Raw genomic sequence first — 112,379 nt, 5'->3', positions numbered from 1 at the left:
CCGTGAGGCGGGTGTCGCTGTCTGGGGCGACATCGAGCTCGCCTGGCGCGTCCGCGACAAGGTGCTGCGCGCCGACGGGTCGCCCGCGGACTGGGTGCTCATCACGGGGACGAACGGCAAGACCACCACGACGCAACTGACGGCCACGATGCTGGTCGCCGGCGGCCTGCGGGCAGCGCCGTGCGGCAACATCGGCGTCCCGGTGCTCGACGCGGTGCGCGACCCGGCCGGGTTCGACGTGCTCGTCATCGAGGTCTCGAGCCACCAGCTCTGGTACCTCGGTCTGCAGGACGGCGATGACCGCGTCTCGCCGTACGCCAGCGTCTGCCTGAACCTCGCCGCCGACCATCTCGAATGGCACGGTTCCTTCGACGCGTACCGCGACGCGAAAGCCGTCGTCTACCAGCTCACCCGGGTCGCCTGCGTTTACAACAAGAGCGACGTTGCGACCCGCGAGATGGTCGAGGACGCGGAGGTGATCGAAGGATGCCGCGCCATCGGCTTCGATCTCGGCGTCCCGGGGCCGAGTGATCTCGGCGTCGTGGACGGCATCCTCGTCGACCGTGCGTTCCTCGAGGAGCGGCGCACCAACGCGCTCGAGCTCACGACCGTGGCGGAGCTCGCCGACGCCGGGCTCGCCGCTCCGCACGTCGTTGCGAACATCCTCGCTGCCGCCGCGCTCGCCCGGTCCCTCGACGTCCCGCCCGCGGCGATCCGCGACGCTCTCCGTGGCTTCCGCCTCGACCCGCACCGGATCGAGGTCGTGGGCGTCGCCGACGGTGTCACCTGGATCGACGACTCCAAGGCGACGAATCCGCACGCCGCGGCATCCTCCCTCCAGGCGTACCCCGGCGCGGTCTGGGTCCTCGGCGGGCTGCTGAAGGGCGTCGACATCGACGACCTCGTCGCCGCGCGCGGTCCCGGGGTGAAGGCCGCGATCGTCATCGGCGTCGAACGGTCCACGATCGTCGCGGCATTCGCGCGACACGCGCCGGCGGTGCCGCTGTTCGAGGTCGATCACGCTCAGACTGAGGACGTCATGACCGAGGTCGTCGCGTTGGCGTCGGACGTCGCGCAGGACGGAGACGTGGTCCTCCTCGCTCCGGCTGCGGCATCGTTCGACCAGTTCGCCTCGTACTCGGATCGCGGCCGGCGCTTCGCCGACGCGGTGAACGCACGGATGGGAAAGGACGCCGGTGACGACCACGACCGACCGTCCGGCCCCGTCGGATCCGGCTGACCGCGGCTCCTCCGCCTTCACGGCGCGCGTCGCCCTCGGCAAGGTCTTCGCGCCGGTCCCGAGCGAGTTCCTGCTCATCGCCTCGACGGCGCTGATCCTCACGATCTTCGGACTCGTCATGGTGCTGTCGGCGACGATGGCCACGTCCGGCGAGGGCGGGCCCTTCCAGACCGTCATGCGGCAGGCCATGTTCGCGATCCTCGGCGTGCCGCTGATGTTCGTGTTCAGTCGCTTGCCGGTGCTGTTCTGGAAGCGGATCTCGTGGATCGCGCTGGGCCTCGCTCAGGCGTTCCAGCTGCTCGTGTTCACCGGGCTCGGTTACGACTTCGACGGGAACCGCAACTGGATCTCGATCGCGGGTGTCCAGGCGCAGCCGTCGGAGTTCCTGAAGCTGGCCTTCGCGCTCTGGCTCGGGTACGTCCTCTATCGCAAGCACACCCTCCTCGGCCTGTGGCGTCACGTCTTCATCCCGGTCGTCCCGGTCTCGATCATGGTCATCGGCTCAGTGCTGGCAGGTAAGGACCTCGGTACGGCGATGATCCTCGTGCTGATCCTGCTGGGGGCGTTGTTCTTCTCCGGAGTGAAGCTCCGGGTGTTCATCATCCCGGTCGTCGCCGCCGCCGTCGTCGTCGCTGTCCTGGCGCTCACGAGTGCGAACCGCATGGCGCGCATCACGAGCTTCCTCGACCCGAACTGCATCGACGACTACTACGACGGCTGTTACCAGCCTCTCCACGGGATCTGGGGTCTGGCGAGCGGCGGTGTCTTCGGCCTCGGGCTCGGCAACTCCCGCGAGAAGTACGCGTGGCTGCCCGCGGCATCCCACGACTACATCTTCGCGATCGTGGGCGAGGAACTCGGCCTCATCGGGTGCATCGTCGTGCTCGCGCTGTTCACGTTGTTCGCGGTCGGCGCCTTCCACGTCATCCGCAAGACCCACGATCCGTTCATCCGCATCGCCGCCGGCGGCATCACCGTCTGGATCGTCGGGCAGGCGCTCATCAACATCGGCGTCGTGCTCCGGGTGTTCCCGGTGCTGGGTGTGCCGCTGCCGTTCATGTCGCAGGGTGGTACGTCGCTCGTCTCGGTGCTGATGGCGTGCGGGGTGCTCCTCGCCTTCGCGCGGACGCTGCCCACCTCGGCGCCGGTCACCGCTCCGACCCGCCGGTAGGCTCGATCCGGTGACCACGTACCTCCTGGCCGGCGGTGGCACCGCGGGCCACGTCAATCCGCTGCTCGCCGTCGCCGACACCCTGATGGCTCGTGACCCGGGCGCGACCGTCCTCGTCCTCGGCACCCGTGAGGGCCTCGAAGCCCGACTGGTGCCGCAGCGGGGATACGAGCTGCTGTTCGTCGACAAGGTCCCCTTCCCGCGTCGACCGGATGCCGCGGCGCTCCGCTTTCCGGCACGGTTCGCCCGCGCCGTGCGCCAGGTCCGGCACCACATCCGCGATCGCGCCGTCGACGTCGTCGTCGGCTTCGGCGGGTACGCCTCGGCGCCCGCCTACGTCGCCGCCCGCCGCACCCGCGTCCCCGTGGTCGTCCACGAGGCGAACGCCAAGCCGGGGCTCGCCAACGTGCTCGGCGCGCGGGGGGCCGCGGCATCCGGTGTCGCCTTCGAGGGAACGCCGCTGCGCGGTGCCGAGGTCGTCGGGATGCCGCTGCGCCCCGAGATCGTGAACCTCGACCGCGCCGCGCTGCGCGAGGAGGCGGCTGCGGCCTTCGGGATGGATGCCGACCGGCCCGTCCTCCTCGTCTTCGGCGGATCGCTCGGGGCGGTGCGGCTGAATCGCGCCTTCGCCGATGCGTGGCAGGACGTCGTCGCGGCGGGGTGGCAGATCCTGCACGCCGCGGGGGAGCGCAACGACATCGCCGACCCCGACGACCCGTCCTACCGGATCGTGCCCTACATCGATCGCATGGACCTCGCGTTCGCCCTCGCCGACGCCGTCGTCTCGCGGTCGGGGGCGGCGACCGTGAGCGAGCTCAGCGCGCTCGGGATCCCGGCCGTCTACGTCCCCTACGCGGTCGGCAACGGCGAGCAGGCCCTCAACGCCGCGTCCGCGGTCGCGGCGGGGGCGGCGGTGCTGATCCCCGATGCCGAGCTGACCGGGGACCGCATCCGTTCGACCGTCGTGCCGCTCCTGTCCGATGCGGCGTCGCTCGAGCACATGCGCGCCGCCGCGGCGCAGGTCGGCACCCGTTCGGGGAGTGAGAACGTCGTCGGACTGATCGACCGCGCCCTGACCCGCTGAGCAGCCCGGCACAGCGCGCCGCGGCGTCCCCGCCGCCCACCCCGACCTAGACTTGTCGGGCCATGATTCGCCCCGATCTCACGCTCCCCATCCCCGCGGACATCACCGCCGCCCACTTCATCGGGATCGGCGGTTCCGGGATGTCGGGGCTCGCCGGCATGTTCCTCGATCGCGGCATCCGCGTGTCGGGTTCCGACCGCTCCGACAGCGCGGCCATGCAGGCGCTCGCGGCGCGCGGCGCGGAGGTCCACGTCGGCCACGACGCGGCGAATCTCCCCGACGACGTGGATGCGGTCGTGTTCACGGGCGCCATCTGGCCCGAAAACCCGGAGTACCTGCGTGCTCAGGAGCGGGGCGTGCCCGTGCTGCACCGCTCGCAGGCGCTGCACTGGCTGGTCGGCGGTCGTCGACTGGTGAGCGTCGCCGGCGCGCACGGCAAGACCACCTCGACCGGGATGATCGTCACGGGCCTCCGCGCGATCGGCGCCGATCCGACGTTCGTCAACGGCGGCGTCATCGCCTCCCTCGGCGTCTCGAGCGGCACCGGGTCCGACGACCTGTTCGTCATCGAGGCCGACGAGTCCGACGGCTCGTTCCTCCTCTACGACACCGCGGTCGCCCTCATCACGAACGTCGATCCCGACCACCTCGACCACTGGGGGTCGCGCGAGGCCTTCTACGAGGGTTTCGTCCGATTCGCGGATGCCGCATCCCAGGCCGTCGTCATCTCCTCCGACGACCCCGGTGCCCGCGAGGTCGCCGCCTCGCTGTCCCACCGCACCGTGGTCACCTTCGGCACGGCCGCCGAGGCGGACGTCCGCGTGAGCGACATCGTCACCGAGGGCCCGGTCTCCTTCACTCTCCACCACGACGGACGCTCGGCGTCGGGCGCCCTGAGCGTCCCCGGAGCGCACAACGCGGTCAACGCGGCCGGCGCGGTCGCCGTCCTCCTCACCCTCGGATTCGAGCTCGAGCCGGCGCTGCGCGCGGTCGAGCAGTTCGGCGGCACGATCCGCCGGTTCGAGCTGCACGGCGTCCGCGCGGGCGTGTCGGTCTACGACGACTACGCCCACCACCCGACCGAGGTCGACGCCGCCCTCGCAGCGGCGCGCACCGTCGTCGGGGAGGGACGCATCATCGCTGTCCACCAGCCCCACACCTACTCCCGCACGCAGGCCATGTACCGCGAGTTCGCGGAGGTCCTCGAATCCCGCGCCGACCACACGGTCGTCCTCGACGTCTACGGCGCCCGCGAGGATCCCGTCCCCGGGGTGACCGGCGCCCTCGTCAGCGGTGCCTTCGCCGACCAGGACCGGGTGCGCTTCGTGGCGGACTGGCAGCAGGCGGCCGAGTACACGGCATCCATCGCCCGTCCCGGCGACTACGTCATCACCCTCGGCTGCGGTGACGTGTACCGCATCATCCCGCAGGTCCTCGACGCCCTCGGGCAGGACTGACCGTGCGGCGGCCGTCCCCCCTGCCGACGACGCCGCCGGCACGTCGATCCGCCCCGACGGCGGCTCCGCAGTCGGAGCCCGTCCCGCAGCCTCGGGCGGAACAGCCCGTGCACGATCCTGAACCGGCGGAGGGGCAGGTCACCGAGGTCATCGAGCCCTCGCGGCCGGGCCGCCTCCTCCCGTTCGCTCAGCCGGTGGCCGAGGTCGACGACGTCGGGCGCGACGAACGGACTCCGGATGCCGAGGGCGACCGCCCGCTCGGTCTGCGCGACGTCTGGGCGGCGGCCCGCGCCCGCCGGCGTGCCCTCCGCCGCGAGGTGCGACGGTTCACCGTCCGTCAGCGGCGGCGTCGCTACGCGTGGCTGGCGTCGCTCGCCGCCGTCGTGCTCGTCGGGCTCGGGGCCGTGGCGACCGCCTACAGCCCGTTGTTCGCCGTATCGAAGATCACCGTCCTGGGCACCGATCGGCTCGATCGCGGTGCCGTCGAGCAGGCGCTCGCGGGGGAGAAGGGAACCCCGCTCGCGCTCGTCGACTCCAGCGCGGTCAAGGCTGCGCTGGTCGGGTTCCCGCTCGTCGAGAGCTACTCGATCGAAGCGCGTCCGCCGCAGGAGCTCGTCGTGCGGATCATCGAACGCACCCCCGTGGGGGTGGTGTCGACGCGCGGCGCATTCTCGCTCGTCGACGCGGCCGGCGTCGTCCTCTCCACCAGCGAGAACGCGCCCGAGGGGTACCCGGTGATCGAGGCGACCGGCGGGGCCGGGTCGCGCGCGTTCCGCGCCGTGGGGGCCGTCTACCGCTCGCTCCCGGCCGACCTGCGCACGCAGGTGACGGCGATGGCGGCGACGACGCCCGACGATGTCACCCTTACGATCGAGGGGGCGGAGGTCGTGTGGGGGAGCTCCGACGACCCCGTCGAGAAGGCTCGCGTCCTGCAGGCCGCGATGACCGCGAAGCCGCCGTCCGAGGTCGACGAGTACGACATCTCGTCGCCGGACGCGGTCGTCATCCGCTGACGCGGAATCAGATCGCGCGACACGCCCACGACGCTGCGGCTGAGCGGCGCTGCGCCGCCTACGTTCGGAATCGGGAATTGCATACTCGGCAATTCTTTAAACCTCTGGTTGAGGTTGAAGGTTTGCACTCGAGGTTCAGGACGATACGGAGGCCGGCGTGAGCCAGAACCAGAACTACCTTGCTGTGATCAAGGTCGTTGGCGTGGGTGGTGGCGGTGTCAACGCCGTCAACCGCATGATCGAGCTCGGCCTTCGCGGCGTCGAGTTCATCGCCGTCAACACGGACGCCCAGGCGCTGCTGATGAGCGACGCCGACATCAAGCTCGACGTGGGCCGCGAGCTCACGCGCGGTCTCGGCGCGGGCGCCGACCCCGAGGTCGGCCGTCGTGCCGCCGAGGACCACGCCGAGGAGATCGAGGAGGCCCTCGCGGGCGCCGACATGGTCTTCGTCACGGCCGGCGAGGGCGGCGGTACGGGTACCGGTGGCGCCCCGGTCGTCGCGCGGATCGCGAAGTCGATCGGCGCCCTCACCATCGGTGTCGTGACCAAGCCCTTCTCCTTCGAGGGCCGTCGTCGCCAGACGCAGGCCGAGGCGGGCGTCTCGAAGCTCAAGGAAGAGGTCGACACTCTCATCGTGGTGCCGAACGACCGCCTGCTCGAGATCAGCGACCGCGGCATCTCGATGATCGAGGCCTTCGCCACGGCCGACCAGGTGCTGCTCGCCGGTGTGCAGGGCATCACCGACCTCATCACGACGCCCGGTCTCATCAACCTCGACTTCGCCGACGTCAAGTCGGTCATGCAGGGCGCGGGCTCCGCGCTCATGGGCATCGGCTCGGCCCGCGGTGCCGACCGTGCGATCAAGGCCGCCGAACTGGCCGTCGAGTCGCCGCTGCTCGAGGCGTCGATCGAGGGCGCGCACGGCGTGCTGCTGTCGATCCAGGGTGGTTCGAACCTCGGCATCTTCGAGATCAACGACGCCGCGCAGCTCGTCAAGGAGGCCGCGCACCCCGAGGCCAACATCATCTTCGGTACCGTCATCGACGACACCCTGGGCGACGAGGTCCGGGTCACGGTCATCGCGGCCGGCTTCGACGGCGGCGAGCCCCAGGTGAAGGTCGAGCCGATCACGGCCAGCCGCCCGGCATCCGCTCCCGTGCTGCCGCCGCTGCCCGCCGACACGGTCGCGCGCGACCTCGCCGCGGCGGAGAACAGCGGACGCGAGTCGGTGTCGGTGTCGGCGCCCGCGTCGTCGTCGAGCGACTACGACTCGGCCTTCGGCGATGACGACCTCGACATCCCCGACTTCCTGAAGTAACGCCGTCGTGGATCTTCGTTCGCGGCTCGCCGACATCGACGCGCGCATCTCGGATGCCGCTCGGTCGGCGGGCCGCGATCCCGCGACGATCACGCGGATCGTCGTCACGAAGTTCCACCCCGTCGAGCTCGTGCAGGGTCTCGCTGCCCTCGGCGTCACCGACGTCGGCGAGAACCGGCAGCAGGAACTCAGCGCCAAACGCGCCGACTACGACGGCCCGGCGCTGCGCTGGCACTTCATCGGCCAGGCGCAGACGAACAAGGCGAAAGCGGTGCGTCGGGATGCCGACGCGGTGCACTCCCTCGACCGCGCGCGGCTCGCCGACGCGCTCCACGGCGCCCGCGCCGAAGGCGACGAGAGCGTGCTCGACGTCCTCATCCAGGTCAACCTCACCGACGACCCCGGTCGCGGGGGAGTCCAGCCGTCGGGTGTCGAGGAGCTCGCCGAGCACGTCGCCGCATCCTGCGCCTCGCTGCGGTTGCGGGGCGTGATGGCCGTCGCTCCGCTCGACGAGGACCCCGCCGCGGCCTTCGCCCGGCTCGCGGATCACGCCGCACGGCTGCGCCGTGTGGTGCCGGATGCCGACTGGATCTCCGCCGGAATGACCGGCGACTTCGCCGAGGCGATCGCCGCGGGTGCGACACACCTGCGCATCGGTTCGGCAATCACAGGCCCGAGGCCCCTGCACGGTTAGCCTCATCACAGACGAGCAATACGGAGGATGCGATGTCGAACCCGCTCAAGAAGACCATGGTGTACCTGGGCCTCGCCGACGAGGAAGAGGTCTACGAGGAGCCGGCTCCCCGCCGCGAGAGCCGGGAGAAGCAGGTCGAGAACAAGACCGCCCCGGTGACGCCCATCCACCGTCCGGCCGTCGTGCGTCAGCCCGCTCCGGCCACCGTGAGCGAGATCGTCACGGTGCACCCGAAGCAGTACCGCGACGCGCAGATGATCGCCGAGAACTTCCGCGACGGCATCCCCATCATCATCAATCTCTCGCAGATGAGCGATGCCGACGCCCGCCGCCTCATCGACTTCGCGAGCGGACTCTCGCTGGGTCTGTACGGCCGTATCGAGCGCGTGACGAGCAAGGTCTTCCTGCTCTCGCCCGAGAACGTCGCGGTCTCCGGCGAGGGGGCGATCGCCCAGGGCGACGCCGACTCCGCTCCCTTCACGCACTGACGTCGTGACGGTCATCGGCCTCATCGCCGGGATCCTCAACGCGCTCCTGCTCATCTACGTGCTGTTCCTCCTGGCACGTCTGGTGTTGGAGTACATCCCGATGCTCAACCGGGAGTGGCGTCCGCGCGGCGGCTGGCTCGTCTTCGCCGAGGTCGTGTTCACCGTGACCGACCCGCCGCTGAAGTTCTTCCGCCGCCTCATCCCGCCGCTGCGCATCGGTCCCATCGCGCTCGATCTCGCCTTCCCGATCACGATGCTGTGCTGCTTCGTGCTTCTGTCCGTCACGCAGGTGCTGAGCCGCGTGTGAGGTCGTCGTCGTCGCACCCACGACAGCCGCGGACTATGCTGTCGGGGTACGGCTCGCGCCTCGCGGGTCTTCGTTGACCGGCCCGCTTCCTGAGCCCCGAAAGAGGAAAGACACATGCCTTTGACTCCCGAAGACGTCGTCACCAAGCAGTTCCAGCATGTTCGTTTCAAGGAGGGTTTCGACCCGGACGAGGTCGATGACTTCCTCGACGAGATCGTCGTCGAGTGGCGCAAAACGATCGCCGAGAACGAGGAGCTGAAGGCGAAGCTCGCCGCGTACGAGTCCGGCGAGACCCCCGCTCCGGAGGCCGCCGCCCCCGCCGCCGAGGAAGAGGTCGTCGAGGAGGCCCCGGCTCCGGCCGAGCCCGTCGCCGAGACCCCCGCGGCCGGAGCGACCGCTCCTGCGGCCGCGTCCGCCGGCATCATCGAGTTGGCGCAGCGCCTGCACGACGAGCACGTCGCCGAGGGCAAGGCGCAGAAGGAGAAGCTCATCTCCGAGGCGCAGGCCGAGGCCGACGCCATCCTCAACGAGGCCCGCACCAAGGCCAAGGACGAGCTCACCCGCCTCGAGAGCGAGCGCGGCACCCTCGAGGGTCGCATCAGCGAGCTGCGTCAGTTCGAGCGCGACTACCGCGTCCAGCTGCGCGGCTTCATCGAGGAGAAGCTGCGCGATCTCGACGTCGCCGGCACCTCGGGCTCGACGCCCATCCCCGCGTCCTGACCGCTCGCACGTTGTCGAGCCGAACGTCCGCGTCGCGGACGACACTGCGCGCCGCAGCGGCCGGCACCACCATCGCGATCCTCGCGGTGCTGGTGCTGGCCGCTGACCAGTTCACGAAGTTCCTCGCTCTCGAGAACCTGCCCGAGCGGCAGGCCGTCCCGGTGCTCGGGGACTTCCTCCAGCTCTATCTGACCTTCAACCCCGGCGCGGCGTTCTCGCTCGGGGAGGGCGTCACCTGGGTCTTCACCCTCGTGCTCGCCGCCGCTGCCGTCACGATCATCGTCCTCGCCGTGACCCGCGTGCGGTCGCGGGCGTGGGCCATCGTCCTCGGGCTGCTGCTCGGCGGCATCCTCGGCAACCTGGGTGACCGACTGTTCCGCGCACCCGGGTTCCTCGTCGGGCACGTCGTCGACTTCATCCACACGCCGTGGCTCTGGTTGGGCTTCCCGTCGGCCATCTACAACGTCGCCGACTCTTTCATCGTCACGATGATGCTCGCCGTCGCGATCCTGGTCCTGCTCGGCGTCCGTTTCGACGGGTCGCGGGAGAAGGATGCCGCGGCGACGGCGGACGACGAGGCGCAGCCGGCATCCGCCGATCCCCATGCCCAGCCGTAGCCTCCCCGTCCCGGACGGCCTCGACGGCACCCGGGTCGACGCCGCGCTGGCCAAGCTGCTCGGCTTCTCACGCACGTTCGCGGCCGAGGTCGCCGAGGGTGGGGGAGTCGAACTCGACGGGCGCACCGTCGGCAAGTCCGAGAAGCTCGTCGCCGGGGGCTGGTTGCAGGTCGACTGGGAGGACAAGCGGGGTCCCGAGATCGTCCCCATCGCGGTACCCGACCTCGGCATCGTCCACGACGACGACGAGATCGTCGTCGTCGACAAGCCCGCCGGTGTCGCCGCGCACCCCTCGCTGGGATGGGAGGGTCCGACGGTCGTCGGCGCCCTCGCCTCCGCGGGGTTCCGCATCGCCACCTCCGGCGCTCCCGAGCGTCAGGGCGTCGTGCACCGCCTGGACGTGGGCACGAGCGGCCTGATGGTCGTCGCGAAGACCGAGCGCTCCTACACCGCGCTGAAGCGGGCCTTCAAGGAACGCGAGGTCGACAAGATCTACCACACGGTCGTGCAGGGCCACCCCGACCCGCTGGTGGGGACCATCGACGCGCCCATCGGCCGTCACCCCAGCCACTCGTGGAAGTTCGCGGTCACGCCCGACGGCAAGGACTCGGTGACGCACTACGAGACGCTCGAGGCATTCCCCCGTGCCTCGCTGCTCGAGGTGCACCTCGAGACCGGGCGCACGCACCAGATCCGCGTCCACATGGCCGCCCACCGGCATCCGTGCGTCGGCGATCCCCTCTACGGAGGCGACCCGACGCTCGCCCAGCGCCTGGGGCTGACGCGGCAGTGGCTCCACGCCCACGAACTGTCCTTCGCGCACCCCGCGACGGGGGAGTGGTCGACCTTCCGCTCGGAGTACCCGGCGGACCTCGCTCACGCCCTGGAAATGCTGCGCGACCAATCGTGAACCGACTCGGCGGAAACGGGTGCGGACGTCGGCGGCCCGCGGCATCCTGCTGTCATGACCGTCGACGTCCACGACCTCGACGTGTGGTCGGTGTGGTGCATCCGCGTCCGTCCGGGGCATCGCGGGAAGGGCATCTCCCACGCCCTGTTGGCGGGCGCGGTGGACTTCGCGAGGTCGCAGGGTACGCCGGCGACGGAGGGGTACCCCGTCGACAACAGGGGCGAGCAGGTCGACCTCACGATGACCTACGTCGGCACCCGAAGCCTGTTCGATCTGCGCTGACGGTCAGCGGCCGCCGGCGAAGCTCGCGGGGTCGTCCTCGGCGATCGCGAGCGCGATCTTCCGGACGTGGGTCTGATCGACGTCGACCAGCTCGCCGAGCCCGAACCACCCGACGTCGGTGAGTTCTCCGTCGGCGGGATGCGGCTCGCCCGAGACCCAGTCGCAGCGGAAGACGAGGTCGAGGTAGTCGACCTGATCGCCGTTGGCGTACTCGATGCGGGGGATCTGCTGCACGGCGGCCAGGCGGGTCGCTCGGACGACGATCCCGGCCTCCTCGCGACACTCCCGGACCGCCGCGTCGGCGGGCTCCTCGCCGGGGTCGACGATGCCGGAGACGGGCTGCCACGAGCCGTTGTCCGCCCGCCGTCCGATGAGCACCTTTTCGTCACGGAAGACGATCGCGGTGACGCCGACGAGGGGGAGGGGAGCGGTGCCGATCTTCTCGCGGAGGGCGAGGACGAACTCGGGAGTGGCCATGCCGACCAGCCTAGGTCCCGTGTCGGACCCGGAACGTAGACTCGATCCGTGGCATCCGATTCCTTCGTCCATCTGCACGTGCACAGCGAATACTCGATGCTCGACGGGGCCGCGAAGATCGGCGCGATGACGCAGGCGGCAGCCGAGTACGGGATGCCGGCGATCGCCGTCACCGATCACGGCAACACGTTTGCGGCCTTCGAGTTCTACCGTGCCGCACAGTCCGCCGGCGTCAAGCCAATCATCGGTCTCGAGGCCTACGTCACCCCGGGCACCCACCGCAGCGACAAGTCCCGCGTCGCCTGGGGCTCGCCCGACCAGAAGAGCGACGACGTCTCGGGTTCCGGTGCCTACACCCACATGACGATGTGGAGCCAGAGCACGGAGGGGATGCACAACCTCTTCCGGCTCAGTTCGCTCTCGAGCATCGAGGGCTACTACTTCAAGCCGCGCATGGACCGCGAGCTGCTGCAGACCTACGGCAAGGGACTGATCGCCACGACCGGCTGCCCGTCCGGCGAGGTGCAGACCCGCCTGCGTCTCGGGCAGTACGAGGCGGCCCGTGCCGCGGCCGCCGAGTTCCAGGACATCTTCGGCAAGGAGAACTACTTCGCCGAGATCATGGACCACGGGCTGTCGATCGAGCGTCGGGTCATGACCGACCTCATCCGGCTCTCGAAGGACCTCGGCATCCCGCTCGTCGCGACCAACGACTCGCACTACACGCATCAGCACGAGGCCGACGCGCACGCCGCCCTCCTCTGCGTGCAGTCCGGCTCGACCCTCGACGACCCGAACCGTTTCAAGTTCGACGGCGACGGGTACTACATCAAGACGGCCCAGGAGATGCGTCAGCTCTTCCGAGACCATCCCGAGGCCTGCGACAACACGCTCCTCATCGCCGAGCGCTGCGAGGTCGAGTTCAACACCTCCGCCAACTACATGCCGCGCTTCCCGGTGCCCGAGGGCGAGACCGAGGACAGCTGGCTGATCAAGGAGGTCGAGGCCGGCCTCCACTACCGGTACCCCGACGGCATCCCCGACCGGGTGCGCAAGCAGGCGGAGTACGAGACCGGCATCATCCTCCAGATGGGTTTCCCGGGGTACTTCCTCGTCGTCGCCGACTTCATCAACTGGGCCAAGGACAACGGCATCCGCGTCGGTCCCGGCCGCGGTTCCGGTGCCGGTTCGATGGTCGCGTACGCCATGCGCATCACCGACCTCGACCCGCTCGAGCACGGTCTGATCTTCGAACGGTTCCTCAACCCCGACCGCGTCTCGATGCCCGACTTCGACGTCGACTTCGACGACCGTCGCCGTGGCGAGGTCATCGACTACGTGACCGAGAAGTACGGCTCCGAGCGCGTCGCGCAGATCGTCACGTACGGCACGATCAAGTCGAAGCAGGCGCTGAAGGATGCCGGTCGTGTCCTCGGCTTCCCCTTCTCCATGGGCGAGCGGCTCACCAAGGCCATGCCGCCGCCCGTCATGGGCAAGGACATGGAGCTCGGCGGCATGTTCGACCCGAAGCATCCGCGCTACAAGGAGGCGAGCGAGTTCCGCTCGCTCATCGACACCGATCCCGAGGCGAAGACCGTCTTCGACCGCGCGATCGGGCTCGAGGGCCTGAAGCGGCAGTGGGGTGTCCACGCCGCCGGTGTCATCATGTCGAGCGAACCGCTGATCGACATCATCCCGATCATGCGCCGCGAGCAGGACGGCCAGATCGTCACGCAGTTCGACTACCCGTCGTGCGAGACCCTCGGGCTCATCAAGATGGACTTCCTGGGGCTCCGCAACCTCACGATCATCTCGGACGCCCTCGACAACATCCGGAGCAACCGCGGCGAGGAACTCGACCTCGAGCACCTCGAGCTCGACGACCGCGCCGCGTACGACCTGCTCAGCCGCGGCGACACGCTCGGCGTCTTCCAGCTCGACGGCGGCCCGATGCGCTCGCTCCTGCGCCTCATGAAGCCCGACAACTTCGAGGACATCTCGGCCGTCATCGCGCTGTACCGACCGGGTCCGATGGGCGCGAACTCGCACACCAACTACGCACTGCGAAAGAACGGCGTGCAGCCGATCACACCCATCCACCCCGAGCTCGAAGAGCCGCTGCGTGAGATCCTCGACACGACCTACGGCCTGATCATCTATCAGGAGCAGGTCATGGCGATCGCGCAGAAGGTGGCCGGCTTCTCGCTCGGTCAGGCGGACATCCTGCGCCGCGCGATGGGCAAGAAGAAGAAGTCCGAGCTCGACAAGCAGTACGAGGGCTTCTCGGGCGGCATGAAGGAACGCGGCTTCGGTGAGGCAGCGATCAAGGCCCTCTGGGACATCCTGCTGCCGTTCTCCGACTACGCCTTCAACAAAGCCCACTCCGCGGCGTACGGCCTCGTCTCCTACTGGACCGCGTACCTGAAGGCCCACTATCCCGCCGAGTACATGGCCGCGCTCCTCACGAGCGTCGGCGACTCGAAGGACAAGATGGCGGTGTACCTCAACGAGTGCCGCCGCATGGGCATCCGCGTCCTCCCGCCCGACGTGGGGGAGTCGATCCGCTACTTCGCGGCCGTTGGTGAGGACATCCGCTTCGGTCTGGGCGCCGTCCGCAACGTCGGCAGCAACGTCGTCGACGGCATCGTCGCGGCGCGGGCCGACGGCCCCTACACGAGCTTCCACGACTTCCTGGCGAAGGTCCCCGCCCACGTCGCCAACAAGCGCACGGTGGAGTCCCTCATCAAAGCCGGCGCGTTCGACTCGCTCGGGTCGACGCGGCGCGCGCTCATGGAGATCCACGAGGACGCCACCGAGCAGGCCGTGCTCGACAAACGGCGCGAGGCCAACGGCGAGGTCGGCTTCGACTTCGACAGCCTGTGGGGCGACGACGAGCCGCAGCAGGTCGCTCGCGTCCCCGAGCGTCCCGAGTGGACCAAGAAGGACAAGCTCGCCTTCGAGCGCGAGATGCTCGGGCTCTACGTGTCGGACCACCCGCTCGCCGGGCTCGAGATCCCGCTCGCCAAACACGCGTCGACCTCGATCCACGACCTGCTCGTCTCCGAGGACATCTCCGACGGCGACATCGTCACGATCGCGGGCCTGGTCACCAGCGTGCAGCACCGCGTCGCGAAGCAGAGCGGCAATCCGTACGGCATGATCACCGTCGAGGACTTCGACGGCGAGGTGACCGTCATGTTCATGGGCAAGACGTACACCGAGTTCCAGTCGATGCTGCAGGCCGACTCGATCCTCGTCGTGCGCGGACGCGTCTCGCAGCGCGACGACGGGCGCAACCTCCACGGGCAGTCCGCGTTCGTCCCCGACCTCGGATCGGTGGATGCCGCCGGCCCGCTCGTCCTCCTGCTCCCCGAGCACCGGGCGACCGAGACGACGATCGGTCAGCTCGCCGCCGTCCTCGACCGGCATCCGGGCAGCACCGAGGTGACCCTGAAGCTCCACCGCGGCGGCGTCGCGAAGGTCTTCGAGGTGCCCGCGCAGGTGGGCGTGACGGTCGACCTCTACGGCGAGTTGAAGGGTCTGCTGGGACCCCAGTGTCTCGGCTGAGTCGTCCACAGCCCGCGGGGTAGGATCGCAGGCGGCGCCCCCCGGCGCTGTGCGGAAGGAGCATCGTGACCGACCAGAAGCCGACCCCCGAAACGCCCGACGAGACGGGGGGCACCGTCGAGGACCTCGACATCACCGTCGTCCGGGAGCCCGAGACCGCGGTGTACGACGCGTCCCGCGTCGACAGTGAGACCGAGGCGTACGACTTCGAGAGGGATGCGGCGTCCTCCGCGCCGGCCGCAGCCGACGCGCCGGCAGCCGAGGCATCCGCCCCCGTGGACGACGCCCCGGCCGCCGCGGCGGCTCCTGCGCCGTACGTCGACACCACCCCCGCCGATGTCGACCAGGCTCCCGAGGCGGGCCACGTCCCGCCGCAGTACGGGATCGGCCCGTTCTCGCTGCGTGAGGTGTCGCTGCTGGGCGTCTGGGCGCTCGCCTTCCTCTTCTCGTTCTTCCCGCTCTACAGCGACGGCCCGTACACGCAGCTCCTCGGCGGCGGGAACGTCTGGGGCTCGGGCATCGACTGGATCCTCGCCATCGGCGTGCCGACGGTCGCGGTGTTCCTCATCGTCCTGCGTCGCTTCTCGCCCACCGGCATCCGCCGGGTCGGTTCCCTGGGTATCGACCAGTTCGCCTCCGTCGCTTTCTCGGTCTCGGCGGTGCTCTGGCTCAGCTGGCTCTGGATCAACATCGCCCGCGGCGCCGCGACGGGTGTCTGGCTGAGCAGCTGGGTCGTCTGGGTCGAGGTCATCCTGATGGCGGCGGGTGTCGCCCTCACGGTCATCGCCCCCTTCATCCCGCCGTTCCACGAGGACTTCCTGCACCGCAGCGAGACGGTCTCGCACCGCGTCGCCCGCGGTGCCCGCCCGGTCGTCGCCCGTCCGATCTCGGACGCCCGCTTCACGATGGCGGCGCCGTCGGTCGACCCCGACCCGGCACCGCTCGGCGACCCGATCGACGACGACGAGCCGGCACCGGCTCCGGCCTCGGCGCAGCAGGCGTTCTGGGCGCTCGCACCCGTCGAACGGGACGTCGTCGACGAGAACGGCGCGCCCCTGTTCCGCATCGGCCCGACCGCCTGGGCCCTCGTCATCGAAGACCGCGGCGACTCGTTCGTCGTGCGCCACGAGGACGGTCGGATCGGCTACCTCACCGACGTCTCGGGCGTCACCCGGGGCTGACGCGCCGGTACCCTGGAGGGATGCTTCGCACGATCGACCTCCGGGGTCGCGCCGTCACTCCGGCTGACCTCCTCGCTGCCGTCCCCCGGGCCACCGCTGCCCGCGACGAGGCGCTGGTGACGGCGGCCGCCGTCGTCGCGGACGTCGCGGAGCGGGGGGAGGCGTCGCTGCGCGAACAGGCCGCCCGCTTCGACGGCGTGGAAGGTCACGACGTCCGCGTCCCGGCCGCGCACCTCGAGGAGGCGCTCGACGCCCTCGACCCGGCGATCCGTCGGGCGCTCGAGAACGCGATCGACCGGGTCCGGCGCGCCTCAGCCGCGCAGGTCCCGGCATCCGTCGTGACGGACATCGGCCCCGGTGCCCGCGTCGAGCAGCACTGGCGACCCGTGCGGCGGGCCGGTGTCTACGTCCCCGGCGGCAAGGCGGTCTACCCGTCGAGCGTCGTGATGAACGTCGTCCCCGCGCAGGTGGCCGGCGTCGCACAGGTCGCCCTCGCCTCGCCGCCGCAGCGCGACCACGGCGGCCGGGTCCACCCCGTCATCCTCGCCGCGGCTCGCCTCCTCGGCATCACCGAGGTGTACGCGATGGGCGGCGCGGGGGCGATCGGCGCCTACGCCCACGGTGTCCCGGCCCTCGGTCTCGACCCGGTCGACGTCATCTCGGGCCCCGGCAACAACTTCGTCGCGCTGGCGAAGCGCGTCGTGGCCGGCATGGTCGGCACCGATTCCGAAGCGGGCGCGACCGAGATCCTCATCGTCGCGGACGAGTCAGCGGACGCCCGGCTGGTGGCCGCCGACCTCGTGAGCCAGGCCGAGCACGACGAGCAGGCGGCGGCCGTCCTCGTCACCGACTCCGCGGCGCTCGCGGAGGCGGTCGTGGTCCAGGTCGAGAAGCGCGCAGCCGCGACGCACCACGCCGCCCGCGTCGCGCAGGCGTTGTCGGGGCCGCAGTCCGCCGTCGTGCTCGTCGACGACATCGCCACGGCGACGGCGTTCAGCAACGCCTACGCTCCCGAGCACCTCGAGCTGCACCTGCGCGACCCGCGCCCTGAGGAGTACGTCAACGCCGGTGCCGTGTTCGTCGGCGCGTGGACCCCGGTGAGCCTCGGCGACTACCTCGCCGGCAGCAATCACGTGCTGCCCACGGGAGGTCAGGCGCGCTATGCGTCGGGACTGTCGGCATCCACTTTCCTGCGTCCGCAGCAGGTGATCGTGTACGACCGTGACGCACTGAAGGCGGTCCACGACGACATCGTCACGCTCGCGAACGCCGAGGTGCTGCCCGCGCATGGTGAAGCCGTCACGGCGCGCTTCGACGCGTAGGCTGGATGCCGCCATGCACTGCCCGTTCTGCCGTCACTCCGATTCCCGTGTCATCGACTCCCGCACGAGCGACGACGGGCTCAGCATCCGTCGCCGTCGTCAGTGCCCCGAGTGCGGCGGTCGGTTCTCGACGATCGAGACGGCTAGCCTGAACGTCATCAAGCGGTCCGGCGTGATCGAGTCGTTCAGTCGCGAGAAGGTCATGTCGGGCGTCCGCAAGGCGTGTCAGGGCCGTCCCGTCACCGAGGCGGATCTCGCGATGCTGGCCCAGGCCGTCGAGGAGGCGGTCCGTCAGACCGGTGTCTCGCAGATCGACACGAACGAGATCGGACTCGCGATCCTCGGGCCCCTGCGCGAGCTCGATGAGATCGCCTACCTGCGGTTCGCGAGCGTCTACCAGGCGTTCGAGACCCTCGACGACTTCGACGAGGCGATCGCGCTGCTGCGGGCGGATCACGCGCAGCGGGCCCAGCGCGAAGAGGTCTGATCACGGGGGTGCGCCCCTCGCCCTAGGCTGGGAGCCGATGTACCGACTCCTCTTCGACCTCGTCCTCCGCCGCCTGGACCCCGAGACGGCCCACCACCTCGGGATGGTCGTCATCCGTGTCGCCGCGGTGCCGCCGTTCTCGTGGATCGCCCGCGCCCTCACCCGCCCGGCCCCGCAGCTGCGCACCGAGGCCCTCGGTCTCGTCTTCGACTCGCCCTTCGGCGTCGCCGCCGGCTTCGACAAGAACGCCATCGGAGCGCTCGGCCTGCACGCGCTGGGATTCGGCCACATCGAGGTGGGCACGGTCACCGCGATCCCGCAGGACGGCAACCCGAAGCCGCGGCTGTTCCGGCTGCCCGCCGATCGTGCGCTGATCAACCGCATGGGGTTCAACAACGAGGGCGCGGCCGTCGTGGCGGGCCGCCTCGCGCGCATGCGCCGTCGCACGAAGCGTCCGGTGCTCGGCGCGAACATCGGCAAGTCGCGCGTCGTGGACGTCGCCGACGCGACGGCCGATTACGTCGCCAGCACGCGCCTCGTCGCCCCGGTCGCCGACTACCTCGTCGTGAACGTGTCGTCCCCGAACACGCCCGGGCTCCGCGGCCTGCAGGCCGTCGAGACGCTCCGTCCGCTGCTGTCGGCGGTGAAGGATGCCGCAGGCGGTACCCCGCTCCTCGTGAAGATCGCCCCCGACCTCACCGACGACGAGATCGACGGCATCTCGGCCCTCGCCGTCGACACGGGGCTGGCGGGGATCGTCGCGACCAACACGACGATCGCCCGGACGGGCCTCACGACGGATGCCGGACGTGTCGAGGCCATGGGCGCCGGCGGGCTCTCCGGCGCGCCGTTGCGCGAGCGTTCGCTCGAGGTGCTCCGCCGGGTCCGTGCCGCGGTCCCGGCCGATTTCTGCGTCATCGCCGCCGGGGGAGTGGAGACCGCGGCCGACGTCCGCGAGCGGCTCGCGGCCGGCGCCGACCTGGTGCAGGGCTACAGCGCGTTCGTGTACCGCGGCCCCCTCTGGGCGCGCGAGATCAACCGCGGCCTGGTGCGCTGAGCTCCGGCATCCGCCCCGCACGAGAACGGGCCCGCACCTCTCGGTGCGGGCCCGTTGCGGATCTCGGACTCAGCTCGGGTACTCGCCGCGCTTGACCTGGGGCTTGGGCAGACGCATGAACCGCATCTGCACCGAGCGCATCGCCGCGTACCAGCCGAGGCCCTTCTCGCGGCGGTCGCCCCACTTCGCGGCGGCGAGCTTCTTGACCTTGCGCGAGAGCATGATCATGTCGGCGACGACGAAGAGGAGGTAGGCCCAGAGGCCGATGTAGGCGTAGAAGACGACGGCGGTGTTCGGGACCAGGGCGAAGAGGATGACGATCACCAGCAGCGGCATCACGAGCTCGCCGAAGTGCCAGCCGGCATCCGTGTAGTCGCGGGCGAACCGCCGCTGCGGCCCGCGGTCGCGGGGCGTGAGGTAACGCTCGTCGCCGTTGGCCATGCCGATCCGGGCCTTTTCGCGCTGGGCGGCGAGCTCGGCCTTGGCGCGGGCGCGCGCCTCCTTCGTGTTCGCGACGAGGGGCCGCTTGCGCGCCGCTTCCTGCTCGGCGCGCGTGGGCGTCGGGCGGTTCTTCCCCGCGCCGGTGGGGGCGTCGGGGGCGGTGTCGGCGGGGGGCGGTGTCTTTGCCACGGGGCGGTTCCTCGGAATCGGCGAAAAAGGCGTGCGACATAAGATTACCCGCATGACTTCCGACACCACCCGGTCCGCTGCGGTGCGCGAAGCGGCCCTCACCCAGGTGCCCGCCGCCCTCGCCGACCTGGGCTCGCTCGTCCGCATCCCCTCGATCGCGTTCCCCGGGTTCGACCGGGCCGAGGTGCAGCGCAGCGCCGAGGCCGTGAAGACGCTCGTCGAGGGCCTCGGCATCTTCGAACGCGTCGAGATCGCGACCGCGGTCGTCCCCGAGACGGGGGAGGAAGGGATGCCGGCGGTGCTGGCGACGCGCCCCGCCCGCAACGGTCGCCCGACGATCCTCCTCTACGCCCACCACGACGTGCAGCCCGTCGGGGACGAGTCCCTGTGGGAGTCGCCGCCCTTCGAGCCGACCCTGCGCGACGGCCGGATCTACGGTCGCGGCGCGGCCGACGACAAGGCCGGCATCATGGCCCACATCGGGGCGTTGCGCGCGCTCGTCGACGCCATGGGCACGGACTTCGACCTCGGCGTCAACCTCTTCTTCGAGGGGGAGGAGGAGGCGGGGTCGGCATCCTTCGCCCAGTTCCTCAGCGACAACGCGGATGCGCTCCGCGCCGACGTGATCGTCGTCGCCGATTCCGGCAACTGGGATTCCGAGACGCCCGCCCTGACGGTGTCGCTGCGCGGCAATGCCCGCTTCACCCTCGACATCGAGACGCTCGAGCACGCTTCCCACTCGGGCATGTTCGGTGGCGCCGTGCCTGACGCGATGCTCGCGGCGGTCACCCTTCTCGCGACCCTCTGGGACGAGGACGGTGCCGTCGCCGTCGCCGGACTGGAATCCCGGGTTGCCGCCACCCCGCCGTACTCGGAGGAGACCCTCCGCAGCGAGGCGGGCCTTCCCGAGGGGGTGTCGCCGATCGGGCGCGACGAGATCCTCAGCCGCATCTGGAGCAAGCCGTCGATCACGATCACCGGCATCGACGCCCCGAGCGTCCGGAACGCGTCCAACACGCTGACACCGAAGGTCTCGGTCGTGATCAGCACCCGGGTCGCCCCGGGGCAGGCCGCCGCCGACGCGTTCGCCGCGATCGAGGCGCACCTCCGCAGCCATGCGCCGTTCGGGGCGCGGCTGACCTTCCGCGACGTCGATTTCGGCGACCCGTTCCTCGTCGACACGTCCGGCCCCGCCGTCGAAGCGGCGCGCGCCGCCCTCGAGAGCGGGTACGGCCGCACTCCGGTCGACATCGGCGTGGGAGGGTCGATCCCCTTCATCGCCGACCTCGTGCGGGAGTTCCCGGGGGCCGAGATCCTCGTGACCGGTGTCGAGGACCCGCACGCCCGGGCCCACAGCCCCAACGAGTCGCTGCACGTCGAGACGTTCCGCAACGCCCTGGTGACCGAGGCGCTGCTGCTCGCCTCGCTCGACGCCTCCGACTGAACGGCGGCACGATCACCCGCGTCGCCGGGCCGAGAGGCGCACCGGGACGTAGAATCGAGAGAACACGCCGCCCCCGTTCCTCAAGAGCACTGGCGGCCCGACCATGGGGAGAGTCATGACCGACATCGCCACGCAGTCCACCGAGACCGTTCCCGCCCACGGCGTCGCCCTCACCGAGGCCGCTGCCGAGAAGGTGAAGAGCCTGCTGTCGCAGGAGAACCGTGACGACCTCCGGCTCCGCGTCGCCGTCCAGCCGGGCGGTTGCTCGGGTCTGATCTATCAGCTGTACTTCGACGAGCGCTATCTCGACGGCGACAAGACGGTCGACTTCGACGGCGTCGAGGTCATCGTCGACGACATGTCGGTGCCCTACCTCGACGGCGCGAAGATCGATTTCAAGGACACGATCTCAGAGCAGGGCTTCACGATCGACAACCCCAACGCCGCCGGCAGCTGCGCCTGCGGCGACAGCTTCCACTGATCCATCCCGGGTCGCCTCCATCGGTCCCGGCATCCTGAGCGGATGGCCGGAACTCCGTAAGAGGTTGCCCTAGACTGGCATGAGTATGACCTTCATGTCCCCGAAAGGTGCACCGTGCGCGTCAACCGCCGACTCCGTTGGGTAGCTCTCCCGCTCACGATCGCCTCCGCGGTCGCGCTGGCGGGCTGCAGCCCCACGACAGCGAACGGCTTCCTCCCCGGCTTCGATGAGGAGGGCGGCCAGGCGACGAACCGCACGTCGATGATCGCCGGCCTCTGGACCACGTCGTGGATCGTCGTCCTCGCCGTCGGCGTCATCACCTGGGCCCTCATGGGCTGGGCCGCGATCGCCTACCGGCGCCGCAAGGGCCAGTCAGGGCTGCCGGTGCAGCTGCGCTACAACATGCCGATCGAGATGTTCTTCACGATCGCGCCGGTCATCCTGGTGCTCGGCTTCTTCGCGTTCACCGCCCGCGACCAGACGATCATCGAGAAACAGCACGAGACCCCCGATGTCTGCATCACCGCGATCGGCAAGCAATGGGCCTGGGACTTCCAGTACAACGGCTCCGACTGCAACGACACCGAAGAGTCCGTCTGGACCATGGGTGTCCAGGCGCAGACCGACGCCCAGGGCAACATCACCAACGAGCTCCCCGAGCTGGTGCTGCCGGTCGACAAGAAGGTGACGCTGCAGCTCGAGTCGCGCGACGTCATCCACTCGTTCTGGATCGTGGACTTCCTCTACAAGAAGGACATGATCCCGGGCCGTGACAACTACTGGTCGTTCGTCCCCACCAAGGAGGGCGAGTACGTCGGCAAGTGCGCCGAGCTCTGCGGCCAGTACCACTCGATGATGCTCTTCAACGTGAAGGTCGTCTCCGAGTCCGAATACCAGTCGTACATCGCGTCGCTCGAGGCCAAGGGCCAGACCGGCGACATCGATGACGTCCTTGACCGTCAGCAGAACGCACCGGGCACCGGCGCACCTGCCGCCGAGGGAGAGAACAACTGATGGCCACCATCACGCCTCCGGCACAGACCCTTCCCCCTCGCCAGGCGGCGCTGCTGAGCCGCTCGCGCGTCGAGCACAAGGGCAACATCGTGGTGAAGTGGATCACCTCCACCGACCACAAGACCATCGGGTACATGTACCTGATCGCGTCGGTCCTGTTCTTCATGCTCGGCGGCGTGATGGCGCTGATCATCCGCGCCGAGCTCTTCGAGCCGGGCATGCAGGTGGTGCCGACGAAGGAGCAGTACAACCAGCTGTTCACGATGCACGGCACCATCATGCTGCTCATGTTCGCGACGCCGCTGTTCGCCGGTTTCGCCAACGCGCTGCTGCCGCTGCAGATCGGAGCGCCCGACGTCGCGTTCCCGCGTCTGAACGCCTTCGCCTTCTGGCTCTTCACGTTCGGCTCGACCATCGCCGTCGCCGGCTTCCTCACCCCGCAGGGTGCCGCCGCGTTCGGGTGGTTCGCGTACCAGCCGCTGGCGAGCGAGAGCTTCAGCCCGGGTGCCGGTGGTGACCTCTGGATGCTGGGCCTCGGCATGAGCGGTTTCGGCACGATCCTCGGTGGTGTCAACTTCATCACCACGATCATGACGATGCGTGCGCCCGGTATGACGATGTGGCGCATGCCGATCTTCAGCTGGAACACGCTGATCACCAGCATCCTGATCCTGATGGCCTTCCCGGTTCTGGCGGCGGCGATCTTCGCTGCGGCGGCCGACCGCATCCTCGGCGCCCACATCTACGACCCGGCCAACGGTGGCGTCCTCCTCTGGCAGCATCTGTTCTGGTTCTTCGGGCACCCCGAGGTGTACATCATCGCGCTGCCGTTCTTCGGCATCGTGTCGGAGATCTTCCCGGTCTTCAGTCGCAAGCCGATCTTCGGCTACAAGACGCTCGTCTACGCGACGATCGCGATCGCCGCGCTGTCGGTCTCGGTCTGGGCTCACCACATGTACGTCACGGGTGCCGTCCTGCTGCCGTTCTTCGCGCTCATGACGATGCTCATCGCGGTCCCGACGGGTGTGAAGATCTTCAACTGGATCGGCACGATGTGGCGTGGATCCATCACCTTCGAAACGCCGATGGTGTTCGCCCTGGGCTTCCTCGTAACGTTCGTCTTCGGTGGTCTGACCGGCGTCATCCTGTCCTCGCCGCCGCTGGACTTCGCCGTCTCCGACTCGTACTTCGTCGTGGCGCACTTCCACTACGTCGTCTTCGGAACCGTCGTCTTCGCGATGTTCGCGGGCTTCTACTTCTGGTGGCCCAAATGGACGGGCAAGATGCTGAACGAGCGTCTGGGTCTCGTGCACTTCTGGCTGCTGTTCATCGGCTTCCACATGACGTTCCTCATCCAGCACTGGCTGGGCGCGGACGGCATGCCGCGACGCTACGCCGACTACGCCATGCAGGACGGCTGGACCTGGCAGAACCAGGTGTCGACGATCGGCTCCATGATCCTCGCCGCCTCGATGGTGCCGTTCCTCCTGAACGTCTGGATCACGGCACGCACCGCGCCGCGCGTCACGGTCAACGACCCGTGGGGCTACGGCGGTTCGCTCGAGTGGGCGACCAGCTGCCCGCCGCCGCGCCACAACTTCACGTCGATCCCGCGCATCCGCAGCGAGCGGCCCGCATTCGACCTGAACCACCCCGAAGCCGGCATCCCCGTCGGTGTGGGTCCTGCCAAGGACGCGCCCGACGCCCCGGTGGTCGAGCTGACGAACGGTGAGGTCAAGTAAGTGAAGACGAACGTCAACCTCTGGTGGATCCTGACCGCGTTCTTCGGCCTCGTCGCCGTCGTCTACGTGGTGTGGAACATCATCGCCCACCCGCAGCTGCCGGTCTTCAACCGGATCGAGTGGGTCGGGTCCATGGCACTCGTCTTCGTGATGGCCATGGCTGCGATGATCGCGTTCTACACGAGCCGCGTCGAGAAGGCCCAGGGCGGCGTCCTCCCCGAGGACTCCCTCACGGCCGACATCGACGACGGCGACCCTGAGATGGGCGAGTTCTCGCCGTGGTCGTGGTGGCCGCTCGTGCTCGCCGGCTCGGCGGCCGTGGCCTTCATCGGTCTCGCCGTCGGTGAGTTCATGATCCCGATCGGTTTCGCCATCTTCGTCGTCGCCATCGTCGGGTGGGTCTACGAGTACTACCGGGGCTACTTCGCCCGCTGAGTCTCCATGCGCATCCATGCGGGCGTCTTCTCCGACGTCGGAGGCTACCGGGACGTCAACCAGGACGCCGCTTTCGCCTCGCCGTTTGCCGCAGCTGTGGCGGACGGCGTCGGCGGTGGTCCCTCCGGTGATCTCGCGTCGGCCGCGATCATCCACAAGCTGATCACGCTGCGCGGCGCTCTTCCCAGCGCCGAAGACCTCATCGGCCGGGTCAAGGCCGCCAACTGGGACATCGGTGCTCACATCCGCCGCGACGCCGCCCTCGCGGGTATGGCGAGCACACTGACCGGCGTCTGGCTCACGGGGGACGGCGGACTCGTCGTCGCCCACACGGGGGACTCCCGCGCCTATCTCCTGCGGGACCGTGAGCTGGCACGGCAGACGCGTGACGACTCCTTCGTGCAGGCGTTGGTCGACCGCGGACTCATCCGTCCCGAGGATGCCTGGACGCATCCGCGCCGCAACATCATCACGGCCTCGCTGGGCGGCAACGAGGAGGACGTGATCCGGGTCGAGACGCGCGACGTGCGCATCGGCGACCGCTGGTTCCTCTGCAGCGACGGCGTCACCGACTACGTCCCCGAGGATGCCCTCGCCGAGATCGTGGGTGGCGTCGCCGATCCCGTCGCGGCGTCGCGGATGATCGTCGAGCTCGCGCTGCAGGCGGCCTCACGCGACAACGTCACCGCGGTCGTGTGCGACGTGATCGACGGCGTGCCCGACATCGCCGCCGTCCCCGTCATCGCTGGCGCGGCAGCTTCCCGGTGGACCGAGGTCATCGAGGCCGGTCTGGCGAGCGCCTGAACGCTCCCACAGGGGCGCTCAGGAGTCGGATCGGACCGGCATGACGAGCGGATCGAAGATGCGGGGGAGTGAGCCGGATGCGGCGTCCACCGGCATCCCTTCCCGTGCCCAGTACTCGTAGCCGCCGATCATCTCGCGGACGCTGTAGCCGAGCTGCGCGAACTCCACGGCGCCACGGGCGCCGCCGTTGCAGCCGGGACTCCAGCAGTACACGACGACGGGGGTGTCCGCGGGAATCTCTTGCGGCGCGCGGGCCGCGATCTCGCGGTGGGGCATGTGCAGCGCGCCTCGTGCGTGTCCCTGGTCCCAGGCCTCCTGGTTGCGCACATCGACGAGGACGAAGTGCTCGCCGGCCTTCTGCGCCGCGTAGACGTCGCTGGGGTCCGTTTCGTGGTGGAGCTTCGTCCGGAAGTAGGTGAGTGCGTCGACGGGGGAGGTGGTCATGTCTCGACACTACGGGAACAGAGAAGCGGCGGGGCCTGACCTTTCGGTCAGACCCCGCCGCAATCCTGCCAGAGAGGATCAGCTCTTCGCGCCGTCGTCCTTCTTCCGCGGAGCGTCGTCGACCACGATGATGTTCGACGGGCGGTTCGCGGTCTCCGGGTTGTGACCGTCGTCGATCGGGTGCAGCGGCGCGTCGGGGACACCGGCGCGCTCGTGGGCACCGCGGATCTCCTCCTGCTCCTCGTGCTCGATGTGCTCGAGTGCGTGGTGCTGGTGGGCGATCGCGGCATCCAGCTCGGTCTGCGTGACCGGCGACAGACGGTCCTCGAAGAACCAGCGCGACAGCGAGGCGCGGACGTTCTGGTGCCACGGGATCCGGCCGTTGTCGTTCGGACGGACGACCAGGGGCTCGTGCACCTCGAAGTCGATCAGCTTCACGCGCTCGTACGCGTCGACGGGCTGGTGGACCTCGATGTACTCGCCGCCGGGAAGGCGGACGATGCGACCCGACTCGTACCCGTGCAGGGCGATCTCGCGGTCCTTCTTCTGGAGCGCGATCGCGATCCGCTTCGTCACGAAGTAGCCGACGATCGGGCCGATGAACAGCAGCGCCTGGAGGGAGTGGATGACCCCCTCCATCGTCAGCGAGAAGTGCGTGGCGATGATGTCCGAGGAGGCGGCGGCCCACAGAACGGCGTAGAAGATGACGCCGGCGACGCCGATGGCCGTGCGGGTCGGCGCGTGGCGGGGACGCTGCGCGATGTGGTGCTCGCGCTTGTCACCCGTGACCCACGCCTCGATGAAGGGGTACACCGCGACGAGCACGATGAACAGGCCCAGCACCGCGACCGGCAGCAGGATGCCGAACGAGAAGGTGCGGTCGAACAGGACGAGGTCCAGGTTCGAGGGCGCGAGACGGAGCGCGCCGTCCGCGAAGCCGATGTACCAGTCGGGCTGGGTGCCGGCCGAGACGGGGGACGGGTCGTACGGGCCGTAGTTCCAGATCGGGTTGATCGTGAACATCGAGGCGATGAGGACGAGCACACCGAACGTGATGAACAGGAAGCCGCCCATCTTCGACATGTAGATCGGGACCATCGGGTAGCCCACGACGTTGTCGTTCGTGCGGCCGGGGCCGGCGAACTGCGTGTGCTTGTTGATGATCATCAGCATGAGGTGCGCGGCGATGAGCGCGATGAGGATCAGCGGCAGCAGCAGGATGTGCAGCGTGTACAGACGACCGACGATCGCCATGCCCGGGAACTCGCCGCCGAAGAGCAGATACGAGGTCCAGGTGCCGATCAGCGGCAGACCCTTGATCATGCCGTCGATGATGCGGAGGCCGTTGCCCGAGAGCAGGTCGTCGGGGAGCGAGTAACCGGTGAAGCCGAGTGCCATGGCGAGGATGAACAGGACGAACCCGATCACCCAGTTGAGCTCACGCGGCTTGCGGAACGCGCCGGTGAAGAACACGCGCAGCATGTGCACGCCGATCGCGGCGATGAACAGCAGCGCCGCCCAGTGGTGAAGCTGCCGCACGAGGAGACCGCCACGGAGGTCGAACGAAATGTTCAGCGTCGACTCGAGGGCAGCCGACATCTCGATGCCACGCAGCGGTACGTATGCGCCGTTGTAGTGCGTGGGCGCCATCGACGCCTCGAAGAAGAACGTCAGGAACGAGCCCGACAGGAAGACGACGACGAAGCTCCAGAGGGCGATCTCACCGAGCATGAACGACCAGTGGTCGGGGAAGATCTTGCGCCCGATCTCCTTGACGAGACCGGAGATGCTCGTTCGCTCGTCGAGGTAGTTGGCCGTGGCGCCGATGAAGCGGCCGCCGAGCGGCTTCTCCGCCGGCTTGGCCACCGCTGTGGTAGACGAGGATTCAGTCACGGTGCTCAACGACGCTCCCAGAAACTCGGCCCGACGGGCTCTTCGAAGTCGCTCTTGGCGATGAGATATCCGTCTGCGTCGACCGTGATGGGCAGCTGGGGGAGCGGGCGGGCGGCGGGTCCGAAGATGACCTCGGCGCCGCGCGACACGTCGAACTGCGACTGGTGGCAGGGGCAGAGCAGATGGTGGGTCTGCTGCTCGTACAGCGCGACGGGGCATCCGACGTGCGTGCAGACCTTCGAGTACGCCACGATCCCGTCGTAGGACCAGTCGAGGCGGTTGTACTCGGCGGGCAGCTGCTCGGGGAGCAGCCGCATGAGGAGGACGATGGCCTTGGCCTTCTCCTCGAGGTATCCATCCAGGTGGTCGACGTCCTTGAGGGACTCCGGGATGACGTGCACGGCGGAGCCGAGTGCGACGTCGGCGGCGCGGATGGGGAGGCCGGACGGGTCGTGCGCCAGGCGCTCACCCTCCTTCCACATCGTGTGCTTCAGCAGCGCGACGGGGTCACCGGCGAGCGGGTGCTCCTCGGATGCGTGGGGAGCGAGGCCGCGGAACAGCGTCACACCCGGGACGATCGAGGCGACCAGGGCGGCGATGAGACCACCGCGGATGGCGGTGCGACGGCCGAAGCCGGATTCCTCGTTGGCCTCGCGGAAGACGTCGACGGCCGCTTCGCGGGTGGACTCTTTGCCGCGGGTCGGGTGGCGCTGCTCGATGTGCTCCTTGTCGGGCATGATCGCCTTCGACCAGTGGATCGCAGCGATGCCGATGGTGAGGAGGGCGAACCCGATCCCGAGTCCGATGAACAGGTTGTTCGCGCGGATGTCGCCGAAGGCGCCGCTCTCGATCGGGAACAGCATGTACGCGGCCACCGCCCAGAGGCTGGCGGCGAGCGAGATGTAGAACAGTGTGTAGACGGTGCGGACCGCGCGGGCCATCGCCGCCGGGTCCTTATCGGTCATCCGCTCGCGGTGCGGCGGCAGACCCGGGTTCTGCACGGGGTCGGCGACCGCGACGACGAGACCCGACGAAGGCTGAGGAGCCTTCTCGAGCGCCTGCGGCTCTTCCTCGTGTGACATTCTGCTCCTCGTCCGTGAAATTCTGTGCGTCAGTGGTGGGTCAGTTGGACTTCGCGGTGATCCACACCGAGATGCCGATCAGCGTGCCGATGCCGAAGATCCAGATGAACAGGCCTTCGGAGACCGGTCCGAGCGAACCGAGCGTGAACCCACCGACGGGTTCGCTCTTCTGCAGGTACATCAGGGACGAGATGATGTCGCGCTTCTCGTCGGGCGTGATGGTCATGTCGTTGAAGACGGGCATGTTCTGCGGGCCCGTGACCATCGCCGCGTAGATGTGCAGCGGGCTGGTCTCGGTGAGCGCGGGAGCGTACTTGCCCTCGGTCAGAGCACCACCGGCGGCGGCGACGTTGTGGCACATCGCGCAGTTGATGCGGAAGAGCTCGGCGCCCTGGGTCAGGTTGCCCTCGCCGTCGAGGGTGCGCTCGTCGGGGTAGGTGGGTCCGGGGGCGACGGACTGCACCCAGGCGGCCATCGCCTTGATCTGGTCCTCGGTGAACTGCGGCGACTTCTTCGGTGCCTGCGGACCCTGGTTCTGCAGGGGCATACGGCCGGTCGCGACCTGGAACTCGACGGACAGCTCCCCGACGCCGTAGAGCGAGGGGCCGTCGGGCGTGCCTTGGAGGTTGAGGCCGTGGCAGGTCGCGCAGTTCGCCTGGAACAGCTTCTTGCCGTCCTCGATGGTGAGGGTGGACGTCTCGGTCGACGTCGTCGACGCCATGGCGGCGGACGCACCGGCGTAGATGCCACCCGTGAGCAGCAGGCCGACGCCGATCAGAGCGGCGGCCGCCCACTTGCTGCGACGGCCCGTCTGCCGACGCGGGGTCTTGGATGCCATTGAGGAACTCAGCTCCGCTCTGTGTTACCGGATGAAGTAGATGACGGCGAAGAGGATGATCCACACGACGTCGACGAAGTGCCAGTAGTACGACACGACGATCGCGGAGGTCATCTCCTTGCGGCCGAAGTTCTTGACGGCGAAGGCGCGCCCGATGATGAGCAGGAAGGCGATGAGGCCACCCGTCACGTGCAGGGCGTGGAAGCCGGTCGTCAGGTAGAAGGCCGACGCGTAGGAGTCGGCGCTGATGGGCATGCCCTCGGCGATCAGGGTGGCGTACTCCCACACCTGACCCGAGACGAAGACCGCACCCATGATGAAGGTCACGTAGAACCACTCGACCATGCCCCACTGGCGGAAGTTCCAGAGGGATCCGCGACGGTAGGGCTGGAAGCGCTCGGCCGCGAAGACACCGGCCTGCGCCGTGAACGACGACAGCACCAGGATGAGGGTGTTCACCGCGGCGAACGGGATGTTCAGCAGGTCGGTGCGGGCAGCCCACAGCTCCGGCGAGGTGTTGCGGATCGTGAAGTAGATGGCGAAGAGGCCGGCGAAGAACATGACCTCGCTGCCGAGCCACACGATCGTGCCGACGGCCACCGGGTCCGGTCGTTTCACCGAACGCAGTGCCTGGTTGTATTTCGCGGGAGTGGTCGTCACGCTCCCCATTATGGCCGATGTTGGGGGAGGGTTTCGCATTCCTGAAGGTACTCGTCCCTTTCTCCGGCATCGGATCGCGTGATGCACGGGCCGCGAGTCGGCTGACAGAGTGCTGAGTAGGATCGGGAGGCATGGCGGACATGTACTCCTGGCCCGAAATCCTCACCTCGGTGCTCTCCGGTCAGGACCTCAGCGTGTCCGAGTCGACCTGGGCGATGCGCCAGGTGATGCAGGGCGCGGCGACCCCGTCGCAGCTCGCGGCGTTCCTCGTCGCGCTGCGCGCCAAGGGTGAGACCGTCGACGAGGTCGTCGGCTTCCGCGACGCCATCCTCGAGGCGGCCGTCCCCCTCCCGGTGCCGGCCGAGGTGCTCGACATCGTCGGCACCGGCGGCGATCGTTACGGGACCGTGAACGTCTCGACGACCGCATCGGTGGTCGTGGCGGCCACCGGCATCCCCGTCGTCAAGCACGGCAACCGCGCCGCGAGCTCGAAGTCGGGATCGTCGGACGTGCTGGCGGCCCTCGGTGTCGACCTGATGAATCCGCCCGAACGGGTCGCCGCGGTGCTCGACGAGGTGGGGATCACGTTCGCGTTCGCGTCCGCGTTCCACCCCGGGTTCCGCCATGCCGGTCCCACGCGCGCCGAGCTCGGCATCCCGACCGTCTTCAACTTCCTCGGACCGCTTTGCAATCCGGCGCGTGCCGAGGCCAACGCCGTGGGGGTTGCGCACCTGGACCGTGTGCCGCTCATCACCGGGGTCTTCCGAACGCGCGGTGCGACGGCGCTCGTCTTCCGCGGCGACGACGGCATGGACGAACTCACCACCACCGGGCACAGCCGGGTGTGGGAGATCAGCCGGGGCGACGTCCGCGAGCATGACCTCGATCCGCGTGATCTCGGGATCCCGCGGGCGGAGATCTCCGACCTCCTCGGGGGCGACGCCCCGCACAACGCCGAGGTGGTCCGTCGCGTGCTGCAGGGCGAGTCCGGTCCGGTGCGCGACATCGTGCTGCTCAACGCCGCCGCCGGGATCGTTTCGTACCGACTGTTCCGGGATGCGGGCGAGCTCCAGCGACCCTTTGTCGAGCGCCTCGCCGAGGCCCACGCCGAGGCGGCGGCGGCGGTCGACTCGGGTGCGGCCGCAGCCAAGCTCGACGCGTGGGTCGCGGCATCCGGGCGCTGAGGCCGACATGGACCCGGTCGAGGCGCTGACGGAGATCGCGGAGCTCCTGGAGCGTGATCGCGCCTCGCGGTACAAGTCGAAGGCGTTCCGCGCCGCCGCGAAGACCCTGGCGGAGTTGAGCGCGGACGAGCGGACCGACCTCCGTGGGATCCGTGCTCGGAAGGGCATCGGCGACTCCACCTTCGCCGTGATCAGCGAGGCGGTCTCGGGCCGCGTCCCCACGTATCTGGCGGATCTCCGGGAGCGCGTGGCGCCGCCACAGGCATCCGCTCTGCGGTCGCAGCTGCGCGGAGACCTGCACGCGCACTCCGAATGGTCGGACGGGCTGACGTCGATCGATCTCATGGTGGAGGCGGCCAGGGCGCTCGGTCACGAGTACCTCGCGCTCACGGACCACTCGCCGCGGCTGCGCGTCGCGCGGGGCCTGTCCGCGGAGCGGCTCCGCGAGCAACTGGCGCTCCTCCCGGGGTTCTGCGACGCAGATTTCACTCTCCTCAGCGGCATCGAGGTCGACATCCTCGACGACGGCTCGCTCGACCAGGAGGACGGGCTGCTCCGATCCCTCGACATCGTCGTCGCATCGGCGCATTCGACGCTACGGATGGAGCGCGGTCCGATGACGCGGCGGCTGGTGGCCGCGGCATCCGATCCGCGTGTCGACGTGCTGGGTCACGTGACGGGGCGGCTCGTCTCGGGATCACGCGGCACGCGTCCGCCGTCCGTGTTCGACGCGCGGGCGGTCTTCGAGGCGTGCGCCGCGCACGGGACCGCCGTGGAGATCAATTCCCGGCCCGAGCGCGAGGACCCGCCGGACGATCTGCTCGCTCTCGCGATCGAGGTGGGATGCCTGTTCTCGATCGACTCGGATGCGCACGCGCCGGGTCAGCTGTCGCTGCTCGATCACGGCGCCGTCCGCGCCGAACGCGCCGGTGTGCCCCCGGAACGCATCATCACCACATGGCCGCTGGCGCGGCTGCGGGAGTGGAAGGCGTCCCGCTGAGTCAGGCCCGCGCGGACAGCGCCGACGCGGCGCGCGTGGCGGAGGATCCGAGCGACCACGCCTCCGCGAGGCGTGCGACGGCCGCCTCGTCGGGCGCGGTGATGCGGGTGTCGACCGCGGGGAGGTCGAGGGTGCGGACGACCTCGACGACGCGGGGCGCGACGTCGAGGTAGTCGGCTGCGGCGAGAATCTTGTTTCGCACGCCGGCGCTCATCCCCTCGCCGGATTCGGCTGCCCGCCGGATGCCGGCGAGGTCGCCGTGGGCGGCGAGGAGCGTCGCGGCCGTCTTCTCGCCGACACCCGCGACCCCGGGGAGGCCGTCGGACGCATCGCCGCGCATCGCGGCGAAGTCCGCGTACTGCGTCGGGAGGATGCCGTACTTGCTGACGATGACGGCATCCGTCAGTTCTTCGAGCTTGCTCATTCCGCGCCCGGTGTAGACGACGCGGACGCCGCGGGCGTCGTCGACGAGTTGGAACAGGTCGCGGTCGCCCGTGACGACGTCGACGGGCATGCCACTGGTCGAGGCGAGCGTGCCGATGACGTCGTCGGCCTCGTGCTCGGCTGCGCCGATGATCGGGATGCCGAGGGTGCCGAGTGCCTCACGGATCACCGGCACCTGGATCTCGAGGGGATCGGGGACCTCCTCGACGTCCGGCGCGGACTCCACCTCCTGCGCGACGCGGTGGGCCTTGTACGACGGGATCAGGTCGACGCGCCACTGCGGACGCCAGTCGTCGTCCCAGCAGGCGACGAGGTGCGTCGGCTCGTAGGTGCTGACGAGCTTGGCGATCATGTCGAGGAATCCGCGCGCGGCGTTGACGGGGCGTCCATCGGGCGCCTTCACCGTGTCGGGCACGCCGTAGAAGGCGCGGAAGTAGAGGCTGGCGGAGTCGAGCAGCATGAGGAGTCCGGTCACGCGCTCATCCTCGCATTCAGCAACCGGGACCGCCGGGGTCTTCGTCGCAGGTCTGCTCGACGAGGGCCGTGTCGACGTCCACGACGCGGATGACGGTCGCGGCGGTGCCGATCTCGAGGATCCCGGGGACGGCGAACCAGCCTCCGCCGGCGTCGGCTTCGGCGACGTAGCGGATCGTCGCGCGGGCCTCGTATTCACCGGGCTCAGAGTAGCTGTGGCTCGTGTCGGTGGCGGTGAACTGCGGGACGTCGAGGTCCTGCCAGGACGTTCCGGGGGTCGTCGTCTCGCGGGTGGCGCCGTCGCCGTAGTCGAAGAGGAAGGACACCGGTGTGAACCGGACGGTCACGGGGACGTCGAAGATCTCGCCGTCGACCGTGTGCTCCGTGGCGCCGACGACGAAGTTCGTGGGCATGCCGACCACTCCGAACCCGTCGGGCTCGCCGACGACCCGCGGGGGTGCCGGCGCGAACTGCGCCACGTCGTCGATCGTGGCGGTCGTCGGGTCGGGTGCGGCGGGGGCCGGCGCCGGCTCGGCGGGCTCCTGATCGGCCTGCTCGGCGCCCGGAAGGGGCGCGCTGCCGGGCGCCGTGATCGGAGCCGAGCAGGCGAGATCGAAGGCGCAGTCCGCCAGCCACTGGTCGCGTGTGCGGCCGCCGGGGTAGTACGCGTTCGGGTCGCGCGGCGGGGGCGGGGCGAGGATCGGGGCGCTGCCACCGCCGCCGTTGTTGTTGTTGCGCGAGGGTGCGCGGGGTGTGATGGCTTCGGTCCTGGTGGCTCCGATGGAGATCGAAGAGCCATCGTTGGCGCTCTCACAGCTGGTCCAAACTGATTCGGCGGTACACGAGCCGGTGGAGCTGGAGGCACCTGCGGTCAGCAGGCCAGCGACCAGGCCCAGCGTCATCCACATGGTTCATCACCCATCGCCTGACTGTTTTCGATCACCAACTGGCGAGGTTCAGAGTTGGCTTGACCGAAATCGACTGATAGCAACTGGAAGTCATTGCGGCCCGCGGGAACGACGGAAGTGCCAGAGGGATCGAGGACGTCAACGTCTGACACATTGAGGCACACGAGCAGTGTGGCGGAGGACGTCGCGATGTCGGCCGATTCTCTCTCGATCCGGTCGATCTTCGTGAGCCCAGTCTTGGTAAGCGACTCTGCATGCAGAGTGGTGAGCTCCTTCTTTGAACCGTCAAGAGCGCTCTCCGTGAGCAGCGCATACACCGGCTCGAAGGTCGCGGGGTCGCTGAGGTCGACCTGGTTCAGGGCGTCGACGTACGCGCGGTAGGTCGCTTCGGCGGCGGCGAACGCCTCTTCTTCCGACGCGAACCCGGTCGGCGTGGGGGAGGGCGTCGGGGTGGAGGCGGGAGCGCACGCGGTGAGAGCGGCGGCGAGCGCGCTCGCCGCGAGCAGCGCTGCAGAACGTCGAGCGGTCATGCGACCACGGTAGTGACCATGCGCGCTCACCCGGTCGGTTCTCCACAGCGCGTAGGCTCGCTGGCGTCATCCACGGGGTGGGGAGGGGAACATGTCGTTCGGAGCCGCGGCATCCGCTCATCGAGGGCGTCGACCCGCGCCGGACTCGCTCTGCCCCTGCGGCCGACGCGCGTTCGGCTCGTGCTGCGGGCCCGTCCTCGCCGGCGTTCCCGCCGAGACGCCCGAGGACCTCATGCGGTCGCGGTACACCGCGTTCGCCCTGGGAGACGCCCGGCATCTGGCCGACACCTGGTTCCCCGCGACGCGTCCGGACGAGGTGTCGGTGGATGCCGCGACCACCTGGCTCGGGCTGGAGGTCCTGCGTTCCGAGACGGCCGCCGACGGCCGATCCGGGCGGGTGAGCTTCCGAGCGCGATGGTCCGACGGCGGCACCGGGGATCAGGGCGTCCTCGAGGAGGACAGCCGGTTCGTGCGGCGCGCGGGGCGCTGGTACTACGCGGACGCTCTCTGATACCCTGGAGTGTCACACGCGTGGCCCTTGTGCCGCGCCCGCGTGACATCGCACGAACCAACCACCCTGCCGCGATCGGCTGCCGCACGTCCTCGTGCGGACTGGCTCCGTGGCCCGAACACAACACCATCCAAGGACAACCCCCTACATGACTAACGCAACGACCGCCCCGGCCACCAAGCAGGTCGCCATCAACGACATCGGATCTGCTGAGGACTTCCTGGCCGCGGTCGAGAAGACCCTGAAGTTCTTCAACGACGGAGACCTCATCGAAGGCACCGTCGTGAAGATCGACCGCGACGAGGTCCTCCTCGACGTCGGCTACAAGACCGAGGGCGTCATCCCCTCGCGTGAGCTCTCGATCAAGCACGACGTCGACCCCAACGAGGTCGTCAACGTCGGCGACCAGGTCGAGGCCCTCGTGCTCCAGAAGGAGGACAAGGAAGGCCGCCTGATCCTCTCCAAGAAGCGCGCGCAGTACGAGCGTGCCTGGGGAGACGTCGAGAAGATCAAGGAGAACGACGGTGTCGTCACCGGCTCCGTCATCGAGGTCGTCAAGGGTGGTCTCATCGTCGACATCGGCCTCCGCGGCTTCCTCCCGGCGTCGCTCATCGAGCTGCGTCGCGTTCGCGACCTGACGCCGTACCTCGGCCAGGAGATCGAGGCCAAGATCCTCGAGCTCGACAAGAACCGCAACAACGTCGTCCTCTCGCGCCGCGCCCTGCTCGAGCAGACGCAGTCCGAGTCGCGTTCGAACTTCCTCAACAACCTCCACAAGGGTCAGGTCCGCAAGGGCACCGTCTCGTCGATCGTCAACTTCGGTGCGTTCGTCGACCTCGGTGGCGTCGACGGTCTCGTCCACGTCTCGGAGCTCTCGTGGAAGCACATCGAGCACGCATCCGAGGTCGTCGAGGTCGGCCAGGAGGTCACCGTCGAGATCCTCGAGGTCGACCTCGACCGCGAGCGCGTCTCCCTGTCGCTGAAGGCGACGCAGGAGGACCCGTGGCAGGTCTTCGCCCGCACCCACGCGATCGGTCAGGTCGCGCCGGGCAAGGTCACCAAGCTCGTTCCGTTCGGTGCGTTCGTCCGCGTCGCCGACGGCATCGAGGGCCTCGTGCACATCTCCGAGCTGTCGGGCAAGCACGTCGAGCTCGCCGAGCAGGTCGTCTCCGTCGGTGAAGAGGTCTTCGTCAAGATCATCGACATCGACCTCGAGCGTCGCCGTATCTCGCTGTCGCTGAAGCAGGCCAACGAGTCGGTCGACCCCAACGGCACCGAGTTCGACCCGGCCCTGTACGGCATGGTCACCGAGTACGACGAGAACGGCGAGTACAAGTACCCCGAGGGCTTCGACCCCGAGACCAACCAGTGGAAGGAAGGCTTCGACGAGGCCCGCCTCGCCTGGGAGGCCGAGTACGCCGCTGCTCAGGGTCGCTGGGAGGCTCACAAGGCCGCCGTCGCCAAGGCCCTCGAGGCCGAGGCCGCCGCTCCCGCCGACTCGGGTTCGTCGTCCTTCTCGTCCGAGGTCTCGAGCGGTGCCGGCACCCTCGCCGACGACGAGGCGCTGGCTGCTCTCCGCGAGAAGCTGTCCGGTCGCTGATCGACACCACCACGACCGAGGGGTCGGAGCCATGTGCTCCGGCCCCTCGGCCGTTTCCGGGCGTCTGACGCCGGGGCATCCGGGCCGGTAACGTTCTCCTGTGGCACATGCGGATCAGGAGGCGGCTTCCGCCGACCGCGCGCCCGCGCCTTCGCCCGCCCCCGGCGAGCGCCCCCACCGGGCGTCGCGCCCGCGCGTGCCGCTGACGGAGCTGCGCGACCGCGTCGTCGCGAACAACCAGATCCTCCTCACCGCGATCGTCGCGGGCATCTTCCTGTCGGGTTTCCCCGGCGGCTGGCTGGCGCAGGCCTCCTCGTTCGCGGCCGGCGTCGTGCTCGTCGTCGTCGCTGCCCTCGCGAGCCTCGCGGTGCCGTGGTCCCGCATAAACCCGTCGTGGGTCGCGATCGTCCCCGTGGTGGACATCGTCGCGATCGGACTGATGCGCACCTCCGACGTCCCGGGGATCGCTCTGCTGTGGGCGTTCCCCACGATGTGGCTGTCGAGCCTCGGGCGGATCTGGCTGATCGTGGGCTGCGTCGGATCGATCAGCGCCTACTGGACCGCGCTCGCCCTCGCGCCGTCGTTCGAGTTCACCTGGGGCATCATCGTCCTCCCGGCCGTGGTCATCGCGATCGGTGTCTCCACCTACAACGGCACCCGCCGTTTCCAGGCGCAACGCGCCCTCCTCGACAAGCAGAACGTCCGTCTGGCGGCGGCGCTGCGCCACGCCAGCAGGCAGGAGCAGCTGCTCACCGAGGTCCTGGACACCGTCGACTTCGGCGTCCTCCGCATCGGTACCGACGGCGAGATCACGTTCGTCAACGACGCTCTCGGCAAGTTCCAGCAGCGCATCCCGAGTTTCGGTCGCATCGACGCCACGCAGACCATCTACGCTGCGGACGGCGAGACCCCGCTCGCACCGCACGAGCGGCCGCTCGCCCGCATCCTCCGAGGCGAGACGTTCAGCGACCTCGTGGTCTGGTTCCCCGTCTCCGAGTCCCGACGGGCCGCGATCAGCCTGACCGCGCGGCGGATGAAGGATGCCGACGGCCGCCCCGCCGGCATCGTGCTCGTCGCGCGCGACGTGAGCGAGGAGCGCACCGCCCTCAAGGCGCGCGACAGTCTGGTCGCGTCGGTCTCCCACGAACTGCGGACGCCGCTGACCTCGATCATCGGGTACCTCGAGCTCGTCCTCGACCACGAGGACCTGCCTCCGGAGATCGCCCGACAGGTCGACGTCGCCTACCGCAACAGCGAGCGCCTCCTCGGGATCGTGTCGGGGATCCTCGCCGCGTCGACGGCGTCGCGGATGTCGGTCGAGGTCACCCTGTCGCCGCAGGAGACAGACCTCGCCGACGTCGTGGGGGCGGCGGCATCCGATCTCGGACCGGTGGCGCGCGACCGGGCGATCCGAATCGACACGAGCGACCTCCTCCCGACCCCCGCGTTCATCGACGCGGCGCGCATCCGGCAGGTCGCCGACAACCTGCTCAGCAACGCGATCAAGTTCAACCGCGACGGCGGCACGATCACGGTGGGCTCCTCGACCGACGGCCGGCACTCGTGGTTCCTCGTCCGGGACACCGGGATCGGGCTGTCGGTCGAGGACCAGGAGCGGGTCTTCGAACGGTTCTTCCGAGCGGAGAGCGGTGTCCCGGGAACCGGGCTCGGCCTCGCCATCAGTCGCGAGATCGTGCGGGCGCACGGCGGCGACATCACGGTGACGTCAACCCCGGGTCTCGGGACGACGTTCATGGTCCGCCTGCCCGCGACGGCGGAGACGGCGAGCGACGGCGCACTGCGCTCCGCGGCCGGGGACGGCGAGTGATGACCCTCGATCTCTTCTCGGTGACCGTCATGACGGCGATCGTCGCGCTGACGGCCGCGGGGATCTTCGTCGTCGAGACGCTGCGACGCCGGGACACGGGCGCCGGGCGCCTCTGGGCCGTCGCTTATCTCTGCGGCACCGCCACGACGTTCGCCTACATCTCGTGGGCGTCCGGCATCGGCGGCGCCGTGGCCATCGCGATCGGCAACGCCTCCTTCGCGCTCACGCCGGCCTTCATCTGGCTGGGGAACCGCCGCTTCAACGATCGACCCATCGCGCGGCCCGCCGTCATCGTGGCGGTCCTGACCGTCGCGACGTTCGTCGCGACCGTGGTGCGGGTCCCCGTGGACGGCAGCTGGGGCGGGTGGACGGTCATGGTGGTCACCATCGTCGGCCTCTTCGCGGTCGGAGGCATCGAGGCGTTGCGACGGCCCATGGGGCGCGTCGGCAACGCGCGACTGTTCGCCATCGTCCTCCTGGCGGCGGCGGTCTACTACGCCGCACGCCTCGTCGCCTTCGTGTGGAACGGACCCGAGGGCGACTTCTTCACGACCTGGTTCGGATCGGTGTCCGCGAACATCGCGACCGTCGTGCTCACGATGGTCGCCGTCGTCGTGACGTCGATCCTGCGATCGACCAAGAGCGCGACGCATCGCTTCGAGTGGCTGAGCGAGAACGGGGTGGCCGCCGACGGGGTGATGCTGTCGGGAACCTACCGCGACGCCCTCCGCGACGTCGCCGAGCGGGCGAGCTGGCGACAGGATCTGCTGAGCGTCGTCGTCGTGGGGGTGGACGGGATGGAGGAGATGGCGGCGGCCTTCGGAACGGATGCCACGGACGAGCTCGCGGCGCAATGGCGGCGGTCCGTGCGTCGACACGCCCCGGCATCCGCCTTCGTGGGGGAGGACGGCGACGCGACGATGTCGGTCTGCGTCGTCTCCGGGACGGCTGCCGAGGCGCGTCGCCAGGCCGCGGCCATCTACCGGGGCTGCATCGACGACCTCGCCGGCAATCCCACGGGGCTGCTCCCGATCGTCGGCGTCGGTGTCGCGCTGACGGAGACGGTCGGATACGACCCCGAGGTCCTCCTCAACGCCGCGCGTGCCGCGGCGCAGCGCGCGTCGCGCAGCCTCGAGGCATCCGTTCTCTTCGGCGGGATCGAGGACGGCGGCACCGCTCGGGCGTGACGGCGCCATGGCATCCTCGGAGGGTGACACTCATCGCATTGACCGGCGGCATCGCGTCGGGGAAGTCCACGATCGCGCGTCGACTCGCCGAGCACGGCGCGGTGATCGTCGATGCCGACGCGATCGTCCGCGAGGTGCAGCAGCCGGGGTCCTCGGTGCTCGCGGAGATCGCCGCGGCGTTCGGCGACGACGTCCTGACGGGCACCGGCGAGCTCGACCGACCCCGTCTCGCCTCACGCGTCTTCGGTGACGAGGATGCCGTGCGCCGCCTCAACGCGATCGTCCACCCCGCCGTGCGGGTCGAATCCGCGGCGCGCTTCGCGGCCGCGCAGGCCGCGGATCCGAGCGCGGTCGTCGTCTACGACGTCCCCCTGCTGCTCGAGGCGCGCGCGGAGGACCCCTGGGAGCTCGTCGTGGTGGCCCACGCGCCCGTCGAGCTGCGGCGGGAGCGGCTCGTCTCCCTGCGGGGGATGAGCCCCGCCGATGCGGACGCACGCATCGCATCGCAGGTCGGCGACGAGCGCCGCCTCGCGATCGCCGACGTCGTCATCGACACGTCGGGGTCGATGGCGCAGACGCTGTCGCAGGTCGACGCCCTCTGGGAGCGCCTCGCCGGCTGACACCCACGCCGACGGCGAACGCCGGAGCCGGTGTCGGAGGCCGCGCCTACGCTGGAATCATGCAGACCACGCGCTCCGTCCGCCCCTTCGAGGTCGTCAGCGAGTACCAGCCCAGCGGCGACCAGCCGCAGGCGATCGCCGACCTCGCCGCCCGCATCAACGCGGGCGAGACCGACGTCGTCCTGCTCGGCGCGACGGGTACGGGCAAGTCGGCGACGACGGCTTGGCTGATCGAGCAGGTGCAGCGTCCGACGCTCGTGCTCGCGCACAACAAGACGCTCGCGGCGCAGCTCGCCAACGAGTTCCGCGACCTCATGCCGAACAACGCGGTCGAGTACTTCGTCAGCTACTACGACTACTACCAGCCCGAGGCGTACGTCCCGCAGACGGACACCTTCATCGAGAAGGATTCCTCGATCAACGCCGAGGTGGAGCGGCTGCGCCATTCGACGACCAACTCGCTGCTGAGCCGGCGCGACGTCGTCGTGGTGTCCACGGTGTCGTGCATCTACGGCCTCGGCGCGCCCGAGGAGTACCTGCGCGCGATGGTCGCCCTGCAGGTGGGGGAGCGGTACGACCGCGACGCCCTCATCCGCAAGTTCATCGCGATGCAGTACAACCGCAACGACGTCGACTTCTCGCGCGGAAACTTCCGCGTCCGCGGCGACACGATCGAGATCATCCCGGTCTACGAGGAGTACGCCGTGCGCATCGAGCTCTTCGGCGACGAGATCGAAGCGCTGTACATGCTGCATCCGCTCACCGGCGATGTGGTGCAGAAGCATGAGAGCGTGCCGATCTTCCCGGCATCCCACTACGTCGCGGGCACCGAGACGGTCCAGCGCGCCATCGGCACCATCGAGCACGAGCTCGAGGAGCGGCTCAAGGAGTTCGAGTCGCAGGGCAAGCTGCTCGAAGCCCAGCGTCTACGCATGCGCACGACGTTCGACCTCGAGATGCTGCAGCAGCTCGGCTTCTGCTCCGGCATCGAGAACTACTCGCGGCACATCGACGGGCGCATGCCCGGTGAAGCGCCGCACACCCTGCTCGACTTCTTCCCCGACGATTTCCTGCTCGTCATCGACGAGTCCCACGTGACGGTCCCGCAGATCGGTGCGATGTACGAGGGGGATGCCTCCCGCAAGCGCACGCTCGTCGACCACGGGTTCCGGCTGCCGAGCGCGATGGACAACCGGCCGTTGCGCTTCGACGAGTTCAAGCAGCGGATCGGGCAGACCGTGTACCTGTCGGCGACCCCCGGACGGTACGAGATGGGCATCGCCGACGGCGTCGTCGAGCAGATCATCCGTCCGACCGGTCTCATCGACCCGGAGATCATCGTGAAGCCCTCGAAGGGTCAGATCGACGATCTGCTGGAGGAGATCCGGCTGCGCGTCGAGCGTGACGAGCGCGTCCTCGTCACGACGTTGACCAAGAAGATGGCGGAGGAGTTGACCGACTTCCTCGGCGAGCACGGCGTGCGCGTGCGCTACCTGCACTCCGACGTCGACACGCTGCGTCGCGTCGAGCTGCTGACCGAGCTGCGGCAGGGCGTGTACGACGTCCTCGTGGGCATCAACCTGCTGCGCGAGGGCCTCGACCTGCCCGAGGTGTCGCTCGTCGCGATCCTGGATGCCGACAAAGAAGGCTTCCTGCGGTCGGGGACGTCCCTCATCCAGACGATCGGTCGCGCGGCGCGCAACGTATCGGGCCAGGTGCACATGTACGCCGACAAGATCACGGACTCGATGGCGGCAGCCATCGAGGAGACCGAACGTCGACGCGAGAAGCAGATCGCGTACAACCTCGAGAACGGGATCGATCCGCAGCCGCTGCGCAAGAAGATCGCGGACATCACCGATGCGCTCGCCCGTGAGGCGAGCGACACGCGGGACATGATGGACGGTCGCGGCAAGGGCAAGACGAAGTCCGGCAAGGGCAAGAGTCCGACCCCGCAGCTGCGGCGCGAGGGCATCGCGGCTGAGGGTGCGAACCAGCTCGAGGCGACGATCGAGGATCTCACGCGCCAGATGCTGGCGGCGGCGGACGAGCTCAAGTTCGAGCTCGCGGGGCGCCTGCGCGACGAGGTGCAGGACCTGAAGAAGGAGCTGCGCGCCATGGAACGCGCCGGGCACGCCTGAGCGTGCTCAGGGGCAGTGCATGAGGGGGCGTTCCCCCGAGCGGTCGAAGGTGTGCGCCGACATCGGCTGACCGCACAGGGGACACGCGCGTTCGGTCCGGACCGGTTCGGGCTCGGTCTCGTAGGGACCGACCGAGGCCGGGCCCGCGTAGCGGATGAGGCGGCTGTTCCACCAGCGGTAGAACCCGCCCGCCGCGCGGATCCGTTCCCGCAGCGGGGGCCGTTGCTCGCGTTCGTCGTCCATATTGATTAGTGTACTAACTATTAGCGGAAGGGGATCGGAATGGACGAGGACGCACTCAAGCTGGAGAGTCAGCTGTGCTTCGCCATCGTCACGGCCGCCCGGAACGTCGTCTCGATCTACCGGCCGGTCCTCGAGCACCTCGGTCTGACGCACCCGCAGTACCTCGTGATGCTCGCCCTGTGGGAGCGTGCGCCGCAGTCACTCTCCGAGCTGGCGACCGCCCTCGCGGTCGAGCCCGCCAGCCTGTCGCCGACCATCAAGCGTCTCGAGGCGCAGGGCCGCGTCGTCCGGCGCCGGCGCGCGGCGGACGAACGCGTCCTCGACATCGCGTTGACCGACGAGGGAGCGGCCCTGCGCGAGCAGGCGCTGGACGTGCCGAGGCAGATCATGGCGCGCGTCGGACTCGGCGTCGCCGACGTCGAGCGGTTGAGGGACGGCCTGCAACCCTTCGCCGGACGCCGGCCGACCACCGAGGACTGATCGCCGGGAGCGAAGCACGGAGCCCGTGTCGGTGGCCCAACCTAGGATTGACCGGTGCCCATCGTCCCCGTTCCCCACGCCTCCAAACTCAGTGTCCGCGGCGCACGCGTCCACAACCTGAAGAACGTCGACCTCGAGATCCCGCGGGACTCGCTCGTCGTGTTCACCGGCCTGTCCGGGTCGGGGAAGTCGAGCCTCGCGTTCGACACGATCTTCGCCGAGGGTCAGCGCCGGTACATCGAGTCGCTCAGCTCGTACGCACGCCAGTTCCTCGGACAGGTCGACCGTCCCGACGTCGACTTCATCGAGGGTCTCAGCCCTGCGGTGTCGATCGATCAGAAGTCGACGAACCGCAACCCGCGCTCGACGGTGGGCACCATCACCGAGATCAACGACTACATGCGTCTGCTGTGGGCGCGCGTCGGCATCCCGCACTGCCCCGAGTGCGGTGAGCGCATCCAGCGGCAGACGGTGCAGCAGATCGCCGACCAGCTCATGGAGCTCCCCGAGCGCACGCGGTACCAGATCGTCGCCCCCGTCGTGTCGCAGAAGAAGGGCGAGTTCGTCGACCTCTTCAAGGAGCTGTCGGCGAAGGGTTACGCCCGTGCGATCGTCGACGGTGAGACGGTGCAGCTCGCCGAGGCGCCGACGCTCAAGAAGAGCTACAAGCACGACATCGCCGTGGTCGTCGACCGTCTGGTGGCGAGCCCCGACATCCTCAGCCGCGTCACCGACTCGGTCGAGACGGCCCTGGGTCTCGCAGGCGGCATCCTGCAGGTCAACTTCGTCGACGAAGAGGGCGACGACGCCTGGCAGAGCTACAGCGAGAAGCTGGCCTGTCCCAATGGGCACGCGCTGACCCTGACCGAGATCGAGCCGCGGACGTTCTCCTTCAACGCGCCGTTCGGCGCCTGCCCGGCCTGCTCGGGTCTGGGCACCCGCATGTCGGTCGACACCGAACTGCTGCTGGGCGACGAGGAGCTCTCCATCGCCGAAGGTGTCATCGTCCCCTGGACGACGCAGGGCAAGGGACTGTTCCAGTACTACGAGCGGCTGCTCGTGGGACTCGCGGACGACCTCGGGTTCTCGCTCGACACGCCCTGGAAGGACCTTCCGGCCGACGTGCAGGACGCCGTGCTGAGCGGCGAGAACTACAAGGTCACCGTCAAGTGGAAGAACCGCTACGGCCGCGAGATGCGGTACGCGTCGGGCTTCGAGGGCGTCATCCCGTACATCGAGCGCCAGTTCACGCAGGCCGAGACCGACACGCAGCGTCAGCGCTGGGCCGAGTTCCTCCGCGAGGTGCCCTGCCCGGTCTGCAACGGCGACCGTCTGAAGCCCGAGGTGCTGTCGGTCCTCGTCCACGGGCACTCGATCGCGGATGCCTCGCGGCTCAGCCTCGGCGAGGCGCAGCAGTTCTTCGCGCAGCTCTCGCTGACCGACCGCGAGGCGACCATCGCGGCCGCGGTCTTGCGCGAGATCCGGGCCCGACTCGACTTCCTCATCCAGGTCGGCCTCAACTACCTCAGTCTCAGCCGTGCGGCGGGCTCGCTCTCGGGCGGCGAGGCGCAGCGCATCCGTCTCGCGACGCAGATCGGCTCGGGGCTCACGGGTGTGCTGTACGTCCTCGACGAGCCCTCCATCGGACTCCACCAGCGCGACAACCGCCGACTCATCGAGACGCTCGTGCGTCTGAAGAGCCTCGGCAACACGCTGGTCGTCGTCGAGCACGACGAGGAGACCATCCACGCCGCCGACTGGATCGTCGACATCGGACCGCGCGCCGGCGTCGAGGGAGGCAACGTCGTCCACTCGGGACCGGTCGAGCAGCTCCTGACGGACCAGGAGTCCATCACCGGCGCCTACCTCAGCGGACGACGCGCCATCCGGATGCCGAAGAAGCGTCGGAAGATCGACAAGGGGCGCCAGCTGCGCGTCGTCGGGGCGCGGGAGAACAACCTCCAGAACGTCACCGTCGACTTCCCGCTCGGCGTGCTCACCACCGTCACCGGCGTGAGCGGTTCCGGCAAGTCGTCGCTCGTGAACGGCATCCTCTACGAAGTCCTCGCGACCAAGCTCAACGGTGCGCGTCGCGTCGCCGGCAAGCACACCCGGGTCACCGGACTCGAGCACCTCGACAAGGTCGTCCACGTCGACCAGGCCCCCATCGGTCGCACGCCCCGGTCGAACCCGGCCACCTACACGGGCGTCTTCGACCGCATCCGCTCGCTGTTCGCCGAGACGACCGAGGCGAAGGCGCGCGGCTACCAACCGGGTCGTTTCAGCTTCAACGTCAAGGGCGGCCGGTGCGAGGCGTGCTCGGGTGACGGCACGATCAAGATCGAGATGAACTTCCTGCCCGACGTGTACGTCGACTGCGAGGTCTGCCACGGCCAGCGCTACAACCGCGACACCCTCGCGGTGCACTACAAGGGCAAGAACATCGCCGAGGTCCTCGACATGCCGATCTCGGAGGCAGCCGACTTCTTCGAGCCGATCCAGGCGATCCACCGGTACCTGAAGACCCTCGTCGACGTGGGGCTCGGCTACGTCCGGCTGGGGCAGTCGGCCACGACGCTCTCCGGCGGTGAGGCGCAGCGCGTGAAGCTCGCCACCGAACTCCAGCGTCGCTCCAACGGGCGCACCATCTACGTGCTCGACGAGCCGACGACGGGTCTGCACTTCGAAGACGTGCAGCGCCTGCTCGAGGTCCTGAACAGCCTCGTCGACAAGGGCAACTCGGTGCTCGTCATCGAGCACAACCTCGACGTGATCAAGTCCGCCGACTGGGTCATCGACCTCGGCCCCGAGGGGGGCTCGGGCGGCGGCACGATCGTGGCGACGGGGACCCCGGAGCAGGTCGCGACCGTACCCGAGAGCCACACCGGGCAGTTCCTCGCCGAGATCCTGGAAGTGGCTCCCGCGCGCAAGGCGGGCTGACGTGGCCTCCGCTCTGCCGTACAAGCCGAAGCCGGGGGAGATCCCCACCGACCCCGGCGTCTACCGGTTCCTGGATGCCGACGGTCGGATCCTCTACGTCGGCAAGGCCAAGAACCTCCGCGCCCGGTTGTCCAACTACTTCGCGCCGCTCCACACGCTCCACGAGCGCACACGGCGCATGGTGACGACGGCCGCGAAGGTCGAGTGGACCGTCGTGAAGACCGACATCGACTCGCTCCAGCTCGAGTACACCTGGATTCAGGAGTACTCGCCGCCGTTCAACGTCCGGTACAAGGACGACAAGTCCTATCCGTACATGGCGGTGACGCTCGCCGACGAGGCGCCGCGGGTCATCGTGACCCGCAACCGCCGCATCCGCGGGGCCAAGTACTTCGGCCCGTACCCGAAGGTCTGGGCGGTCCACGACACGATCGATCAGCTCATCAAGGTGTTCCCGATCCGCACCTGCAGCGACTCGTCGTACAAGAAGGCGATGGCCTCGGGGCGGCCGTGCTTCCCCGGGCAGATCGGCCGGTGCGGCGGTCCCTGCTCGATGAAGGTCACGATCGAGGAGCACCGCGCCATCGTCGACGACTTCGTCTCGTTCATGTCCGGGAGCGACAAGCGGTTCACGAAGCGGCTCGAAGCGCGGATGCGCGAAGCGGCGGCCGCGATGGACTACGAGGCCGCGGCGTCGTACCGCGACAAGCTGCAGGCGCTCGACGCCGTCCTCAACCGCAGCGCGCTCGTGCTGAGCGAGGACACGGACGCCGACCTGTTCGGCGTGGCCGAGGACGAGCTGTCCGCGGCCGTCCAGCACTTCGTCGTCCGCGGCGGACGTGTGCGCGGCGTCCGCGCGACGACGATCGACAAGGAGCTCGACATCTCCGGGCCCGACCTCGTGGATCAGATCCTGCAGCGCGCCTACGGGGCCGCCTCTGCCGAGGACATCCCGCGCCAGGTCCTCGTGCCGACCCTTCCCGACGACTCGGCCGAGCTCGAGCAGTGGCTGCAGTCGCGGCGCGGCAAGAAGGTGACGGTGCAGATCGCGCAGCGCGGTCAGAAGGCCGACCTCATGCGGACGGCGACGCTCAACGCCCAGCAGGCGCTCATGCTGCACAAGACGCGGCGGACGAGCGACTATACGGCTCGCACCAAGGCGCTGACGGATCTGCAGGAGGCGCTCGGGATGACCGAGGCCCCGCTGCGCATCGAGTGCTTCGACATCTCGCACCTCGGCGGCACGGGGGTCGTCGGGTCGATGGTGGTGTTCGAGGACGGTCTGCCGCGCAAGGACCAGTATCGGTCGTTCTCCGTCGCCGAGACCACCGACGACACCGACTCGATGTATCAGGTGCTCACCCGACGGCTCGCGCACATCGACCGCGACGAAGCCGAGCAGGAGAAGATCGACCCGATGGCGGACGGTGAGGTGGATGCCACGCGCAAGCGCCCGCGCTTCGCCTACCGGCCTCAGCTGCTGCTCGTCGACGGCGGCCAGCCGCAGGTGCAGGCCGCGGCGCGTGCCCTGCGCGACGCCGGCCACGAGGAGATCGCCCTGTGCGGCATCGCGAAGCGTCTCGAGGAGGTGTGGCTGCCCGACGACGACTTCCCGGTGATCCTGCCGCGCTCCTCCGAGGCGCTCTACCTGCTGCAGCGGCTCCGTGACGAGGCGCATCGCTTCGCGATCACCCACCAGCGCAAGAAGCGCGGTCGGGACATCACGACGGTGCTGGCGGAGGTGCCCGGTCTCGGCGCGACGCGGATCAAGGCGCTCCTGCGTCACTTCGGATCGGTGAGCCGCCTGAAGCAGGCGACACCCGAGGAGATCCAGGAGCTGCCCGGGATCGGCCCGCGGCTCGCGGCCACGATCCACGCGCACCTGGCGGCCGGGTCGGATGCCGTGCCCTCGGGTGGTTAGGCTGAGATGACACGCGTGGAAGGCGGGGTACGGATGGACGGCCAGACGGCGGGCGAGGTCCTGATCGTCACGGGCATGTCCGGAGCCGGGCGCACGACCGCGGCGAACGCCCTCGAGGACCTCGACTGGTACGTCGTCGACAACCTGCCGCCCCAGATGCTGTCGCATCTGCTGGATCTCACGGCACTCGCAGCCGATGCGCTTCCGCGTGTCGCCGCGGTGGTCGACGTCCGCGGGCGCCAGCTCTTCGGCGAGCTGCCGTCCGTGACCCATTCGCTCCGCGACGGCCGTCAGTTGCGGGTGCTGTTCCTCGACGCCTCCGACGAGGTGCTCGTCCGCCGGTTCGAAGCCGTCCGTCGGCCCCACCCGCTGCAGGGGGAGGGGACGATCCTCGACGGCATCCGCCGTGAGCGCGAGCGCGTCGCTGCCATCCGTGAGGCCGCCGATGTCATCGTCGACACCAGCGCCCTCAACATCCATCAGCTGGCGAACCGCATCGTCGACCTGTTCAGCGCGGACGGCGACGCACGGCACACCGTCACCGTCATGAGCTTCGGCTTCAAGTACGGGTTGCCGCCGGACGTCGACCTCGTCGCGGACATGCGCTTCCTCCCCAACCCGTACTGGGAGCCCTCGCTGCGCGCCCTCACGGGGGAGGACGAGGCGGTCCGCGAGTTCGTGCTCGGTCAGGAGGGCGCACGCGAGTTCATCGACGCGTATGCGGCGGCCCTCCACCCCGTGCTCCAGGGGTATCAGCGCGAGAACAAACGTCACTCCGTGATCGCCATCGGATGCACCGGGGGCAAGCACCGCTCCGTCGTGACGTCGTTCGAGCTCGCCGAGCGTCTGGGCGCCGAACCGGGCGTGGCCGTACGGGTCACGCACCGGGACCTGGGTCGCGAATGACCCGTGCGCGAGTAAGCTGATCCTTTGTCCCCCTCGCACCCACCGAAGGATCGCCGTGCCGCTGACTGCTGACGTGAAGACGGAACTCACCTCGGTGCGTGATCCGCGGCCGACGGCCCGCGTCGCAGAACTCACCACGATCCTGCGCTTCTCGGGCGGACTCCACTCGATCGCCGGCCGGGTGGCCGTCGAGGCGGAGGTCGAGACCGACATCCTGGCCCGACGCGTGGCCCGCGACCTCGTCGAGATCTACGGCGTCCGGCCCGAACTCGCGCACGTGCAGTCCTCCGGCGGACGGACGGCGAACCTCGTCGCGGTGCGCGTCATCGAGGGCGGCGAGACCCTGGCCCGCCAGACGGGTCTGCTCGACAACCGTCGGCGACCGGTCCGCGGACTCCCGAACAAGCTGACCACCGGCGCACGCCCCGACCTCGCGGCCGTGTGGCGCGGCGCCTTCCTCGCGACCGGCACCCTGTCCGATCCGGGCCGTTCGGCGGCGCTCGAGGTCGCCTGCCCCTCGGGCGAGGCGGCCATGGCGCTCGTCGGTGCGGCGCACCGTCTCGGGATCGCCGCCAAGGCGCGCGAGGTCCGCGGCGTGCCGCGCGTCGTCATCCGCGACGGCGAGGCGATCCGCGCGACCCTCCTCATGATGGGTGCGCAGAAGACCGCCGCCGCGTGGGAGGAGATGCGGCAGCGCCGTGAGGTCCGCGCCGGCGTGAACCGCCTGGTCAACTTCGACGACGCCAACCTCCGTCGTTCCGCGCAGGCGGCGGTCGCCGCCTGCGCCCGTGTCGAGCGTGCGCTCGAGATCCTCGGCGACACCGTCCCGCCGCACCTGAGGCAGGCCGGCGACCTCCGCCTCGCGCACCGCGACGCGAGCCTCGACGAGCTCGGCCACCACGCCGATCCGCCTCTGACGAAGGATGCCGTGGCGGGCCGCATCCGCCGTCTCCTGGCGATGGCCGACAAGAAGGCCGCGCAGGACGGCATCCCCGACACCGAGTCCGCCGTCCCCGCCGGTCTCGAGGACTGACGGGATACATCCCCTCTTCGCGGGAAGCAACCGGGTGTCCGGCGGGTTGGCCCTCAATAGGATGAATCCGACCGGCCGCGCCGTGCGCGCGGCACCGACAGAAGGAAGAGGACATGGCGAAGTACACGCTGCCTGAGCTCCCGTACGACTACTCCGCGCTCGAGCCGAGCATCAGCGGCAAGATCATGGAGCTTCACCACTCGAAGCACCACCAGGCGTACGTCACCGGAGCGAACACCGCCCTCGAGCAGCTCGCGGAGGCGCGGGAGACCGGCAACCTCGCGAACGTCAACAAGCTCGAGAAGGACCTCGCGTTCAACCTCGGCGGACACGTCAACCACTCCATCTTCTGGACCAACCTGGCCCCCGCCTCGCAGGGCGGCGGCGGCGAGCCCGAGGGCGAGCTGCGCGCGGCGATCGACGAGTTCTTCGGCGGCTTCGACAAGTTCCAGGCGCACTTCACGGCCGCTGCCACCGGCATCCAGGGCTCCGGTTGGGCCGTCCTCAGCTGGGACCCGATCGGCCAGCAGCTGATCATCCAGCAGCTGTTCGACCAGCAGTCGAACACGGCGCAGGGAACCATCCCGATCTTCCAGCTCGACATGTGGGAGCACGCCTTCTACCTCGACTACCTCAACGTCAAGGCCGACTACGTCAAGGCGGCCTGGAACATCGCCAACTGGCAGAACGTCGCGCAGCGTCTCGACGCCGCCCGTGACAAGACGGCGGGCCTGCTCTAGTAGTAGGGTCGTTCACAGGTGAGGATGCCGGGCTCCTCCCGGCAACGGGGGCGAAGCCCCGGCATCCTCTCTCTTTTCCAGCACATCGCGAGTCGACCCCGTTCGAGGGGCGTACGCGACGAGAAACGGGAGACAACGTGTCTGTCAAGATCGGCATCAACGGCTTCGGCCGAATCGGACGCAACTTCCTCCGCGCGGCTCTCGCGCAGGGAGCTGACCTGAAGATCGTGGCGGTGAACGACCTCACCGACAACAAGAGCCTCGCTCACCTCCTGAAGTACGACTCCGTCGGCGGTCGCCTCGACGCCGAGGTCTCGTACACCGAGGACTCGATCACGGTCAACGGCAAGACCATCAAGGTCTTCGAAGAGCGCGACCCCGCCAACCTCCCCTGGGGCGAACTGGGCGTCGACATCGTCATCGAGTCGACCGGCCGCTTCACCAAGGCTGCGGACGCCAAGAAGCACATCGACGGCGGTGCGAAGAAGGTCATCATCTCGGCGCCGGGCACCGACGTCGACGGCACCTTCGTCATGGGTGTCAACGACGGCACCTACGACTCCGAGACGATGCACGTCATCTCGAACGCGTCCTGCACCACGAACTGCCTCGCCCCGATCGCCAAGGTCTTCAACGACAACTTCGGCATCGAGCGCGGCTTCATGATGACGGCCCACGCCTACACCGCCGACCAGAACCTGCAGGACGGCCCCCACGGCGACCTGCACCGTGCGCGCGCTGCGGCGATCAACATCGTCCCCGCCGCCACCGGCGCCGCCAAGGCCATCGGTCTCGTGCTGCCCGAGCTCAACGGCAAGCTGAGCGGCTCGTCGTACCGCGTTCCGGTCCCCACCGGCTCGATCGTCGACCTGACGGTCGTCACCCCGACCGAGGGCCTGACCGCCGAGGTCATCAACGCCGCCTTCGAGAAGGCCGCTGCCGAGGGCGAGCTCGTCGGGTACCTGAAGTACAACACCGATGCGATCGTTTCGAGCGACATCCAGCTCGACCCGCACTCCTCGGTCTTCGACGCCGGCCAGACCAACGTGTCGGGCAACCTCGTGAAGATCTCGTCCTGGTACGACAACGAGTGGGGCTACTCGAACCGCCTCGTCGACCTCACCGAGCTCGTCGCCAGCAAGCTCTGACGATGGCTCTGCGCACCCTCGATTCGCTGGGTTCGCTCGCAGGCAAGCGCGTCATCGTCCGTGTCGACTTCAACGTCCCCCTGAAGGACGGCGTCATCACGGACGATGGCCGCGTGCGTGCGGCTCTGCCGACGCTGTCGGCGCTGGTCGAGCAGGGAGCTCGCGTCATCGCGGTCTCCCACCTCGGCCGGCCCGACGGCGCCCCGGACGCGAAGTACAGCCTCGCCCCCGTCGCCACGCGGCTGTCGGAGCTCCTCGGCGCGGACGTCGCCTTCGCGACCGACACGGTCGGCGACTCCGCTCGCGACACCGTGGCGGGCCTCGCGGACGGGCAGGTCGCCGTCCTCGAGAACCTCCGCTTCAACGCGGGGGAGACCGCGAAGGACGACGCGACCCGTCGCGCGTTCGCCGAGCAGCTCGCGTCGTTCGGCGACGCCCTCGTCTCCGACGGGTTCGGTGTCGTGCACCGCAAGCAGGCGTCGGTCTACGACCTCGCCGAGCTGCTGCCCTCCGCTGCCGGCCTCCTCATCGAGAAGGAGGTCGACGTCCTCGACCGCCTGACCGAGCGTCCGGAGCGTCCGTACGCGGTCGTCCTGGGCGGCTCGAAGGTCAGCGACAAGCTGGGCGTGATCGAGCACCTCCTGCCCCGCGTGGACAAGATCCTCGTGGGTGGCGGCATGCTGTTCACCTTCCTCGCGGCACAGGGTCACGAGGTCGGCAAGAGTCTCCTCGAGGTCGATCAGCTCGAGACGGTCCGCGGATACATGGAGACGGCGCGCGAGCGTGGGGTGGAGCTCGTGCTCCCCGTCGACGCCGTGATGGCCGCCGGTTTCGCCGCCGACGCCGATCACGTCGTGGCATCCGCCGACGCCCTGGAGGACACCCCCTTCGGTGCGGACGGCATGGGCCTCGACATCGGACCGAAGACGGCGGAGCTGTTCGCCGACGCGATCCGCGGCGCGAAGACCGTGTTCTGGAACGGCCCGATGGGCGTGTTCGAGATGGCGGCGTTCGCCGAAGGGACCAAGACGGTCGCCCAGGCGCTGACCGAGGTCGACGGCCTGTCGGTCGTCGGCGGCGGCGACTCCGCGGCCGCCGTCCGTCAGCTCGGATTCGACGACGACCAGTTCGGCCACATCTCCACCGGTGGTGGCGCCAGCCTCGAATTCCTCGAGGGCAAGAAGCTGCCCGGATTGGAGATCCTCGGATGGGAAGCGTGACCCGCAAGCCCCTCATCGCCGGCAACTGGAAGATGAACCTCGACCACCTGCAGGCGGTCGCGTTCGTCCAGAAGCTGCACTGGACGCTGAAGGATGCCGCGCACGAGACCGATTCGGTCGAGGTCGCGGTGTTCCCGCCGTTCACCGACATCCGCACGGTGCAGACGCTCATCGACGCCGACAAGATCCCCTTCGCCCTCGGTGCGCAGGACGTGTCGACGAAGGACTCGGGCGCCTACACGGGTGAGGTCTCCGGAGCGTTCCTGAAGAAGCTCGACGTCGACTACGTGATCATCGGTCACTCCGAGCGACGCGAGTACCACGGCGAGACCGACGAGGTCGTCGCCGCGAAGGTGCAGGCCGCGCTGCGTCACGGGCTCGTGCCGGTGATCTGCGTGGGCGAGACGCTCGAGCAGCGCGAGGAGTCCGGCCCGACCGCCGTGTCGGTCGCTCAGCTCCGCGCCGCGCTCGAGGGTGTGCCCTCGGACGCGGACGTCGTGGTCGCCTACGAGCCGGTCTGGGCGATCGGGACCGGACAGGTCGCCTCGCCCGAGCAGGCGCAGGAAGTGTGCGCCGCGCTGCGTACGGTGCTCTCCGAGAGCCTCGGGGATGCCGCGGCCGAGCGCACCCGCATCCTCTATGGCGGATCGGTGAAGTCCGGCAACATCGCGAGCTTCATGCGCGAACCCGATGTCGACGGCGCCCTCGTCGGAGGAGCGAGCCTCCTCGCCGACGAGTTCGCCGCCATCATCCGCTACCAGAAGCACGTCGGCGTGTGATCCTGAGCGGTGCGGCGCCTCGCGGCGTCGCACCGCTCAGCCGGTATACTCGTGCGAGCGCTGAGCGACTCGGCGACCCGAAAGGCTTTCAACGACTGTGGACATCCTCCAGCTTGTGCTGCAGGTGCTGCTGGGACTCACCAGCCTCCTGCTTACTCTCCTGATCCTCCTGCACAAGGGGCGCGGCGGCGGCCTCTCCGACATGTTCGGCGGCGGCATGAGCTCGGCGATGGGGTCCTCGGGCCTCGCCGAGCGCAACCTCAACCGCTTCACGGTCGTGCTCGCACTCGTCTGGTTCGTTGCGATCGTCGCGCTGGGCCTCATCACGAAGTTCCAGAGCATCTGATGGCGACCGGGGGCAACGCGATCCGGGGCACCCGCGTCGGTGCCGGACCGATGGGGGAGCAGGACCACGGTCACCACGCCGACCGTGTGGCCGTCTCGTACTGGGACGCACTCGGTAACGAGACGGTGCGCTACTTCGCGGCCGGCATCTCGGAGGAGGAGATCCCCGAGACGATCGACTCGCCGCACTCGGGCCTCCCGGCCGGTCGTGACAAGGCGAACCCGCCCGCGCTGGCCAAGACCGAGCCCTACAAGACGCACCTCGCTTACGTGAAGGAGCGTCGCACGGACGAGGAGGCGGAGTCGATCCTGGACGACGCCCTCAAGCAGCTTCGGGAGCGCCGCGGTCAGGACTGATCGCCGCCTTACACACCGATACGACCCCGGGTTCGCTCAGAACTCGGGGTCGATCAGTTCTTCGGGCACACCCTGCGCGGCGGCCTCGTCGACGAAGAACACCGTCTGCTTGCGCCCCTTCGCCCCGGCGGCGGGAACGGAGTGGTAGCTCGCGCCGGCGAGCGCCAAGCCCAGCGCAGACGCTTTGTCGGTGCCGGGGAGGACCAACCACACGCGCCGGGACGAGTTGATCACCGGACGGGTCAGGGTGATCCGCTCGGACGGCGGCACGGGGGAGTGACGCACCGGGAGGACGGCGTGCTCGGTGTCGGAGATCTCGCTGCGATCCGGGAACAGGGATGCGATGTGTCCGTCGGGTCCGACGCCCAGGAACGCCAGGGTGAACCGTGGCCAGGGCTGGTCCTCGGCGGCGAACGAGGCCAGCTCCGCCGCGTAGTCGGCGGCCGCTTCGTCATGGCTGCGCCCGGCGTCGGAGGCGGCGATGGGGTGGATGTTCGCCGCCGGGACGTCGATGTGGTCGAGGAACGCGGCACGTGCCGCCGTCTCGTTCCGCTCCGGATCGCCCGCCGGGATGAAACGCTCGTCCCCCCACCAGAAGTGGACCTTCGACCAGTCCACCTCCCGCCGGCGATCGCTCTCGCCCGCCGCGTGCAGCACGGCCGTTCCGGCGGTGCCCCCGGTCAGCAGGATGTGCGTCGTCTTTCCCTCGGCGGCGCGTGCGGAGACCCGCTGGAAAAAGCGCTTCGCGACCCCTCGGGCCAACGTCTGCGCGTCAGGACGGACGACGACGCGCTTCTCCGCGCGGAACTCCGACATGCGACTCCTACCTCGTGGGAGGGTCGAGGAGCTCCCACCCTTCGGTGATGACTCGACCATACAAGAGGTCGGGATCGAGACGGCGCAGTTCCTCCGCGAGGCACTCGCGCAGGGATCGCCGCGGCAGCACGATGTCGTGCGTCGGCTGGCCGGGCTGAGTGAGGGTCGCGTCCGTGGCGCTCGAGCGTTCGAGGACGATGTCACCGGAGTCCCGCGAGAGCGTGACAGAGCGGATGCCGTGGGCCCACTCGTGCTCGTCCGTGTAGTGCCATTCGACTGGAACATCGAGCTTCATCCGCAGCCACGCGGCCAGCAGCCCGGTGGAGGGCGAGCTGCCCGCACCGACGACCGTCACGGCCGTGACGGACTCGTACGGCGGCTGGTCGAGGACGGCGGCGAGCTGCTCGCGCCAGTGGGTGAGCCTCGTCCACGCCAGATCCGTGTCACCAGGCGCGTAGACGGAGCCGAGCTGCGCGAGCCGGTCCTTGGCGAACGGCTTCGTCGAGGCATCCGTGATCCGCCGCTGCGCCATGCGACCGATCGCGGAGTGCGCGGGGTCGGTGGGCGGGTCGTCGGGCCACCAGGCGACGACGGGAGCGTCGGGGAGCAGGAGACCGTTGACGAGGCTCTCCTGGTTGCCGGCCGCCGCACCCCGGGCGCGGAGGACGACCACCTCGCTGGCACCGGCGTCGCCGCCGACGCGGATCTGCGCGTCGAGCCCGGTCGGGGCGTCGGGTTGGACGACCAGGACGATGACGCGCATCGGGTGCTCGCGCGAGGCGGCGTTCGCGGCGTCGATGGCCTCCTCGTCGAAGCCCCCCGTGGAGACGATGACGAGGGTCAGCACGCGCCCGAGGGCGACGGCGCCGCCCTCCTCGCGCACGCTCACGAGCTTCTTCGCGATCGTGGACACCGTGGTGTCGGGCAGGTCGACGATCATGGGCGCCTCCAGACGCGGCCGTCGCGGGCCAGGAGCTCATCGGCGGACGGGGGACCCCAGGATCCGGGGGAGTACTGCTCGAGCGGCTCGTCCTGCTCCGCCCAGTGCTGCTCGACGGGGTCGAGGATGCGCCAGGACAGCTCGACCTCCTCGTGACGGGGGAACAGCGGCGGGTCGCCCAGGAGGACGTCGAGGATGAGGCGTTCGTAGGCCTCGGGGCTCGACTCGGTGAACGCGTGGCCGTAGCCGAAGTCCATCGTGACGTCGCGCACCTCGTTGCCCGCGCCCGGGACCTTGGACCCGAAGCGGAGGGTCACGCCCTCGTCGGGCTGGATGCGGATGACGAGGGCGTTCTGCCCGAGCTGCAGCGCCTGCGAGCGCAGGAACAGCAGCGGCGGCGTGTGCTTGAAGACCACGGCGATCTCCGTGACCCGGCGGCCGAGGCGCTTGCCCGTGCGCAGGTAGAACGGCACACCGTTCCAGCGTCGGGTGGCGATCTCGAGCTTGATGGCGGCGTACGTCTCGGTCCGGGACTGCGGGTCCATACCGTCCTCGTCGAGGAAGCCGGTGACCTCTTCGCCGCCCTGCCAGCCGCCCGCGTACTGTCCGCGCGCGGTGGCGGTGGACAGGTCGTCGGGGAGCTTGACCGCGGCGAGGACCTTCTCCTTCTCGGCGCGGAGGTGCTCCGCGTCGAGCGAGATGGGCTCCTCCATCGCGGTCAGCGCGAGCAGCTGCAGGAGGTGGTTCTGGATGACGTCGCGCGCCGCGCCGATGCCGTCGTAGTACCCCGCGCGACCGCCGACGCCGATGTCCTCGGCCATCGTGATCTGCACGTGGTCGACGTAGTTCGCGTTCCAGAGCGGCTCGTACAGCTCGTTCGCGAAGCGCAGCGCCAGGATGTTCTGGACCGTCTCCTTGCCGAGATAGTGGTCGATCCGGAAGATGGCGTCGGCCGGGAAGGCGACCTCGAGGGCTTCGTTCAGCTCGCGGGCGGTCTGCAGATCGCTGCCGAACGGCTTCTCGATGACGACGCGTCGCCAGGTGTCCCCGTCCGCCGTCTCGTCGACGAGGCCGGAGTCGCGCAGCTGTCGCGCGACGACCGGGAAGTCCTTCGGCGGAATCGAGAGGTAGTACGCGTGGTTTCCCATGGTGCCGCGCTCGGCGTCGAGACGCTCCACCGTCTCGCGGAGCCGGGCGAAGGATGCCGCGTCGTCGAACTCGCCCTGCACGAAGCGGATGCCCTGCAGGAGCTGGTTCCACGTCTCCTCGCGGAAGGGCGTGCGCGCGTGCTGCCGCACCGCGTCGTAGACGACCTTCGCGAAGTCCTGGTCCTCCCAGTCGCGTCGGGCGAAACCGACCAGCGCGAACCCCGGGGGAAGCAGGCCCCGGTTCGCGAGGTCGTACACCGCGGGCATGAGCTTCTTGCGCGACAGGTCGCCCGTCACGCCGAAGATCACGAGCGCGCTGGGTCCCGCGATGCGGTTGAGGCGCCGATCATCCGGATCGCGGAGGGGGTTGTTCCCCCGCGAGATCTCCGCAGCCATCGGTCAGCGTGCGCTGTCGAGGGCCGTGCGCACCGTGCCCTGCAGGTCGTGCCACGAGACGATGAACTTCTCGACACCCTCGTCCTCGAGGACCTGGGTGACGTCCACCAGATCGATGCCCGCCTCGGCGAGCTGATCGAAGACCCGGTGGGCGTCCTCGTACGACCCGGTCACGGTGTCGCCGGTGATCTTCCCGTGGTCGAAGGTCGCCTCGAGCGTCTTCTCGGGCATCGTGTTGACGGTGCCGGGAGCGACGAGCTCGGTGACGTAGAGGGTGTCGGGGAGCGCCGGATCCTTGACGCCCGTCGACGCCCACAGGGGGCGCTGGACGTTCGCGCCCGCCGCGATGAGCTCGAGGGCGGCCGGCTCGGCGAACCGCTTCTCGAAGAGCTCGTAGGCCAGTCGGGCGTTCGCGATCCCGGCCTTGCCCTTGAGGGATGCCGCCGCGTCCGTGCCGATGGCCTCGAGACGCTTGTCGACCTCGGTGTCCACGCGCGAGACGAAGAACGACGCCACGGAGTGGATGGTCGCGATGTCGTGCCCGTTCTCCTTCGCCCGGCGCACGCCCTCGAGGTAGGCGTCGATGACCGCCGCGTACCGCTCGAGGCTGAAGATCAGAGTGACGTTGACCGAGATGCCCTCTGCCAGGACGGCGCTGATCGCCGGGAGACCGGCGAGCGTCGCGGGGATCTTGATGAGCGTGTTCGGCCGGTCGACCTTCGCCCACAGTTCCTTCGCCTGCGCCACCGTCGCGTCGGTGTCGTGAGCGAGGTCGGGGGAGACCTCGATCGAGACCCGGCCGTCGACGCCGTTCGTGCGGTCGAAGACCGGACGGAAGATGTCGGCCGCGTCGCGGACGTCGGTGGTCGTGATCTCGAAGATCGCGGTGTCGACGTCGGCGCCCTGGGCCGCGAGGGCCTGGAGCGGCGCGTCGTACGAGTCGTCCTCCGTGTTGCCGATGGCGGCCTGGAAGATCGACGGGTTGGTGGTGACGCCGACGACGTCACGCGTCTCGATCAGCTGCGCCAGGTTGCCGGTGTCGATCCGCGATCGCGACAGGTCGTCGAGCCAGATGCTGACGCCGGCGCCGGACAGGTCCTCGGTGGGGGTGCTCATGCGTTCTCCTTGACGGTTGCGCGGGCCGCTTCGACGACCGCATCGGCGGTGACGCCGAACTTCTCGAACAGGGTCTTGTAGTCGGCGGAGGCGCCGAAGTGGTCGATGCCGACGGTGCGTCCGCTGTCGCCGACGATGCCGCGCCACAGGCCGGTTGCGCCGGCCTCGACCGAGACACGCGCCTTGACGGATGCCGGGAGCACGGACTCGCGGTAGGCGGCATCCTGCTCCGCGAACCACTCGAGGCTCGGAGCCGACACGACGCGCGCGCCGATCCCTTCGGCGGCGAGCGTCTCGCGGGCGGCGACGGCCAGCTGGACCTCGGAGCCGGTCGCGATGAGGATCACGTCGGGCTCGCCCTCGGGCGCCTCGAGCAGGGTGTACGCACCCTTCGCGACTCCCTCGGTCGTGGCGAAACCGTTCTCGCCGCGCGGGAAGACCGCGATGTTCTGACGCGTCAGCGCGATGCCGGTCGGACCGCCCTGGCGGCGCAGGATCTCGAGCCACGCCGCAGCGGTCTCGTTGGCGTCGGCGGGACGGACGACCGTGAAGTTCGGGATGAGCCGCAGGGTCGCCAGCTGCTCGATCGGCTGGTGCGTCGGGCCGTCCTCACCGAGGGCGACCGAGTCGTGGGTCCAGACGAACACCGAGGGGATGTCCATGAGGGCGGCGAGGCGCACGGCGGGACGCATGTAGTCGCTGAAGATCAGGAACGTACCGCCGAAGGGGCGGGTCGGACCGTGCAGCTTGATGCCGTTGACGATGGCGCCCATGGCGTGCTCGCGGATGCCGAAGTGCAGCACGCGCCCGTACGGGTCGCCCGACCACTCGTGCGTCGACCACTCGGCCGGGATGAAGCTCTTGGCGTCCTTGATCGTCGTGAGGTTGGACTCCGCGAGGTCCGCGGAGCCGCCCCACAGCTCGGGCAGCTCGGCGGCGAGGGCGTTGATGACGAGTCCGGATGCGGCGCGCGTGGAGACGTCCTTGCCGGGCTCGAACACGGGGAGCGCGTCCTCGATGCCCTCGGGCAGCGTGGCCGCTTCGAGGCGGTCGAGCAGCGCCTTGCGCTCGGGGTTCGCGGCGGCCCAGGCGTCGAAGGACTCCTGCCAGGCGGCACGGTCGGCGGCACCGCGCTCGGCGAGGGCGCGCGTGTGCGCGATCACGTCGTCGGCGACGGCGAAGCTCTCCTCGGGGTCAAAGCCGAGCACCTTCTTCGTCGCGGCGAGTTCGTCCGCGCCGAGCGCGGAGCCGTGGATCTTGCCGGTGTTCTGCTTGCCCGGGGCGGGCCATCCGATGATCGTCTTGAGGATGATGAGCGAGGGCTTCGACGTCTCGGCCTTGGCCGCCTCGATCGCGTCGTAGAGGGCGGCGACGTCCTCGACGTACTCACCCGTCTTCTTCCAGTCGACCGTCTGGACCTGCCAGCCGTACGCCTCGTAGCGCTTCTGCACGTCTTCGGTGAAGGCGACGTTTGTGTCGTCCTCGATCGAGATCTGGTTGGAGTCGTAGATCGCGATGAGGTTGCCGAGCTGCTGGTGACCGGCGAGCGAACCGGCCTCGGCCGTCACACCCTCCTGCAGGTCGCCGTCGCCGGCGATGACGAACACGTGGTGGTCGAAGGGCGACGTGCCGGCCTCCGCCTCGGGGTCGAAGAGTCCGCGCTCGTAGCGGGCGGCGTACGCGAAGCCGACGGCCGAGGCCAGGCCCTGACCCAGCGGGCCGGTCGTGATCTCGACGCCCTTGGTGTGTCCGTACTCGGGGTGTCCCGGGGTCAGCGAGCCCCATGTACGCAGCGCCTTGAGGTCGTCGAGCTCGAGCCCGAAGCCGCCGAGGTACAGCTGGACGTACTGCGTCAGCGAGGAGTGGCCCGCGGAGAGGATGAAGCGGTCGCGTCCGAGCCAGTGGGTGTCGGTCGGGTCGTGGCGCAGCACCCGCTGGTACAGCAGGTACGCGGCCGGGGCGAGGCTCATGGCCGTTCCGGGGTGGCCGTTACCGACCTTCTCGACGGCGTCCGCCGCCAGCACGCGCGCGGTGTCCACCGCGCGCCGATCGATCTCGTCCCAAACCAGCTCTGACACCTGGAAGCCTTTCGTCGGTGAGTCCGCGCGGGCGTCCGCTTCTCAGGAAGAAGGAGGGGACGCCTGACGCCGGGATTTTCAGCATATCCATCCGAGCCCCTCGACGAGGCCGGGTCGACGCTGTGTGACGTGCGCTGTGAGCGAAGCCGGGGAGCGGGCGCGGAGGGACCCCGTCCGGGGGATGGCGTAGACTCGATCGGACGATCTACACGGCAGGGGCGATGGCACTCACGGACACCGGCGCGCGCGTATCCGCGCCCGCTCGACAGTCGTTCGGCCGCACCGTCCGCGCGTACGTCCAGTTGACGAAGCCGCGCGTCCTGGAGCTGCTGCTGGTCACGACCATCCCGGTCATGTTCCTCGCGGCGGACGGGCTGCCCGATCTCTGGCTGATCCTGGCGACCGTCGTCGGCGGTGCCATGAGTGCCGGGTCGGCGGCATCCTTCAACATGTATCTGGACCGCGACATCGACGCGCACATGAAGCGGACCGAGAACCGTCCGCTCGTGACGGGCGAGGTCACGCCGCGCGGCGCGCTCGTCTTCTCGTGGACGCTCGCCGTCGTCTCGACCGTCTGGCTCTGGGTCTTCACGAACTGGGTCGCGGCGGCCCTCAGCGCCGGCGCGATCTTCTTCTACGTCGTGATCTACACGATCCTGCTCAAGCGTCGCACCGAGCAGAACATCGTGTGGGGCGGGATCGCCGGATGCTTCCCGGTCATCATCGGCTGGTCGGCCGTCACCGAGTCGCTCACGTGGACCCCGTTCATCCTTTTCCTCCTGGTGTTCCTCTGGACGCCGCCGCACTACTGGCCGCTCTCGATGAAGTACAAGGGCGACTACGCCGAGGTGGACGTCCCGATGCTGGGCGCGACGCGCAACGGCACGCAGGTGGGACTTCAGGTCATCCTCTACGCGTGGGCGACGGTGGCGAGCTCGCTCCTGTTGATCCCCGTCGCGCCGATGGGCCTCGTCTACACCGCGTCGGCTCTCGTGCTGGGCGGCTGGTTCATCTACGAGTCCCACGTGCTGTACGCGCGCGCCGTCCGCGGCGAGCAGGTCCGTCCGATGCGCGTGTTCCACGCGTCGATCACGTACCTGACCCTGCTGTTCGTCGCGATCGCGATCGACCCGCTGCTGCCCTTCTGACGCAGCGGGCCGATCGAGGCGATCAGCGTCCGGCGCTGTCGAGCACGGGCTGCGGCGTCGGGTCGGACGCGTCCTGGGCTGCTGCGGACGGCGGAGCGTCCTCCGTCGCTGCTGCATCCTGCGCCGTCGCGGGCTCATCGTCGACGCGCCCGTCGTCCGCGGCCCGCTGTGCGCGCGGCGCGACGGCGAAGGCGCGGAGCGCTCCCAGCGTGAAGGCGAGCAGCAGGCCGATGGCGCCGACGCCCACGAGGATCGCGCCGAGGACCGCCCAGATCTGGCCGACGTAGACGTCCACTCCGGTCGCGGTGCCGGCGGTCAGGGCCATCTCCATCTTCGCGAGTTTGTCCATGAGGACGACGCCGCCGGCGGCTCCTGATGCGAGCGAGCCGGCCACGAGCAGCCAGAACGGGATGCTGCGGGTCAGGCGGGGGCGGGTGTTCATCGATTCTCCTCCGGGTCGAGGTCGCCCGCTCTCGGGCGACCCGTGCCACTGTTCCCGGCCCACCCTGACGGAACCGATGCGCCGCTTATGAGGTTTCGGTGTGCGCCGGCGCCTTCAGCCGCAGGACGACGACGGTCATCGCCGCGGCGGTGAGGGCGGCGAGCACCATGTGCACGCCGACGGCGAGCTCGGGCAGGCCGTTGCGCGCCTGGTAGAGGCCGACGAGGATCTGCACGGCTTCGGCGGCCAGCAGGACGCCCACCCACGTCCGGGTCGAGAGCCCCCGGCGCCACGCCACCACGGCGAGGGTCACCGTGAGCGCGAGCAGCGCGTACCCGGGCCACGCGTGCACGTGCTCGAGGATCTCGGCGTTGAATCCGTTGCGGCCGGCGGCGGCGTCACCGGAGTGGGGACCCGCTCCGGTCGTGAGCACCCCGAACGCGATGGTCAGGGCCAGCACGCCGGTGGTGAGGTGCGTCAGCCTCGCGTACCAGGTGGGGACGACGCGCACCCGTGCGCCGCCGGGCTCGTCGAGGCGGACGAGGAACGCGGCGCACACGCAGACGAGGATGAGCGACACGACGTAGTGGAACCCCACGATGAACGGGTTGAGGCCCGTGAGGACAGTGATGCCGCCGACGATCGCCTGGGCGACGACGCCGCCGAGCACAATGAGCGCCAGGACGAAGAGGTCGCGGCGGGTGCGGCGCATCCGCCACACGAGGACGACGACGGCGAGGGCGAGGATGCCGACGAGACCCGTCAGCGTGCGGTTGCCGAACTCGATCACGCCGTGGATGCCCATCTCGGGGGTCGCGACGAGCGAGTCCGCGGTGCAGGTCGGCCAGGTCGGGCAGCCGAGGCCCGAACCGGTCAGACGCACGGCGCCGCCGGTCCCGATGATGAGGGTCTCGGCGAGGAACGACAGCCACGCGACCACGCGCAGCAGGCGCGGGCCCCGGGTCGCGGGCGGGGCGGTCGGTGTCGACGCGGTGATCAGCATGGGGTCGCCTCCGGGCGAGGGCCGGCACGCCGCGGGGGATGGCCGTGCCTGTAGAATGAAGCTGTCGGCGAGCGCGATCCCCATCGCAGCCCGCACAACGATTCTAGGCGCGGTCTCGCGTCATCAGAGCGGCCAGCAGCGGCATCCCCCTCGTGCACTCCTCTCGCGGGAGGGAATGCCGGAACGGATGACACCGTTGCCGCCCGTGAGGAGGAAAGTCATGTCGGATGTGCTCATCGACCGTCCCGAGCTCGAAGGGCTGGGGGTGTACGAATTCGGCTGGCACGACGCCGATGCCGCCGGTGCCGTCGCCCAGCGGGGTATCAACGAGGACGTGGTCCGCGGGATCTCCTCGCTGAAGAACGAGCCGGAGTGGATGCTGAAGACCCGTCTGAAGGGGTATCAGCTGTTCGGGCGCAAGCCCATGCCGACGTGGGGTGCCGATCTGTCCGGCATCGACTTCGACAACATCAAGTACTTCGTGCGCTCCACCGAGAAGCAGGCGCAGACGTGGGAGGACCTCCCCGAGGAGATCCGCAACACGTACGAGAAGCTCGGCATCCCCGAGGCGGAGCGTCAGCGCCTCGTCGCCGGTGTCGCGGCGCAGTACGAGTCCGAGGTCGTCTACCACCAGATCCGCGAGGACCTGGAGCAGCAGGGTGTCATCTTCATGGACACCGACACGGCGCTGCGCGAGCACCCCGAGTTCTTCGAGGAGTACTTCGGCACCGTCATCCCCGCCGGCGACAACAAGTTCGCTGCGCTGAACACCGCCGTCTGGTCGGGCGGCTCGTTCGTCTACGTCCCGAAGGGCGTGCACGTCGAGATCCCGCTGCAGGCCTACTTCCGGATCAACACCGAGAACATGGGCCAGTTCGAGCGGACGCTGATCATCGCGGATGAGGACAGCTACGTCCACTACATCGAGGGCTGCACCGCCCCGATCTACAAGAGCGACTCGCTGCACTCGGCTGTCGTCGAGATCATCGTGAAGAAGAACGCCCGCGTGCGCTACACGACGATCCAGAACTGGTCGAACAACGTCTACAACCTCGTCACCAAGCGCGCCGTCGCCCATGAGGGCGCGACCATGGAATGGGTCGACGGCAACATCGGCTCGAAGGTGACGATGAAGTACCCGTCGATCTACCTGATGGGCGAGCACGCCAAGGGCGAGACGCTGTCGGTCGCCTTCGCCGGTCCCGGTCAGCACCAAGACGCCGGCGCGAAGATGATCCACATGGCGCCGCACACGCAGTCCTCGATCGTCTCGAAGTCGATCGCCCGCGGCGGCGGTCGTGCCGGTTACCGGGGCGAGGTCCGGGTGGACGCGAACGCGCACCACTCCGCCAACACCGTCCGGTGCGACGCACTGCTGGTCGACACGATCTCGCGGTCCGACACCTACCCGGCCATCGACATCCGCGTCGACGACGTCCAGCTCGGCCACGAGGCGACCGTCTCGAAGGTCAGCGAGGAGCAGCTGTTCTACCTCATGAGCCGCGGCATGCCCGAGGACGAGGCGATGGCGATGATCGTGCGCGGCTTCATCGAGCCGATCGCCCGCGAACTGCCCATGGAGTACGCCCTCGAGCTGAACAAGCTCATCGAGATGGGCATGGAAGGATCCGTCGGCTGATGACGACAGCGACTCAGGCCCCCGCATCCGATGCGAAGGGCCACATCGACCCTGCGGCGACCCTGACGGAGACCACCGTCCCCGTCCAGACCCGGTCGGAGCGGCCGTGGTCGTTCGACCCGGCCGACTTCGGTACGCCCACCGGCCGCGAGGTCAACTGGAAGCACACGCCGCTCGACCGCGTCGCGCCGCTGCTGGCGGACGAGGAAGCCCCGCACGACGTGATCGGCGTCGAGGTGTCCGGTCCGGATGCGGTGGAGCACCGTCGTCTGCAGAAGGACGAGGCGCCCCGCGGCGAGGTCTTCCGTCCCGAGGACGTGGTGAGCGCGATCGCGTGGTCGCAGGAGCCGGAGGCCCCGCTCATCCGCATCCCTGCGAACGCCGAGCTCGACGAGCCCGTCGTCGTGACCCTCACCGGCCGCGGCGGCGTCGCTCACGCGCACGTGGTCATCGAGGCCCAGCCGAACTCGCGCGGGACGGTCGTGCTCCGGCACCAGGGATCCGCGGCTCAGGCGCAGAACGTCGAGATCATCGTGCGCGACGGCGCGGCCCTGACGGTCGTCTCGGTGCAGCGCTGGGACGACGACGCCGTGCACCTCGCGGCGCATCAGGCCCGCGTCGACCGCGACGCGTCGCTGACGCACATCGTCGTGAGCCTCGGCGGCGGTCTCGTCCGCGTCAACCCGTCGGTCGAGCTCGCCGGTGCCGGCGCGCAGGGACGCCTCTACGGGCTGTCCTTCGCCGACGCCGGTCAGCACCTCGAGAGCCAGGTCTACCTGCACCACAAGGGCGCCCACACGAACGGTGACGTGCTCTACAAGAGTGCGCTGCAGGGTGCGTCGGCCCGCACGGTCTGGATCGGCGACGTCCTCATCGGACCGGATGCCGTGGGCACCGACTCCTACGAGGCGAACCGCAACCTCGTCCTCACCGACGGTGCGCGCGCCGACTCCATCCCGAACCTCGAGATCGAAACGGGTGACATCGTCGGCGCCGGGCACGCCAGTGCGACAGGACGCTTCGACGACGAGCAGCTGTTCTACCTGCAGGCCCGCGGGATCGACGAGGAGCAGGCCCGACGCCTGGTCGTCCTCGGCTTCCTCGCCGAAATCGTGCAGAAGATCGGCATCCCCTCGCTGGAGGACGAGTTCATCGCCGCGATCGAGGCGGAGCTGGCCGGCGGGAGCGACGCATGACCGCCCAGAAGGTGCTGCAGCTGAGCGACCTGACGCAGGACACGGCCGTGCGCGTCGAGGTCGACGGTGTCGCTATCGCTGTCGTGCTGGACGGTCAGGGCGAGGTGCACGCCATCGGCGACACCTGCACGCACGGCGACATCTCCCTGGCCGACGGTTTCGTCGAAGGCGACTCGCTCGAATGCTGGGCGCACGGGTCGGCGTTCTCGCTGCGCACCGGACGCCCCCTGAACCTGCCGGCCTACGAGCCGGTGCCCGTCTACGAGGTCACGATCGACGGGGACGACATCCTCATCGACCCCGCCGTGACCAAAGCCGTGAACTGAAGAAAGAAGCTGACATGTCTGTCCTCGAGATCCGCGACCTCCACGTGACGGTCGAGACGGAAGCCGGCGAGACCCCGATCCTGAACGGCGTGACCCTCACCGTCCGCACGGGCGAGACCCACGCCATCATGGGCCCCAACGGTTCCGGCAAGTCGACCCTCGCGTACACGATCGCGGGCCACCCCAAGTACACCGTCACCGGCGGCACGATCATGCTCGACGGCGAGGACGTCCTCGCGATGTCGGTCGACGAGCGCGCCCGCGCCGGCCTGTTCCTCGCGATGCAGTACCCGGTCGAGATCCCCGGCGTGACGGTGACCAACTTCCTGCGCACCGCGAAGACGGCCGTCGACGGCGAGGCGCCGTCGATCCGTTCGTGGACCAAGGACGTCAAGCAGGCGATGCAGAACCTGCGGATGGATCCGAAGTTCGCCGCGCGCAACGTGAACGAGGGGTTCTCCGGCGGTGAGAAGAAGCGTCACGAGATCCTCCAGCTCGAGCTCCTCAAGCCGAAGCTCGCCGTGCTCGACGAGACCGACTCGGGCCTCGACGTCGACGCGCTGAAGATCGTGTCCGAGGGTGTGAACCGTGCCAAGGAGCAGACCGACATGGGTGTGCTCCTGATCACGCACTACACCCGCATCCTCCGCTACATCCAGCCCGACTTCGTCCACGTGCTCGTGAACGGCCGCGTGGCGGAAGAGGGCGGCCCCGAGCTCGCCGCGCGCCTCGAGGAAGAGGGGTACGACCGTTTCCTCGCCCCCGTCGCGGGCGAGCAGGCCTAGGATCGTCGCATGACCGAGACGCTCGCACCCGAGAAGTACGACGAGGTCACCGAGGCCCTCAAGGACGTCATGGACCCCGAACTCGGGGTCAACGTCGTCGACCTGGGGCTCATCTACGACCTCGGGTGGGATGACGAGAACGACGCCCTCGTCATCCACATGACCCTGACCTCCGCCGGCTGCCCGCTGACGGACGTGCTCGAGGAGCAGACCGGACAGGCGCTGGACGGCGTCGTCGACCGCTTTCGGATCAACTGGGTGTGGATGCCGCCGTGGGGCCCCGAGCGGATCACCGACGACGGCCGCGACATGATGCGCGCGCTCGGCTTCTCGATCTGACCGAATCCGCGAGAGGGGCGGTGCGACCACGTCGCACCGCCCCTCTCGCGTGCCGGAGTCAGTTCTCCGAGCGCCCCAGGCGCCAGTACCCCATGAAGGCGACGGCGCGTCGGTCGACGCCGACCTCGCTGACGAGGTGACGACGGAGTGCCTTGATGGCGGATGCCTCACCCGCGAGCCACGCGTAGAGAGGGGCGCTCTTCAGCGCGGCACCGCCCTTCGCCGTGCGGGGCACCTCCCAGAGGATGTCGTGGTCGACGTCGATCTCCTCGACCTCGGCCCCGATCCCGCCGGGGGCGAGGCGACGGGCGACATCGGCCACCGCGGAGACCAGGTGCTCGTGGCGACGGTCCTCCCCGCCGCGCGCCTCGATGATCAGCTCGAAGCCCGGGTGCGAGGGCACGTAGGCGACGTCGTTCGGGTGCGGGAGCTCGAGAACGACGACACCGCGCGCGTCCGCGGGGAGCTGCTCCAGGATCCGCGCGATCGCGGGGGCCGCCGTCTCGTCGCCGGCGAGCAGGATGGCGTCGGTCCGGGCCGGCGGCACGAAGTCGATGCCATAGCTGACGCCGGTGTGCTCGGTGGTCGGGGCCAGGATGAGGACCTCGTCGCCCGCCTTGGCGTCGGCGATCCACGCGGACGCCGGACCCATCACGTCGTGCGCGACCATGTCGATGTCGACCTCGCCGGCGGAGCTCCGCACCGCACGCGTCGTGTAGGTCCGCATGGCGGGACGCGTCTCCTCGGGCATGGCGCGCCAGCGGTCGTACCAGTCGGCATCCGTCGGCATCGCCGCCAGCGAGGCGGTCGGCGTCGGGAACATGATCTTGACCCGCTGGTCGAATCCGGGGTCGCCGTATGCGCCGAGCGCCTCGTCGCGGAACGTGAACCGCCGGAAGCTGGGTGTGAGGTCGGTGACCGCCGCGACGGGGGCGCGGAAGAAGTTCATCGTGCTCAGGGACATGGGGGTCTCGGCTTTCGTGCGGTCAGACGCTGGCGGGGACGTGATGGCGGCCGATGGGGAGGACCATCGGGCGGCCGGTGAGCGGATCGGGGATGACGCGGCTGTCCATGCCGAAGACGTCCTTGACGGTCTCGGCGGTCAGGATCTCGCCCGGGTCTCCGGCGGCGTACAGGCGCCCGCCGGCCATCGCGACGAGGTGGTCGGCGTAACGGGCCGCGAGGTTCAGGTCGTGGAGGACCATGACGATGGTCGTCCCCCGACGGCGGTTGAGGTCGGTGAGCAGGTCGAGGACGTCGACCTGGTGGCTGACGTCGAGGAAGGTCGTCGGCTCGTCGAGGAGCAAGACGTCCGTCTGCTGTGCGAGGGCCATCGCGATCCAGACCCGCTGGCGCTGGCCGCCGGACAGCTCGTCGACGGGGCGATCCGCGAGGGCGGCGGTGTCGGTGGCGTCGAGCGCGGCGGCGACGGCCTCGTCATCCGCGCGACTCCAGCGGGAGAGCGGACCGTGGTGGGGCGTGCGCCCGCGGCCGACGAGGTCCGAGACGGCGATGCCCTCGGGGGCGATCGGGGACTGGGGGAGGAGGCCGAGTTCGCGCGCCACCTGCTTCGTCGGCAGCTTGTGGATGTCCTTGCCGTCCAGCAGCACCTGCCCCGCGCGGGGGGCCAGCAGCCTCGCCATCGATTTGAGCAGGGTTGACTTGCCGCACGCGTTGGCGCCGACGATCGCCGTGATCCGCCCGGGCGGGACGACGAGGTCGAGGTCGTCGACGATGAGGCGGTCGCCGTAGGCCAGCTTCAGGCCGGAGGCGTGGAGGGTACGTTCCGCGGTCATAGGGAGCCTCCCGAGCGGCTGCTGCGGATGAGAAGGAAGATCAGGTAGGGCGCGCCGAGGACACCGGTCACGACGCCCACGGGCAGACGCATCCCGAGCAGGTACTGCCCGGTGAGGTCGGCGATCAGCACCAGGAAGGAGCCGAACAGGCCCGCGACCAGGACGGGCGAGCCGACGGGGCCCAGCATCCGCGCGGCGATGGGGCCCGACAGGAAGGCGACGAAGGAGATGGGGCCGACGGCCGCCGTCGCGAAGGCGAGCAGCACGACCGCTGCGACGATGAGGAGGATGCGCCGCCGCTCGACGGGAACGCCGAGGGCGGCCGCCGCCTCGTCGCCCAGCCGCATGAGCTCCAGGTCGCGGGTCAGCCACAGCAGGACGGGGACGACGATGACCATCGCCCCTGCCAGCGGGACGACCTCGTTCCACGATGCGCTGTTGAGGCTGCCGGTGATCCACCGCATCGCGGCCTGCAGATCCCACTCGGCCGCGCGCGAGAGCACGTAGGCGACGACGCTGTTGAAGATCGCGGCGACACCGATGCCGATGAGGATGAAGCGCGCCCCGGCGCCGCCGTCCTTGAACGCGAGGAGGTAGATGGTCAGCGCCGTGCCCACCGCGGCGACGGTCGCGAGCACCGAGACGGCGGTCCCCGAGAGCGACAGGAAGACGATGCCCACGACGGCCGCCGCGCCCGCGCCCGCGTTGATCCCGATGATGTCGGGGCTGGCCAGCGGGTTGCGCAGCAGCGTCTGGAAGACCGCACCGCCCATGCCGAAGCACAGTCCCGTCAGCAGGGCGACGGTCGATCGCGGCAATCGCAGCTCGCCGACCGTGAAGGACGCACCCGGCACCGTCTGTCCGGTCATCACTGCCCACACCTCGGCGGGCGTGTAGAAGGTCTGTCCGACCATCAGCGAGACGAGATACGTCGCCAGCACGGCGACGAGGAGTCCGCCGGTGACGAGGATGCGGCGGCGCGCACGACGCGCCCGCCCCGACGTGACGGCGGTCAGGGTGGTCGGCGCGGGGGCGAGGGCGGTCACAGGGCACGCATCTTCTGTCGGCGGACGATGGCGATGAAGAAGGGAGCACCGATCAAGGCGGTGACGACGCCGACCTCGACCTCCTGCGGCCGCGCGATGACGCGTCCGACGACGTCGGCGACGGTGAGCAGACCTGCGCCGACGAGGGCCGAGACGGGGAGCAGCCAGCGGTGGTCGGGGCCGACGAGCAGGCGACAGACGTGGGGCACGATGAGTCCCACGAAGCCGATGGGTCCGGCGACCGCGGTGGCCGCGCCGCAGAGGATCACCGCGCCGAGGGCCGACAGCAGTCGCGCCGTCCGGACCTTCTGGCCGAGGCCGGTCGCGAGGTCGTCGCCGAGGGCGAGGGCGTTCAACGCCGCCGCCGAGGCGACGCAGATGACCATGCCGACGGCGAGGAAGGGGAGGACGAGGAGGATGTTCTGCGTCGTCGCGCCGCCCACGCCGCCGATCTGCCAGAACCGGAAGACGCTCATGACGTCGATCCGGGGGAGCAGGATCGCGCTGATGAGCGAGGTGAAGGCGACCGCGGTCGCGGCACCCGCGAGGGCGAGCTTGAGGGGGCTCGCGCCGCCGCGGCCGAGCGACCCGATGGTGTAGACGAAGAGTGCCGCGAGCGCGGCGCCCAGCATCGCGAGCCAGATGTAGCCCAGGGCGCTCGTCACGCCGAAGAAGGTGAGCCCGGTCACGACGGCGAGCGACGCGCCGCCGTTGATGCCGAGGATCTGGGGGTCGGCCAAGGGATTGCGGGTGACGCCCTGCATGACGGCACCGGCTACCGCGAGGGAGGCTCCGACCAGGAGGGCGAGGATGGTGCGGGGCACCCGGCGCGCGACGGCAGCGGCATCCGTCGTCGTCAGATCACCCGTCAGACCGGCGATGATCTGCGATGCGTCGACCGTCCGGTTGCCGAAGGTGACCGAGAGCACGCAGATGACCGCCACCGCGACCGCGAGGACCAGCACCCACAGCACGCGCCGCCGCCCCGACCGGCGTCGGAGGGACGCGGTCGAGGCGGCGGCGGGCGCGGGTGCGAGAGCGGTCATCGTGAGAGCGGCGAACCGTTCCGGATCAGTCGGAGACCTTGGCGGCCGCTTCGCCGATGAGGTCGACGTAGTCGGCCGTCAGCGAGTTCGGGATCGACAGCGGGCTCGGGTTGGCGGCGGCGGAAAGCGGCGCGTTTGCCAGCGGGAGGATGACCACGGAACCGTCGGCGACCGCAGGGATCCGCGACAGCAGCGGGTCGGCCTGCATCGTCGCCAGCGTCGTGTCGTCGCCGTAGGTCACCAGAACGTCGAGGTCGCTGAAGCGCTCGATCTCCTCGGTGCTGTTGGTGATCCAGAACTGATCGGTGTCCTTGGACTGCTCGACGACCGTGGATGCGGGCTCCATGCCGAGGTCCTGCAGGAACAGCTGGCGCGGGTCCTGCTCGGAGTAGAAGCCGATCTCCGCGAGGTTGGTTGCGTCGAACGAGCTGAACATGACGGTCTTGTCCGCGATGTCGGGCTGTCCCGCCGTGAGGTCGCCGAGCTGGGTGGTGAGGTCGTCGACGAGGGTCTCGGCCTCGTCCTTCAGGCCCAGCGCGGTGCCGTTGATGACGGTGAGCTCCTGCCAGGTGGTGCCCCACGCGACGTCGGGGTAGGCGACGACCGGCGCGATCTTGCTGAGGGTCTCGTACTCCTCTTTCGTCATGCCGGAGTACGCGGCGAGGATGACGTCGGGCGCCGTGTCGGCGATCGCCTCGTAGTCGAAGCCGTCGGCCTCGTCGAAGAGCACGGGGGTCTCGGCGCCCATCTCCTCGAGCTTGTCCTCGACCCAGGGGAGGATGCCGTCGCCGTCGTCGTCGCCCCAGGTGACGGCGGGCATGCCGACCGGGACGACACCGAGGGCGAGCGCCGCCTCCTGATTGGCCCAGGACACCGTCGCGACCCGCTCGGGCTTGCTCTCGATCGTCGTCGTGCCGAACGCGTGCGTGATCGTGACGGGGAACGCGTCGCCCGACGCGGTGGCGCCGTCCGAAGACGTGGTCCCGGCGGGGGCGGCGGCCGTGGTGGCGCAGCCGGTGAGGAGGAGGGCGGATGCTGCGGCGAGGGCGAACGCAGTGCGGATGCGAGGCACGGAGGTCTCCTGGGAAAGGTGATTAGGGTCGCCTAACCTTACAACGAACCCGGGGCGGGCGGAAACCGAGGAACCCATCCGGGACCGGCCTGATTGTCCTCGATTCGCGCCGTATACTGGGGGTTTGGCCACTCGGCCGCCTCCCCAGGAAGAACGGACGTCTGCTGTGCTCGCCGTGCACGATCTCGAGATCCGCGTCGGTGCGCGCACCCTCATGTCCGATGTCTCCTTCCGCGTCTCGCCGGGCGACAAGATCGGTCTCGTCGGGCGCAACGGCGCCGGCAAGACGACCCTGACCAAGGTGCTCGCCGGCGACCTGCTGCCCGCGGACGGCAAGGTCGACCGCAGCGGCGAGCTCGGGTACCTGCCGCAGGACCCGCGGTCGGGCGACCCCGAGATGCTCGCCCGCACCCGCATCCTCGACGCCCGGGGACTCGGCTCGCTCGTCGTCGGCATGCGCGAGACGGCCGACCAGATGGCATCGACGGATGCCGCCGTCGCCGACCGCGCCATGCGGAAGTACGCCTCGCTCACGGAGCGTTTCGAGGCGCTCGGGGGATACGCGGCCGAGGCGGAGGCGGCGTCGATCGCCCACAACCTCTCCCTGCCCGACCGGATTCTCGATCAGCCGTTGAAGACGCTGTCGGGTGGACAGCGGCGACGCATCGAGCTCGCCCGCATCCTCTTCTCCGACGCGCAGACGATGATCCTCGACGAGCCGACGAACCACCTCGACGCCGACAGCGTCGTGTGGCTGCGGGAATTCCTGAAGGGGTACAAGGGCGGGCTGATCGTGATCAGCCACGACATCGACCTGGTCGGCGAGACGGTCAACCGGGTGTTCTACCTCGACGCCATGCGTCAGGTCATCGACGTCTACAACATGAACTGGAAGAACTACCTGCGTCAGCGTGCGGCGGACGAGGAGCGGCGCCGCAAGGAGCGCGCGAACGCCGAGAAGAAGGCGACGGCGCTGCAGCAGCAGGCTGCGCGCTTCGGCGCGAAGGCGAGCAAGGCCGCCGCCGCGCACCAGATGGTGGCCCGCGCCGAGAAGCTGCTCGCCGGTCTCGACGACGTCCGTCAGGACGACCGGGTCGCGAAGCTGCGGTTCCCGAAGCCCGCCCCCTGCGGCAAGACACCGCTCATGGCGAAGAACCTCTCGAAGTCCTACGGCTCGCTCGAGATCTTCGCGGGCGTCGACCTCGCCATCGACCGCGGGTCGCGCGTCGTCGTCCTCGGGCTCAACGGCGCGGGCAAGACGACGCTGCTGCGCATCCTCGCGGGCGTCGACAAGGCGGACACCGGGATCATCGAGCCCGGTCACGGGTTGAAGATCGGGTACTACGCGCAGGAGCACGAGAACCTCGACGTCAGCCGCTCGGTCCTCGACAACATGATGTCGGCCGCGCCGGACATCACCGCCACCGAGGCGCGCAAGGTGCTGGGGTCCTTCCTGTTCACCGGCGACGACGTGCTGAAGCCGGCCGGGGTGCTCTCCGGCGGCGAGAAGACGCGACTGTCCCTGGCGACGCTCGTCGTCTCGTCGGCCAACATGCTGCTGCTCGACGAGCCCACGAACAACCTCGACCCGGCCTCCCGTGAGGAGATCCTCGGGGCGCTCGCGCACTACGAGGGCGCGGTCGTGCTCGTCTCGCACGACGAGGGCGCCGTGGAGGCCCTGAACCCCGAGCGTGTGCTGATCCTGCCCGACGGGGTCGAGGACATCTGGGGTCGCGACTACATCGACCTCATCACTCTGGCCTGACGGACGCCCGCCGGCGGCGGTCAGCGGGCGTCGAGGAGCTCGTCCTCGGCCTCCATGTCGCGGTCGCGTCGTCGCTGCGGCCGGGAAGGTCGCGTGCGCCCGCCGTCCTCCTCGTCCTCGCGCCGGTGTCGGATCTCGGTCCGGATCATGTACCAGATGAAGGCGAAGCCCATGACGGCGAAGAGGATCCACTGGATCGCGTACGAGAGGTACGGGCCGGGGTCGGCCGACGGATCCTCCAGCTGCTGCGGGCGTTCCGCCGGCGCGGGAGTCTCCTCGGTCATCAGGACGTAGGCGGAGTCGATCATGTCGCCCGCCTGGCCCGTCATCGGCGCGATGAGGGTGAGATCGATCCTGGCGACCTGCCCCTCGGGGGCGGAGCGACCCTCGCGCACTGGCGGCTCGCCGGGCTGCAGGCGGCCGACGACGGTGACCTCGCCCGTCGGCGGCGCGGGGACGCGGTCGGGCTCCGGCTGGTCGTCGCCGGGCGGGACCCAGCCCCGATCGATCACGACGACGCGACCGTCGTCCGTCCGGAACGGCACGAGCACCTCGAACGCGCTCGTGCCGCCGTGAGGCCGGTTGCGCACGAGCAGCGTCTGCTCCGTGAGGTACTCACCGCGGATCTCGACGGGACGCCACTCGTCGCTCGCGACGAGGTCCTGCCCGGCGGGGATGAGGTCGCGCAGGGCGACGGGCTCGCGCGAATAGTTGTCGGCGACGAGTGCGAGCTCGGCATCCCGTTCCGCGTTGCGCGAGAACTGCCAGTTGGACAGGAACGCGCAGGCGATCGCGAACACGATCGCCATGGCGACGTATCCGCTCCAGCGCAGCGCCGTGTCGCGGTTCACGAGGCGGGTGCGGTGTCGAGCGCGAGGACCTCGACGGGGAAGCTCCGCGACGCGAGGTAGTCGCGGAGGAACCCGACGTGGTCGGGGCAGGCGGTCCACACCTTGCGCCGGTCGGCCGAGTGGATGCGGGGATTCCGCCACACGACCTGCCACTGCGCGTCGGCGTGGCATCCCGCGCGCGAGCACTGCGGGCTGGTCATCGCTCCTCCCGGGGCCGGGTCTCTTGGATCCTGATCACGTTCTCGTCCGGTTTCGGCGGGGGAGCGGATGCCGTCGGTGCCGCGTCGATCTCGCGCGACGGGCGTTCGGCCACGACGACCTCGTCGCCGTTGCCGACGTTGGCCACGACCACGGCGAGGTAGGGCAGGACCGCAGCGCCGGCCGCGAAGATCCAGGTCTGCCAGCCGTAGGGAGTGACGGTGACCATCAGGATGAAGCAGACCACGCGGACGGTCATCATGATGACGTAGCGACGGGTGCGCGAGCGTGCGTCGACCTCCGGCGCCGTGGCGAGCGAGGTCGCGGACGGTGTCGAGTCGTACTTGGTGCGGCGGGACGTGGGAGGGCTCCTAGGAGATCTGGCCCATGGACGGGATCGAGGCGGCGATCGCGATGGCCGCGATCACCCAGATGAGGATCAGCAGCAGCCAGAAGCCCGTGCCGATCCAGCCGATGATGGTGCCGGCGACGGCCATACCGCGGCCGTTCTCACCGGAGGTCTTGAGCTGCTTGAGTGACATGTGGCCCGTGATGACACCGGCGATCGAACCGATGAGGGGGATGAACGTCACTCCGGCGATCGAGGCGACGAGCGAGATGATCGCGAGGACGTTGTTGGGCCGGGGCGGGGCGTAGCCGTAGGCGGGCTGTCCGTAGGGCTGCTGCCCGTAGGCGGGCTGGGCGTACGGCTGCTGGCCGTAGGTCGGCTGCGCGTAGGGCTGCGGCGTGCCGGTCTGCTGCTCGCCGTAGGCGGGCTGTCCCTGCGCGGAGGGCGGCGCGTACGGCGGGGCGGGCGGGTACGCGGCGCCCGCGGCGGGCGGGGCCGGCGGCACGTCGGAGGGCTGCGGCGGGGTGTTCGTGGCGTCGGTCACGTCCGTCTCCTTCAGGCGAGGTGACCCCCAGCCTACCCGCCGTGCGCGCCGCTAGGCTGGTGCGGTTCACCCGGCTCGGAGCAAGGAGAAACATGTCCCACGAGCGCGTCGTCCTCGTCACCGGAGGCAACCGCGGCATCGGCCGCGCGATCGCCGAGCGATTCGTCTCGGAGGGCTACACGGTCGCCGTCACCGCTCGATCGGGCGAGGGTCCCGAGGGGACGCTGACGGTGCGGGCCGACGTCACCGACGCCGCCTCCCTCGATGCCGCGTACACCGAGGTCGAGCAGCAGCTCGGCCCCGTCGGGGTGGTCGTCGCGAACGCCGGGATCACGAAGGACACGCTGCTGCTGCGTATGACGGAGGAGGACTTCGACTCGGTCGTCTCGACGAACCTCGGCGGCGCCTTCCGCGTCGTCAAGCGCGCCGCCAAGGGGATGCTGCGGGCCAAGTGGGGCCGCGTCATCCTCATCTCCTCGGTCGTCGGCCTCTACGGCTCGGCCGGGCAGATCAACTACTCGTCCTCCAAGAGCGCGCTCGTCGGCTTCGCCCGCTCGCTGACCCGCGAGCTCGGGTCACGGGGGATCACGGCCAACGTCGTCGCTCCGGGTTTCATCGAGACCGACATGACCGCAGCCCTTCCCGAGGACACGCAGGCGGAGTACAAGAAGAACATCCCCGCGGCGCGTTTCGGCGCCGCCGACGAGGTCGCCGCTGCCGTCGTCTGGCTCGCCTCCGACGACGCCGCCTACATCTCGGGCGCCGTCATCCCGGTCGACGGCGGCCTCGGCATGGGCCACTGACGGGTATCAGCGCACCGCTTCGATGATCCGCCGCGCCAACTCGTCCGGCGCGGAGAACTGGGGCCAGTGACCGGTCCCCAGCCGGACCACCTCGGCTTCCACGATCGCGGCGAATTCCGCGGCGAAAGCGCCCCAGGCCGTCACCGCCTCGCGGAACGCCGCCTCGTCCAGGGACCCCATGAGCAGGGTGACGGGGACGCGGTGACGGTCGGTGCCCTCGAGCAACAGCGGATCGGTCGGGACGTGCCCGGGAACGGATGCCGTGAGCGGCGCCGTCCGCCGACGGGTCGCGTCGTCGAGGTCATCGACGTCCTCGGCGTCGAAGAACTCCCAGCCGGGGAACGGGACGACGCCGTCGACGAGGGGGAACTCCGAGATGTCGGCGCCGGGAGGCGGAGGCGTCGTGTCGACGAACACCACCCGCGTCACCCGGTCGGCGCGGCGTTCGGCGGCGCCCCACGCGACGTTGCCGCCGCCGCTGTGACCGACGAGCACGACCGGACCGTCGATGCGGTCGATCTCGTCGACGACCGCGTCGACCCAGTCCGCGAGACGGACCTCGGATGCCGGGGCGCCCACGCCCGGCATCGTGAGCGGATGCGGGGAGTGGCCCGCGTCGCGCAGTGCGGGGACGACGTCGTCCCATGACGCGGCCGTCAACCAGAGCCCGGGGATGAGGATGATGTCCATGGCGGCGACGCTACCGGCGGTCGCCGACATCCGGCAGTACCGCGGCGTCGGATCAGGGGAGGAGGGGGATGAGGGCGGCGAGATCGACCGGACCGACGACGAGGTCGGCACGACGGCGGACGGCGGGTTTCGCGTTGAACGCGACACCCAGGCCGGCGGCATCCATCATCAGGAGGTCGTTCGCCCCGTCGCCGACCGCGATGGTCGCCGCCGGCGCCAACCCGTAGGTCAGCGCCCACTCGCGCAGCGCCTCGGCTTTGCCGGCCGCATCGACGATCGGACCGTCGACGACGCCGGTGAGCGCGCCGCCCGAGACCGCCAGCCGGTTGGCTCGCCAGACGTCGACGCCGAGTGCGGGGGCGACGGTGTCGAGGATCTCGTGGAAGCCCCCCGACACGACGGCCGCGACGCCGCCCCGGTCGTGGATCGCGGCGATCAGCTCGTGTACGCCCGGCGTCGGCTCGACGCGCGACAGCACCCGTGCGAAGGAGGCGACCGGGACGCCGGTCAGCTCCTGCACCCGGGAGCGCAGACTCGTCGCGAAATCGACCTCACCGCGCATCGCCGCCTCGGTCGCGGCGGCGACCTCCGCACCGCGGCCGGCCTCATCGGCGATGAGCTCGATGACCTCGTTGCGGATGATCGTGGAATCGGCGTCGAACACGACGAGGAATCGGGCGTCAGGCACCCGACCACGCTAGCGGCTCCATCGCCGGGCCCCGCGCTCAGGAGGTGATGCGGATGTTCTTCCCCACGACGGTGAGCCCGCTGTCGGTGACGGTGAACCCGCGCGACAGATCGAGCTCGCGGTCGACGCCCACGGTGGCCCCGGGTTCGATCACGACGTTCTTGTCGAGGATCGCGCGGTGCACACGTGCGCCGGCACCGACGCTCACGTGGTCGAAGAGGACCGAGTCGGTGATGGTCGCGCCGCCGCCCGAGAGCGTCCACGGACCCAGCACGCTCCGCTCGAGATGCGTGCCCGAGAGGACGCAGCCCAGCGACACGATCGAGTCGATCGCGTTCCCGATGCGCCCCATCCCGTCGCGGACGAACTTCGCGGGCGGCGAGTTCACCGACTGCGACCGGATGGGCCAGTCCATGTTGTAGAGGTTGAAGACCGGCAGCGCGGAGATGAGGTCCATGTGCGCGTCGAAGAACGAGTCGATCGTCCCCACGTCGCGCCAGTAGTCGCGGTCGCGGTCGGTGGAGCCGGGCACGTCGTTGCGCTTGAAGTCGTAGACCGCGGCCTCGCCCCGGGAGACGAAGTAGGGGATGATGTCGCCGCCCATGTCGTGGTTCGAGGTCGGCAGCTCTCCGTCGGCCTCGACGGCCTCGATCAGCGCGTCGGTGTCGAAGACGTAGTTGCCCATCGAGGCGAGCACCTCGCCGGGGCTGTCGGGCAGCCCGGTGGGGTTCTGCGGCTTCTCGAGGAAGTCCCGGATCGTGACGCCGTCGGCGGGGTCCACGTCGATCACGCCGAACTGGTTGGCCAGCCCGATGGGCTGACGGATGCCGGCCACCGAGGCGCGCGCGCCCGAGGCGATGTGCGCCTCGATCATCTGCTGGAAGTCCATGCGGTACACGTGATCGGCGCCGATGACCGCGACGATGTCGGGCTTCTCGTCGTGGATCAGGTTGAGGGACTGGAGGATCGCGTCGGCCGACCCCGAGAACCATCGTTTGCCGAGCCGCTGCTGTGCGGGCACGGAGGTGACGTAGGCCCCGAGCAGAGCCGACATGCGCCACGTCTGCGACACGTGACGGTCGAGGCTGTGCGACTTGTACTGCGTCAGGACGACGATTTGGCGGAGCTCGGAGTTGATGAGGTTCGAGATCGCGAAGTCGATCAACCGGTACTGCCCGCCGAAGGGGACGGCGGGTTTCGCGCGGTCCTGGGTGAGCGGCATGAGTCGCTTGCCCTCGCCACCGGCGAGGACGATACCGAGGACCTTCGGGGATGCTGGCATGTGCTCACACTATGTGTCTTTCCGAGGGTCCGACTAGGACTGTGACGCCGTGTCCCGGTGCCCTAGAGTTCGGTCCATGCGCGTCGACATCGTCACGAAGGAATACCCGCCCGAGATCTACGGCGGGGCCGGTGTCCATGTGACCGAATTGGTGAAGGCGCTCCGCTCCCGCATGGAGGTCCAGGTCCGTGCCTTCGGCGCCGAGCGCGACGAGGCCGACACCACGTCCTATGCCGTCCCCGCCGGCCTGTCGGCGGCGAACCCCGCGCTGCAGACCCTCGGGACCGACCTCGAGATCGTGGGCGACGTCGCGGGCGCGGACGTCGTGCACAGCCACACCTGGTACGCCAACTACGCCGGGTTCCTCGCCTCGATGCTGCACGGTGTGCCGCACGTCGTGACCGCGCACTCCCTCGAGCCGCTGCGTCCGTGGAAGGCCGAGCAGCTCGGCGGCGGCTACGCGCTCTCGAGCTATGTCGAGAAGACCGCCTACGAGAACGCCGCCGCGGTGGTCGCCGTCAGCGACGGGATGCGGCGCGACATCCTCCGGAGCTATCCGGCCCTCGACCCCGCCAAGGTGCGGGTCATCTACAACGGCATCGACGTCGACGCCTGGCAGCCCCGGGAGGACCCGGAGCTCCTGTCGCGGTGGGGCATCGACCCGTCCCGGCCGTCGGTCGTCTTCGTGGGGCGCATCACCCGCCAGAAGGGTCTGCCGTACTTCCTGCGCGCGGCGGAGCTCCTCCCGCCCGAGGTGCAGTTGATCCTCTGCGCCGGGGCTCCGGACACGCCGGAGATCATGGCCGAGGTCCAGGGCCTCGTGCAGCAGCTCCAGCGGACCCGCGAGGGTGTCGTCTGGATCGAGGAGTTCCTGCCGCGTCCCGATCTCTGTGCGATCCTCACCTCGGCGACGACCTTCGTCTGCCCGTCGATCTATGAGCCGCTCGGCATCGTCAACCTCGAAGCCATGGCGTGCGGCGCGGCCGTCGTCGGCACCGCGACCGGCGGCATCCCCGAAGTCGTCATCGACGGTGTCACCGGTCGCCTCGTCGAGATCGAACAGGTCGAGGACGGCACCGGGACACCCGTCGATCCGGAGAAGTTCGTCGCCGACCTCGCCGCGACCCTGACCGAGGTCGTCTCCGACCCGGAGCGGGCACGGGCCTACGGCAGGGCGGGCCGGGAGCGCGCGGCATCCGCTTTCAGCTGGGAGGCGATCGCCGACGAGACCGCCGCGCTCTACCGGGAGGTCGTCGCGGCCGCTCGGGAGGGCTCCGGCGCTCGATAGGCTGGGGCCATGCCTCAGGTGCTCGAACTCGCCGACGTCGTCGTCCGCCGCAACGCCCGCAACATCGTCGACGGGATCGACTGGACGGTCGAGTCCGACCAGCGCTGGGTGGTGCTCGGCCCCAACGGCGCCGGCAAGACGACGGTGCTGCAGCTCGCGGCGACACTCGTCCACCCCACCTCCGGCGCCGTCACCGTCCTCGACGAGCGGCTCGGACGCACCGACGTCTTCGACCTGCGCCCGCGGATCGGCTTCGCGTCGTCGGCGATGGCCAAGCGCGTGCCCCAGGACGAGACGGTGCTCGACGTCGTCCTCACGGCGGCCTACTCGGTCCTGGGCCGGTGGCGCGAGGACTACGAGGCGATCGATGAGCGCCGTGCGCGTCGCGTGCTGGGGGAGTGGGGTCTTGCGGACCTCGCCGACCGCACCTTCGGGACGCTCTCCGACGGTGAGCAGAAGCGGGTGCAGATCGCCCGTGCCGTCATGACCGACCCCGAGCTGCTGCTGCTGGACGAGCCGACCGCCAGCCTCGACCTCGGCGCCCGCGAGGAGCTGCTGTCCCTCCTCGGCGGGTACGCCCGGGAGGAGTCGACGCCGGCCATGATCATGGTCACCCACCACGTCGAGGAGATCCCCGTCGGCTTCACGCACGTCCTCCTGCTGCGCGAGGGAGCCGCGGTCGCGCAGGGGCCGATCGCCGAGACCCTGACGGCGGAGAACCTCACGGCCACCTTCGGTCTGCCCATCACGCTGACGTCGGAGGACGGCCGGTTCGCCGCGCGCGCGGCATCCTGATAGAATCTTGCGTTGGCGCGCTCGCGCCGCAGACTTCCACCCGCATCTGGCAAAATCCAGGGCACTTCGTGAGGAACCCAATGAAGACTGACATCCACCCCGAGTACCGCGCCGTCGTGTTCCGCGACCTCGGCTCCGGCGAGACCTTCCTGACCCGTTCGACGGTCTCGAGCGACAAGACGATCGAGCTGGACGGCGAGACCTACCCCGTCATCGACGTCGAGATCTCGTCCGCCTCGCACCCGTTCTACACGGGCAAGCAGCGCATCATGGACTCGGCCGGCCGCGTCGAGAAGTTCAACCAGCGCTTCAAGAACTTCGGCAGCAAGTAAGCAGCCGTCACCGAAGGCCCCGCTCCGGCGGGGCCTTCGTCGTACCCCGGTGCGATCAGCGGATCGGCCAGCTGCCGTCGAGGGCGTCCTCGGGGTCGAGGCGGCCGATGCTGATGAAGTACTCCGTGAGGCTCTCGGCCTGCGCCCTGGCCCAGGACACCTGCTGCGTGTGGAGTTCGACAGACCCCAGCTCGAGCCCGTACCGGGCGGCGATGGCCTGTGCGACCCGGCCCGCCGCCACGGCGTCGGCCGCGGCGTCGTGAGCGCCCTCAAGCGGGACCGCGTAGTGGGCTGCGACAACCTCGAGCGTGCGCTTGCCGCGGCGATAGCGGTCGTAGGTCTTGTCCACCACGAGGGGGTCGATGACAGGTGACGGGGCGGCGATAGGTTCCACGGAGTGGCGCAGCGCCTCGTACTTGAGCATCGAGAAGTCGAAGGGCGCGTTGTAGGCGACGACCGGGATTCCGCGGTCGAAGAGCTCGCGCAGGGCAGCCGTCACCTCGGCGACGACCTCCGCGGCAGAACGGCCGGCAGCGCGTGCGTGGTCCGTCGTGATCCCGTGCACGGCGGTCGCGCCGGCCGGGATCTCGACGCCCGGGTCGGCGAGCCAGTTCCGAGCGGAGACGACGCGTCCGCTCGCGTCCAGCACCCCGACGTGCGCGGTGACGATGCGGTCCTCGCGGACGTCGATCCCCGTCGTCTCGAGGTCGAACACCCCGAGGGCGCCGACGCCCGGCGGGTCATCGGCGACAAGCCCGGGCGCGGAGTCGTGGTCGGGGCCGTTGTCCCCGTCCCACGCGTCGTCGTCCCACAGGGGGATCGACTGCCAACTCACCACGCTCCGACCGTAGGACGAGCCTCCGACATCCCTCGGGCGGCGCGCCGCGCTCGTAGACTCGTGGAGTGACCGTCGCCAGCCCGTACGCCGACCGCTTGCGCGCGATCTCTGTTCAGCGCCACGAGGTGACCGTCGCGGATGTACCGACGGCCTACTGGGTCTACGGTCCGGACGACGCGGACACCACGATCCTCGCCGTCCACGGATTCCGGGGGGAGCACCACGGCCTCGAGCCGGTCGTCGCCTTCCTCGACGACGTGCGCGTCGTGTCACCCGACCTACCGGGGTTCGGCGAGACCCCCGCGCTGCCCGGCCGGCACGATCTGGCCGGCTACGCCGACTGGCTCACGGCCTTCGCCGCCGCGGCGGCGCCGGGAGCCGTCGTCCTGGGGCACTCGTTCGGATCGATCGTCTCGGCGGCCGCCGTGGCCCGCGGGCTCCCGACGCCGCGGCTGATCCTCGTGAACCCCATCGGCGCACCGGCACTTGAGGGACCCCGCGGCATCCTCACCCGTCTCGCGATCTTCTACTACCGGGCCGGAGCGCGCCTGCCGCGCCGCCTGGGCGACGCGCTGCTGCGGAACCCGCTCATCGTGCGGGTCATGAGCATCGCGATGGCCAAGACGCGCGACAAGGACCTCCGCGCCTTCATCCACGACCAGCACGAGACCTATTTCTCGCGCTTCGCCGATCGGGACACCCTCTCCGAGGCGTTCGTCACCTCGGTGTCGAACGACGTGCGGGCCGCGGCCCCCGACATCCAGGTGCCGACGCTGCTCATCGCCGCGGAGAACGACGACATCACGCCGCTGTCGGCGCAGTACGCGCTGCAGAAGTTGTTCCCGCACGCGGAGCTCGTCGTGATCCCCGGTGTGGGGCACCTCATCCACTACGAGACGCCGCAGGCTGCGGCATCCGCCGTCACGCGCTTTCTTCGGCCTTCCGGCGCCGATACGCCATGACGTTCATGCGGTTGCCGCAGTTGCCGGTGTCGCAGTAGCGCTTCGAGCCGTTCTTCGAATAGTCGATGTAGACGGCCTCGCAGTCGTCGGCCGAGCACACCCGCACGCGGTCGAACTCGTCCGAGCGGATGACGTCGACGAACGCCATCGCGACCTCCACGGTGATGCGCGTCGCGAGCGGCGCCGCGTCGTCGGTCGCGTGGATGTGCCAGTCGTAGGAGTCGTGGATGACGAGCTGGGGAAGCGCCTTCCCCTCGCGCAGCATCGCGTTGACGATGGGCACCGCCGCCACCCGGTCGCCGGCCCACAGCATCCGCAGTCGCGTGCGTGCGGCACGCAGCTCGGACAGTTCGACGTCGTCCCGGCGGATCACGCCGCTGTAGGGGAACTCCTGCAGGAACGCGCTCAGGTCGTCGAGGGTCGCCAGCCTGTCGACGCCCTCGCCGTCGATCTCGGGGAGGGAGTTCACAAGCGCCGTCGCGGCACGCAGCGAGATCTCGGTGTCATGGATGAACATGGTCTTGACTCCTGACGCGGGGGATCGCTACTGTCACCAGTGTAATGACGCTTAGGTCATGACTCACGGACCGCACCCCCGAGGACGATCGATGACGCACACCGCGCCCGTCCGGCTCGCCGCCGACCCCGCCCCCGTCGTGCGGCGCACGCCCTCGAGCGGACTGCTGCTGGCGGTCACGAGCGCGCTGACGTTCTCGATCAGCGGCCCGATCGCCAAGCCGCTCCTCGAGGGCGGCTGGTCGCTCGCGGCCGTGCTGGCGATCCGGATGGGTGTCGCGGGCCTCGTCCTCTCGCCCGCGCTCGTTCGCACGCTCCGCCGCCGCCCGGACTTCCTGCGGGTGCACTGGCTCTCGCTCGTCGCCTTCGGGCTCATCCCGGTGGTGGGATGCCAGGTCTTCTACTTCTCGGCCCTGCAGCGGATGCCGGTGGGCGTCGCCCTGCTCATCCAGTACCTCGCGCCGGTCATGCTCGTGCTCTTCGTCTGGGCGAGGACGCGCCTCGCGCCGTCGCGCACCGTCCTCATCGGGTCGGTCGTCGCCATGGCCGGCCTCGTCCTCGTCGTCGACATCGCCGGTGCGCGCTTCGATCTGCTCGGCACGGCGTTCGCCCTCCTGGCGGCGGTGTGCGCGTGCGTGTACTTCGTCATGAGCGAGCGCACCGGGGACGACCTGCCGCCGCTCGCCCTGGCGGCCGGAGGGTTGCTCGTCGGGACGGTGACGATCCTGGCCCTGGCGGGTGTCGGCATCCTGCCCCTCCGGGTGTCGGGCGCGCCGGTGGAGATGCTCGGGATGAGTGCTGCGCCGCTGGTCCCGCTGCTCTTGGTGGGAGTGTGCACGGCCCTGGGGTACGCGTTCGGCGTCATGGCGGTCCCGAGGATCGGGTCGCGGCTGGCCTCGTTCGTCGGGCTGTCCGAGGTGCTGTTCGCGCTGAGCTTCGCGTGGCTGCTGCTGGGGGAGGCGCCTGCGCCGGTCCAGTTCGTGGGTGGCGCGCTCATCCTGGTGGGCGTGGTCCTCGTCCGTGTCGAGGAACGCGCGCCCGCCGATGTCAGTTCCCCCGCCGAGCCGCTGCCAGGAGAGGTCGGACCCGGTATCCGATGACCTCGCCCATGGCGAGGGAGGTCTCGGTGCGCTCGACGCCGTCGATCGCGAGGATGCGCGCGTCGATGTCGAACAGGTGCTGCGTGTCGCGCGCCGCGACCCGCACGAGCAGGTCGACGGGTCCACTCAGTCCGTGGCACTGGACCACTTCGGGGATCTCCTGCAGTTCGTCGGTGATCCGCGGCAGATCCGCCTGGCGCACCTGGACGTGCAGGATCGCGTCGATCGCATAGCCGAGCGCGGCGGGCGACATCGCGCGCTCGAACGAGAGGAAGACCCCCGATCGCTCGAGCTTGGCCATGCGGGCCTGGACGGTGTTGCGGGAGAGCCCGAGTCGCTCGGCGAGCGCGACCACGGTGGCACGGTGGTCCTCGGCGAGGGCGTTCAGAAGCTCGAGATCCGCGTGGTCGAGGGCGCTCATAGTGCCACACCATAGCAGGGGGGTCGCGGCGCCGCTTACGCATCCTGCTCAATGTTGCGCGTGATGCTTGAGCGAGGTGCGATGTCGGCATACTCTCGCAGCATCCGGCGACGAAGCCGGTGTTCTGCGCCGGTCACCCGTCCACAAGACGCGTGTCCGCGATCAGAGAGGGACGATGATGACCGACACTCTGACCCCCGCCGCGTCGGTGGCGAGCGACACCGAGGACGTGGCCCGTCTTCTCGACCACGAGGGCCGCCGCGTCCGCGACGAGCGGCTCGACCCGTGGGCCGCCGACGTCGACGCCGCGATGCTCCGACAGGTCTACCGCGACATGTTCCTGACCCGCCGCCTCGATGCCGAGGGCGTCGCGCTGCAGCGCCAGGGCCACTTGGGCCTCTGGGCGCCGGCGCAGGGTCAGGAAGCCGTGCAGGTCGGCACCGCCTGGGCCTGCCACGACGACGACTTCCTCTTCCCCAGCTACCGCGAGATCGGCATCGAGGTCGTCCGCGGCGTGAAGCCCCGCGACTTCGTCATGGTGTGGCACGGCGCCGAGCACGCCAGCTGGGACCCCGCCGACGTCCACGTCGCGAACCCGCAGATCATCATCGGCGCGCAGAGCCTCCACGCCGTCGGGTACGCCATGGGCATCCAGCGCGACGGCGGCGACCAGGTCGCGGTCGCCTACTTCGGCGACGGCGCGACGAGCCAGGGCGACGTCAACGAGGCGATGGTCTTCGGCTCGGCCTTCGGGGTGCCCGTCGTGTTCGTCTGCTCCAACAACCAGTGGGCGATCTCCGAACCCGTCGGACTTCAGTCGCGGACACCGATCGCCGGCCGCGCGCCGGGTTTCGGCATCCCGAGCCTGCGCGTCGACGGCAACGACGTCCTCGCGTGCATCGCGGCGATGCGCTGGGCGGCCGACCACGCCCGCAGCGGCCGCGGTCCCGCGTACCTCGAGGCCGTCACCTACCGCGTCGGACCGCACACCACCTCGGACGACCCCACCCGCTACCGCGACGCGGACGAGGTGGCGTACTGGCGGGCGCGCGACCCCCTCGCCCGGGTCGAGGCGTACCTGCGGTCCCTCGGTGCGTTCGACGACGCCTTCGCCGAGGCGTTGACGGCGGATGCCGACCGCTTCACGGCGGCGATGCGCAGCGCCGTCGTGGGGGCCGCCGCCCCCGAGCCGCTGCGCGTGTTCGACCACGTGTACGCGGAGCCCCACAGCGGGCTCGACGAGCAGCGCGCCGGGTTCGCCGCCTACCTCGACGGCTTCGCCGAAGGAGGCGCGCGATGACCGAGCTCACGATGGGCAAGGCCCTCACCGCCGCCATGCGTCGCGCCATGACCGATGACGACCGCGTGCTCGTGATGGGGGAGGACATCGGCCGCCTCGGCGGCGTGTTCCGCATCACCGACGGTCTGCAGGCCGAGTTCGGACCCCGCCGTGTGGTCGACACCCCGCTCGCGGAGTCCGGCATCGTCGGCACCGCCGTCGGTCTCGCCTTCCGGGGCTTCCGGCCGATCGTCGAGATCCAGTTCGACGGGTTCGTCTACCCCGCCTTCGACCAGATCGTCAGTCAGGTCGCGAAGCTGCACTACCGCACGCAAGGACGCGTGAAGATGCCGATCACGATCCGCATCCCGTGGGCCGGCGGCGTGGGGGCCGCCGAGCACCACTCCGAATCGCCCGAGGCGTACTTCGTCCACACTGCGGGTCTGCGCGTGGTGGCCGTGTCGAACCCGCAGGACGCGTACACGATGCTCCGCCAGGCGATCGCGAGCGACGACCCGGTCGTCTTCTTCGAGCCGAAACGGCTGTACCACGCCAAGGGCGAGGTCGATCTCGACGGCGACATCGCCGACGCGCCGCCCCTCGGCCTCGCGCGCGTCGTCCGGGAGGGCACCGACGTGACGATCGTCACCTACGGCTCGCAGGTGACGACGGCGATGGATGCCGCGCTCGCCGCCGAGGACGAGGGGCTGTCGCTCGAGGTGATCGACCTGCGGTCGCTGTCCCCGGTCGACTACGGGACCGTGGCGGCCTCCGTCCGGCGCACGGGTCGCGTCGTGGTCACGCATGAGGCGTCCCGCGAGGCCGGTGTCGCCGCCGAGGTGATCGCGAGCATCACCGAGAAGTGCTTCCACTACCTCGAAGCGCCGCCGCTGCGGGTGACCGGGCACGACGTGCCGTACCCGCCGGCGAAGCTCGAGCAGCACCATCTGCCCGACCTCGACCGGATCCTCGACGCCGTCGACCGCGTCATGGGGCGCGCCGGGATGCCGGAGGTGACCGCGTGATCACCGACTTCCGCCTTCCCGACCTGGGAGAGGGTCTCGTCGAGGCCGAGATCGTGCAGTGGCACGTCGCCGCGGGTGACGAGGTCACGTTGAACCAGACGATCGCCGAGGTCGAGACGGCCAAGGCCGTCGTCGAACTGCCGTCCCCGTTCGCCGGCACCGTTTCGGCGATCCGTCACGCCGAGGGCGACGTCGTCCCCGTCGGCGAGGTGCTCATCTCGTTCGACGTCGAAGGATCGGATGCCCCGGTCCCCGAGACCGCGGAGAAGCGCGAGCCCAACCTGGTCGGCTACGGGGCGGCGCCCCGCAGCACCGCCCGCCCGCAGCGGCGGGCTCGGGCGGGGGCGGCGGGCGACGCCGTGGACCTGGCCGTCCGCGAGGCCGCGCCGCACGACGCGATCGCGCCGAGTGCCCCCGAGCGCGAGCCGCGCGAGCGCCCCCGGTCCACTCCGCCGGTGCGCAAGCTGGCCCGGGACCTCGGGGTCGACCTCGACCTCGTGGCCGCGAGCGGGGTGGACGGTCTCATCACGCGCGATGACGTCGAGGCTTACGCCGCCCGCACGGCCCCGGCGACCCCCGAGGCTCCGCGCGGGCCCGTGCCGCCGACCGCGGCACCCGTCGCCGGCGCGGCCGACGACGAGCGCATCCCGATCCGCGGGGTGCGCAAGCACACGGCCGACGCGATGGTGCGCTCCGCGTTCACCGCCCCGCACGCGGCGACCTTCCTCACCGTCGACGTGACGGCATCCGTCGCCTTCGTGGCGGGCCTGCGGGCCGACGCCCGCTACGCGGCGCACCGGGTCGGGATCATGGCGGTCGCCGCGAAGGCGGTCTGCCTCGCGCTGCGCCGCACGCCGGAGTTGAACGCGACGTGGGACGACGCGGCGGGCGAGATCGTCCGCTTCGCGAAGGTCAACCTCGGCATCGCCGCGGCGACCGAGCGCGGACTCGTCGTTCCGTCGGTGAAGGATGCCGGCGGGATGCCGCTCCTCGAGCTCTCCGACGCGATCCGCGCCCTCGCGGACACGGCACGGGCGGGCAAGGCCACTCCGGCGGACCTGTCGGGCGGCACCTTCTCGATCACCAACTACGGGGTGTTCGGCGTCGACGCCGGCACACCCATCCTCGTGCCGGGGGAGGCCGGCATCCTCGGTCTCGGAGCGGTGCAGCGCCGGCCCTGGGAGCACGAGGGCGGCGTTGCGCTGCGCGACGTCATGACGCTGAGCCTGTCGTTCGACCACCGGCTGGTCGACGGCGCCGAGGCGGCTCGGTTCCTCACCGACGTGGGCGACGTCCTGCGGGACCCGGCCCGGGCGATGGTGTTCGCATGAGCCTGTCGATGTCGGGATACGGTCTCAGCGAGGAACAGGTCGAGCTCGCCGGTCTCGTGCGCTCGTTCGCCGACGAGGTGGTCGCGCCGGTGTCGTACGAGGCGGATCGCACGAAGACCCTGCCGATGGACGTCGTCGCCCAGATGGGCGATATGGGACTGTTCGGCCTCCCGTTCCCCGAGGAGGTCGGCGGGCAGGGCGGCGACTACGTCACGCTCGGACTCGCCATCGAGGCGCTCGCGCGCGTCGATCAGTCCATCGCCATCACGCTGGAGGCCGGTGTCAGCCTCGGGGCGATGCCGATCTTCCGCTTCGGGACCGACGCGCAGCGCGAGGAGCACCTGCCCGACCTGCTGGCGGGTCGTGCGCTCGCCGGGTTCGGTCTGACCGAGCCGGAGGCGGGATCGGATGCCGGGGCCACCCGCACGACCGCGCGTCTCGACGACGGCGAGTGGGTGATCGACGGGGCCAAGCAGTTCATCACCAACTCGGGTACCCCGATCACGCGCTTCGTCACCGTCACCGCCGTCACGGGGGAGCCGGGTTCCGCGACGCGGGAGATCTCGACGATCATCGTCCCGAGCGGCACCCCGGGGTTCACGGTCGGCCCGGCGTACGACAAGGTCGGCTGGCATGCGAGCGACACGCATCCGCTCGTCTTCACGGGCGCGCGCGTCCCGGAGGGGAACCTCCTGGGGGAGCGCGGCCGCGGTTTCGCGAACTTCCTGCACATCCTCGACGAGGGTCGGATCGCGATTGCGGCGCTCGCCACCGGTGCCGCGGAGGGATGCCTCGAGGCGGCCGTCGACTACGCGAAGAGCCGTGTCGTGTTCGGGGAGTCGCTGGGCAGCAGGCAGGCGATCCAGTTCATACTGGCCCGCATGCAGCAGCGCGTGCACGTGTCGCGGCTGGCCTGGCTGCACGCGGCGCGTCTGCGCGACGCCGGCTTGCCGTTCAAGACCGAGGTCGCCATCGCCAAGCTCACCTCGAGCGACGCCGCGATGGACAACGCACGCGATGCGACGCAGATCTTCGGCGGCAACGGGTTCATGAACGAGTACCCCGTCGCCCGGCACTTCCGCGACTCGAAGATCCTCGAAGTGGGGGAGGGGACGACCGAGGTGCAGCTGCTCCTGATCGCCCGATCGCTCGGGCTCGCCTGATCGTCAGACGGGGACGGCGGAGGTCTCGAGCAGGATGAGACCCTCCGGCTCGACGCGGAAGCTGTGAGCCGACCCGTTGAGGATCTTGTGGCCTCGGCCGGGGTGCACGCCGTCGGTCACGTGCTCCATGACGGCGCGGATGAGCGCGCCGTGGGCGACGACGATGAGGTCGGGGGCGTGCGGATCGTTCTCGCGCCGGGCGCGCTCGACGACCTCCTGTAGTGCGGCGAGCGCGCGGACCGCCACGGCATCGCGGGATTCGGCGCCTGGCACGACGGCCGTGTCCCAGGGTCCCCAGCGCTCGGCGAACTCCACGTCGGTGACGCCCTCGGCCTCGCCGTACGAGCGCTCCCGCAGGCCGATGTGGGTGGTCGGCTCCGGCAAGCCCAGCTCCGCGGCGATGATGCGGGCGGTCTCATGCGCGCGGGACAAGTCGCTCGAGACCACGACGGTCGTGCTCGCGCGCGTCACGCGCTCGGCGAGGTCATGGGCGGCGGCACGTGCCTGGATCCGGCCGGTGTCGTTGAGCGGGATGTCCGTCGAGCCCTGGATGCGGCGGGCGCGGTTCCAGTCGGTCTCGCCGTGGCGTACGAGGGTGAGGATCGTCACCCCACGAGCCTACGCGGGGCGCGGTGTCAGCCCGCCGAGAGGGCCCGGCTCAGCGCCGTCAGCACCTCGGAAGTGCCGGCGTCGATCTTCACCGTCGCCCGCGCGTCACCGCGGGTCTGCCCGCGGTTGACGATGACGACCGGGAGCTTGCGGCGCCGCGCCCGGTCGAGCAGCCGGATGCCCGAGTTCACGACGAGCGACGAGCCGGCGATCAGCAGGGCGCTGCTGGCGCGCACGAGCTGCTCGGCCTCGCGGAACTTCTCCAGCGGGATGTACTCGCCGAAGAAGACGACCTCGGGCTTCAGCATCCCGCCGCACACCGAGCAGTCCGGGACGACGAAGCCGTCGCTGCGACCCGGCAGGACGTCCCCGTCGGGACCGAGCTCGACGCTGTCGGGCACGGTGATCCACGGGTTGTCGCGTTCAATGCGCTCGGCGAGGTCGCGCCGGTCGAAGACCTGACCGCAGTGCAGGCAGCTCACCCGCCGCATCGTGCCGTGCAGCTCGACGACCCGGCGGCTACCGGCGCGCAGGTGGAGCCCGTCGACGTTCTGCGTGATGACGCCGGTCGCGACCCCGGACCGCTCGAGGTCGGCGAGCGCGCGGTGCCCGTCGTTGGGGGCGGCGGCGGCGAAGGTGCGCCAGCCGAGGTGACTGCCCACCCAGTACCGCCGCCGGGAGGCGTCGTCGGCGAGGAACTCCTGCGCCGTCATGGGGGTGCGGACGGGGGCGCCCTTGCCGCGGTAATCGGGGATGCCCGAATCGGTCGAGACCCCGGCGCCGGTGAGGACGGCGACGCGGCGCCCGGCGAGCGCGTCGACCGCGCGTTCCACGGCGGCGCTCGTCGCGGCATCCAGGTCCAGCACGCTCATGGCCCTCCTCGGTTTCCGAGCCTACGCCGTCGCGGTTTCGCGCAGATCACGCCGCGGCGCCCGTGACAGCATGGGTGTATGACGACGACCCGGATCGACGATCCCGCCGATCCGCGCCTGTCGGACTACCGCGACCTCACCGACACGGCGCTGCGGCGCGTCGCCGAACCCGCCGGGGGCCTCTACATCGCCGAATCGGCGAAGGTCATCTCCCGTGCCGTCGTGGCGGGGCACCGTCCCCGCTCCCTGCTCGTGCAGGAGAAGTGGCTCGACGACGCGCTCCCGCTCGCCGGCGACGCCCCCGTCTACGTCGTGCCGGACACCGTCGCCGAGCAGGTCACGGGCTTCGCCGTCCATCGCGGCGCGCTCGCCGCCATGCATCGCCCCGCGCTCCGGGATCCCGCCGCGCTCCTCGAGGGCGCGCGCACGGTCGTGGTCCTCGAGGACATCGTCGACCACACGAACGTGGGGGCCGCGTTCCGCGCCGCCGCCGCCCTCGGCGCGGACGCCGTGCTCGTCAGCCCGCGCTGCGGCGATCCGCTGTACCGCCGGAGCGTGCGGGTGAGCATGGGCACCGTCTTCCAGGTGCCGTGGACGCGGTTGCCCGAATGGGATGCCGCGTCGCTCCTGTTCGCGGCCGCCGGCATCCACCTGGCGGCTCTCGCGCTGGCCGAGGACGCGGTGCCCCTGGACGCGTTCGCCGCCGCGCGACCGGAGCGGCTCGCCGTGCTCATGGGGTCTGAGGGCGAAGGGCTGTCGGACGCCGCCCTCGCCGCCGCCGACACGATCGTCACGATCCCGATGGCGGGCGGGGTCGACTCCCTCAACGTCGCGTCGGCCGCCGCGGTCGCGCTCTGGGCGTTGCGCTGAGTCGGATCAGCCCTGCGAAGCGTCGGTCGAGAACGGCAGCGCTTCGGGGCGCTTGGCGGTGACGTTGTCTCCCGAGGACTGGTGCCGCAGGCGCCGCAGGACCCAGGGCACGAAGTGCTCCCGCGCCCAGACGAGGTCGTTCGCGCGCGCGGCGCGCCACGTGGTCGGCGGCAGCGCCTCGGGAGCCATCGGCTGCAGGTCATTCGGCACGTTCAGGGCGCGCAGCACCATCCGTGCGACCTCGTGGTGCCCGAGCGCGTTGTAGTGCAGCCGGTCGTCGTCGAAGAAGCGCATGTCCTGCACCGACTTCAGCGCCCACTGATCGGCGACGATGCAGTCGTACCGATCCGCGATGGCACGGATGTTCTCGTTGTAGATCGCCACGCGCCCGCGGATGCCGCGGAACACCGGGGTGAACTCGGTGTCGACGGCCGTGAACACGAGCAGCGTCGCGCCCTGCGACGACAACCGGGCGACGGCGTCCTCGAAGAGTTCGGCGACCGCATCCGGATCACCCTGCGGGCGGATGACGTCGTTGCCGCCGGCGGAGAGCGTGATGAGGTCGGGCTTCAGCGCGAGCGCGGGTTCGACCTGCCCGTCCACGATCTGGCGGATGAGTTTGCCCCGGATCGCGAGGTTCGCGTAGGCGAAGTCCTCCACCTGGGACGAGAGCACGGCAGCGACGCGGTCGGCCCAGCCGCGGTGCTCACCCGGGCGGTCGGGGTAGGGGTCGCCGATCCCCTCGGTGAACGAGTCACCGATCGACACCATCCGTCGCCACGGGTGGACGGTCGAGTTGGGGACGTAGGGCGAACGGTTCTCGTCGGGCCCGGAGTCGATGTCGTGCATGGCACCTCCGCCTCGAGGCTACCCGTCCGCGCGCGGCGACCCGGGGCGCCCGGTGTCGGACCGGACGATTAGGGTGGATCGACGTGACGAGCGAGACGATGAACGAAGAGGGGGCGGCTTCGCAGGAGCCCCACTTCGGGAGTTTCGCCGCCGAGCACCTCTCGCCCGCGTTCCCGCAGCGCGCCCCGTGGGGAACGGCCCAGAACCTGCGTGCCTGGCAGGCCGAGGCCCTCGAGCAGTACTTCGAGGCCGACGGGCCCGACGGCGTCGGACGGGGACCCCGCGACTTCCTCGCCGCCGCCACCCCCGGCGCCGGCAAGACGACCTTCGCGCTCCGGCTCGCGAGCGAGCTGCTGCGGCGCGGGGTGATCGATCGCATCATCGTGGTGGCGCCGACTGAGCACCTGAAGACGCAGTGGGCGGATGCCGCGGCGCGCGTCTCGATCCGGCTCGACCCGCGCTTCAGCAACAAGCACTACTCACCGGCGCGGCACTACCACGGCGTCGCCGTCACCTACGCGCAGGTCGCGGTGAAGGCCGCCGTGCACGAGCGTCTCGTCCTCGATTCGCGCGCCCTCGTCATCCTCGACGAGGTCCACCACGGGGGCGACGCCCTGAGCTGGGGCGACGCGCTGCGCGAGGCCTACGGGCGGGCGACCCGACGGCTGCTGCTGTCGGGCACGCCGTTCCGCAGCGACACGGCGCCGATCCCGTTCGTCGAGTACCACCCCAACGACAAGGGCATCCGCATCTCGCGGACCGACTACAACTACGGCTACGGCCGCGCGCTCGCCGACGGCGTCGTCCGTCCGGTGCTCTTCCACGTGTACGCGGGCCAGATGAAGTGGCGCACCAAGGCCGGTGACGAGTACGAGGCGCACCTCGGTCAGGACAACACGAAGGACATCAACGCGCAGGCGTGGCGGACGGCGCTGAACCCCGAGGGCGAGTGGATCTCCGCCGTGCTGCGCTCTGCGGATCGCCGACTGAGCGAAGTCCGTCAGGACGTCCCGGATGCCGGGGGTCTCGTCATCGCGACCGATCAGACGGCCGCCCGCGCCTACGCCGCGATCCTCCGCGACATCACGGGGGAGCCGACGACGGTCGTCCTCTCCGACGACAAGGCCGCGTCGGGGCGGATCGAGACCTTCTCGCAGTCCACGACGCGGTGGATGGTCGCGGTGCGGATGGTGTCGGAGGGGGTCGACGTCCCCCGTCTCGCCGTCGGCGTCTACGCGACGAGCGCCTCGACCCCGCTTTTCTTCGCTCAGGCCATCGGACGCTTCGTGCGGGCCCGGCGCCGCGGCGAAGCGGCATCCGTCTTCCTCCCGAACGTGCCGCAGCTGCTCGCCCTCGCGAACGAGATGGAGCGCGAGCGCGACCACGCCCTCGACCGCGAGGAGACGGACGACGACGGTCTCGAGGACTCGCTGCTGGAGGAGGCCGAGCGCGAGGACAAGGCGTCGGACTCGCTGCTCGAGGAGGGCAGCTACCAGGCGCTCGGGTCGACCGCGCACTTCGACCGGGTGCTCTACGACGGCAAGGAGTTCGGGCAGCTGGCCGTCCCCGGCACTCTCGAGGAGGAGGAGTTCCTCGGCATCCCGGGCCTGCTGGAGCCCGAGCACGTGCACGAACTCCTCATGCAGCGGCAGTCGCGGCAGTCGCGTCACCGTCACGCCCGCGAAGCCCAGGAGAAGGCGCGCGGCGAGGAGACGGGAGAGCCGGAGAACACCCTGCCGCCGGCGTTGCACCGCACCCTCCGCGAGCAGCGACAGCTGCTCAACAGCCTCGTCGGGCTCTACGCACGGCAGAGCGGCGAACCCCACGGCGCCGTGCACGCCGAATTGCGTCGCGTGTGCGGGGGACCCGAGGTCGCGCGCGCGACCGTCGCGCAGCTGCAGGCGCGCATCGACGTCCTGCGACGGCGCGTCCACTCCTGACCCCTTCGGATCCCCGAAATGCTGGCAGTTCCGGCTTCGGCGCGGTCCCGGCCGGACGCGGTGGCTACCGTGAAGGGGACATGAGCACGACGAACGCGACCCCGCTGCCCGACGCCACCCCGAGGGATCGGCGGCGCTGGGCCTCCTATCTCGTCGACGAACGCGCCGAGGCCCGCGTGTACCGCGAACTCGCCGCACGGAAGTCCGGGGAGGAGCGCGACATCCTCACGGCGCTCGCCGACGCGGAGGGGCGCCACGAAGCGCACTGGCTAGGACTGCTGGGAGGTGAGCCGCAGCGGCTGCCGAGGGCCTCGGTGCGCACACGGATGCTGGCGGCGATGGCGCGCCGCTTCGGCTCGATCTTCGTCCTCGCGCTCGCGCAGAACGCCGAGAACCGCTCCCCGTACGACGACGACCCGCACGCCACCCCCGCCATGCGAGCGGACGAGAAGATCCACGGCGAGGTCGTGCGCGGCCTGGCCGCGCGCGGTCGGATGCGCCTGTCGGGCACCTTCCGCGCCGCCGTCTTCGGGGCCAACGACGGACTGGTGTCCAACCTCGCCCTCGTCATGGGCATCGGCGCGACCGGGGTCGCGCCGCAGTTCGTGCTCTTCAGCGGCATCGCGGGCCTCCTCGCGGGCGCCCTTTCGATGGCGGCCGGCGAGTTCGTCTCGGTCCGGTCGCAGCGCGAACTGATCGAGGCGACGCATCCCAACAACGACACCGATCACGTCCTGCCCGACCTCGACCTGGACGCCAACGAGCTCGCCCTGGTGTACCGGACGCGCGGGCTCGACGAGGACGACGCGCTGGCCCGGGCACGGAAGGTCATCGCGACCGCCCAGGCGAGCGACCGCGCCGTGCCCTACCGGCGCGCCGCGGAGCCGCCCGCCGACCTCGAATCCGTCGGCTCGGCGTTCGGGGCCGCGGCATCGAGCTTCGCGTTCTTCGCCTCGGGTGCCGTCATCCCGGTCCTGCCCTGGATCTTCGGCCTCTCAGGGCTCTCCGCCGTCGTCCTCGCCCTCGCGCTGGTCGGGCTCGCGCTGCTGCTCACCGGCGCCACCGTCGGGCTGCTCTCGGGCGCCCCGCCCCTGCGCCGCGGCCTCCGCCAGCTCGCGATCGGCTTCGGTGCCGCGGCGATCACCTACCTGCTGGGTCTGCTCTTCGGCGTCTCCGCGGCGTAGTCGCCCCGATTATCGGGAGCGGTCAGAACGTGCTATTGTCGATCCTCGGTTGCGAAACCGAAATCCCCGAGGAAACGACGGGAGAAAACTCTGCGCGGGTGGCGGAATAGGTAGACGCGCTAGCTTGAGGTGCTAGTGCCCGAATAGGGCGTGGGGGTTCAAGTCCCCCCTCGCGCACAGAGTCGAAATGGGTCCCGAAAGGGGCCCATTTCTCGTTTCCGGCCTCCCCGGCGCCGTCCTGCCGACCGGGTAGCGTGGGCGGCATGTCCGCTCCCGACGATCTGCCCGAGGTCGCCCGCGTCGCGCGCGACCTGATCAGGTTCGACACGACGAACTACGGCGAAGGGCGCGCGCACGGCGAACGGGAGGCCGCCGAGTACGTCGGCGCGTACCTCGAGTCGCTCGGCCTCACCCCGGAGTTCTACGAGCCGATCCCGCGCCGCACCAACGTCACCGCGCGGGTGCCGGGGCGCAACCCCGACAAGCCCGCGCTCGTCCTCCACGGCCACCTCGACGTCGTCCCCGCCGTGGCCGAGGACTGGAGCGTCGACCCCTTCGAAGGTGTCGTCAAGGACGGGATGCTGTGGGGTCGCGGCGCCGTCGACATGAAGGACATGGACGCCATGATCCTCACCTCGGTCGGCGACCTCCTGCGGGCGGGGGAGCAGCCCGAGCGCGACCTGGTCCTGACCTTCTTCGCCGACGAGGAGAACGGCGGCGTCGAAGGCTCCCAGTTGGTGGTCCGGGACCGGGCTGAGTGGTTCGCCGGCGCATCCGAGGCGATCAGCGAGGTCGGCGGGTACTCCATCGCCGTCGGCGACGAGCGCGCGTACCTGCTGCAGGTCGGCGAGAAGGCGCTCGTCTGGATCCGGCTGCACGCGACCGGCCTCGCCGGGCACGGCAGCCGTCACCACCCCGACAACGCCGTCACGCGCCTCGCCGAGGCCGTCGCCGCTCTCGGCCGGACGGGATGGCCGATCGAACTCACCTCGACGACGCGCCAGCTCGTGGGCTCGCTCGCCGAGCTGTCGGGCACCCTGGCCGACGACCCCGACACCGTCGCCGACACGGCGGGCGCGGCATCCGCGTTCCTGCGCTCCACCTTCCGGACGACCACGAACCCGACCGGTCTCACCGCCGGTTACAAGCACAACGTGATCCCGGATGCCGCGACCGCCGCGATCGACATCCGCACCCTCCCCGGGCGCGAGGACGAGGTGCTCGCACAGGTGCAGCGGATCGTCGGCGACGACATCCGCATCGAGGTCGTGCACCGCGACATCGGACTCGAGGTGCCGTTCGCCGGGGACGTGGTCGACGCGATGGTCGGCGCGCTGGGCAGGCACGATCCCGGCGTACCGGTCATCCCGTACCTTATGGGGGGAGGGACCGACAACAAGGCCCTCGCCGAGCTCGGCATCGCCGGGTTCGGGTTCGCACCGCTGCGACTGCCCGCCGATCTCGACTTCACGGGGATGTTCCACGGTGTCGACGAGCGTGTCCCGATCGACGCGCTGGTGTTCGGGCAGCGTGTGCTCACCGATCTGATCCGCTCGTACTGAAAGGCCCCGCATGTCGATCCTCGAGGCCATCATCCTGGGCATCGTCCAGGGTCTGACCGAGTTCCTCCCGATCTCCTCGAGTGCGCACCTGCGCATCGTGGGGGAGTTCCTGCCCTCGGCCGAGGACCCGGGTGCGACGTTCACCGCCATCACGCAGATCGGCACCGAGCTCGCCGTCCTCGTGTACTTCTGGACCCGCATCGTGCGCATCATCGTCGCGTGGGCGAAGTCCCTCACGGGGCGTGTCCCGCGCAACGACCCGGACGCGCGGATGGGGTGGATCGTCATCATCGGCACGATCCCGATCGGCGTGCTCGGCTTCCTCTTCCAGGACGTGATCCGCGAGACGTTCCGCAACCTCTGGCTCGTCGCGATCGTCCTCATCGTGTTCGGCCTGATCCTCGGTGTCGCGGACGCCCTCGGAAAGCGAGACCGCACCGAGAAGGACCTGACGATGGGTCACGGATTGACCCTCGGCTTCGCCCAGGCGCTCGCCCTCATCCCCGGCGTCTCGCGCTCGGGTGCCACGACGACCGCCGGCCTGGCGCTCGGGTACACCCGTCCGGCCGCGGCGGAGGTCGCGTTCCTGCTGGCGGTGCCGGCCGTGTTCGGCAGCGGCCTCTACGAGCTGCTGCAGGCGATCCGCGAGCCCGGGCAGTCGCCGTTCACCCTGGGTGAGACCGCGGTCGCGACGGTCGTCTCGTTCGGCGTGGGTCTCGCGGTCATCGCCTACCTCATGCGATACCTCAAGCGCGGCAGCTTCCTGCCGTTCGTCCTCTACCGGATCGTGCTGGGCGTCGTCCTGCTCATCCTGCTCGCCACCGGGGTACTGCAGGCCTACTGAGCCCGCTCAGCGGCGCGGGTCGTCCTTCGGCCCGCGCGGTCCGTCGCCGCGGCGGCGCAGGTAGCGCTCGAACTCCTGCGCGATGGCGTCGCCCGACGCCTCGGGGGAGTCCCACGCGTCACGGGTCGTCTCGAGCTGGCGGATGTACTCCGTCATCTCCTCGTCGTCGGCCGCGGCGGCGTCGATCGACGCCTCCCACGCGAGCGCATCCGCCGGCAACGTGCCGCGCGTGATCGTCGCACCGGTGATCTCCTCGAGCTTGTCGAGGAGCGCGAGGGTGGCCTTGGGCGACGGCGTGTGTCCGCCGACGTAGTGGGGGATGCTCGCCCACAGACCGGCCGAGGGGATGCCGGCGGCCTCGCCGGCTGCGGCGAGCGCCGACAGGATGCCGACCGGACCTTCGTAGGTCGAGCGCTCGAGCCCGAGAGCCGCGCGCAGCTCCTCGTTCTCGGATCCCGCGAACACCGAGATCGGGCGGGTGTGCGGGACGTCGCTCATCATCGATCCGAGGGCCACGATGCCGGTGATGTCCTCGCGCAGGGCGGCGTCGACGAACTCCGCTGCGAACGCCTGCCAGGCGCGGGCCGGCTCCGTCCCGGTCAGCAGCCAGAGGTCGGGGCCGTCCTCGCGCGGCGTCACGGGGCGCCAGAGGGTGGCGTCGGGCCAGACCAGGCGACGGGCACCGTCGGCATCCATCTGCATCTGCGGACGCGTGTACTGGTAGTCGAAGTACAGCTCCGGGTCGACGCCGAACGCCCTCTCGAACGTCCCGGACGAGCGCAGCTGTGCGACCGCAGCGGTGGCGGCCTCTCCGGCGTCGTTCCAGCCGTCGACGGCGATCACGAGCACCCGCTGTCCCAGTCCCTGCACGGACGTCCTCTCTGTCGGTACCCCCACGATACGCCGACCGCCACCGGGCGGGCGGAAGCCCTCGCATAGCATTGACCGGTGACTTCCCCCCTTCCCGCCGCGGTCCTCTGGGACATGGACGGCACCCTCGTCGACACCGAGCCGTATTGGATGGCCGCCGAGACCCCGCTCGTCGAGCGCTTCGGCGGCACCTGGACGCACGAGGACGGTCTCGCCATGGTGGGCATGGGCCTCGAGGACGCGGCGCGCGTCCTGCAGGGCGCCGGTGTGCGCCTCGAGGTCGACGAGATCGTCGCCCACCTGACCGACGAGGTCATGCGCCGCCTGCGCGAGGACGGCGTGCCCTTTCGTCCCGGCGCTCGGGAGCTGCTCCGGGAGCTCCGGGAGCAGGGCGTGCCGACGGCCCTCGTCACCATGTCCATGAGTCGGATGGCGAGGGTCATCACCGAGCTCATCGACTTCGACGCGTTCGATCTCGTCATCGGCGGCGACGACGTCACCCACGCCAAGCCGCATCCCGCTCCGTACCTGCAGGCCTGTGCCGCGCTCGGGGTGGACCCCGCCGACACGGTCGCCTTCGAGGATTCGCTCACCGGCACCGCCTCCGCCATCGCCGCGGGCACGGTGACGGTCGGCATCCCGCACATGGTCCCGCTCGACGGGGTGGGGGCGCACGAGTTGTGGCCCACGCTCGACGGTCGGACCGTCGCCGACGTCGCCGACGTGCTCGCCCGCGTGCGCCAGGAGGTGGACGCGTGAGCGCCGACCTGCGGCCGAGCGGCCCGTTCCGGCTGGGTGACCGCGTTCAGCTGACGGGACCCAAGGGGCGCATGCACACCGTCACCCTGCGGGAGGGCGGCGAGCTCCACACGCACCACGGCGTGCTGCGCCACGAGGCGATCATCGGTCAGCCCGACGGCTCGGTCGTCGTGAACAGCGGCGGTCACGAGTACCTGGCGCTCCGTCCGCTGCTGCGCGACTTCGTCATGTCGATGCCGCGCGGCGCGGCGATCGTCTACCCGAAGGATGCCGCGCAGATCCTCGCCTCCGCCGACATCTTCCCCGGGGCGACCGTCGTCGAGGCCGGCGTCGGCTCGGGCGCGCTGTCGCTGTGGCTGCTCCGCGCGATCGGGCCCTCCGGTCGCCTGCTGTCGTTCGAGCGCCGCGAGGAGTTCTCCGAGGTCGCCGAGGCCAACGTCGAAACCTTCCTCGGGCACTACCCCGACTCGTGGCGGGTCGTCGTCGGCGACCTCGCCGAGCACCTGCCACAGGTGACCGAGCCGGGCAGCGTCGACCGCGTCGTGCTCGACATGCTGGCGCCGTGGGAGTGCATCGACGTCGTGGCCGAGGCGCTCACCCCGGGCGGCGTCGTGCTCTGCTACATCGCGACGGCCACCCAGCTCAGCCGGGTCGCCGAGTACATCCGGCATTCGGGCCTGTTCACCGAGCCCGAGGCGACCGAGACGATGGTGCGGGGGTGGCACGTCGAGGGTCTCGCCGTGCGTCCGGACCATCGCATGGTCGCGCACACCGGGTTCCTCCTCACCGCCCGTCGCCTGGCCCCCGGTGCGATGCCGCCGGATGTGCGCAAGCGCGCGCTGAAGAAGCCGTCGTACGCCGACGAGGACGTCGAGGCGTGGACCCCCGGTGCCGTGGGCGACCGCGAGATCACGGACAAGAACCTCCGCAAGCGGGTGCGCGACGCCCAGCGCGCCGTCGAGGGCGCCCGGCAGGCTGCCGAGGATCGCTCCGGCGAGACCGTAGACTGATCCAATGCGTCAGATCCCCCCTGCCGTGGCCGTGCTCGGCCTGACCGCTCTGGCCCTCGTCGGGTGCGCCCCCACCGGTCCCGCAGACGCCGGCTGCGAGCGCGTCACCGCGCCCGCCTCGTCCCTCGACCTCGTCGATGTGACGGATGCCGAGGCGGCACCGGCGGCCACCACCACCACCCCGGTCTACGTCACGAAGACCTCGTTCACCGACATCGCGACCGGCTCGGGCACCCCGATCACGACGAGCGAGCAGGACGTCCAGCTGGGGATCACGCTTCTCGACGGCGCGACAGGTCAGACGGTCCTGTCCGCGCCGACCCGCGTCGTCCAGGTGAGCGTCCTCGAGCAGACGTTCCCGACGATCGAGAAGATCCTCGACTGCGCCCGCCCGGGCTCGCGGATCGTCTCGGCCATCCCGGCGAAGGACCTGAACCCCGACCTCGTGAGCCAGATCGGCCTGAGCGAGGAGCAGGCGGCCGTGGTCGTCATCGACGTGAACACGGTCTTCCTTCCGGCGGCGAACGGCGTGCCGCAGTACGTCGACGGCAGCAACATCCCCACCGTCGTCCTCGCCCCCGACGGCACCCCGGGCATCATCGTCCCCGACGCGGTCGCGCCGAAGGACCTGATCATCAAGACCCTCAAGAAGGGCGACGGCGAGAAGCTCACCGCCGACTCGACGCCGCGCGTCAACTACACCGGTGTGCTCTGGAACACCGGAGAGGTGTTCGATTCCACGTGGGAGAAGGGCTCCCCGGCGACGCTGTCGCTGGACAGCGTCGTCCCCGGCTTCCAGAAGGCGCTGGAGGGTCAGACCGTGGGGTCGCAGGTGCTCGCGGTCATCCCTCCCGAGCAGGCCTACGGCGACACGGCCTCGGGTTCCGTCCCCGCGAACTCGACGCTCGTCTTCGTGATCGACATCCTCGGGATCGACACGAGCGACGACGCCACCACGGCGACACAGTGAGCCCGCGCGGGGCCGGCGACCGGTCCCGCGCCTAGGATTGCCGTGTGCCCACCGATCCGATCCGCAGCGCGCCCGAGGAACGGCTCGTCAACCTCGTCGTCGCGTTGCTCGCGACGGAGCAAGGGCTGACGAAGGACACGATCCTCTCGTCCGTCTCGGGCTACCGCGAGCAAGGGGCGGCGGGTGCGTCGAAGGACGCGCTCGAGAAGATGTTCGAACGCGACAAGGACAGCCTGCGCTCGCTCGGCGTTCCGATCGAGACGATCGGTGACTACGCCGACCCCGACGACCTCCGCGAGGCGCGGTACCGGATCCCGACGGCCGAGTACTCCCTGCCGGTCGACATCGACTTCACCCCGGCCGAGATCGCGGTGCTCAACCTGGCCAGCGGCGTCTGGGGCGAGAGCTCCATGTCGGCGTCGGCGCGCAGCGGTCTGCGCAAGATCCAGGCGCTCGGCATCGAGGTCGACGCCCCCATCATCGGCTACGCCCCGCGCATCAGCCTGCGCGAGCCGTCCTTCTCGCCGCTGCAGCGCGCGATCGAGCAGGGGCGGGTCGTCGAGTTCGACTACGTCAAGGGCGGATCGGATGCCGCGCACCGCCGCCGTGTCCAGCCGTGGGCTCTCGTCGAGTACGAGGGCCGATGGCACGTGTACGGCTTCGACCTGCTGCAGGACGCCGAGCGCACCTTCCTGCTGACCCGCATCTCCTCGGACGTCGTCGTCACCCGGACCTCGTTCGAGCTCTCGCTGCGCGAGGGGGCGGGCGACAAAGCGATCGCCGGGCTCGAGGCGGTCGCCAGGCGTCAGCGCGCGCTCGTCCAGGTCGAGCCGGGGACCGAGGCCGCGGTGCGTTTGAACCGTCGCGCGGTCGCCGCAGACGACACCGGATGCCGGGTGCCCTACGTCGACGCGCAGATCTTCGCCGACGAGCTCGCCTCCTACGGGCCCGAGGTCCGGGTGATCGAGCCGGTCGAGTTGGCCGACCTCGTCGGCGCGCGCCTCCGCCGCGCCCGCGACCTGCACGCGGAGGCCGCCGGATGAGCGCGCAACCGCTGGTCGCGACGGACCGCGCCTCCCTGATCCTTCAGCTCGTGCCGTACCTGATCTCGAAGGGCGAGGTCACGGTCGAGGACGCCGCGCGGGACTTCGAGGTCGCGCCCGACGAGATGCGCTCGATGGTCGAGAAGCTGACGGTCATCGGCCTGCCGGGGGACGGCGGCTTCTGGCAGATGGCGAACGACCTCTTCGACATCGACTGGGATCTGCTCGACGAGCAGGACACCATCTCGATCACGAACGCCGTCGCGCTCGAGCGGACGCCGCGGCTGACCGCCCGCGAGGCGGCCGCCCTGCTGGCGGGTCTGCAGCTCGCGGCGAGCCTTCCGGGAGTGGGGGACAGCGGCGTCGTCCAGGGGCTCCTCGCCAAGCTCGCCGCCGGCGCGTCGAGTGCTCCGGCGGAGGTGATCGTCGCCACCCCCGTCGTCGACGACGTCCGCGCCACGGTCGCGGCGGCCGTCCAGCAGGGCGTCGCCGTCTCGTTCGAGTACCGGGCTCCGGATGCGCCGGTGACCACCCGCACGGTCGACCCCGTCAAGGTCCACATCGCCGACGGCCAGTGGTACCTGCAGGGCTGGTGCCACCTGCGGCAGGCCGTGCGCACGTTCCACCTCGACCGGGTCTCCGAGGTCGTCCTCACCGACATCCCGAGCACGCACGGCGCGGACGCGCTGCCGGGCCTGTTCGAACCGACCGAGTCCGATGTGATCGTCGAGCTCCGCTGCCGCAAGGACGTCGTTCCGCTGCTCGGCGAGTTCGCGGCGCGCGCCGTCGTGCGGGGCAAGGGCGATGTCCGGTCGGTCCGTCTGCGGGTCGGTGACGAGCGCAGCCTGAAGCGACTGGCCGCGCGTCTCGGGGGCGACGTCGAGGTCGTCTCGCCCGACACCGCGCGGGAAGCAGCGCGGGCGTGGGCCGAGGCGGGGCTCGCGCAGTACACCTGAGGACCGGCCGCTTCCGGGCGGTTAGACTGGAAAGACTTCAACCCCGAGGAGCTTTCATGGGCGGTCTGCAGGGCTGGCATCTTCTCATCGTCTTGGCGGTGATCCTTCTTCTGTTCGGTGCGGCCAAACTGCCGGCGCTGGCGAAGAGCGTCGGTCAGTCGGCGCGTGTCTTCAAGGGCGAGATGAAGGCGATGAAGGAGGAGGACGGGCCGGCTGAGACGCCGAACCACCAGGCTCCTCCGGCGCCGTCCTCGGTCACCCCGCTGACGCCGCCGCCCGCGCAGGGTCCACCGCAGGGCCCCGCATCCTGATTCAGTGACGACCACCGAACGGGACGCCGCGCGAGACGACGCCCCCTACCGGGACAAGCGGATGTCGCTCGGCGACCATCTGCGAGAGTTCCGCAAACGGCTGCTGATCGCTGCCGCGGCGCTCGTCGTGGGAATGATCGTCTCCTTCATCCTGACGGACGGCATCATCTGGGCGATGACGGAGCCCATCCGCATCGTCGCGGAGCGTCGAGGTGACGAGGATGCCGTCACCCTCATGTTCGCGACGGTGACATCCGCCTTCGACCTCCGCATCCGCATCTCCTTCGCCGTCGGCCTGCTCATCTCTGCGCCTGTCTGGCTGTGGCAGATCTGGGCCTTCCTGATGCCCGGGCTGACGCGGAAGGAGATCCGTTACACGATCGGGTTCGTCGCTGCCGCGGTGCCGCTGTTCTTCGCAGGCACCTTCACGGGCTGGCTGATCCTTCCGCACCTCGTCGAGCTGATGGCCGGCTTCACACCCGTCGGCGCCTCCAACTTCTACGACGCGAAGTACTACTACGACTTCGTGTTCAAACTCCTCCTCGTCGTGGGCGTCGCCTACGTGACCCCGGTGTTCCTCGTCGCCTTGAACCTCGCCGGCGTCATGACCGGCCGCGAGATCATCAAGGGCTGGCGCGTGGCGATCGTCATCGCGACGGTGTTCGCCGGAGCCGCCACCCCCGCAGCCGACGTCGTCAGCATGCTCATCCTCGCGGGCATCCTGACGGTGCTCTTCTTCGCCGCCGCCGGACTCTCGATGCTCTTCGATCGCCGCAAACGCAAGCGCGACGAGGCGCTCCTCGGTCCGGTCGCATGACGGACCCCTCGGCACGCTACGCCCGCGCGCAGGCGGAGCGCCGGCATCCGATCTCCGCATCCTTCGCGTCCCTGCAGCGGTTCGACCTCGACCCGTTCCAGATCGAGGGCTGTCACGCGCTCGAAGAGGGCAGGAGCGTGCTCGTCGCCGCCCCGACGGGCGCCGGCAAGACGATCGTCGGCGAGTTCGCGATCCACCTCGCGATGCGGGAACCGGGCGACAAGGCCTTCTACACGACGCCGATGAAGGCGCTGTCGAACCAGAAGTTCCGCGAGCTGCAGGAGGTCTACGGCGAGGGCGAGGTCGGCTTGCTCACCGGCGACACGAACATCAACGGGAACGCGCGCGTCGTGGTCATGACCACCGAAGTGCTCCGGAACATGCTCTACGCCGACTCGCCGGCCCTGCGCGGACTCCGCTACGTCGTGATGGACGAGGTGCACTACCTCGCCGACCGGTTCCGCGGACCGGTGTGGGAGGAGGTCATCCTCCATCTGCCGCCCGCTGTGCGCCTCGTCTCCCTGTCGGCGACGGTCTCGAACGCCGAGGAATTCGGCGACTGGCTCGACACGGTCCGCGGCGACACGGCCGTGATCGTCTCCGAGACCCGTCCCGTTCCGCTCGAGCAGCACGTCCTCGTGCGCGGCGACCTCCTGCCGCTGTTCGACGACCGCGCCGGCATCGCCACCGCACAGGTGAACCAGGAGCTCACCCGCATCCGCTCACCCAAGGGCGCCGTTTACGAGAACAATCGCCGCGCCATGGAGTACCGCTCGCGCGGCGACCAGGAGAGGCGCCGCCCGCACCGGGGCGGTAAGCGTCCCGTACGACCGTCGACGGCGATGCGGATCGAGCGGATGGACCGTCCGCAGGTCGTCGAGCTGCTGGGTCGCTCCAACCTGCTGCCCGCCATCTTCTTCATCTTCAGTCGGGTCGGATGCGACGCCGCGGTGCAGCAGGTCCGGCGCGCGGGTGTGCGGCTGACCGACACCGCGGAGCGCGACGAGATCCGCTGGATCATCGATGAGCGGATGCGGGCGCTCCAGGACGAGGACCTCGGCGTCCTGGGCTACTGGGAATGGCGCGACAACCTCGAGCGGGGGATCGCGTCGCATCACGCTGGCCTGCTGCCCGCGTTCAAGGAGGTCGTCGAGGAGCTGTTCCAGCGCAAACTCGTGAAGGTGGTCTTCGCGACCGAGACGCTGGCGCTCGGGATCAACATGCCCGCCCGGACGGTCGTTCTCGAGAAGCTCGAGAAGTTCAACGGCGAAGCGCGGGTCGCGATCACGTCGGGCGAGTACACCCAGCTCACCGGGCGCGCCGGCCGGCGCGGCATCGACGTCGAGGGGCATGCGGTCGTCCAGTGGACCGAGTCGCTCGACCCGCAGGCAGTGGCGGCGCTCGCGTCGCGCCGCACGTACCCGCTCAACTCGAGCTTCCGGCCGACGTACAACATGGCGGTCAACCTGATCGACCAGTTCGGCCGGCCGCGGGCGAGAGAGATCCTCGAGTCCTCGTTCGCGCAGTTCCAGGCCGACCGCGCCGTCGTGGGCCTCGCCCGGCAGGTGAGGGAGGCCGAGGCATCCCTCGCGGGCTACGAGAAGTCGATGACGTGCGACCGCGGCGATTTTGCCGAGTACTCCGGCATCCGGCGCGACCTCAGTGACGCCGAGAAGCTCAACCGCGCCGACCGGACGGCGCCCGCCCGCATCCGCCAGCAACGCCAGAACGAGATCCAGTCGCTGCGCCGCCGGATGCAGCGGCACCCCTGCCACGGCTGCCCCGATCGCGAGAACCACGCCCGCTGGGCCGAGCGGTACTGGAAGCTGCGTCGGCGCACCGATCGCACGCGCCGCGACATCGAGACCCGCACCGGCACCGTCGCGCGGATCTTCGACCGCATCATCGACGTGCTGGCCGAGCTGGACTACGTCGCCTTCGACGACGACGGGGCCGCCACGCTCACTGCGGCCGGGCGCACGATGCGCCGCATCTACGGCGAACGCGATCTGCTGGTCGCGGAGTCCCTGCGCCGCGGGCTGTGGCGCGAGCTCGACCCCGCGGGCCTCGCCGCCCTCGCGTGCTGCCTCGTCTACGAGCCGCGCCGCGACGACGCCGGGGAGTACCGCCTGCCGCGCGGGCCGTTCCGCGAGGCCCTCACGAAGACGCAGGACCTCTGGAGCCGGCTCGACGACCTCGAACAGGCCCACCACCTGCCGGGCACCGAGGCGATCGCGACCGGCCTCGCGCAGGCCATGAACTCCTGGGCACGCGGAGCGTCGCTCGACGTCGTCCTCACCGAGGCGGACATGGCGGCCGGCGACTTCGTCCGGTGGACGAAGCAGACGATCGACCTGCTCGACCAGCTGTCGATCGTGGCGGATGCCGATGTCGCGACGACCGCGCGGAAGGCCCTCGACGCCGTGCGACGGGGCATCGTCGCCTACAGCTCGGTGTGACAGAGGCCGGGTGCGGCCCGGCTGACAACACGATCGCCCTCCCGCACGACCTGCGGCCGAACGTGAGGGCGATGGAGGGGATGACGGGAATCGTCCCCACCGCCTCCTCCACGCGCCGCTACGCGCCGCGCGGAGCCTCGGGCGGCGTGGGCCCACCCAGGGGTTCGATCCGCTGACAACACGATCGCCCTCCCGCACGGCCTGCGGCCGAACGTGAGGGCGATGGAGGGGATGACGGGAATCGAACCCGCGTAATCAGTTTGGAAGACTGAGGCTCTACCATTGAGCTACATCCCCGTCGGCGCCGCGATGAGCGCCTCGACGAGTGTACCCGACATGGTCGGCTAGACTGACCAACGGCCGTTTTTCGGCGCTCGCCAGCGTGCGCGCCCGGGGCGTAGCTCAGCTTGGTAGAGCGCCCGCTTTGGGAGCGGGAGGCCGCAGGTTCAAATCCTGTCGCCCCGACCAACGGCCCCACGAACCCAGATCACCGAACGGACGCGCGCGTGCGCGGCCGGACAAGGAGAACGACAGGCATGGTCACCAGCACCGTCGAGCAGCTCACCCCCACCCGGGTGAAGCTCCACATCACGGTCACCCCGGAGGAGCTCAAGCCGAGCATTTCCCACGCGTACGAGCACATCGCGCAGGACGTCCAGATCCCGGGCTTCCGCAAGGGCAAGGTCCCCGCGCCGATCATCGACCAGCGCATCGGGCGCGAGGCCGTCCTCGAGCACGCCGTCAGCGAGGGGCTCGACGCGTTCTACCGCGAGGCCGTCACGGCCAACGAGGTGCGCATCGTCGGCCGCCCGGCCGCCGAGATCGTCGAGTGGCCGAGCACGAAGGACTTCTCCGGCGACCTCAAGGTCGAGGTCGAGGTGGACGTCCGCCCCGAGTTCGAGCTGCCCTCCTATGACGACATCACGATCGAGGTCGACGCCGTCGAGACCGACGAGGCCGCCGTCGACGCCGAGCTCGACAAGCTCCGCAGCCGTTTCGGCACGCTCGTGACCGTCGACCGTCCCGCCAAGGCCGGTGACTTCGTCGAGCTCGACCTCGTCGCCACGATCGACGGCGCCGAGATCGACCGCGCCGAGGGCGTGTCCTACGAGGTCGGCTCGGGCGAGCTGCTCGAGGGCATCGACGAGGCCGTCGAGTCGCTCACCGCCGGTGAGGACACCACGTTCCGCTCGAAGCTCGTCGGCGGTGACCACGCCGGTGAAGAGGCCGAGGTCGCCGTGACGGTCAAGGCCGTCAAGGAGCGCGAGCTCCCCGAGGCCGACGACGACTTCGCGCAGGTCGCCTCAGAGTTCGACACGATCGCCGAGCTCCGCGAGAGCCTCGTCGAGCGCGTCTCGGAGCAGGCCGTCTTCACGCAGGGCTCCGCCGCGCGCGACAAGCTCGTCGAGGCCCTCATCGAGAAGGCCGACATTCCCGTCCCCGCCAAGCTGGTCGAGGACGAGGTCCACGCCCACCTTGAGGGCGAGGGCCGCCTGGAGGACGACGTGCACCGCGCCGAGGTCACCGAAGCGAGCGAGAAGCAGTTCCGCACGCAGATGATCCTCGACAAGATCGCCGAGAAGCACGAGGTGCAGGTCTCCCAGGAGGAGCTCACCCAGTACCTCATCCAGTCGTCGGCGCAGTACGGCATGTCGCCGCAGGACTTCGTCAACGCGCTGCAGGAGGGCAACCAGATCCCGCTCATGGTCGGTGAGGTCGCCCGCAACAAGGCCCTGGCGATCGCGCTCGGCAAGGTGAACGTCGTCGACACAAACGGCAAGAAGGTCGACCTGGCCGGCTTCGCCGCCGAGGACGAGGACGCCGCGGACGAGGCAGCCGACGAGAAGCCCGCCGCCGAGAAGGCGCCTGCCAAGAAGGCTCCGGCGAAGAAGGCTCCGGCGAAGAAGGCTCCGGCCAAGAAGGCCGCCGCCGAGAAGGCGGATGCCGCCGACGAGGCAGCCGAGGAGAAGCCCGCCGCCAAGAAGGCTCCGGCCCGCAAGCCGGCCGCCAAGAAGGCCGACGCGGACGCCGCCGAGGCGCCCGCCAAGAAGGCTCCCGCCAAGCGCGCCACCAAGAAGGCCGCCGACGCGGAGTGATCGTTTCGAAGGGCGGCGGGTGCCTCACGGCCCCGCCGCCCTTCGGCGTCTCCGGGCCGCGTCCGCGGGGCTCGCGCGGCTGGATGCCCGCCCCGGTATGCCCACGGCGAACACGGGCGAGGCGCTCGGGACGCGCCACTAGATTCGAAGCACGAACACGAATCCAGGAGAGCATCCATGGCTGAACCCCTTATGGCGACCAGTGTCTTCGACCGGCTGCTGAAGGACCGAATCATCTGGCTCGGTTCCGAGGTGCGCGACGAGAACGCGAACGAGATCTGCGCCAAGATCCTGCTGCTCGCGGCCGAGGATTCCGAGAAGGACATCTACCTCTACATCAACTCGCCCGGTGGCTCGATCACCGCCGGCATGGCGATCTATGACACGATGCAGTTCGTGCCGAACGAC

At 69.9% G+C, this 112,379-nt stretch carries 110 protein-coding genes, 3 tRNA genes and 2 pseudogenes (2 of these 115 running past the window's edge); 77 read left to right on the top strand and 38 right to left on the bottom strand.

Going from position 1 to position 112,379, the window contains the following annotated elements:
- The 13 genes and pseudogenes from murD to ACPEH0_RS04465 all read left to right on the top strand — a co-directional run.
- Positions 1–1,240, top strand: the 3' portion of a protein-coding gene (murD, locus tag ACPEH0_RS04525) for a UDP-N-acetylmuramoyl-L-alanine--D-glutamate ligase (RefSeq protein ID WP_366212914.1). 302 nt of this gene lie to the left of the window's left edge; the window shows 1,240 of its 1,542 coding nt (coding positions 303–1,542); its start codon lies off the left edge, out of view; the stop codon is at positions 1,238–1,240.
- The gene (gene ftsW / locus ACPEH0_RS04520) at positions 1,197–2,411 is read left to right on the top strand and encodes a putative lipid II flippase FtsW (protein WP_217531280.1); all 1,215 of its coding nucleotides are present in this window, start codon (positions 1,197–1,199) and stop codon (positions 2,409–2,411) included. The genes murD and ftsW overlap by 44 nt, the downstream gene beginning before the upstream one ends.
- Before the next feature lie 10 nt (positions 2,412–2,421).
- Entirely contained in the window at positions 2,422–3,495 is a 1,074-nt protein-coding gene (locus tag ACPEH0_RS04515; protein WP_366212915.1) for a UDP-N-acetylglucosamine--N-acetylmuramyl-(pentapeptide) pyrophosphoryl-undecaprenol N-acetylglucosamine transferase, read from the top strand.
- Positions 3,496–3,557: 62 nt separating this feature from the next.
- The gene (gene murC, locus ACPEH0_RS04510; RefSeq protein WP_217531282.1) at positions 3,558–4,952 is read left to right on the top strand and encodes a UDP-N-acetylmuramate--L-alanine ligase; all 1,395 of its coding nucleotides are present in this window, start codon (positions 3,558–3,560) and stop codon (positions 4,950–4,952) included.
- A gap of 107 nt (positions 4,953–5,059) precedes the next feature.
- Positions 5,060–5,965 (top strand): cell division protein FtsQ/DivIB, encoded by a 906-nt coding sequence (locus ACPEH0_RS04505; protein WP_366212916.1) that lies wholly within the window; start codon positions 5,060–5,062, stop codon positions 5,963–5,965.
- A gap of 157 nt (positions 5,966–6,122) precedes the next feature.
- Positions 6,123–7,283: a cell division protein FtsZ gene (ftsZ, locus tag ACPEH0_RS04500; protein WP_064002337.1), complete on the top strand. Its 1,161-nt coding sequence runs from the start codon at positions 6,123–6,125 to the stop codon at positions 7,281–7,283.
- A 7-nt stretch (positions 7,284–7,290) separates the two neighbouring features.
- Positions 7,291–7,977: a YggS family pyridoxal phosphate-dependent enzyme gene (locus ACPEH0_RS04495; protein WP_311283532.1), complete on the top strand. Its 687-nt coding sequence runs from the start codon at positions 7,291–7,293 to the stop codon at positions 7,975–7,977.
- Between the two features lie 32 nt (positions 7,978–8,009).
- Positions 8,010–8,465: a cell division protein SepF gene (locus ACPEH0_RS04490; protein ID WP_064002335.1), complete on the top strand. Its 456-nt coding sequence runs from the start codon at positions 8,010–8,012 to the stop codon at positions 8,463–8,465.
- Between the two features lie 4 nt (positions 8,466–8,469).
- Positions 8,470–8,772 (top strand): YggT family protein, encoded by a 303-nt coding sequence (locus ACPEH0_RS04485; protein WP_366212917.1) that lies wholly within the window; start codon positions 8,470–8,472, stop codon positions 8,770–8,772.
- A 114-nt stretch (positions 8,773–8,886) separates the two neighbouring features.
- Positions 8,887–9,492, top strand: coding sequence for a DivIVA domain-containing protein (locus tag ACPEH0_RS04480; RefSeq protein WP_217531286.1), 606 nt, complete (start codon positions 8,887–8,889; stop codon positions 9,490–9,492).
- Positions 9,493–9,503: 11 nt separating this feature from the next.
- Positions 9,504–10,109, top strand: coding sequence for a signal peptidase II (lspA, locus tag ACPEH0_RS04475; RefSeq protein ID WP_217531287.1), 606 nt, complete (start codon positions 9,504–9,506; stop codon positions 10,107–10,109).
- On the top strand, positions 10,096–11,019 hold the full coding sequence (locus ACPEH0_RS04470; protein ID WP_366212918.1) for an RluA family pseudouridine synthase: 924 nt from the start codon (positions 10,096–10,098) through the stop codon (positions 11,017–11,019). The genes lspA and ACPEH0_RS04470 overlap by 14 nt, the downstream gene beginning before the upstream one ends.
- A gap of 66 nt (positions 11,020–11,085) precedes the next feature.
- A pseudogene (locus ACPEH0_RS04465) lies at positions 11,086–11,292 on the top strand (GNAT family N-acetyltransferase); the annotation flags it as partial.
- Between the two features lie 12 nt (positions 11,293–11,304).
- Here the strand turns inward: ACPEH0_RS04465 and ACPEH0_RS04460 are convergent.
- Positions 11,305–11,778, bottom strand: coding sequence for an NUDIX hydrolase (locus ACPEH0_RS04460; RefSeq protein WP_217531290.1), 474 nt, complete (start codon positions 11,776–11,778; stop codon positions 11,305–11,307).
- Positions 11,779–11,826: 48 nt separating this feature from the next.
- Between ACPEH0_RS04460 and dnaE the strand changes: the two genes are divergently transcribed.
- The 5 genes from dnaE (at position 11,827) to ACPEH0_RS04435 (ending at position 19,392) form a co-directional block, all read left to right on the top strand.
- On the top strand, positions 11,827–15,345 hold the full coding sequence (gene dnaE, locus ACPEH0_RS04455) for a DNA polymerase III subunit alpha (RefSeq protein ID WP_217531291.1): 3,519 nt from the start codon (positions 11,827–11,829) through the stop codon (positions 15,343–15,345).
- A gap of 65 nt (positions 15,346–15,410) precedes the next feature.
- Positions 15,411–16,526 carry a hypothetical protein gene (locus tag ACPEH0_RS04450; RefSeq protein ID WP_217531292.1) on the top strand — a complete coding sequence of 372 codons (1,116 nt, stop codon included), beginning with the start codon at positions 15,411–15,413 and terminating at the stop codon, positions 16,524–16,526.
- A gap of 20 nt (positions 16,527–16,546) precedes the next feature.
- Positions 16,547–17,848, top strand: coding sequence for a histidinol dehydrogenase (gene hisD / locus ACPEH0_RS04445; RefSeq protein ID WP_366212919.1), 1,302 nt, complete (start codon positions 16,547–16,549; stop codon positions 17,846–17,848).
- A 13-nt stretch (positions 17,849–17,861) separates the two neighbouring features.
- A complete protein-coding gene (gene nrdR, locus ACPEH0_RS04440; protein WP_064002325.1) occupies positions 17,862–18,335 on the top strand; it encodes a transcriptional regulator NrdR in 474 nt (157 codons plus the stop codon).
- Positions 18,336–18,372: 37 nt separating this feature from the next.
- Complete coding sequence (locus ACPEH0_RS04435) at positions 18,373–19,392, top strand: quinone-dependent dihydroorotate dehydrogenase (RefSeq protein WP_366212920.1); 1,020 nt, start codon at positions 18,373–18,375, stop codon at positions 19,390–19,392.
- Positions 19,393–19,461: 69 nt separating this feature from the next.
- On the opposite strand, the gene ACPEH0_RS04430 is transcribed toward ACPEH0_RS04435, so the two are convergent.
- A complete protein-coding gene (locus ACPEH0_RS04430) occupies positions 19,462–20,022 on the bottom strand; it encodes a DUF3043 domain-containing protein (protein ID WP_217531295.1) in 561 nt (186 codons plus the stop codon).
- A gap of 52 nt (positions 20,023–20,074) precedes the next feature.
- On the opposite strand from ACPEH0_RS04430, the gene ACPEH0_RS04425 reads away from it, so the two are divergent.
- The 6 genes from ACPEH0_RS04425 to ACPEH0_RS04400 all read left to right on the top strand — a co-directional run bounded on the left by ACPEH0_RS04425 (position 20,075) and on the right by ACPEH0_RS04400 (position 25,942).
- Positions 20,075–21,466 (top strand): dipeptidase, encoded by a 1,392-nt coding sequence (locus ACPEH0_RS04425; RefSeq protein ID WP_366212921.1) that lies wholly within the window; start codon positions 20,075–20,077, stop codon positions 21,464–21,466.
- A gap of 115 nt (positions 21,467–21,581) precedes the next feature.
- A complete protein-coding gene (erpA, locus tag ACPEH0_RS04420) occupies positions 21,582–21,947 on the top strand; it encodes an iron-sulfur cluster insertion protein ErpA (RefSeq protein ID WP_064002321.1) in 366 nt (121 codons plus the stop codon).
- Positions 21,948–22,061: 114 nt separating this feature from the next.
- Positions 22,062–22,961 (top strand): cytochrome c oxidase subunit II, encoded by a 900-nt coding sequence (gene coxB, locus ACPEH0_RS04415; protein ID WP_217531297.1) that lies wholly within the window; start codon positions 22,062–22,064, stop codon positions 22,959–22,961.
- On the top strand, positions 22,961–24,703 hold the full coding sequence (gene ctaD / locus ACPEH0_RS04410; protein ID WP_217531298.1) for a cytochrome c oxidase subunit I: 1,743 nt from the start codon (positions 22,961–22,963) through the stop codon (positions 24,701–24,703). Before coxB ends, ctaD begins: the two co-directional genes overlap by 1 nt.
- Positions 24,704–25,138, top strand: a complete 435-nt coding sequence (locus tag ACPEH0_RS04405; RefSeq protein WP_217531299.1) for a cytochrome c oxidase subunit 4 — start codon at positions 24,704–24,706, stop codon at positions 25,136–25,138.
- Positions 25,139–25,144: 6 nt separating this feature from the next.
- Positions 25,145–25,942, top strand: coding sequence for a PP2C family protein-serine/threonine phosphatase (locus ACPEH0_RS04400; RefSeq protein ID WP_217531300.1), 798 nt, complete (start codon positions 25,145–25,147; stop codon positions 25,940–25,942).
- Positions 25,943–25,960: 18 nt separating this feature from the next.
- Here the strand turns inward: ACPEH0_RS04400 and ACPEH0_RS04395 are convergent, their stop codons facing one another.
- The 5 genes from ACPEH0_RS04395 to ACPEH0_RS04375 form a co-directional block, all read right to left on the bottom strand.
- Entirely contained in the window at positions 25,961–26,386 is a 426-nt protein-coding gene (locus tag ACPEH0_RS04395; RefSeq protein ID WP_217531301.1) for a rhodanese-like domain-containing protein, read from the bottom strand.
- A gap of 78 nt (positions 26,387–26,464) precedes the next feature.
- The gene (locus tag ACPEH0_RS04390; protein WP_217531339.1) at positions 26,465–28,252 is read right to left on the bottom strand and encodes a cytochrome b; all 1,788 of its coding nucleotides are present in this window, start codon (positions 28,250–28,252) and stop codon (positions 26,465–26,467) included.
- A 32-nt stretch (positions 28,253–28,284) separates the two neighbouring features.
- Positions 28,285–29,361: a ubiquinol-cytochrome c reductase iron-sulfur subunit gene (locus ACPEH0_RS04385; protein WP_217531302.1), complete on the bottom strand. Its 1,077-nt coding sequence runs from the start codon at positions 29,359–29,361 to the stop codon at positions 28,285–28,287.
- A 40-nt stretch (positions 29,362–29,401) separates the two neighbouring features.
- Positions 29,402–30,199: a c-type cytochrome gene (locus tag ACPEH0_RS04380; RefSeq protein WP_217531303.1), complete on the bottom strand. Its 798-nt coding sequence runs from the start codon at positions 30,197–30,199 to the stop codon at positions 29,402–29,404.
- A 24-nt stretch (positions 30,200–30,223) separates the two neighbouring features.
- The gene (locus ACPEH0_RS04375) at positions 30,224–30,868 is read right to left on the bottom strand and encodes a cytochrome c oxidase subunit 3 (protein WP_217531304.1); all 645 of its coding nucleotides are present in this window, start codon (positions 30,866–30,868) and stop codon (positions 30,224–30,226) included.
- Between the two features lie 122 nt (positions 30,869–30,990).
- On the opposite strand from ACPEH0_RS04375, the gene trpD reads away from it, so the two are divergent.
- Together trpD and ACPEH0_RS04365 are read left to right on the top strand one after the other, a co-directional pair.
- Positions 30,991–32,043, top strand: a complete 1,053-nt coding sequence (gene trpD / locus ACPEH0_RS04370; RefSeq protein WP_217531305.1) for an anthranilate phosphoribosyltransferase — start codon at positions 30,991–30,993, stop codon at positions 32,041–32,043.
- A gap of 7 nt (positions 32,044–32,050) precedes the next feature.
- Positions 32,051–33,043 carry a PHP domain-containing protein gene (locus ACPEH0_RS04365; RefSeq protein ID WP_366212922.1) on the top strand — a complete coding sequence of 331 codons (993 nt, stop codon included), beginning with the start codon at positions 32,051–32,053 and terminating at the stop codon, positions 33,041–33,043.
- Between the two features lies 1 nt (position 33,044).
- Here ACPEH0_RS04365 and ACPEH0_RS04360 read toward each other — a convergent pair whose 3' ends face one another.
- Genes ACPEH0_RS04360 through ACPEH0_RS04350 form a run of 3 tightly spaced genes read right to left on the bottom strand, consistent with a single transcriptional unit; the run spans position 33,045 to position 35,399 of the window.
- Positions 33,045–33,962, bottom strand: coding sequence for a 5'-3' exonuclease (locus tag ACPEH0_RS04360; protein ID WP_366212923.1), 918 nt, complete (start codon positions 33,960–33,962; stop codon positions 33,045–33,047).
- Between the two features lie 16 nt (positions 33,963–33,978).
- A complete protein-coding gene (locus tag ACPEH0_RS04355) occupies positions 33,979–34,863 on the bottom strand; it encodes a hypothetical protein (RefSeq protein WP_366212924.1) in 885 nt (294 codons plus the stop codon).
- Positions 34,860–35,399: a hypothetical protein gene (locus tag ACPEH0_RS04350; RefSeq protein ID WP_366212925.1), complete on the bottom strand. Its 540-nt coding sequence runs from the start codon at positions 35,397–35,399 to the stop codon at positions 34,860–34,862. Before ACPEH0_RS04350 ends, ACPEH0_RS04355 begins: the two co-directional genes overlap by 4 nt.
- Before the next feature lie 91 nt (positions 35,400–35,490).
- Here ACPEH0_RS04350 and ACPEH0_RS04345 point away from each other — a divergent pair, with 91 nt between their 5' ends.
- The 6 genes from ACPEH0_RS04345 (at position 35,491) to uvrB (ending at position 43,286) form a co-directional block, all read left to right on the top strand.
- Positions 35,491–35,910 carry a YchJ family protein gene (locus ACPEH0_RS04345; protein WP_311283555.1) on the top strand — a complete coding sequence of 140 codons (420 nt, stop codon included), beginning with the start codon at positions 35,491–35,493 and terminating at the stop codon, positions 35,908–35,910.
- A gap of 148 nt (positions 35,911–36,058) precedes the next feature.
- Entirely contained in the window at positions 36,059–37,510 is a 1,452-nt protein-coding gene (gene rpsA, locus ACPEH0_RS04340; RefSeq protein WP_064002307.1) for a 30S ribosomal protein S1, read from the top strand.
- A 100-nt stretch (positions 37,511–37,610) separates the two neighbouring features.
- A complete protein-coding gene (locus ACPEH0_RS04335; RefSeq protein WP_366212926.1) occupies positions 37,611–39,338 on the top strand; it encodes a sensor histidine kinase in 1,728 nt (575 codons plus the stop codon).
- The gene (locus ACPEH0_RS04330) at positions 39,338–40,525 is read left to right on the top strand and encodes a diguanylate cyclase (protein WP_363379738.1); all 1,188 of its coding nucleotides are present in this window, start codon (positions 39,338–39,340) and stop codon (positions 40,523–40,525) included. Before ACPEH0_RS04335 ends, ACPEH0_RS04330 begins: the two co-directional genes overlap by 1 nt.
- A 23-nt stretch (positions 40,526–40,548) precedes the next feature.
- Positions 40,549–41,145 carry a dephospho-CoA kinase gene (coaE, locus tag ACPEH0_RS04325; RefSeq protein ID WP_366212927.1) on the top strand — a complete coding sequence of 199 codons (597 nt, stop codon included), beginning with the start codon at positions 40,549–40,551 and terminating at the stop codon, positions 41,143–41,145.
- Between the two features lie 59 nt (positions 41,146–41,204).
- Positions 41,205–43,286 carry an excinuclease ABC subunit UvrB gene (uvrB, locus tag ACPEH0_RS04320; RefSeq protein ID WP_366212928.1) on the top strand — a complete coding sequence of 694 codons (2,082 nt, stop codon included), beginning with the start codon at positions 41,205–41,207 and terminating at the stop codon, positions 43,284–43,286.
- A gap of 6 nt (positions 43,287–43,292) precedes the next feature.
- Here the strand turns inward: uvrB and ACPEH0_RS04315 are convergent, their stop codons facing one another.
- Positions 43,293–43,529 carry a hypothetical protein gene (locus tag ACPEH0_RS04315; RefSeq protein ID WP_217531314.1) on the bottom strand — a complete coding sequence of 79 codons (237 nt, stop codon included), beginning with the start codon at positions 43,527–43,529 and terminating at the stop codon, positions 43,293–43,295.
- A 39-nt stretch (positions 43,530–43,568) separates the two neighbouring features.
- Here ACPEH0_RS04315 and ACPEH0_RS04310 point away from each other — a divergent pair, with 39 nt between their 5' ends.
- The 11 genes from ACPEH0_RS04310 to ACPEH0_RS04260 all read left to right on the top strand — a co-directional run bounded on the left by ACPEH0_RS04310 (position 43,569) and on the right by ACPEH0_RS04260 (position 55,398).
- Positions 43,569–44,009 (top strand): MarR family winged helix-turn-helix transcriptional regulator, encoded by a 441-nt coding sequence (locus tag ACPEH0_RS04310; protein ID WP_366212929.1) that lies wholly within the window; start codon positions 43,569–43,571, stop codon positions 44,007–44,009.
- Positions 44,010–44,063: 54 nt separating this feature from the next.
- Positions 44,064–46,949: an excinuclease ABC subunit UvrA gene (gene uvrA / locus ACPEH0_RS04305; RefSeq protein WP_366212930.1), complete on the top strand. Its 2,886-nt coding sequence runs from the start codon at positions 44,064–44,066 to the stop codon at positions 46,947–46,949.
- A gap of 1 nt (position 46,950) precedes the next feature.
- Positions 46,951–48,870 carry an excinuclease ABC subunit UvrC gene (uvrC, locus tag ACPEH0_RS04300; protein ID WP_366212931.1) on the top strand — a complete coding sequence of 640 codons (1,920 nt, stop codon included), beginning with the start codon at positions 46,951–46,953 and terminating at the stop codon, positions 48,868–48,870.
- A gap of 33 nt (positions 48,871–48,903) precedes the next feature.
- Positions 48,904–49,776 (top strand): RNase adapter RapZ, encoded by an 873-nt coding sequence (rapZ, locus tag ACPEH0_RS04295; protein ID WP_217531341.1) that lies wholly within the window; start codon positions 48,904–48,906, stop codon positions 49,774–49,776.
- A gap of 55 nt (positions 49,777–49,831) precedes the next feature.
- The gene (gene whiA / locus ACPEH0_RS04290; protein WP_366212932.1) at positions 49,832–50,809 is read left to right on the top strand and encodes a DNA-binding protein WhiA; all 978 of its coding nucleotides are present in this window, start codon (positions 49,832–49,834) and stop codon (positions 50,807–50,809) included.
- Positions 50,810–50,922: 113 nt separating this feature from the next.
- Positions 50,923–51,549, top strand: coding sequence for a superoxide dismutase (locus ACPEH0_RS04285; protein WP_064002297.1), 627 nt, complete (start codon positions 50,923–50,925; stop codon positions 51,547–51,549).
- A gap of 137 nt (positions 51,550–51,686) precedes the next feature.
- Positions 51,687–52,697, top strand: a complete 1,011-nt coding sequence (gene gap / locus ACPEH0_RS04280) for a type I glyceraldehyde-3-phosphate dehydrogenase (RefSeq protein ID WP_423719409.1) — start codon at positions 51,687–51,689, stop codon at positions 52,695–52,697.
- Positions 52,698–52,699: 2 nt separating this feature from the next.
- Positions 52,700–53,917, top strand: coding sequence for a phosphoglycerate kinase (locus tag ACPEH0_RS04275; RefSeq protein WP_366212933.1), 1,218 nt, complete (start codon positions 52,700–52,702; stop codon positions 53,915–53,917).
- Positions 53,905–54,696 carry a triose-phosphate isomerase gene (gene tpiA / locus ACPEH0_RS04270; RefSeq protein WP_217531320.1) on the top strand — a complete coding sequence of 264 codons (792 nt, stop codon included), beginning with the start codon at positions 53,905–53,907 and terminating at the stop codon, positions 54,694–54,696. The genes ACPEH0_RS04275 and tpiA overlap by 13 nt, the downstream gene beginning before the upstream one ends.
- 97 nt (positions 54,697–54,793) lie before the next feature.
- Positions 54,794–55,042, top strand: a complete 249-nt coding sequence (gene secG / locus ACPEH0_RS04265) for a preprotein translocase subunit SecG (RefSeq protein WP_064002293.1) — start codon at positions 54,794–54,796, stop codon at positions 55,040–55,042.
- Entirely contained in the window at positions 55,042–55,398 is a 357-nt protein-coding gene (locus tag ACPEH0_RS04260; RefSeq protein ID WP_064002292.1) for an RNA polymerase-binding protein RbpA, read from the top strand. Before secG ends, ACPEH0_RS04260 begins: the two co-directional genes overlap by 1 nt.
- 36 nt (positions 55,399–55,434) lie before the next feature.
- Here ACPEH0_RS04260 and pgl read toward each other — a convergent pair whose 3' ends face one another.
- From pgl to tkt, 5 genes are read right to left on the bottom strand one after another with little or no spacing between them, the layout of a single operon-like run.
- Positions 55,435–56,214: a 6-phosphogluconolactonase gene (pgl, locus tag ACPEH0_RS04255; RefSeq protein WP_217531321.1), complete on the bottom strand. Its 780-nt coding sequence runs from the start codon at positions 56,212–56,214 to the stop codon at positions 55,435–55,437.
- Between the two features lie 7 nt (positions 56,215–56,221).
- Complete coding sequence (locus ACPEH0_RS04250) at positions 56,222–57,154, bottom strand: glucose-6-phosphate dehydrogenase assembly protein OpcA (protein ID WP_217531322.1); 933 nt, start codon at positions 57,152–57,154, stop codon at positions 56,222–56,224.
- Positions 57,151–58,698, bottom strand: a complete 1,548-nt coding sequence (zwf, locus tag ACPEH0_RS04245) for a glucose-6-phosphate dehydrogenase (RefSeq protein ID WP_253034470.1) — start codon at positions 58,696–58,698, stop codon at positions 57,151–57,153. Before zwf ends, ACPEH0_RS04250 begins: the two co-directional genes overlap by 4 nt.
- Positions 58,699–58,701: 3 nt before the next feature.
- Positions 58,702–59,814 carry a transaldolase gene (gene tal, locus ACPEH0_RS04240; RefSeq protein WP_064002288.1) on the bottom strand — a complete coding sequence of 371 codons (1,113 nt, stop codon included), beginning with the start codon at positions 59,812–59,814 and terminating at the stop codon, positions 58,702–58,704.
- Positions 59,811–61,892, bottom strand: a complete 2,082-nt coding sequence (gene tkt, locus ACPEH0_RS04235; protein WP_217531324.1) for a transketolase — start codon at positions 61,890–61,892, stop codon at positions 59,811–59,813. Before tkt ends, tal begins: the two co-directional genes overlap by 4 nt.
- Before the next feature lie 221 nt (positions 61,893–62,113).
- Here tkt and ACPEH0_RS04230 point away from each other — a divergent pair, with 221 nt between their 5' ends.
- Positions 62,114–63,040, top strand: coding sequence for a heme o synthase (locus ACPEH0_RS04230; protein WP_217531325.1), 927 nt, complete (start codon positions 62,114–62,116; stop codon positions 63,038–63,040).
- A 22-nt stretch (positions 63,041–63,062) separates the two neighbouring features.
- On the opposite strand, the gene ACPEH0_RS04225 is transcribed toward ACPEH0_RS04230, so the two are convergent.
- Positions 63,063–63,482 carry a dinucleotide-utilizing enzyme gene (locus tag ACPEH0_RS04225; protein WP_366212934.1) on the bottom strand — a complete coding sequence of 140 codons (420 nt, stop codon included), beginning with the start codon at positions 63,480–63,482 and terminating at the stop codon, positions 63,063–63,065.
- An 85-nt stretch (positions 63,483–63,567) separates the two neighbouring features.
- Complete coding sequence (locus ACPEH0_RS04220; RefSeq protein WP_366212935.1) at positions 63,568–64,485, bottom strand: COX15/CtaA family protein; 918 nt, start codon at positions 64,483–64,485, stop codon at positions 63,568–63,570.
- Positions 64,486–64,705: 220 nt separating this feature from the next.
- On the opposite strand from ACPEH0_RS04220, the gene sufB reads away from it, so the two are divergent.
- Genes sufB through ACPEH0_RS04195 form a run of 5 tightly spaced genes read left to right on the top strand, consistent with a single transcriptional unit; the run spans position 64,706 to position 68,770 of the window.
- Positions 64,706–66,124 (top strand): Fe-S cluster assembly protein SufB, encoded by a 1,419-nt coding sequence (gene sufB / locus ACPEH0_RS04215; protein ID WP_064002283.1) that lies wholly within the window; start codon positions 64,706–64,708, stop codon positions 66,122–66,124.
- Positions 66,124–67,320, top strand: coding sequence for a Fe-S cluster assembly protein SufD (gene sufD / locus ACPEH0_RS04210; RefSeq protein ID WP_366212936.1), 1,197 nt, complete (start codon positions 66,124–66,126; stop codon positions 67,318–67,320). Before sufB ends, sufD begins: the two co-directional genes overlap by 1 nt.
- The gene (locus ACPEH0_RS04205) at positions 67,317–67,646 is read left to right on the top strand and encodes a non-heme iron oxygenase ferredoxin subunit (RefSeq protein WP_064002281.1); all 330 of its coding nucleotides are present in this window, start codon (positions 67,317–67,319) and stop codon (positions 67,644–67,646) included. Before sufD ends, ACPEH0_RS04205 begins: the two co-directional genes overlap by 4 nt.
- Positions 67,647–67,660: 14 nt before the next feature.
- Positions 67,661–68,431, top strand: coding sequence for a Fe-S cluster assembly ATPase SufC (gene sufC, locus ACPEH0_RS04200; RefSeq protein WP_366212937.1), 771 nt, complete (start codon positions 67,661–67,663; stop codon positions 68,429–68,431).
- Positions 68,432–68,440: 9 nt separating this feature from the next.
- On the top strand, positions 68,441–68,770 hold the full coding sequence (locus ACPEH0_RS04195) for a metal-sulfur cluster assembly factor (protein WP_064002279.1): 330 nt from the start codon (positions 68,441–68,443) through the stop codon (positions 68,768–68,770).
- A 58-nt stretch (positions 68,771–68,828) separates the two neighbouring features.
- Here the strand turns inward: ACPEH0_RS04195 and ACPEH0_RS04190 are convergent, their stop codons facing one another.
- Genes ACPEH0_RS04190 through ACPEH0_RS04170 form a run of 5 tightly spaced genes read right to left on the bottom strand, consistent with a single transcriptional unit; the run spans position 68,829 to position 73,730 of the window.
- Positions 68,829–69,734 (bottom strand): siderophore-interacting protein, encoded by a 906-nt coding sequence (locus ACPEH0_RS04190; protein WP_366212938.1) that lies wholly within the window; start codon positions 69,732–69,734, stop codon positions 68,829–68,831.
- Positions 69,735–69,756: 22 nt separating this feature from the next.
- Positions 69,757–70,566: an ABC transporter ATP-binding protein gene (locus ACPEH0_RS04185; protein WP_366212939.1), complete on the bottom strand. Its 810-nt coding sequence runs from the start codon at positions 70,564–70,566 to the stop codon at positions 69,757–69,759.
- Positions 70,563–71,612 carry a FecCD family ABC transporter permease gene (locus ACPEH0_RS04180; RefSeq protein ID WP_366212940.1) on the bottom strand — a complete coding sequence of 350 codons (1,050 nt, stop codon included), beginning with the start codon at positions 71,610–71,612 and terminating at the stop codon, positions 70,563–70,565. The genes ACPEH0_RS04185 and ACPEH0_RS04180 overlap by 4 nt, the downstream gene beginning before the upstream one ends.
- Entirely contained in the window at positions 71,609–72,658 is a 1,050-nt protein-coding gene (locus tag ACPEH0_RS04175; protein ID WP_366212941.1) for a FecCD family ABC transporter permease, read from the bottom strand. The genes ACPEH0_RS04180 and ACPEH0_RS04175 overlap by 4 nt, the downstream gene beginning before the upstream one ends.
- A 25-nt stretch (positions 72,659–72,683) precedes the next feature.
- Positions 72,684–73,730, bottom strand: coding sequence for an iron-siderophore ABC transporter substrate-binding protein (locus ACPEH0_RS04170; protein WP_217531535.1), 1,047 nt, complete (start codon positions 73,728–73,730; stop codon positions 72,684–72,686).
- 166 nt (positions 73,731–73,896) lie between these two features.
- Between ACPEH0_RS04170 and ACPEH0_RS04165 the strand changes: the two genes are divergently transcribed.
- On the top strand, positions 73,897–75,495 hold the full coding sequence (locus ACPEH0_RS04165; RefSeq protein WP_217531547.1) for an ABC-F family ATP-binding cassette domain-containing protein: 1,599 nt from the start codon (positions 73,897–73,899) through the stop codon (positions 75,493–75,495).
- A 20-nt stretch (positions 75,496–75,515) separates the two neighbouring features.
- Here the strand turns inward: ACPEH0_RS04165 and ACPEH0_RS04160 are convergent, their stop codons facing one another.
- The 4 genes from ACPEH0_RS04160 to ACPEH0_RS04145 all read right to left on the bottom strand — a co-directional run bounded on the left by ACPEH0_RS04160 (position 75,516) and on the right by ACPEH0_RS04145 (position 77,437).
- Positions 75,516–76,346: an SURF1 family protein gene (locus tag ACPEH0_RS04160; RefSeq protein WP_253034458.1), complete on the bottom strand. Its 831-nt coding sequence runs from the start codon at positions 76,344–76,346 to the stop codon at positions 75,516–75,518.
- Complete coding sequence (locus tag ACPEH0_RS04155) at positions 76,343–76,546, bottom strand: hypothetical protein (protein ID WP_217531534.1); 204 nt, start codon at positions 76,544–76,546, stop codon at positions 76,343–76,345. The genes ACPEH0_RS04160 and ACPEH0_RS04155 overlap by 4 nt, the downstream gene beginning before the upstream one ends.
- Positions 76,543–76,806, bottom strand: coding sequence for a DUF3099 domain-containing protein (locus ACPEH0_RS04150; protein WP_217531533.1), 264 nt, complete (start codon positions 76,804–76,806; stop codon positions 76,543–76,545). The genes ACPEH0_RS04155 and ACPEH0_RS04150 overlap by 4 nt, the downstream gene beginning before the upstream one ends.
- Positions 76,807–76,915: 109 nt before the next feature.
- Complete coding sequence (locus ACPEH0_RS04145; RefSeq protein WP_217531532.1) at positions 76,916–77,437, bottom strand: DUF4190 domain-containing protein; 522 nt, start codon at positions 77,435–77,437, stop codon at positions 76,916–76,918.
- Positions 77,438–77,529: 92 nt separating this feature from the next.
- Between ACPEH0_RS04145 and fabG the strand changes: the two genes are divergently transcribed.
- Positions 77,530–78,240, top strand: a complete 711-nt coding sequence (fabG, locus tag ACPEH0_RS04140) for a 3-oxoacyl-ACP reductase FabG (RefSeq protein WP_064002268.1) — start codon at positions 77,530–77,532, stop codon at positions 78,238–78,240.
- 6 nt (positions 78,241–78,246) lie between these two features.
- Here fabG and ACPEH0_RS04135 read toward each other — a convergent pair whose 3' ends face one another.
- From ACPEH0_RS04135 to glgC, 3 genes are read right to left on the bottom strand one after another with little or no spacing between them, the layout of a single operon-like run.
- Positions 78,247–78,930 (bottom strand): alpha/beta fold hydrolase, encoded by a 684-nt coding sequence (locus ACPEH0_RS04135; protein WP_366212942.1) that lies wholly within the window; start codon positions 78,928–78,930, stop codon positions 78,247–78,249.
- A 52-nt stretch (positions 78,931–78,982) separates the two neighbouring features.
- Positions 78,983–79,618, bottom strand: a complete 636-nt coding sequence (serB, locus tag ACPEH0_RS04130; RefSeq protein ID WP_217531531.1) for a phosphoserine phosphatase SerB — start codon at positions 79,616–79,618, stop codon at positions 78,983–78,985.
- A 37-nt stretch (positions 79,619–79,655) separates the two neighbouring features.
- Positions 79,656–80,900, bottom strand: a complete 1,245-nt coding sequence (glgC, locus tag ACPEH0_RS04125; RefSeq protein WP_217531530.1) for a glucose-1-phosphate adenylyltransferase — start codon at positions 80,898–80,900, stop codon at positions 79,656–79,658.
- A 76-nt stretch (positions 80,901–80,976) separates the two neighbouring features.
- On the opposite strand from glgC, the gene glgA reads away from it, so the two are divergent.
- From glgA to ACPEH0_RS04110, 3 genes are all read left to right on the top strand, one after another.
- Positions 80,977–82,188, top strand: coding sequence for a glycogen synthase (gene glgA / locus ACPEH0_RS04120; RefSeq protein WP_366212943.1), 1,212 nt, complete (start codon positions 80,977–80,979; stop codon positions 82,186–82,188).
- Positions 82,189–82,197: 9 nt separating this feature from the next.
- Positions 82,198–82,983: an ABC transporter ATP-binding protein gene (locus ACPEH0_RS04115; RefSeq protein ID WP_366212944.1), complete on the top strand. Its 786-nt coding sequence runs from the start codon at positions 82,198–82,200 to the stop codon at positions 82,981–82,983.
- Between the two features lie 80 nt (positions 82,984–83,063).
- On the top strand, positions 83,064–83,315 hold the full coding sequence (locus ACPEH0_RS04110) for a type B 50S ribosomal protein L31 (protein WP_018186539.1): 252 nt from the start codon (positions 83,064–83,066) through the stop codon (positions 83,313–83,315).
- A 55-nt stretch (positions 83,316–83,370) separates the two neighbouring features.
- Here the strand turns inward: ACPEH0_RS04110 and ACPEH0_RS04105 are convergent, their stop codons facing one another.
- On the bottom strand, positions 83,371–84,153 hold the full coding sequence (locus ACPEH0_RS04105) for an exonuclease domain-containing protein (protein WP_217531528.1): 783 nt from the start codon (positions 84,151–84,153) through the stop codon (positions 83,371–83,373).
- 65 nt (positions 84,154–84,218) lie between these two features.
- Between ACPEH0_RS04105 and ACPEH0_RS04100 the strand changes: the two genes are divergently transcribed.
- Entirely contained in the window at positions 84,219–85,115 is an 897-nt protein-coding gene (locus tag ACPEH0_RS04100; protein WP_366212945.1) for an alpha/beta fold hydrolase, read from the top strand.
- On the opposite strand, the gene ACPEH0_RS04095 is transcribed toward ACPEH0_RS04100, so the two are convergent.
- A complete protein-coding gene (locus ACPEH0_RS04095; RefSeq protein WP_064002260.1) occupies positions 85,075–85,632 on the bottom strand; it encodes a CGNR zinc finger domain-containing protein in 558 nt (185 codons plus the stop codon). The two genes, ACPEH0_RS04100 and ACPEH0_RS04095, sit on opposite strands and share 41 nt — an antisense overlap.
- Positions 85,633–85,723: 91 nt before the next feature.
- Here ACPEH0_RS04095 and ACPEH0_RS04090 point away from each other — a divergent pair, with 91 nt between their 5' ends.
- Positions 85,724–86,731 carry an EamA family transporter gene (locus ACPEH0_RS04090; RefSeq protein ID WP_366212946.1) on the top strand — a complete coding sequence of 336 codons (1,008 nt, stop codon included), beginning with the start codon at positions 85,724–85,726 and terminating at the stop codon, positions 86,729–86,731.
- Here the strand turns inward: ACPEH0_RS04090 and ACPEH0_RS04085 are convergent.
- Positions 86,679–87,152 (bottom strand): Lrp/AsnC family transcriptional regulator, encoded by a 474-nt coding sequence (locus tag ACPEH0_RS04085; RefSeq protein ID WP_217531525.1) that lies wholly within the window; start codon positions 87,150–87,152, stop codon positions 86,679–86,681. The two genes, ACPEH0_RS04090 and ACPEH0_RS04085, sit on opposite strands and share 53 nt — an antisense overlap.
- A gap of 178 nt (positions 87,153–87,330) precedes the next feature.
- Here ACPEH0_RS04085 and pdhA point away from each other — a divergent pair, with 178 nt between their 5' ends.
- From pdhA to ACPEH0_RS04065, 4 genes are read left to right on the top strand one after another with little or no spacing between them, the layout of a single operon-like run.
- On the top strand, positions 87,331–88,452 hold the full coding sequence (gene pdhA / locus ACPEH0_RS04080; RefSeq protein WP_311861888.1) for a pyruvate dehydrogenase (acetyl-transferring) E1 component subunit alpha: 1,122 nt from the start codon (positions 87,331–87,333) through the stop codon (positions 88,450–88,452).
- Complete coding sequence (locus tag ACPEH0_RS04075; protein WP_253036080.1) at positions 88,449–89,456, top strand: alpha-ketoacid dehydrogenase subunit beta; 1,008 nt, start codon at positions 88,449–88,451, stop codon at positions 89,454–89,456. The genes pdhA and ACPEH0_RS04075 overlap by 4 nt, the downstream gene beginning before the upstream one ends.
- Complete coding sequence (locus tag ACPEH0_RS04070) at positions 89,453–90,787, top strand: dihydrolipoamide acetyltransferase family protein (protein ID WP_217531522.1); 1,335 nt, start codon at positions 89,453–89,455, stop codon at positions 90,785–90,787. The genes ACPEH0_RS04075 and ACPEH0_RS04070 overlap by 4 nt, the downstream gene beginning before the upstream one ends.
- 8 nt (positions 90,788–90,795) lie before the next feature.
- A complete protein-coding gene (locus ACPEH0_RS04065) occupies positions 90,796–91,950 on the top strand; it encodes an acyl-CoA dehydrogenase family protein (RefSeq protein WP_366213398.1) in 1,155 nt (384 codons plus the stop codon).
- Positions 91,951–91,953: 3 nt separating this feature from the next.
- Here the strand turns inward: ACPEH0_RS04065 and ACPEH0_RS04060 are convergent, their stop codons facing one another.
- Together ACPEH0_RS04060 and ACPEH0_RS04055 are read right to left on the bottom strand one after the other, a co-directional pair.
- Complete coding sequence (locus ACPEH0_RS04060) at positions 91,954–92,559, bottom strand: histidine phosphatase family protein (protein ID WP_217531521.1); 606 nt, start codon at positions 92,557–92,559, stop codon at positions 91,954–91,956.
- A gap of 26 nt (positions 92,560–92,585) precedes the next feature.
- Positions 92,586–93,431 (bottom strand): Sir2 family NAD-dependent protein deacetylase, encoded by an 846-nt coding sequence (locus tag ACPEH0_RS04055; protein ID WP_311283592.1) that lies wholly within the window; start codon positions 93,429–93,431, stop codon positions 92,586–92,588.
- A 78-nt stretch (positions 93,432–93,509) separates the two neighbouring features.
- Between ACPEH0_RS04055 and ACPEH0_RS04050 the strand changes: the two genes are divergently transcribed.
- On the top strand, positions 93,510–94,301 hold the full coding sequence (locus ACPEH0_RS04050) for a TrmH family RNA methyltransferase (protein ID WP_366212947.1): 792 nt from the start codon (positions 93,510–93,512) through the stop codon (positions 94,299–94,301).
- A 6-nt stretch (positions 94,302–94,307) separates the two neighbouring features.
- Here the strand turns inward: ACPEH0_RS04050 and ACPEH0_RS04045 are convergent, their stop codons facing one another.
- Positions 94,308–95,150, bottom strand: a complete 843-nt coding sequence (locus ACPEH0_RS04045; protein ID WP_366212948.1) for an SGNH/GDSL hydrolase family protein — start codon at positions 95,148–95,150, stop codon at positions 94,308–94,310.
- A gap of 98 nt (positions 95,151–95,248) precedes the next feature.
- Here ACPEH0_RS04045 and ACPEH0_RS04040 point away from each other — a divergent pair, with 98 nt between their 5' ends.
- From ACPEH0_RS04040 to ACPEH0_RS04020, 5 genes are all read left to right on the top strand, one after another.
- Entirely contained in the window at positions 95,249–97,090 is a 1,842-nt protein-coding gene (locus tag ACPEH0_RS04040) for a DEAD/DEAH box helicase (RefSeq protein WP_366213399.1), read from the top strand.
- Positions 97,091–97,170: 80 nt separating this feature from the next.
- On the top strand, positions 97,171–98,274 hold the full coding sequence (locus ACPEH0_RS04035; RefSeq protein WP_311861896.1) for a VIT1/CCC1 transporter family protein: 1,104 nt from the start codon (positions 97,171–97,173) through the stop codon (positions 98,272–98,274).
- 92 nt (positions 98,275–98,366) lie between these two features.
- Positions 98,367–98,451 (top strand) — tRNA-Leu (locus ACPEH0_RS04030).
- 86 nt (positions 98,452–98,537) lie between these two features.
- Positions 98,538–99,836 (top strand): M20/M25/M40 family metallo-hydrolase, encoded by a 1,299-nt coding sequence (locus ACPEH0_RS04025; RefSeq protein ID WP_366212950.1) that lies wholly within the window; start codon positions 98,538–98,540, stop codon positions 99,834–99,836.
- 10 nt (positions 99,837–99,846) lie between these two features.
- Entirely contained in the window at positions 99,847–100,680 is an 834-nt protein-coding gene (locus tag ACPEH0_RS04020; RefSeq protein WP_366212951.1) for an undecaprenyl-diphosphate phosphatase, read from the top strand.
- A 6-nt stretch (positions 100,681–100,686) separates the two neighbouring features.
- Here the strand turns inward: ACPEH0_RS04020 and ACPEH0_RS04015 are convergent, their stop codons facing one another.
- A complete protein-coding gene (locus tag ACPEH0_RS04015) occupies positions 100,687–101,550 on the bottom strand; it encodes a PAC2 family protein (protein ID WP_366212952.1) in 864 nt (287 codons plus the stop codon).
- A 78-nt stretch (positions 101,551–101,628) separates the two neighbouring features.
- On the opposite strand from ACPEH0_RS04015, the gene ACPEH0_RS04010 reads away from it, so the two are divergent.
- From ACPEH0_RS04010 to ACPEH0_RS03975, 8 genes are all read left to right on the top strand, one after another.
- Positions 101,629–102,309, top strand: a complete 681-nt coding sequence (locus tag ACPEH0_RS04010; RefSeq protein WP_064002246.1) for an HAD family hydrolase — start codon at positions 101,629–101,631, stop codon at positions 102,307–102,309.
- Positions 102,306–103,319: a tRNA (adenine-N1)-methyltransferase gene (locus ACPEH0_RS04005; RefSeq protein ID WP_366212953.1), complete on the top strand. Its 1,014-nt coding sequence runs from the start codon at positions 102,306–102,308 to the stop codon at positions 103,317–103,319. Before ACPEH0_RS04010 ends, ACPEH0_RS04005 begins: the two co-directional genes overlap by 4 nt.
- A 4-nt stretch (positions 103,320–103,323) precedes the next feature.
- Complete coding sequence (locus ACPEH0_RS04000; protein WP_217531513.1) at positions 103,324–104,289, top strand: FKBP-type peptidyl-prolyl cis-trans isomerase; 966 nt, start codon at positions 103,324–103,326, stop codon at positions 104,287–104,289.
- A 44-nt stretch (positions 104,290–104,333) separates the two neighbouring features.
- Positions 104,334–105,332, top strand: a complete 999-nt coding sequence (locus tag ACPEH0_RS03995; RefSeq protein WP_366212954.1) for a helix-turn-helix transcriptional regulator — start codon at positions 104,334–104,336, stop codon at positions 105,330–105,332.
- Positions 105,329–106,288 carry a helix-turn-helix transcriptional regulator gene (locus ACPEH0_RS03990; RefSeq protein WP_366212955.1) on the top strand — a complete coding sequence of 320 codons (960 nt, stop codon included), beginning with the start codon at positions 105,329–105,331 and terminating at the stop codon, positions 106,286–106,288. The genes ACPEH0_RS03995 and ACPEH0_RS03990 overlap by 4 nt, the downstream gene beginning before the upstream one ends.
- Before the next feature lie 56 nt (positions 106,289–106,344).
- Entirely contained in the window at positions 106,345–106,599 is a 255-nt protein-coding gene (tatA, locus tag ACPEH0_RS03985) for a Sec-independent protein translocase subunit TatA (protein ID WP_217531510.1), read from the top strand.
- A gap of 61 nt (positions 106,600–106,660) precedes the next feature.
- Entirely contained in the window at positions 106,661–107,416 is a 756-nt protein-coding gene (gene tatC / locus ACPEH0_RS03980; protein ID WP_217531542.1) for a twin-arginine translocase subunit TatC, read from the top strand.
- The gene (locus tag ACPEH0_RS03975; RefSeq protein ID WP_366212956.1) at positions 107,413–109,875 is read left to right on the top strand and encodes a DEAD/DEAH box helicase; all 2,463 of its coding nucleotides are present in this window, start codon (positions 107,413–107,415) and stop codon (positions 109,873–109,875) included. The genes tatC and ACPEH0_RS03975 overlap by 4 nt, the downstream gene beginning before the upstream one ends.
- 223 nt (positions 109,876–110,098) lie before the next feature.
- Here the strand turns inward: ACPEH0_RS03975 and ACPEH0_RS03970 are convergent.
- A tRNA-Gly gene (locus ACPEH0_RS03970) sits at positions 110,099–110,172 on the bottom strand.
- Between the two features lie 94 nt (positions 110,173–110,266).
- Between ACPEH0_RS03970 and ACPEH0_RS03965 the strand changes: the two genes are divergently transcribed.
- From ACPEH0_RS03965 to ACPEH0_RS03955, 3 genes and pseudogenes are all read left to right on the top strand, one after another.
- A tRNA-Pro gene (locus tag ACPEH0_RS03965) sits at positions 110,267–110,343 on the top strand.
- Positions 110,344–110,411: 68 nt separating this feature from the next.
- On the top strand, positions 110,412–111,971 hold the full coding sequence (tig, locus tag ACPEH0_RS03960) for a trigger factor (protein WP_217531507.1): 1,560 nt from the start codon (positions 110,412–110,414) through the stop codon (positions 111,969–111,971).
- A 165-nt stretch (positions 111,972–112,136) separates the two neighbouring features.
- Positions 112,137–112,379: pseudogene (locus tag ACPEH0_RS03955) on the top strand (ATP-dependent Clp protease proteolytic subunit) (its annotated part continues 354 nt past the right edge of the window); the annotation flags it as partial.

The organism is Microbacterium sp. NPDC079356, assembly GCF_049545465.1.
GTDB classification, from domain to species: Bacteria; Actinomycetota; Actinomycetes; order Actinomycetales; family Microbacteriaceae; genus Microbacterium; species Microbacterium gawkjiense.
Note: the sequence above shows the minus strand (reverse complement) of the source record. Positions and strands in the feature narration are given on the sequence as shown.

What these genes read in the sequence shown, in the direction of transcription:
- murC (WP_217531282.1), top strand. Translation starts at nt 3,558, where the DNA reads ATGATTCGCCCCGATCTCACGCTCCCCATCCCCGCGGACATCACCGCC.
- ACPEH0_RS04490 (WP_064002335.1), top strand. Translation starts at nt 8,010, where the DNA reads ATGTCGAACCCGCTCAAGAAGACCATGGTGTACCTGGGCCTCGCCGAC.
- ACPEH0_RS04480 (WP_217531286.1), top strand. Translation starts at nt 8,887, where the DNA reads ATGCCTTTGACTCCCGAAGACGTCGTCACCAAGCAGTTCCAGCATGTT.
- ACPEH0_RS04470 (WP_366212918.1), top strand. Translation starts at nt 10,096, where the DNA reads ATGCCCAGCCGTAGCCTCCCCGTCCCGGACGGCCTCGACGGCACCCGG.
- ACPEH0_RS04460 (WP_217531290.1), bottom strand. Translation starts at nt 11,778, where the DNA reads ATGGCCACTCCCGAGTTCGTCCTCGCCCTCCGCGAGAAGATCGGCACC.
- hisD (WP_366212919.1), top strand. Translation starts at nt 16,547, where the DNA reads ATGCTTCGCACGATCGACCTCCGGGGTCGCGCCGTCACTCCGGCTGAC.
- nrdR (WP_064002325.1), top strand. Translation starts at nt 17,862, where the DNA reads ATGCACTGCCCGTTCTGCCGTCACTCCGATTCCCGTGTCATCGACTCC.
- ACPEH0_RS04435 (WP_366212920.1), top strand. Translation starts at nt 18,373, where the DNA reads ATGTACCGACTCCTCTTCGACCTCGTCCTCCGCCGCCTGGACCCCGAG.
- ACPEH0_RS04425 (WP_366212921.1), top strand. Translation starts at nt 20,075, where the DNA reads ATGACTTCCGACACCACCCGGTCCGCTGCGGTGCGCGAAGCGGCCCTC.
- erpA (WP_064002321.1), top strand. Translation starts at nt 21,582, where the DNA reads ATGACCGACATCGCCACGCAGTCCACCGAGACCGTTCCCGCCCACGGC.
- ctaD (WP_217531298.1), top strand. Translation starts at nt 22,961, where the DNA reads ATGGCCACCATCACGCCTCCGGCACAGACCCTTCCCCCTCGCCAGGCG.
- ACPEH0_RS04400 (WP_217531300.1), top strand. Translation starts at nt 25,145, where the DNA reads ATGCGCATCCATGCGGGCGTCTTCTCCGACGTCGGAGGCTACCGGGAC.
- ACPEH0_RS04395 (WP_217531301.1), bottom strand. Translation starts at nt 26,386, where the DNA reads ATGACCACCTCCCCCGTCGACGCACTCACCTACTTCCGGACGAAGCTC.
- ACPEH0_RS04385 (WP_217531302.1), bottom strand. Translation starts at nt 29,361, where the DNA reads ATGTCACACGAGGAAGAGCCGCAGGCGCTCGAGAAGGCTCCTCAGCCT.
- ACPEH0_RS04380 (WP_217531303.1), bottom strand. Translation starts at nt 30,199, where the DNA reads ATGGCATCCAAGACCCCGCGTCGGCAGACGGGCCGTCGCAGCAAGTGG.
- ACPEH0_RS04375 (WP_217531304.1), bottom strand. Translation starts at nt 30,868, where the DNA reads ATGGGGAGCGTGACGACCACTCCCGCGAAATACAACCAGGCACTGCGT.
- trpD (WP_217531305.1), top strand. Translation starts at nt 30,991, where the DNA reads ATGGCGGACATGTACTCCTGGCCCGAAATCCTCACCTCGGTGCTCTCC.
- ACPEH0_RS04365 (WP_366212922.1), top strand. Translation starts at nt 32,051, where the DNA reads ATGGACCCGGTCGAGGCGCTGACGGAGATCGCGGAGCTCCTGGAGCGT.
- ACPEH0_RS04355 (WP_366212924.1), bottom strand. Translation starts at nt 34,863, where the DNA reads ATGACGCTGGGCCTGGTCGCTGGCCTGCTGACCGCAGGTGCCTCCAGC.
- ACPEH0_RS04350 (WP_366212925.1), bottom strand. Translation starts at nt 35,399, where the DNA reads ATGACCGCTCGACGTTCTGCAGCGCTGCTCGCGGCGAGCGCGCTCGCC.
- ACPEH0_RS04345 (WP_311283555.1), top strand. Translation starts at nt 35,491, where the DNA reads ATGTCGTTCGGAGCCGCGGCATCCGCTCATCGAGGGCGTCGACCCGCG.
- rpsA (WP_064002307.1), top strand. Translation starts at nt 36,059, where the DNA reads ATGACTAACGCAACGACCGCCCCGGCCACCAAGCAGGTCGCCATCAAC.
- ACPEH0_RS04330 (WP_363379738.1), top strand. Translation starts at nt 39,338, where the DNA reads ATGACCCTCGATCTCTTCTCGGTGACCGTCATGACGGCGATCGTCGCG.
- uvrB (WP_366212928.1), top strand. Translation starts at nt 41,205, where the DNA reads ATGCAGACCACGCGCTCCGTCCGCCCCTTCGAGGTCGTCAGCGAGTAC.
- ACPEH0_RS04315 (WP_217531314.1), bottom strand. Translation starts at nt 43,529, where the DNA reads ATGGACGACGAACGCGAGCAACGGCCCCCGCTGCGGGAACGGATCCGC.
- ACPEH0_RS04310 (WP_366212929.1), top strand. Translation starts at nt 43,569, where the DNA reads ATGGACGAGGACGCACTCAAGCTGGAGAGTCAGCTGTGCTTCGCCATC.
- rapZ (WP_217531341.1), top strand. Translation starts at nt 48,904, where the DNA reads ATGGACGGCCAGACGGCGGGCGAGGTCCTGATCGTCACGGGCATGTCC.
- ACPEH0_RS04285 (WP_064002297.1), top strand. Translation starts at nt 50,923, where the DNA reads ATGGCGAAGTACACGCTGCCTGAGCTCCCGTACGACTACTCCGCGCTC.
- ACPEH0_RS04275 (WP_366212933.1), top strand. Translation starts at nt 52,700, where the DNA reads ATGGCTCTGCGCACCCTCGATTCGCTGGGTTCGCTCGCAGGCAAGCGC.
- tpiA (WP_217531320.1), top strand. Translation starts at nt 53,905, where the DNA reads ATGGGAAGCGTGACCCGCAAGCCCCTCATCGCCGGCAACTGGAAGATG.
- ACPEH0_RS04260 (WP_064002292.1), top strand. Translation starts at nt 55,042, where the DNA reads ATGGCGACCGGGGGCAACGCGATCCGGGGCACCCGCGTCGGTGCCGGA.
- pgl (WP_217531321.1), bottom strand. Translation starts at nt 56,214, where the DNA reads ATGTCGGAGTTCCGCGCGGAGAAGCGCGTCGTCGTCCGTCCTGACGCG.
- ACPEH0_RS04250 (WP_217531322.1), bottom strand. Translation starts at nt 57,154, where the DNA reads ATGATCGTCGACCTGCCCGACACCACGGTGTCCACGATCGCGAAGAAG.
- zwf (WP_253034470.1), bottom strand. Translation starts at nt 58,698, where the DNA reads ATGGCTGCGGAGATCTCGCGGGGGAACAACCCCCTCCGCGATCCGGAT.
- tal (WP_064002288.1), bottom strand. Translation starts at nt 59,814, where the DNA reads ATGAGCACCCCCACCGAGGACCTGTCCGGCGCCGGCGTCAGCATCTGG.
- ACPEH0_RS04230 (WP_217531325.1), top strand. Translation starts at nt 62,114, where the DNA reads ATGGCACTCACGGACACCGGCGCGCGCGTATCCGCGCCCGCTCGACAG.
- ACPEH0_RS04225 (WP_366212934.1), bottom strand. Translation starts at nt 63,482, where the DNA reads ATGAACACCCGCCCCCGCCTGACCCGCAGCATCCCGTTCTGGCTGCTC.
- ACPEH0_RS04220 (WP_366212935.1), bottom strand. Translation starts at nt 64,485, where the DNA reads ATGCTGATCACCGCGTCGACACCGACCGCCCCGCCCGCGACCCGGGGC.
- sufB (WP_064002283.1), top strand. Translation starts at nt 64,706, where the DNA reads ATGTCGGATGTGCTCATCGACCGTCCCGAGCTCGAAGGGCTGGGGGTG.
- sufD (WP_366212936.1), top strand. Translation starts at nt 66,124, where the DNA reads ATGACGACAGCGACTCAGGCCCCCGCATCCGATGCGAAGGGCCACATC.
- ACPEH0_RS04205 (WP_064002281.1), top strand. Translation starts at nt 67,317, where the DNA reads ATGACCGCCCAGAAGGTGCTGCAGCTGAGCGACCTGACGCAGGACACG.
- sufC (WP_366212937.1), top strand. Translation starts at nt 67,661, where the DNA reads ATGTCTGTCCTCGAGATCCGCGACCTCCACGTGACGGTCGAGACGGAA.
- ACPEH0_RS04195 (WP_064002279.1), top strand. Translation starts at nt 68,441, where the DNA reads ATGACCGAGACGCTCGCACCCGAGAAGTACGACGAGGTCACCGAGGCC.
- ACPEH0_RS04190 (WP_366212938.1), bottom strand. Translation starts at nt 69,734, where the DNA reads ATGTCCCTGAGCACGATGAACTTCTTCCGCGCCCCCGTCGCGGCGGTC.
- ACPEH0_RS04185 (WP_366212939.1), bottom strand. Translation starts at nt 70,566, where the DNA reads ATGACCGCGGAACGTACCCTCCACGCCTCCGGCCTGAAGCTGGCCTAC.
- ACPEH0_RS04175 (WP_366212941.1), bottom strand. Translation starts at nt 72,658, where the DNA reads ATGACCGCTCTCGCACCCGCGCCCGCCGCCGCCTCGACCGCGTCCCTC.
- ACPEH0_RS04155 (WP_217531534.1), bottom strand. Translation starts at nt 76,546, where the DNA reads ATGACCAGCCCGCAGTGCTCGCGCGCGGGATGCCACGCCGACGCGCAG.
- ACPEH0_RS04150 (WP_217531533.1), bottom strand. Translation starts at nt 76,806, where the DNA reads ATGATGACCGTCCGCGTGGTCTGCTTCATCCTGATGGTCACCGTCACT.
- fabG (WP_064002268.1), top strand. Translation starts at nt 77,530, where the DNA reads ATGTCCCACGAGCGCGTCGTCCTCGTCACCGGAGGCAACCGCGGCATC.
- ACPEH0_RS04135 (WP_366212942.1), bottom strand. Translation starts at nt 78,930, where the DNA reads ATGGACATCATCCTCATCCCCGGGCTCTGGTTGACGGCCGCGTCATGG.
- glgC (WP_217531530.1), bottom strand. Translation starts at nt 80,900, where the DNA reads ATGCCAGCATCCCCGAAGGTCCTCGGTATCGTCCTCGCCGGTGGCGAG.
- glgA (WP_366212943.1), top strand. Translation starts at nt 80,977, where the DNA reads ATGCGCGTCGACATCGTCACGAAGGAATACCCGCCCGAGATCTACGGC.
- ACPEH0_RS04115 (WP_366212944.1), top strand. Translation starts at nt 82,198, where the DNA reads ATGCCTCAGGTGCTCGAACTCGCCGACGTCGTCGTCCGCCGCAACGCC.
- ACPEH0_RS04110 (WP_018186539.1), top strand. Translation starts at nt 83,064, where the DNA reads ATGAAGACTGACATCCACCCCGAGTACCGCGCCGTCGTGTTCCGCGAC.
- ACPEH0_RS04095 (WP_064002260.1), bottom strand. Translation starts at nt 85,632, where the DNA reads ATGTTCATCCATGACACCGAGATCTCGCTGCGTGCCGCGACGGCGCTT.
- ACPEH0_RS04090 (WP_366212946.1), top strand. Translation starts at nt 85,724, where the DNA reads ATGACGCACACCGCGCCCGTCCGGCTCGCCGCCGACCCCGCCCCCGTC.
- ACPEH0_RS04085 (WP_217531525.1), bottom strand. Translation starts at nt 87,152, where the DNA reads ATGAGCGCCCTCGACCACGCGGATCTCGAGCTTCTGAACGCCCTCGCC.
- pdhA (WP_311861888.1), top strand. Translation starts at nt 87,331, where the DNA reads ATGACCGACACTCTGACCCCCGCCGCGTCGGTGGCGAGCGACACCGAG.
- ACPEH0_RS04075 (WP_253036080.1), top strand. Translation starts at nt 88,449, where the DNA reads ATGACCGAGCTCACGATGGGCAAGGCCCTCACCGCCGCCATGCGTCGC.
- ACPEH0_RS04065 (WP_366213398.1), top strand. Translation starts at nt 90,796, where the DNA reads ATGTCGGGATACGGTCTCAGCGAGGAACAGGTCGAGCTCGCCGGTCTC.
- ACPEH0_RS04055 (WP_311283592.1), bottom strand. Translation starts at nt 93,431, where the DNA reads ATGAGCGTGCTGGACCTGGATGCCGCGACGAGCGCCGCCGTGGAACGC.
- ACPEH0_RS04050 (WP_366212947.1), top strand. Translation starts at nt 93,510, where the DNA reads ATGACGACGACCCGGATCGACGATCCCGCCGATCCGCGCCTGTCGGAC.
- ACPEH0_RS04045 (WP_366212948.1), bottom strand. Translation starts at nt 95,150, where the DNA reads ATGCACGACATCGACTCCGGGCCCGACGAGAACCGTTCGCCCTACGTC.
- ACPEH0_RS04040 (WP_366213399.1), top strand. Translation starts at nt 95,249, where the DNA reads ATGAACGAAGAGGGGGCGGCTTCGCAGGAGCCCCACTTCGGGAGTTTC.
- ACPEH0_RS04035 (WP_311861896.1), top strand. Translation starts at nt 97,171, where the DNA reads ATGAGCACGACGAACGCGACCCCGCTGCCCGACGCCACCCCGAGGGAT.
- ACPEH0_RS04025 (WP_366212950.1), top strand. Translation starts at nt 98,538, where the DNA reads ATGTCCGCTCCCGACGATCTGCCCGAGGTCGCCCGCGTCGCGCGCGAC.
- ACPEH0_RS04020 (WP_366212951.1), top strand. Translation starts at nt 99,847, where the DNA reads ATGTCGATCCTCGAGGCCATCATCCTGGGCATCGTCCAGGGTCTGACC.
- ACPEH0_RS04000 (WP_217531513.1), top strand. Translation starts at nt 103,324, where the DNA reads ATGCGTCAGATCCCCCCTGCCGTGGCCGTGCTCGGCCTGACCGCTCTG.
- ACPEH0_RS03990 (WP_366212955.1), top strand. Translation starts at nt 105,329, where the DNA reads ATGAGCGCGCAACCGCTGGTCGCGACGGACCGCGCCTCCCTGATCCTT.
- tatA (WP_217531510.1), top strand. Translation starts at nt 106,345, where the DNA reads ATGGGCGGTCTGCAGGGCTGGCATCTTCTCATCGTCTTGGCGGTGATC.
- tatC (WP_217531542.1), top strand. Translation starts at nt 106,661, where the DNA reads ATGTCGCTCGGCGACCATCTGCGAGAGTTCCGCAAACGGCTGCTGATC.
- ACPEH0_RS03975 (WP_366212956.1), top strand. Translation starts at nt 107,413, where the DNA reads ATGACGGACCCCTCGGCACGCTACGCCCGCGCGCAGGCGGAGCGCCGG.
- tig (WP_217531507.1), top strand. Translation starts at nt 110,412, where the DNA reads ATGGTCACCAGCACCGTCGAGCAGCTCACCCCCACCCGGGTGAAGCTC.